This is a genomic window from Virgisporangium ochraceum, assembly GCF_016863655.1.
Taxonomy (GTDB): domain Bacteria; phylum Actinomycetota; class Actinomycetes; order Mycobacteriales; family Micromonosporaceae; genus Virgisporangium; species Virgisporangium ochraceum.
Genome location: NZ_BOPH01000024.1, coordinates 1 through 112,122, shown reverse-complemented (window position 1 = coordinate 112,122; position 112,122 = coordinate 1). Strand labels below are relative to the sequence as shown.

The window sequence follows — 112,122 nt, the reverse complement described above, 5'->3', positions numbered from 1 at the left end:
CGCGTCGGAGAACGCCATCACGCGCCGGTGTAGTAGCGGTCGGCCACGTCGAGGGCGTCGTCTATCACGTCGAGGCCGTTGATCAGGTCCTTCTCTGACGTGACGCACGGCGGGACCACGTGCAGGCGGTTGAAGTGCGTGAATGGCCACACGCCCTGCGCCTTGCAGGCGGCGGCCACCTCGAGCATCGGCTTCGCGGCCTCGCCGGCGGCGTTGTAGGGCACCAGCATCTCCCGCGTCGCGCGGTCGCGCACGAGCTCGATCGCCCAGAACAGGCCGAGACCGCGGACCTCACCCACGGACGGGTGACGCTCCTGCAGCTTCGCCAGCCGCGGCCGCACGACCTCCTCGCCGAGGCGGCGCACCCGCTCGTTGATGCCCTCCTCGCGCATGGCCTCGATCGTGGCGACCGCCGCGGCGCACGCGAGCGGGTGCCCCGAGTACGTCAAACCCCCGGGGTAAGCCCTTTCCGCGAACGCCTCGTAGACGCGCGGCCCGAGCACGACGCCACCCAGCGGCACGTATCCCGAGTTCACGCCCTTCGCGAACGTCACGAGGTCGGGCCGCACGTTCCACCGGTCGACGGCGAACCATTCGCCGCACCGGCCGAACCCGCTCATGACCTCGTCGCAGATCAGCATGACGCCGTGCCGGTCGCACAGCTCGCGGACGCCGGCCAGGTACCCGTCCGGGGGCACGAGGATGCCGTTGGTCCCGACGACGGTCTCCAGCACGACCGCCGCGATCGTCTGGGGGCCCTCGAGCGTGAACACCTCCTCGAGGTGCGCGAGCGCCCGCTCTCCCTCCTGCGCGTCGGTCTCGGCGTAGAACGCCGACCGGTACGGGTAGGGGCCGAAGAACCGCACCACACCCGGCATCGCCGGCTCGTTCGGCCATCGCCGGGGGTCACCGGTGAGCGTGATCGACCCGGTGGTGGCGCCGTGGTACGAGCGGTAGGTCGCGAGGACCTTGTGCCGACCGGTGGCCAACCGCGCCATGCGGACGGCGTGCTCGTTGGCCTCGGTGCCGCCGTTGGTGAAGAAGACGTGGTTCAGGTCGCCCGGCGCGACCTCGGCGATCAGCCGGGCCGCCTCCCCGCGGGCCGCGTTCCCGAAGGACGGAGCGATGGTGCACAACGAGGCCGCCTGCTCCTGGATCGCCGCCACCACCCGGGGGTGCTGGTGGCCCAGGTTCAGATTCACCAGCTGCGAGGAGAAGTCCAGGTAGCGGGTGCCGTCCTCGGTCCAGAACCAGGCGCCCTCACCACCCGCGACGACGGCGGGCGCGAGGGCGCGCTGGGCCGACCACGAGTGGAAGACGTGCGCGCGATCGTCCTGGAACGCCTGGCTGGTCATCGACGGACCTCCCGGTGTGGCAGGTGGGGTGGCAGCGCTCTGCCGCCGACCGTAATCGCACAACCGTCACCAGACAATACGTGTTCTGTTACAGCTGTTCGGCGCGTTCCGCCGAGCGGGGGTGGCCGGCGCGCGCCCTCCACCCTCGCCCGCATCAACAGGACGTTGAAACCGCTACAGCGGACGTTGAACCGAGTCGAGCGCGGCGACTGCCGCTCCCCGTGCCCCGGCCATGTCCAGGTCCGGGACCAGCGCGAACGTCGCCGCGTGCACCTGCTCCTCCCGGAGCAGGGTGTGCTCGCGGACCGTGGCCAGGAACCAGTCCCTGAAGTGCGGCGCGGCCTCCACGACGCCGCCTCCCACGAAGTACGCGTGTGGGTCGGTGACGTTCGCCGCGATCGTGAAGAGCCGTCCGATCGCCTTGGCCTGCTGCTCGAACACCGCCCTGGCCAGGGGATCGTCGCGCTCCCCGTAGCCGCGCAGCAGCTTGGCGGCCTTCCGGATGTCGACGCTCGCCAGCTCGTGGCCGGAGAAGCGGGTCAGCCAGTAGGGGAGCAGGTTCTTCTCGATGCCGGTCAGCGAGGCGAAGCTCTCCGCGTCACCCTCGAAGCCGCAGTTGCACTCCGGCATCGGCTGGCCCTCTTCGAGCAGGCCGTGCGTGGGGATGTGGACATGACCCAGCTCGCCGGCCATGCCGGCCGCACCGGTGATGACGGTCCCGTCCTGCACGACGCCGCCGCCCAGGCCGGTACCGACGATCGCCGAGACCGACGAACGGCCCGTCGCACTGTCACCGAAGTATTCGTGGTGCGCGTACAACGCCGCCGCGTTGGCGTCGTTGGTGTACACGACCGGCAGGCCGAGCCGGCGCTCCAACGCACCACGGATGTCGAACCCCCACCACTCGCGCTGCGAGAAGTTCGTGGCGCCCTTCGACGAGATGACGCCCGTCGCACTCGCCGGCCCCGGCGTGTCCAGGCCCACCGCGCGCACCAGCGTGCGCACCGTGCCGGTCAGTTCGAGAATGCCCTCGAACGCCGTGGCCAGCGAGTCCACGGCCACCGAGGGTCCCTCCCGCACCCGGCTGGGCGTCTCCACCAGCCGATCGACCAGGTACTGGCCCGTCGCATCGAGCACCGTCGCGTTGTTGGTGGTGCCGCCGTTGTCGAGCCCGACGACCACCCAGGAGGCGGGAGTGCGCATGTCGCATATTGTGCGTCCAACCGTCGCGTGGGCGGAAGGATCTTGATGCCTGGAAAGGCCTTTCCGGGGCGATGAAGAGCTTTATGTGACGCACGTGAGCGCGGAACGATCATGGGCGCCGGCGCCGTGGCACGGGAAAGATCATGGATCCGAGCCGGTGACCGAAACACATCTGTGGCACGGTGGGACGGATGATCTCGTTGGTGGAGTGGAACGCGCTTTCCCCGGCGGACGCCCGGCAGGAGCTGCTGGTCTGCTGTGCCGCACCGGCCTGGGCGCACGGTCTCGTGGAGGAAAGGCCTTTCTCCTCGGTCGGCGAGCTGCTCGACGCGTCCGACCGGGTGCTGGGCGTCCTCGGGTGGGCCGACGTGCGTCCCGCGCTCGACGCCCACCCGCGCATCGGCGAGCGGATCCGCCGGCAGGGCACCGAGGCCGACTGGTCCCGACGGGAGCAGGCCGGCGCGCAGGGCGCCGACGAGGCGACGGCGCGGGCACTGGTCGAGGCCAACGAGGCGTATGAGGAACGGTTCGGCCACGTTTTCCTGATCTTCGCGACCGGCAGGTCGGCCGGTGAGATGCTCGCGGCAGCACGCGAACGCCTGAACAACGACGAGATCACCGAGCAGGCCGTGGTCCGGGCCGAGCTGGCGAGGATCACCCGGTTGCGGCTGGAGAGGTTGCTGACGTGACGCTGTCGACCCATGTGCTCGACACCGCGCGCGGCGAGCCGGCCGCGGGCGTCCCGGTGACGCTGGAGCATCTCGACGGCGACACGTGGCGGGTGGTCGCCGACGGTCGCACCGACGGCGACGGCCGGCTGCGCGACTGGGTGGCGCCGGCGCGCTTCGTCGCCGGTCGGTACCGGTTGGTCTTCGACACCGAGGCCTACCTCGGGGAAGGCGCTTTCTTCCCGACCGCGGTGGTGGTGTTCCAGGTCAGCGCGCCCGACCGCCACCACCACGTCCCGCTGCTGCTCAGCCCGTACGGCCTGACCACGTACCGGGGCAGCTGATGGCGATCACGTTGGGCCCCAACCGGTACGGCAAGGCCGAGGTCCGGATGGTGCACGTCGACCGCTCGACCGACTCGCACGTGCTGACCGACCTCAACGTGAGCGTGGCGCTCTCCGGTGACCTCGACGCCGCGCACACCGCGGGCGACAACACCAATGTGCTGCCCACCGACACGCAGAAGAACACCGTGTACGCGTTCGCCGCCGAGCACGGCGTCGGGGCCGTCGAGGACTTCGCGCTGCGGCTGGGCCGCCACTTCGTCACCACGCCGAGCATCACCGGGGCGCTGGTGACGATCGAGGCCTACCCCTGGCGGCGGCTCGGTCCCCACTCGTTCGAGCGCGGCGGCGGTGAGACCCGTACGGCACGCGTCACCGTCACCCGGGACGACGAACACGTGGTCTCCGGCGTCACCGGCCTGGTGCTGATGAACACGACCGACTCGGAGTTCGTCGGCTTCATCCGCGACCGCTACACCACCCTGTCCGAGGCGACCGACCGCATCCTCGCCACATCGGTCACCGCCGCCTGGCGCCACGCCGCCGTGCCGGCACGGGACGCCTCCGCGTCCGGACCCGGCGCCTCCGCGGCCGCGACCGAAACCGGCGCATCCGCGGGCGCGACCCGATCGGCCGCCCCGGCCGCCGACTGGAACGCGTCCTACGCCGCGGCCCGGAAAGCGCTTGCCGACGCGTTCACAGGCACCTACAGCCGGGCCCTCCAGGAGACGCTGTTCGCGATGGGCCGCGCGGTACTGGGCTCCGGCACCGGGCTCGCCGAGGTCCGGCTCTCGCTGCCCAACCGGCACCACTTCCTCGTCGACACCGCCCCGTTCGGGCTGCGGAACGAGGGCACCGTCTTTCACGCCGACGACCGGCCGTACGGGCTGATCGAGGCGACCGTCCTCGACGACGAGCGACCGGAGGCGCCGCGGGCATGGACTTTCTGAGCCCCACCACCTGGGCGGACGCGCTCGCCGCCAAGGCCGAGCACCGCGACGCGGTTCCGATCGCGGGTGGCACCGACGTCATGGTCGAGCTGAACTTCGACCGGCGCCGCCCGCCCGTGCTGCTCGACCTCACGCGTGTGCCGGAGCTCGCGGCGCACGGTACCGACGGCGACCTCATCCGGATCGGCGCCGGGGTGCCGTACACGCGGGTCATCGCCGAGCTGGGAAAGCGCTTGCCCGGGTTGGCGCAGGCGTCGCGCACGGTGGGCTCGCCGCAGATCCGGAACAGGGGCACGATCGGTGGCAACCTCGGCTCGGCCTCGCCGGCCGGAGATGCCCACCCGCCGCTGCTGGCCAGCGGTGCCCTGGTGGAACTGGCGTCGGTGACCGGCACCCGGCGGGTCCCCGTCGACGGGTTCTTCACCGGTCCGAAGAGGAGCGTGCTCGCGCCCGACGAGCTGATCGCCGCCGTGCTGGTGCCGCCGGCACCCGGTCCGCAGCAGTTCGCGAAGGTGGGTACCCGCAACGCGATGGTGATCGCGGTGTGCTCGGTGGCGGTGGCGCTCGACGTCGGACGGCGCACCGTCGGCACGGGGATCGGCTCGGCCGCGCCGACGCCGGTCCGGGCCCCGGACGCGGAAGCGCTTTCCGCCGAGCTTCCGTGGGACAGCCTGGGCGACCTGCCCGACGCGGTGGCCCGCCGCTTCGGCGACCTGGTCGCGGCCGCGGCGTCTCCGATCGACGACGTGCGCGGCACCGCGGCCTACCGCAGGCACGCGCTTTCCGTGCTCGGCCGCCGCGCCATCACCTGGGCCTGGACCGAACTCCAGAAGGAGGGGACCGCGTGAGGGTCACCTGCACCATCAACGGTGAACAGCGTGAGGCCGACGACGTCTGGCCCGGCGAGAGCCTGCTGTACGTGCTGCGGGAACGGCTCGGGCTGCCCGGCGCGAAGAACGCGTGCGAACAGGGCGAATGCGGGTCGTGCACGGTGTACCTCGACGGCACCGCGGTCTGCGCGTGCCTGGTCGCCGCGGGGCAGGCGCAGGGCCGGACGGTGGTCACCGTGGAAGGGCTTTCCGGCGACGAGGAGGGCCTGCATCCGGTGCAGGAGGCGTTCCTGGCGACCGGGGCCGTCCAATGTGGATTCTGCACACCGGGTCTGATCGTCGCGGTGCACGACCTGTTGGCCCGCAACCCGGCCCCGGCCGACCCCGAGATCCGGGAGGCGCTGGCGGGCAACCTGTGCCGCTGCACCGGTTACGAGAAGATCCTGGAGGCTGTCCGGATGGCCGCGCGGTCATGAGCGTCATCGTCCTGCAGAACTGCGCCGTGGCCACGGTGACCGGCGAGGAGTACCTCGACGGCCACGTCGTCGTGCGCGACGGACGGATCGCCGCCGTCGGGTCGGGTCACGCCGGCCGGTTCTCCGGCGAGCAGATCCGGATGATCGACGCCACCGGCTGTCTGGTCACGCCCGGACTGGTGAACACCCACCACCACCTGTACCAGTGGGCCACCCGGGGGATGGCTGTCGACAGGAACCTCTTCGACTGGCTGACCGAGCTGTACCCGGTGTGGGCGCACATCGACGCCCCGCTCGTCGAGGCCACGACCGCAGCCGGTCTCGCGTGGCTGGCGTTGAGCGGCTGCACCATGTCGATGGACCACCACTACGTCTACCCGCACTCCACCGAGGAACCGGCCGGCGACCTGTTCGCCGCACAGGTCGACGCGGCGCGCCGGATCGGCCTGCGGTTCCATCCGACCCGCGGTTCGATGGACCTCGGCGAGTCCCAGGGCGGCCTGCCGCCGGACCGGATCGTCGAGGAGACCGACGCGGCGCTCGCGGCGACGGAGGAGGCCATCGACCGCTGGCACGATCCGTCGCCCGACTCGACGTTGCGGGTCGCCGTGGCGCCGTGCTCGCCGTTCTCGGTGACACCGCGCCTCATGACCGAGGCCGCGGAACTGGCCCGCCGCAAGGGAGTGCGGCTGCACACCCACCTCGCCGAGACGGTCGAGGAGGAGGAGTTCTGCCGCAAGACCCACGACTGCACGCCGACCGAGTACGCGGAGCGCCTCGGCTGGCTCGGCGACGACGTGTGGCTCGCCCACGGCGTCCACCTGAACTCCGACGCCATCGGCCGCCTCGGCGCGACCGGCACCGGCGTCGCGCACTGCCCGAGCTCCAACGGCCGTCTCGGGGCGGGGATCGCGCCCGTGCGCCAGCTTCTCGACGCGGGTGTACCGGTGGGACTGGGCGTCGACGGCCCGGCGTCACAGGAGGCCGGCCGCCTCGGCGACGAACTCCGCCAGTCGCTGCTCGCCGCCCGGCTCCGTGGCGGCCCGGCCGCGTTGACGGCGAGGGAAGCGCTTTCCATGGCGACGATCGGCGGTGCCCGCTGCCTCGGCCGTGACGCCGAGACCGGCAGCATCGAGAAGGGCAAGCTGGCCGACCTGGCGGTGTGGCGCCTCGACGGCATCGGGCAGGTCGGAATGGACGACCCGGTCGTGGCCCTGGTGTACGGCGCGCAGCCGCCGCTCGAACTGCTGCTCGTCGGCGGCGAAACGGTCGTGCGGCACGGCGAGTTGCAGACCGGCGACACCGACACGCTCGCCCGCGGCCTGCGGCGCGCACACCGGCAACTGATGAAGCGCGCCCGCGCATGACGCCAGCTGGCTCGCAGAGGGCCGGGGCGGGCGAGGCACGCCCACGCGTGACGACAGGGTTCGTGACCCGGCGGGAGGAGACGCACCGATGACCGCTCCGGTGTCCACGGGAACCGAGACGGCGGGCGGCGTCGGCAGCAGCCCTCGCCGCCCCGACGGGACCCTCAAGGTGAAGGGCGAGTTCGCGTTCTCGTCCGACCTGTTCGCCGACGAGATGCTCTGGGGCGCGACGCTGCGCAGCCCGCACCCACGGGCCCGCATCAGGTCCATCGACATCGGGAAAGCGCTTGCCCTGCCGGGCGTGTACGCGGTGCTGACGGCCGACGACGTTCCCGGCGAGAAGGTGTACGGACTGGAAATCGCCGACCAGCCGGTGCTCGCCTTCGACGAGGTGCGCTACCAGGGTGAGCCGGTGGCGGTGGTGGCCGCCGAGCACCCCGAGACGGCCCGGCGGGCGGTGGCGCGCATCGAGGTCGAGTACGAGGTGCTGCCCCCGGTCGCCGACGTGAGGGTGGCGTTGCGACCGGATTCGCCGACGGTGCACCCACCCGCCGAGGACGCACCGGTGACGGGCGGATCCGAGCCCGGGCACGCCCTGCCGGTGCACGGCAACGTGCTGCGGCACGTGCCGGTGCGACGCGGGTCGGTGTTCGAAGCCGACGTCGTGGTCACCGGCGAGTACGAGGTCGGCATGCAGGACCAGGCGTTCCTCGGACCGGAGTCCGGGCTCGCCGTGCCGGCCGAGGACGGAGGCGTCGACCTGTACATCGCCACGCAGTGGCTGCACGTCGACCAGCGGCAGGTAAGCGCTTGCCTCGGGCTTCCGCCGGAGCTCGTCCGGCTGACGCTGGCCGGGGTCGGTGGCGCGTTCGGCGCCCGCGAGGACCTGTCGATGCAGGTGCACGCGTCGATGCTGGCGCTGCGCACGGGCAAGCCGGTGAAGATGGTGTACTCGCGGGAGGAGTCCTTCTTCGGGCACGTGCACCGGCACCCCGCGCGCATGCGGTACGAGCACGGCGCCACCCGCGAGGGCCGGCTGGTGTACGTCCGGGCGCGCATCGACCTCGACGGCGGGGCGTACGCGTCGTCGTCGCCGGCGGTGGCGGCGAACGCGGCGACGCTGGGGATCGGTCCGTACGACGTCCCGAACGTGGAGATGGACGCCTACGTCGCCTACACCAACAACCCGCCGTGCGGGGCGATGCGCGGGTTCGGCGCGGTGCAGGCGTGCTTCGCGTACGAGTCCCAGATGGACAGACTCGCCGAGGCGGTCGGACTCGACCCGGTGGAGCTGCGGCGGATCAACGCGCTGGAGACCGGTGCGCTGATGCCGACCGGTCAGGTCGTCGAGGGTCCGGCACCCGTGGCCGACCTGCTCGCCCGCGTCCAGGCGGCGCCGCTGCCCGGACCGGCGACGGGAGACGCGCGTGAGCAGCCCGGCGGCGTCTCGAACACGACGCACGGCGAGGGCGTCGTGCGCGGTGTCGGATACGCGATCGGCATCAAGAACGTGTGCTTCTCCGAGGGCTTCGACGACTACGCCACCGCCCGGGTGCGGCTGTCGGTGGTCGGCGGCGAGCCGGCGGTGCTGGTCCACACGGCGGCGGCCGAGGTGGGTCAGGGCCTGGTGACCGTCCAGGCCCAGATCGCCCGCACGGAGCTGGGCGTCGAGACGGTGACGGTGGCGACCGCCGACACCACGGTGGGCAGCGCAGGGTCGACCTCGGCGTCGCGCCAGACGTACATGACGGGCGGCGCGGTGAAGGCGGCGTGCGAGGCGGTGCGGCGAACGGTGCTGTCCCGGGTGCCCGGGGCGGTGCGGCTGGGCGGCGGAATGGTGCTCGGTCCGGATGGGGAAGCGCTTTCCTCGCTGGCCGATCTGCTCGGCTCCGACGTGGTCGAGGAGACCGTCGAGTGGCGTCACCGGCCCACGTCGTCGCTCGACCCGGCCACGGGTCAGGGCGACGCCCACGTCCAGTACGCGTTCGCCGCCCACCGGGCCGTGGTCGACGTCGACGTGGAACTGGGGCTGGTGCGCGTCGTCGAGATCACCACCGCCCAGGACGTGGGCAGGGCGGTGCACCCGCAGTCGGTGGTGGGCCAGATCCAGGGCGGCACCGCGCAGGGGCTCGGGTTGGCGCTCATGGAGGAGATCCAGGTGGTCGACGGGCTGGTGCGCAACCCGTCGTTCACCGACTACCTGATCCCGACCATCCTCGACATGCCACCGATGAACGTCGACGTGCTGGAACTGGCCGACCCGCACTCGCCCTACGGGCTACGGGGCGTGGGCGAGCCGCCGACCATCTCGTCGACGCCGGCGATCGTCGCGGCCGTGCGGGCCGCGACCGGGAAACCGCTTACCCGGGTGCCCATCCGCCCGGAACACATCGTGTAGGTCGTCGCGGATGGGCACTGCGCTCCGCGCTACAGCGCGAAGCGGTAGTCGACCGACGTCGTCTCGGTGGCGAAGCCGGCGCCCTCGTAGAGTCCGACCGCTCCGGTGGGGCTGTCGGCGTCGACCGACAGGTACACGAACCCCTTACCGCTCGCCGCGGCGCCGGCCAGCACGTCGGCCAGGAGCGCTCCGGCGTGACCGCGTCGCCGCCAGGGCCGTCGGGTGCCGACCTGTCCGACGTAGACCCGCTCCGGGTCGGCGTCGTTGTAGGTGAGGACGTACGCGACGAGTTCGTCGCCGTCGAACGCCAGCCGGGACAGGTCGGGCCGGAACACGTCCGACCGCACGGTGAACCCGACCCACTTGTCGAACTCCCGCTTCTGGAAACCCCAGTGGTCGCTGAACGCCTCCATGTGGGCGTCGTAGAGCGTCCGCTCGAAAGCCGGTTGGTACGGCTGCACGCGCAGGCCCTCGGGCGCCGGGCGGGAGTTGTCCTTCGCGGGCGCGACCATCTCGAAGAAGTAGCGCGACGGGGCGCCGCCGAAACGCTCGTAGAGCCTGATGGCGCTGTCGTCTCCGACGATGGTGCCGGTCTCGAAGATCCAGTCTGTGGGCGAACCGGCGGCCTGATAGATCTCGCGTGCCCGGCCGATCTGCCAGTCGAACACGGCGCGTCCGAGCCCGCGGCCCCGCCACTGCGGCATGACACCGCCGTAGGCGTCGATCCGGTACCCGCCGGTCGGCGGTGCGGCCACCGCACCGGCCGCGACGAGCTCGCCGTCGGGGGAGAACACGAGCCGGGAGTCGGTCTCCACGTCGACGATGGTCGCGGCGATCACCGCTTCCGTCTCGTCGTCGACGTAGCCGGCATGTCCGCCGGCGTGGACCTCGACGGCGTTGTACAGCGCGGTGAGTGCGGCGGCGTCGCCGGCGCGGTACGGCCGGGACGTGAACGGTTCGGGCAGGTCAGCCATGCTTGTGACGCTAACCGCCCGGGCAATCGGATTTCCCGCGACCAAGGTAGGGGGATCAGGTGGTACCCCGACGAGAGTCGGGCGATCAGGCGATCCCGCGTGGAGAGTCGGGAGATCAAAGTGATCATGAACCGGCCCCGCGAGGTTAAGCTGATCCCGTGGAGGGGAGCGGGCGGCTGAGCGCCGAGGTCTCCGTTGAGCTGGACCGGCTGCTCGGTCCGGTCGACGCGGTCCTGGCCGCCACCTATCCGGGTCAACCGCGCGGGCGGAAGCCCGTGCACACCGTCTACGTTCCGGCCGACCGCGTCGTGCCGAGCCTCACCGCGGCGTGGGGACGGGCCGCGAGGGAAGCGCTTTCCGCCCATCCGCCCGCCCCGTTCGACGCCGACCTGCTGCCCCGGGTACGGGCCAAGCTCGACCGCGAGCCGATCGAGGACCTGCGGGTCGACTTCGAGGACGGCTACGGCCTGCGCCCCGACGACGAGGAGGATGCCGCCGTCGACCGGGCGGTGGCCGCCCTCGTGGCGGGCCCGTTGCCGCCGTTCGTCGGCCTGCGCTGCAAGAGCCTCGAGGCGTCGACCCGGGCCCGCGCGGTGCGCACGCTCGACCGCTTCCTCGACGTTCTCCTGAGTGCCGCCGAGCTGCCCGACGGGTTCGTGGTGACGCTGCCGAAGGTCAGCGCCGTCGAACAGGTGACCGCGATGACGCTGCTCTGCGAACGTCTGGAAAGCGCTTACCGCCTCGACGCGGGGCGGCTGCGGTTCGAGCTGCAGATCGAGACGCCGGCCGCCGTGCTCGGCGCCGACGGCGTCGCCACCGTGGCGCGCATGCTGCACGCGGCGCGCGGCCGGTGCGCCGGCCTGCATTACGGCACCTACGACTACAGCGCGTCCCTGGGGATCGCGGCCGCCCAGCAGTCGATGGACCATCCGGCCGCCGACCACGCGAAAGCGGTCATGCAGGTGGCCGCCGCCGGTACCGGCGTCCCGGTGTCCGACGGCTCGACGAACGTGCTGCCGGTCGGCGACACGGAGCAGGTCCACGCCGCCTGGCAGCTGCACGCCCGACTCGTGCGGCGCTCGCTGGAACGCGGTTTCTACCAGGGGTGGGACCTGCACCCCGCCCAGCTGCCCACGCGGTACGGCGCCACCTACGCGTTCTTCCGGAAAGGGCTTTCCGCCGCGGTTGCCCGGCTCGACGCCTACCTCGCGCGCCGGGTCGAGGGCGTCGCCGACGAGCCGGCCACCGCCCGCGCGCTCGCCGGGTACCTGCTCCGCGGACTGCACTGCGGCGCGCTGGACGACGACGAGGTTCCCTTCGACCGGTCCACATTGGAGGCACAGTGACGGACCTGGTGCTCCGGTCGCGACGGGTGGTACTTCCGGACGGCGAGCGCCCCGCCACGGTGCACGTGCGCGACGGGCGCATCGCCGCCGTCACCGACTACGGCGACGAGGGGACCGACGTCCCGGCGCTGCTGCCCGGCATGGTCGACACCCACGTGCACGTGAACGAGCCGGGCCGGACGGAGTGGGAGGGGTTCGCCACCGCGACCCGGGCCGCCGCGGCCGGTGGCGTCACCACGATCATCGACATGCCGCTCAACTCGATTCCGGCCACGGTGTCCGTGGAAGCGCTTACCGTCAAGCGCACCGCCGCCGAGGCCGCGCGTCCGCCGGTCGACGTGGGGTTCTGGGGCGGGGCGGTACCGGGCAACGCGCCCGACCTGCCGGCACTGCACGAGGCCGGCGTGTTCGGCTTCAAGTGCTTCCTGATCGACTCGGGCGTGCCCGAGTTCCCGCCCCTCGACCGGTCCGAACTCGACCGTGCCCTGTCCACAGTGGACGCGCTGTTCATCGTGCACGCCGAGGACCCGGCGGAGGTCGTCGAGCCGGGAACGACCCGGCGTTTCACCGACTTCGTGGCCTCGCGACCGGTGGAGGCCGAGACGCGCGCGGTGGCGACCGCGATCGAGGCCGCCCGGCGGCACGGGGCGAGGGTGCACATCCTGCACCTGTCCGCGGCCGCCGCGCTGCCCCTGATCGCGGCCGCGCAACGGGACGGGCTACGCGTGACCGCCGAGACCTGCCCGCACTACCTGACGCTCGACGCGGCCGACGTCCCCGACGGGGCGACCGAGTACAAGTGCTGCCCGCCCATCCGGGACGCGGCGAACCGGGAAGCCCTGTGGAGAGGCCTTTCCGCGGGGACGATCAGCTGCGTGGTGTCGGACCACTCGCCGTGCACACCGGACCTGAAGGTGGGCGACTTCTCCACCGCGTGGGGCGGCATCGCCTCGGTGCAGCTCGGCCTGCCGCTGGTCTGGACGGCCGCCCGGGAACGCGCTTTCCCGCTGAGCGACGTCGTGCGCTGGCTCGCCACGGCACCCGCCGACCTGGTGGGGCTGACGCACAAGGGCCGCATCGCCGTGGGGGCGGACGCCGACCTGGTGGCGTTCGATCCCGACGGGTCCTTCGAGGTGGACCCCGCGCGGCTGCACCACCGGCACCCGGTGACGCCGTACGCCGGCGCGCGGTTGTCCGGCACCGTACGGTCGACCTGGGTGCGTGGCGTGCCCGCGGCGCCCGGCACGGGCCGGCTGATCACCCGGGAGACGCTTCGGTGACCGCCTTCGAACTGCTTCCGGACCTCGCCGCACGCAGCCTCGGCGGCGGCGTGGTGTTCGCCAACGACGAGCTGTTCGCCGCGGCCGACCACCTGGTGCACGACGCGTCGCCGGTCTTCAACCGGTCGACGTTCGGGCCGAAGGGGCAGATCTACGACGGCTGGGAGTCGCGGCGGCGGCGCTCGCCCGGGCACGACCACGCGATCGTGCGGCTCGGTGCGCCCGGCGTCGTGCGCGGGGTCGTCGTGGATACCGCTTTCTTCACGGGAAACTACCCGCCCGAGGTGTCCGTCGAGGCGTGCGGGATGGCGGGCCATCCGGGTCCGGACGAGTTGGCCGGCGCCGACTGGGTGACGCTGGTTCCCCGTTCGGCCGTCGCCGGCGACAGCCGGAACCCGTTCGCGGTGGACCTGCCGGTGCGCTTCACGCACGTCCGCTTGACGATCTACCCGGACGGAGGGGTGGCCCGCCTGCGGGTGCACGGGGAACCGGTCCCGGATCCGCGCCTGCTGCCCGGGGGCGTGATCGATCTGGCGGCGCTCGAGCACGGCGGACATGTGACCGGGTGCAGCAACATGTTCTACGGCAGTCCCGGCAACCTGCTGCGGCCCGGGCTGGCCCGGGTGATGGGCGAGGGCTGGGAGACCGCGCGGCGGCGCGACACGGGCAACGACTGGGTCGAGGTGGCGCTGGCCGCGCCCGGCCGGGTGGTGCTGGCCGAGCTCGACACCACGCATTTCAAGGGCAACTCGCCGGGGGCGGCGAGCCTCCGTGGCACCCGAGCGGGCGACGCCGCGGCGGGGCGGGGTGCGTCGGGTGGCGGTGCGTCGGTTGGCGGTGCGTCGTGCGGCGGTGCGTCGTGCGGCGGTGCGTCGGGCGGCGGTGCGTCGGGCGGCGGTGCGTCGGGCGGCGATGCGTCGGGCGGGGCCGCGGCGGGCGAGGGGGAACGGATCGACCTGCTCCCGCGGACCCGGCTGCAGCCCGACACCCGGCATCGGTTCCCCATCGAGGCGGCCGAAGAGATCACCTCCGTCCGGATGGACATCTACCCGGACGGCGGGATGGCGCGCCTGCGGTTGTGGGGACTGCTCGGGCCGGCGGCGGCCGAGCAGCTGACCCGACGCTGGTTGGACGTGCTTCCCACGACCGACGCCGCCCGGGTGCTCGGCGGCCGGTCGGTGGAGGCGCTTGTCGCCGAGGTGCTTCGCGGTTGGGGTCGGTAGTACCCGCAATTCGGATCCGCTCACCGGATCTGTGTCGGCGCCTTGATCGCCGTTTGAGGAACGAGCGTGTAGTCACACTGCAGTTTCGTTCCTCAAACGGCGATCTACGCGTCGTGACGCCACAGCTGCATACGAACCCAGGGACTCAGTACGTTGGGCGCGCGCCGGCAAGGTGCACGGGGTCGCGTCGGGGAGGCCAGGTCGCGCACATCGGTCAGCTGCGCCGGTCAGCTGCGCCGGTCAGCTGCGCCGTGAAGGTCCGCCCTGAAGGTCCGCCCTGAAGGGCGCCGCGGTAAAAGTGCGCGGTCAAACGGCTCCCACGCAGTCGCACGTCGGTCGGCAGTGCGGGCCAGGACCGTGTGCTCGGGTGCAATCTCGGCCCGGGGCTTGCGCCGCGGCCATATGCTGTGGCTACCCTTACTTAGGTTAGGCTAAGCGTCCTGTTGCTACCCCGGAACCAGGAGTCGTCCGTGTTTGTGTGCATCTGTGCCCGGGTGCGGGAGTGTGAGGTTCGCTCCGTCATCCAGCTGGGTGCTCGCTCGGAGGACGCGGTCGGTGACGCCTGTGGGGCCGGCACGCACTGCGGGACCTGCCTCGACCGCATCGAGGAGATCATCGACGAAGAGTCGGGAATGGTTAGGGTTGGCTGACCGATCTTAGGCGTGGCTGACTAGAAACGGACATATCGCCACCCGTAACGTCTCGGGGATGCAGGGCGACACTCAAGTCATCGAGTTTCTGAACGAGCAGCTCACGGCCGAGCTTACCGCGATCAACCAGTACTTCCTGCACGCCAAGATGCAGGAGAACTGGGGCTACACCAAGCTTGCGGCCCATACGCGGTACGAGTCCATCGACGAGATGAAGCACGCTGAGGTGCTCACCGACCGCATCCTCTTCCTGGAGGGGCTCCCGAACTTCCAGCGGCTGTTCCCGCTGCGCATCGGCGAGACCGTCACCGAGCAGTTCAAGGCCGACATGAAGATCGAGGCCGAGGCGATCGACCGGCTGCGGCGCGGCATCACGCACATGCGCTCGGTCGGCGACGTGACGTCGGCCAAGATCTTCGAGGACATCCTCGCCGACGAGGAGCACCACATCGACTACCTGGAGACCCAGCTGCACCTCATCGAGACGCTCGGCGAGCAGCTGTACCTGCAGAACGTCACGGAGCACCCGAAGCCGGAGTAGTTTGCCCGCCCGGGAAGAGTCGCGTTACCCTTACTCGTTTCATGGCAACAAAAAAGACGGCTCACAAAGGCCGTCGAACGAAGCCAGTGTATCGAATGGGGTAACGGCTTGTCAAACGACGTCGAGCTGGAGCAGGAACACCTCGACCTGCTCTACGGGCACCTCGATGACCTGCGGGAACGGGCCACCGCGCGGTTGGGGCAGACCAGGAAAGAGCGCGGCAGCACACACCAGGCGATGTCTGAGCGCGACAGCATGTCCGCGATGCTCATCGACCAGATCGAACGCTACAACGCCGTCGAGCACGGTCTATGTTTCGGACGCATAGACGGGCTCGACGGCGTTGTCCGCTACATCGGCCGCATCGGCCTGTTCGACGAGAAGAGCGGCGACCACGTGCCGCTGCTCACCGACTGGCGCGCCCCGGCGGCCCGGCCGTTCTACCTGGCCACGGCGGCGTCGCCCGAGGGCGTCCGGAGGCGGCGGCACATCCGCACGCGCGGTCGGAAGGTCACCGACCTCGACGACGAGGTGCTCGACCTCGACATCGCCAACGTCACCGCGGGCAGGACGCTCAGCGGCCTGGCCGGCGAGGCGACGCTGCTCGCCGCCGTCAACGCCAGGCGCACCGGTCGGATGAGCGACATCGTCGAGACCATCCAGGCCGAGCAGGACGTCGTGATCCGCACCGACCTCAGCGGCGCGCTCGTCGTGCAGGGCGGGCCCGGCACCGGCAAGACCGCGGTCGCGCTGCACCGGGCGGCCTACCTCCTCTACACGTTCCGGGAGATCCTCGAGACCCGCGCGGTGCTCATCGTCGGGCCCAACGACACGTTCCTGCGCTACATCTCTCAGGTGCTGCCGTCGCTGGCCGAGACCGGCGTGCTGCTGTGCACGGTCGGCGACCTGTTCCCGGGGGTCACCGCCCGCCGGGAGGAGCCGGCCGCCGTCGCGGAGATCAAGGGCCGCAAGATCATGGTGGACGTCCTGCGCAAGGCCCTCGACGACCGCCAGCGCCAGCCCACCAAGCGGATACCCATCGAGATCGACCGCCAGGGCAACCGCGAGACGCTCTACCTGGAGCCGGGCGAGGCCAAGCGGGCCCGCAACCTCGCGCGCGCCACGAAGAAACCCCACAACGTGGCGCGGCCGATCTTCGAGAAGGAGATCGTCGCGGTCCTGACCGGCAAGCTCACGGAGAAGCTCGGCGACGACCCGTTCGCCGACATCACCCGGGCCGCGTTCGAGAGCGGACGCAAGGACGAGTACGCCAACACCGAGGACATCGGCGACAACGTCCTCGACCAGGCCGACGTCGAGGAGATCCGCAAGAGCCTCGCCAAGGAGCCCGAGGTGCTCGCCGTCTGCGACTGGCTGTGGCCGGTCCTCACCGCGCAGCAGCTGGTCGCCGCGCTCTACGCGTCCCCCGACCGCCTGGAGAGCGCCGCGCCGCAGCTCACCGCGGGCGAGCGCGCGGCCCTGCGCCGCGAACCCCGCGGCGGCTGGACGCCCGCCGACGTGCCGCTGCTCGACGAGGCGGCGGAGTTGTTGGACGGCGACAAGCCGGTCAGCGACGAGTTCGTGATCGAGGAGCGCGAACGGCTGGCCCGCCGCGAGTACGCCGAGGGCGCGCTGGAGATCCTCAAGGGTTCGCGGTCGCTCGACGACGAGGAGGACCCCGAGTACCTGTCGGCCACCGACCTGCTCGACGCGGCCGACCTCGGCGAACGCCAACGCACGATCAGCTTCGTCACCGCCGCGCAGCGGGCCGCGGCCGACCGGAGCTGGGCGTTCGGGCACGTGATCGTCGACGAGGCGCAGGAGCTGTCGCCGATGGCCTGGCGGCTGCTGATGCGGCGCTGCCCGAGCCGCTCGATGACGCTGGTCGGCGACGTCGCGCAGACCGGCGACCTGAGCGGCGCGCCGTCCTGGGACAGCATCCTGAGCCCCTACGTCGCCGACCGGTGGCGGCTCGCCGAGCTGACCGTCAACTACCGGACGCCGTCGGAGATCATGGCGGTCGCCGGGCACGTGCTGGCGACCATCGACCCCACGATGTCGCCGCCGCGGTCGGTGCGCGACACCGGCGTGCCGCCCTGGGCCGAGCGGGTCGACGCCGACAAGCTCGTCGACCGCCTGGTCGACGCGATCCGCGCGGAGACCGCCGTGGTCGGCGACGGTCGCGTCGGGGTGCTCGTCCCGGCCGAGCGGGTCGCGACGCTCGGCGCCGCCGTCGCGTCGGCGATCGAGGGGACCGCCGTGGGCGCGGGCGTCGACCTGGTGAGCCCGGTCGTCGTGCTGACCGTCAAGCAGGCCAAGGGCCTGGAGTTCGACTCGGTGCTGCTGGTCGAACCGGCCGAGATCCTCGACGGCTCGCCGCGCGGGGCCAGCGACCTGTACGTCGCGCTGACCCGGGCCACCCAGCGCCTCGGCATCCTGCACACGGCGCCCCTCCCGGAGGCCGTGAAAATCTGAGTGGACGCACACGGTGACCACGGGAGAATGCCCCCGTGGTCACCGTGGAGTTCGTCAAGGCCTTCTGCGGCGCACTGCCGCGCACCGACGTGAAGATCATCCGGGACCGGCTGAAGTTCCGCGTCGGCCCGATCGTGTACGCGGCCTACTCCCGCGACGAGACCACCCTCGGCTTCGGGTTCCCCAAGGAGGAGCGCCAGGCCCTCGTCGAGGCGGAGCCGCACAAGTTCTTCCTGCCGGGCCCGTCGGACATGAGGTTCCGGTGGGTCTGCTGCTGGCCCGCGGAGATCGAGCCCGACGAGATGGAGGAGCTTCTCCTGGACGCGTGGGCGATGTGCGTACCTAGGAAGGTGCGTCGAACGGTAGTCCCACGTAGTTCTCGGCCAGACTGGTGAGCGCCGCCCGCGACGCGGCCGTGTACCGCAGCTGCGAGAGCTGGAGCCGCTGGTCGAACGGGTCGCCGGCCGGGTCGCGGTGCAGCATCGAGGTCATCCACCAGGAGAAGTGCTCGGCCCGCCAGACCCGGCGCAGGCAGGTGTCGCTGTACGCGTCGAGCAGCTCCGTGCGTCCCGTCGAGAAGTACGCGGCCGCGCCGGCCGCGAGCACCCGGACATCGGCGATGGCCAGGTTCATGCCCTTGGCACCGGTCGGCGGGACGATGTGCGCGGCGTCTCCGGCGAGGAACAGCCGGCCGTGGCGCATCGGCTCGGCGACGAAGCTGCGCATCGGGGTGACGCCCTTCTCCATGATCGGGCCGCTGGTGAGCGTGAAGCCGTCGGCCGCCAGGCGGGTGCCGAGTTCCTCCCAGATCCGGTCGTCGGGCCACCGCTCGATCGGCTCGTCGGGCGGCACCTGCAGGTAGAGGCGGGTGACCTCGGGGGAGCGCATGCTGTGCAGCGCGAACCCGCGGTCGTGGTAGCAGTAGATGAGCTCCTCGTGCGACGGCGGCGTCTGCGCCAGCACCCCCAGCCACGCGAACGGGTAGACGCGCTCGAAGACCGTCAGCGCGTCGGCGACCGCGGGCCGGCAGATGCCGTGGAAACCGTCGCAGCCGGCGATGATGTCGCACTCGAGCGTCCGCGCGGCACCGGAGGAGTCGGTGTAGGCGATGCGCGGCCGGTCGCTGTCGAGATCGTGCACGCTCACGCCGGTCACCTCGAACTCGAGCGCGAGCCCGGCGGCGAGCCGGGCCGCGATCAGGTCCTTGACCACCTCCTGCTGGCCGTAGACGGTGATTTCCCGGCCGGTGAGCTCGGTGAGCGCGACCCGATGGTCGACCCCGTCGAAGCGCAGCGCGAACCCGTGGTGCGGCAGGCCCTGCGCGTCGAGCCGCTCGGCCAGGCCGGTCTCGCGCAGCAGTTCCACGGTCGGATGTTCGAGCACGCCGGCGCGCACGCGCTTCTCGACGTAGTCGCGGCTGCGGTTCTCCAGCACCACCGACTCGATACCGGCCCGGTGCAGGAGATGGGCGAGCATGAGACCGGCGGGACCGGCACCGATGATTCCGACCTGGGTGCGCATGGGTGCCAGCCTATGGGCTGAACAGCCCGGTGAGGATCAGGATCCGGTGCGCGACGCCGGTCGCGCCGACGACGCTCAGCCGGCCGCCGGTGGCCTTGCGGCCGGCGACCAGCGCGCTCAGCCCGGCGGCATCGAGGAACGTGACGCCCGAGAGGTCCACCACCACCGGATGCCCGCCGGCGGCGCTCGCCAGGAGCGCGTCGCGGAGCTGGCCCGCCGTCGCGAAGTCGACGTCGCCGGTGACCCGGACGACGCACACGCCGTCGACGACCCCGGCGGTGATGGACAGGTTCACCTGCCGGCCCAGTCCACCACGACGATGGCCGCGTCGTCGTCGAGCGGGACGCCCTGCCGGAACACGTTGTGGTCGGCCAGCACCGCCCGCACGGCCTCGGCCGGCGGCAGCCGGCGGGTGCCCACGAGCGTCTGCCGCAGCCGGCCGTGCTCGCTGTAGCGCTGGCTGGCGTAGGGCGCCTCGTGGACCCCGTCGCTGAGGATGATCAGCCGGTCACCCGGCTCGGCCCGGAACGACTGCTCGACGTACACCGTCGACTCGAACATGCCCAGCGGGAGCTGTGCCTCCAGCTTCACCTGCTGGAGGTCCTCGCCGCGCAGCCGCAGCACCATCGGCGAGCCGGCGTCGACCGCCGCGACCATGCCGGTCGCGAGGTCGAAGCGCAGCAGCAGCGACGACAGGTGCCGGCTGCCCGCGTGCTGGGCGTAGACCGCCTGGTCGGCGAGTGCGGCGTGGTCGGCGAGGCGCGGGCTCGCCATCCGCGCGTTCCGCATCGCGGTGACCGCGAGCACGGTGAGCAGCGACGCCTCGATGCCGGTGCCCTGGCCGTTGGTGACCGTCAGCACGAAGTGGTCGTTCTCGACCGCCCAGTCGAAGTTGTCCCCGCACACCGAGTAGGCCGGCTCCAGCTGGCCGGCGACCTCGAACTCGGGCTTGCTCACCGACCGTCCGGGCAGCAGCTGCCACTGCATCTCGGCGGCGACGGTCAACGCCGCCCGGCGGCGGGCGTCGCGGTACCGGTCGGTCACGCTGTCGGCGGCCCGGATGTCATGTGCCAGAGCGGTCGCGAGCAGGAGCAGCTCGTCCAGCGTCGCCGGCTCCGGCGGTCGCGCGAGATCGAGTACGAGGACGCCCACCGCGTCGCCGCGCGCGGCCGACGGCAACAGCAACCGGACGCCCTCCGGCCCTTCGGTGACGATCGCCCGCCGGCTGACGAACACCTGACCGGCCGGACTTCCGGTGACAGGAACCGGATCCGCGGCACCGATGACGGGGCACAACGTGTTCAACTCGTAGTCGGCGAGCAGCAGATCGGCGGCCAGAACGCCGTAGTGCTCACGCAACGCGGCCACGAGGGCGTCGATCAGTGCGTGCGCCGGCGCCTCGAACATGGCACGTTGGACCAGGAGGTATCGGGCGGGCTGATTCACCGGCATCCTCCCCGGGCGGCAAGGCTCATCTGCGGGCGGTGAGGGATCGGGCGATAATGGGGCACAGTACGAACCACCCACCAGTTCCGTTGCGGGGCTGGTCGGCCGGCCGACGCCGGGGAGGAGGAGCGCTGCCCGACATCCCCGACGTCGACGTGGGTGACCCGGCCGCGGTCGCCGCGGCGGTCGAGGCTGCCACGCGGGCCCTCGTGATCACCCTCGGCCGGGCCGAGGAGGAGATCCTTCCCCGCGTGTCGGTGTCGCAGCTGCGGGCGCTGCTCATCATCAGCCGCCAGGCGCCGACCAACCTCAACCAGCTGGCCGAGGAGCTCGGCGCGATCCCGTCGTCGGCGAGCCGGCTGTGCGACCGGCTCGTGGCGGCCGGCCTGGTGACCCGTCGCACGGGAATAATCGACCGGCGCGAGGTCGAGCTGCGGGTCAGCGCCGAGGGCCAACGGCTGGTCGACCAGCTGCGCGAGACCCGGGTGGCCGAGCTGGCCACGGTGCTCGCCACCATGCCTCCCGACGGGCAGCGGGCGCTGCTGGTGGGCCTGCGCGAGTTCCAGCGCGCGGCCGAGCGCCTCGACGGGGTCGCCGACGCGGACGGCGACGCCGGCACCGCCACCACGGGGCCTGCCGCCGGTCACGACGTGGCCTGATCCCACCACCTGTCCATCCACCCCGATTCCCGTGTCACCGGCCCCTCGGCCGCCCGTCGGGACATGTTATTTGCCGCGCGGCAAGAGTATGGGCCCGGGTCGCCCTGAACACCGTCTCGAAACGCCGTTCCCTGATGGGTCTGTTCCCCGGACGCGGAAACGAAAACGCGGCCGGCCTCCCACCAGGGGAAGGCCGGCCGCCGAGGACGCCGGTGGCCGGCCTCCACGGGGGAAGAGGCCGGCCACCAGATCATGGGTGGTGCGGTGTGGCTTGTCAGGCGCGGGCGTACGGGTTGGTGTCGTGGTCGCCGTAGTGCACCGTGTCGAAGACGCCGTCGAAGTCGGTGTCGGTGACGGTCTTGTCGATGTTGCCGTCCTCGTCCGGGTCCACCTGGACCTGGTCGACGTGGCCGTCGAAGTTGTTGTCGAACACGGCCAGGTCGAGCGCACCGTCGTGGTCGGTGTCGGCCGCCGCGGCGTCGACGTAGCCGTCCTCGTTGCGGTCGGCGAAGACCTTCTCCGGGTTGCCGTCCTCGTTCGCGTCGACGTAGTGGGTGTCGAGCGCCGGGCCGCCGTACTCGTCGGTGTACACGTTCTCCGGGCGGCCGTCGCCGTCGGCGTCGGTGGCCAGGATGTCGGCGTAGCCGTCGTGGTCGTAGTCGGCGACGCCGATCTGCGAACCGTCGGTGAACTGGGCGACGATGACGTGCTCGTCGTGCGTCGGCTCCGGGGCGTAGTTGTCGTCGTGGCCGTAGTCTTCGCCGGTCGGCTCGGTGTACTCGCTCATCTGTATCTTCCTCCGAATTATGTTCTGTTCCGCTTGGTGTTCCGCTTGCTTCGTATTGCTCGTTGCGGCGTTGAAATGAACAGTAGAAGGAGTTCGGAGCCGGGTGCTCCCGGCTTCGTGCCACCCCGGCGGGCTTCCATCCGGGCGGGTGGGGGCATATATTGCACTCACCGTGTAGAAAGATTGGGGGCCGCGGTGACAGCGGTGACAGAGGCCGACCTGCGAGAGCGGGTCGCCACGTTCCTGGCGGGGCACGACCCCGCCGCGGCCACCGATCCGGAAGCGAGGCTGGCGTTCCTGCGCGCGGCCTTCGACGCCGGCCTGGCCTGGGTGCACTACCCGCCGGGGCACGGTGGTCTCGGCGCCCCGCGGGCGATGCAGGCGGTGGTCGACGCGGAGTTCGCCGCGGCCGGCGCGCCGACACCCAGCCCCGCGACGAACCCGATCGGCCTGGGCATGGCCGCGCCGACGATCCTGCGGCACGGCACCGAGGAGCAGAAGAGCCGCTACCTCCGTCCACTGTGGACCGGTGAGGAGGTGTGGTGCCAGCTCTTCAGCGAGCCCGGTGCCGGCAGCGACCTCGCCAGCCTCGGCACCCGCGCGGTGCGCGACGGAGACGACTGGATCGTCGACGGGCAGAAGGTCTGGACGTCGCTCGCCCACCTGGCGCGGTTCGCGATCCTGGTGACCAGGCACGACCCGTCGCTGCCCAAGCACGAGGGCATGACCTACTTCATCCTCGACATGACCTCGCCCGGCGTGGAGGTGCGGCCGCTGCGGCAGCTCACCGGCGAGGCCGAGTTCAACGAGGTGTTCCTCACCGACGTGCGGATCCCCGACTCGATGCGCCTCGGCGCCGTGGGCGAGGGCTGGGCCGTGGCCCGGAGCACGCTGATGAACGAGCGGGTGTCGATCGGCGGCGGACCGATCCCGCGTGAGGGCGGCGCGATCGGCGCGCTCGCCGCGGTGTGGCGCGAGCGGCCCGAGGTGCGCACGCCCGGGGCCCACAGCGAGCTGATGAAGCTGTGGGTCGACTCGGAGGCGGCCCGGCTCACCGCGACCCGGCTGCGGCAGCAGCTGGCCGCCGGCGAGATCGGACCCGAGGGCTCGGCCGTCAAGCTCACCTTCGCCACGCTGATGCAGCGCGTCTCGGGGCTGGAGATGGAGGTGCGCGGCGAGGAGGTGCTGCGCCACGACGCCTGGAACGGCGGACGGGGCCGGGAGACGCCATTCTTCGAACGGTCCGCCGGGTACCGGTACCTGCGGGCGAAGGGCAACTCCATCGAGGGCGGCACGTCCGAGATCCTGCGCAACATCATCTCCGAGCGGGTGCTCGGCCTGCCCAGCGAACCGCGGTCCGACAAGGACATCCCCTGGAAGGACCTGCCCCGATGAACACGGACCTGCTCTACGACGAGGTCGACGAGGAGCTGCGCTCCTCCGTCCGCGGCCTGCTGGCCGCGCGCAGCCCGTGGTCGGCGGTGCTGGCGCGCGTGGAGGGCCCGGAGCCGTACGACACCAAGCTGTGGGCGACGCTGGCCGGCGAGATGGGACTGGCGGGCCTGGCGGTTCCGGAGGACCTGGGCGGTGCGGGTGCGTCGTGGCGCCAGGTGGCCGTGGTGCTCGAGGAGCTCGGCGCGGCCGTCGCGCCGGTGCCGTACCTGGGAAGCGCCGTCCTCGCCACGGCCGCGCTCCTGTCGGCGGGTGAGACCGAGCTGCTCGGCAGGCTGGCGTCGGGGGAGAGGTCGGCGGCGCTGGCCCTTCCGTTCTCCACCGCTTTCGGGACAACGCTTTCCCCGACGGTGTCGGTGGTGGACGGTGCCCTGTCGGGCACGGTGACCTCCGTGGCCGACGCGGTGACCGTCGACGTGCTGCTGGTTCCCACCACCGAGGGTCTCTACGCGGTCGACGCCGCCGCCGACGGCGTCAGCCGGACTCCACTGTCCTCTTTGGACATGACCCGGCAGGTGTGTGACATCGCGTTCTCGGGAGCGTCGGGGAAAGCGGTTGCCCACGGGGAGGGCGCGGTGGAGGTCGCGCTGACCACGGGTGCCGCGCTGCTCGCCTCGGAGCAGGTGGGGCTCGCGCAGTGGTGCCTGGACACCACCGTCGACTACCTGAAGAACCGCTACCAGTTCGGTCGCCAGGTCGGCTCGTTCCAGGCGCTCAAGCACCGCCTGGCCGACCTGTGGACGCGCGTGGCGCAGGCCCGCGCCGTCGCCCGCTACGCGGCCGCGAGCATCGGCACCGACGACGCGCGGATCGCCGCCGCCCTGGCGCAGTCGTACTGCTCCGAGACCGCGGTGCTCGCGGCCGAGGAGTGCGTGCAGCTGCACGGCGGGATCGGGTTCACCTGGGAGCACGCCGCCCACCTGTACCTGAAGCGGGCCAAGAGCAGCGCTATCGCGCTCGGCACACCGGACCGGCACCGGTCCACCCTGGCGAACCTGGTGAATCTTCCACCGGCCTGACGGAGCCCTTTTCATCCCGTCTGGGGGTAACGTGAACACCCCTGAAACTCCCTGGTCACAGCCTCGCAACAAGAGCGTTGACCTGGCGGTCCAAGAATGTACACTCCCGGTGTAATTACTTAGCTCGGCTCGGACCTCGTTCCACACCCACCCCTCAGAGGTGACGATGAGCCCGCCTTCCCCTGACTCCCCGGATACCGGTACCGCTGGTACCGGTATCCGCAATACCGGTGCGAGCCTCGAGCTGCGCGGCATCGGCGTGAACTTCGGTGGCCTCGTTGCCCTCGAAGACGTCTCGCTCGCCGTTCCCGCGGGCAGCGTCGTCGGGGTCATCGGGCCGAACGGCGCCGGAAAGACCACGTTGTTCAACGTCGTGTGCGGGTTCGTCGACCCCAGCGCCGGCACCATGACGTTCGAGGGCGCGCCGTTCCGGCCGCGGCCGCACCAGCTCGCCCGCCGCGGCATCGTGCGCACCCTGCAGGGTGTCGGGTTGTTCCGCGGCCTGTCGGTGCTGGAGAACGTGATGGCCGGCGCGACACACACGTCGAAGGCGGGCTTCGTCTCGTCGCTGTTCGGCCTGCCGCGCAGTGACCGCGAGGAGCGCCGGCTGCGCACCGAGGCGCTGGAGCTGCTCGGCGAAATGGGCGTGGCCGACCAGGCCGGTGCGTACCCGGAGACGTTGCCGTACGCGGTCCGCAAGCGCGTCGCACTGGCCCGGGCACTCGTCGCGCGGCCGCGGCTGCTGCTGCTCGACGAGCCGGCCGGCGGACTGTCCGCCGAGGACATCGACGAGCTCGCGGCGCTCGTCGTGGGTCTGCCCGCACGGGAGAACGCCTGCTCGGTGATGCTCGTGGAGCACCACATGGACCTCGTCATGAAGGTCTGCACCGCGATCGTGGTGCTCGACTTCGGCCGGGTCATCGCGTCGGGTACGCCGGACGAGATCCGCGAGAACCCCGCGGTCACCGAGGCGTACCTGGGTGCGGAGGTCTCCTCATGACACTGCTGGAGGTGAAGGATCTCAGCTCCGGGTACGGCGCCGTGCCGGTGCTGCGCGAGGTGAACCTCGAGGTTCCGCAAGGGACGATCACCGCGGTGCTCGGTGCGAACGGGGCCGGAAAGACCACCCTGCTGCGCACGCTCACCGGGCTGGTGAAGCCGACCGGTGGCCGGGTCGCGTTCAACGGCACCGATCTGCGCGGCTGCAAGGTCGAGGACTACGTGCAGCGCGGCATCGCGCACGTGCCCGAGGGGCGCGGCGTGGTCGCCGAGCTCACCGTCGAGGAGAACCTGCGCCTGGGAGGCCTGTGGCGCAAGGACCGGGCCGACGCGAAGAAGGCCACCGACGAGGTGTACGAGCTGTTCGAACCGTTGGCCCGTCGGCGCCGCAGCCTCGGACACCAGCTCTCCGGCGGCGAGCGGCAGATGCTCGCCGTGGGGCGGGCGCTCATCGCGCGTCCCCGACTGCTGTTGCTCGACGAACCGTCACTCGGCCTCGCGCCGAAGGTGACGGCCCAGATCATGGCCCTGCTGCGGTCGCTGCGCGACAGCACCGGGCTCACGGTTCTGCTCGTGGAGCAGAACGTCCGTAGCGCGTTGTCCATCGCCGACCAGGGCGTGGTGATGTCGCTCGGCCGTGTCGTGATGACCACCGACGCCGACCGGCTGCGTGACGACGAGTCCCTGCGCCACGCGTACCTCGGTTTCTAGAAGGGATCGGCCGTTGGAACGCTTCATCTTCCTCACCTTCGACGGCGTGTCGCGGGGTGCGATCTACGCCGCGTTCGCGCTGGCGCTGGTGCTCATCTGGCGCGCCGCCCGCGTCGTGAACTTCGCGCAGGGCGCGATGGCCGTGGTCACCGCGTACGCCGCCTACATGACCTACAACAGCACCGGCAACTACCTGCTGGCCCTGCTGGTCGGCCTCGTCGGCGGGCTGCTGCTCGGCGCGGTCGTCGAGCGCGGGCTGATGCGGTTCGTGGGGCACGCCAACCCGTTGAACGACGTCATCGTCGCGCTCGGGCTGGTGCTGCTGCTCACCGCGATCGTCGGCATGATCTGGGGCGGCGAGTACCGGGCGGCCAACCATCCGTTCGACACCAATGCCATCGAGGTCGGCGGGATCCCGCTGATGACCCAGTACGACCTGTTCATCTACGGGTCGGTGGCCACGATCGTGGTGCTGCTGGCGCTGCTGTTCACCCGCACGCCGATCGGGTTGCGGATGCGCGCCGCCGCGTTCGCGCCGGAGGTCTCGCGGCTGCTCGGTGTGCGCGTCGGGCGGATGCTGACGCTCGGCTGGGCGCTGGCGTCACTGGTGGGAACGCTCGCCGGCATCCTCATCCTGCCGACCGAGCTGGGCCTGCACCCGCACGCGATGGACCTGGTGTTCGCGTCGGCGTTCACGGCGGCGGTCGTCGGCGGGCTCGACAGCCCGGTCGGCGCCGTGGTCGGCGGCATCATCGTCGGCCTGATCCTCTCCTACGTCAGCGGGTACCTCGGCGCGGCCGTCACCCCGATCGCGGTGCTCGTGGTGCTGTTGGCCGTGCTGCTGCTGCGTCCCGGCGGAATCTTCTCCAGCGTGCGAGCGAGGACGGTATGACGACCACCGAGAAGGCGGCACCGCAGTCACCTGTTCCCGTGACGCCGCAACGGTCACCGTTGCAGCGGTTCGTCACCGCCGGGCTCGCGCCGGCGCTGCCCGGCCGCGGCGGCTCGACGCTGCTGCGGCACCTGATCTGGGTGGCCGTCGGCGCCGTGGCGGTCTACTTCATCAGCTACGGCATCGAGCCGTTCCGCAACTACCAGCTGGCCACCGTGGCCGCGTACCTGTGCGTCACCGTCGGCCTCACGATGCTCACCGGCATGAACGGCCAGCTGTCGCTGGGGCACGGCGCGTTCATGGCGTGCGGCGCGTACACGGTCGCGTTGATGCAGAACGAGTTCAGCGACCGCAACATCCTCGGTAACTGGACGCTGCTGGTGTCGCTGCCGCTCGGCGTGCTCGTCGCGTCGATCGCCGGCGTCGTCATCGGCATGTGCGCGGCGCGGCTGCGCGGGCCGTACCTCGCCGGTGTGACGCTCGCCGTGGCGCTCGTCGTGCCGGCGTTCACCACCCGGTTCGCCAGCGTCTTCAACGCCGACCAGGGCCTGTCCGTCTACATCGCACCCGCGCCGGCCGGTCTCGGCCCGTACTTCCCGCCGGAGCGGTGGCTGGCCTGGATCGCGATCATCTGCGCGATGGTGGCGGTGCTGCTCATCGCGAACCTGGTGCGCAGCCGGTTCGGCCGTTCGTTCAAGGCCGTCCGCGACGACGAGGTGGCCGCGCGGTTGTGCGGCATCCACGTCGCCCGCACCCAGGTGCTGGCGTTCGTGGTGAGCGCTGCGTGCGCCGGTCTCGGCGGGGGAGTGCTCGCCGTCATCTCCTCGAGCGTGTCGCCCAGTGTCTTCGGGCTCACCCTCTCGCTCAACCTGCTGCTCGCGATCGTGCTCGGCGGCCTGGGCAGCCTGTTCGGCGCCGCCTGGGGCGCGCTGCTGCTCGTGGTCCTCCCGTACGCCACCACCGAACTGGCCCGGAGCTTCGAGATGAGCCCGGGCATGGCCAACAAGCTCGAAGGCAACCTGCCGCTGGCGATCTTCGGCCTCACGCTCATCATCGTGATGCTGCTGGCGCCGGGCGGCATCCAGGGCGCGTTCCGCAAGGCCGGCTTCGCCATCCGCCGGCGCCTGCACGCGCGCCGCACCTGACCACCCTCTGCCGACGAACCCATCGCAGGATCCCACCACCATCACCGAACCCACCCGAACAGGAGAGCCATGCATCGCATCGCACGGCGCGGCATCGCGATCGCCGCCGCGCTCACGCTCGCCGCGGCGGTCGCCGCGTGCTCCGACGAAGCGCCGAGCAGTGACGGCGGCACCACCGAGAACGTTCCCGGCGTGACCGCCACCGAGATTCTCTTCGGCACCCATATGCCGCTCACCGGCCCGGCCGCGGCCGGCTACTCGAAGATCGCGCCCGCCACCAAGGCGTACTTCGACTACGTCAACAAGAACGGTGGCGTGCACGGCCGTCAGATCAAGTACCAGATCGAGGACGACGCGTACAACCCGGCGAACACCCAGAACCTGGTGCGCAAGCTGGTGCTGGAGGACAAGGTCTTCGCGATCCTCAACGGTCTGGGCACACCCACCCACACCGGCGTGCTCGACTTCCTGAACCAGCAGAAGGTGCCCGACCTGTTCGTCGCGTCCGGCAGCCGCAGCTGGGACCAGCCCGACAAGTACCCGGGCACGTTCGGCTTCCAGCCCGACTACACGGTCGAAGGCAAGATCATGGCGGACTACGTGAAGAAGAACTTCGCGGGCCAGACCGTCTGCCACTTCGGCCAGGACGACGACTTCGGCCGCGACAGCCTCGCCGGCGTCGAGAAGATCCTGGGCGCGAGCGGCGTCAAGGAGAAGCAGAAGTACGTCGCCACCAACGCCAACATCACCCCGCAGATCCAGGCGTTCAAGACCGCCGGCTGCCAGGTCGTCATCTCCGGCACCATTCCCGGCTTCACCGCCCGGGCGCTGGGCACGGCCGCGCAGCTCGCGTTCAAGCCGCAGTGGGTGGTCTCCAGCGTCGGCGCAGACAACCTGACGCTCTCCGGCCTGCTGGGCCAGAACAAGGGCCTGCTCGAGGGTCTGCTCAGCGTCGGCTACCTGCCGGTCTCGACCGACGACTCGAACCCGTGGGTGCAGCTGTACAAGAAGGTCAACGCCGAGCACAACGCGAACGCGCCGTTCGACAACAACATCATGTTCGGCATGACCGTCGGCTACCTCACGGTGCAGGTGCTGCAGAAGGCCGGTAAGAACCTGACCCGCGAGAAGCTCATCGAGGCCGTGCAGTCCGGTGGCTTCAAGAACGCGGCGGCCGGCCCGTACCGGTACTCCAAGACCGACCACTCGGGCATCGGCGGCATGCAGATGGGCAAGATCTCGGGCGGGGCGCAGGCGGCGTTCGGTCCGGTGCTGGAGACCGACGAGGCCGACGGCGCGGTGAAGGAGTACACCGAGAAGCCGACGACCCCGCCGGGCAACGGCGTCCCCCAGGCCTGACCTGACATGACCGCGGGCCGCCACGACCTCCGTGGCGGCCCGCGTTCGCTTTCCCTAGAAGTACAGTCGCGCGACGGTCTGCGCGACGCAGATCGGCTTCTCGCCGCCTTCCCGCTCCAGCGTGACCTCGTTGGTGATCTGGTGGCCGCCGTCTTTCGTCTGCTCGACGCTCAACAGCGTGGCGCCGGCGCGGACCTTGCTGCCGACCGGCAGCGGCGACGGGAACCGCACCTTGTTGGTGCCGTAGTTGATGCCCATCCTGACGCCTTCGATCACGTAGATCTCGGGGGTGAGGGCCGGGAACAACGACAGCGACAGGAAGCCGTGCGCGATCGTCGTCTTGAACGGGCCGGCGGCGGCCTTCTCGGTGTCGACGTGGATCCACTGGTGGTCGCCGGTGGCGTCGGCGAACTTGTTCACCCGCTCCTGGTCGATGACGTGCCAGTCGCTGTAGCCGAGGTGCTCGCCGACGGCGGCCGTGAGGTCCTCGGGGGAGGTGAAAACCCGCATGTGTGCTCCTTCAGCTCATTCTTTCGATGACCATTGCCATACCCTGCCCGCCGCCGACGCACATCGTCTCGAGGCCGATCTGCCTGTCGTGCCAACTGAGCGAGTTGACCAGCGTGGTGGTGATGCGGGCGCCGGTCATGCCGAACGGATGCCCCACCGCGATCGCACCCCCGTTCACGTTCAGCTTCTCCCACCCGAGGCCGAGGTCGGCGGCGCTGGGCACCACCTGTGCCGCGAACGCCTCGTTGATCTCGGCCAGGTCGACGTCGTCAATGGTCATCCTCGCGCGGGAAAGCGCCTGCCGCGAGGCCTCCACCGGTCCGAGCCCCATGATCTCCGGCGACAGCGCCGACACGCCGGTCGACACGATGCGGGCCAGCGGCGTGATGCCGAGGTCGCGTGCCCTCGTGTCGGACATGATGACGACCGCGGCGGCACCGTCGTTGAGCGGGCAGCAGTTGCCGGCGGTGACGGTGCCGTCGGGGCGGAAGACCGGCTTGAGGTTCGCGACGGCCTCCAGCGTGACGCCCTTGCGCGGGCCGTCGTCCTTCTCGACGACCGTGCCGTCGGGGAGAGTGACCGGGGTGATCTCGCGGGCCCAGAAGCCGCTGGCGATGGCCTCCTCGGCGAGGTTCTGGGAGCGGACGCCGAACTCGTCCTGGACCTGCCTGCTGACCTTCTTGGCGTACGCGAGGTTCTCGGCGGTCTGTCCCATGGCGATGTAGATGTCGGGGACAGCGCTTTCCTGCCGGGGGTCGTGCCAGGGCTCGTTGGTTTCCGCCCGCTTGGCCGTGCGCTCGAGGGCCTCGGCGAAGTCGGGGTTGTGGGTGTCGGGCAGACCGTCGCTGCGTCCCTTGCCGTACCGGGACACGCATTCCACGCCGGCGGAGACGAACACGTCGCCCTCGCCGGCCCGGATCGCGTGGAACGCCATGCGGGTGGTCTGCAGCGACGACGAGCAGTACCGGTTGACGGTCGTGCCCGGCAGCGTGTCGAGGCCGAGCTTGACCGCGATGACGCGGGCGAGGTTGTAGCCCTGCTCGCCGGCCGGCTGGGCGCAGCCGACCATCAGGTCGTCGATCGTCGCGGGGTCGAGCTGGGGCACCTTGTCGAGCGCGGCGCGCACGATCGTGGTGGCGAGATCGTCGGGACGCAGCTGGGTCATGGACCCTTTGCCGGCGCGTCCGATGGGGGATCGGGCAGTGGAGACGATGACGGCCTCGGGCACGGTGGGGGTTCCCTTCATTCGCCGTTGCTTTCCTGGGGCGGGCTTCATAGTATCTGCACTTAGGATGCATAAATAGGGAGCGAGCGTGACTGGACGTCTTGCCGGCCGGGTGGCGATCGTCACCGGTGCCAGCCGCGGGATCGGGTTGGGGGTCGCGTCGCGGCTGGTGGCCGAGGGCGCCCGCGTGTGCATCACGGCCAGGAAGCCGGAGGCGCTGTCGGAGGCCGTCTCCTCGCTCGGCGGTGCCGGGGTCGCGGTGGCGGTGGCCGGGAAGGCCGACGACGCCGAGCACCGGGCGGAGGCGGTGCGGCGCGTCACCGAGGAGTTCGGGCCGGTCGACATCCTCGTGAACAACACCGGCATCAACCCGGTGTACGGGCCGCTGGTCGACCTCGACCTGGCCGCCGCCCGCAAGATCTTCGAGGTCAACGTCCTGAGCTCGCTGGCCTGGGTGCAGGAGGTGTGCCGCACCGGTCTGGTCGAGCGGGGCGGCGCGGTCGTGAACGTGTCGTCGGTGGCCGGGCTGCGCACGTCGGGCGGGATCGCGTTCTACGGCATCACCAAGGCGGCGCTGAACCACCTCACGCTCAACCTCGCCGCGGAGCTGGCGCCTTCGGTGCGCGTCAACGCGGTCGCGCCGGCGGTGGTGAAGACACGCTTCGCGACCGCCCTGTACGAGAACGACGAGGAGGCGGTGGCCGCCACCTACCCGCTCAAGCGCCTGGGCATCCCGTCGGACGTCGCGGGCGCGGTGGCGTTCCTGGTCTCCGACGACGCGGCCTGGATGACCGGACAGACCCTGGCCATCGACGGCGGCGCTCTGCTGGGACGCGCATGAGCGGCCCGGGGCTGGCCGTGCGCGGCTCGGTGGTCGTCGTCACCGGTGGTGGCTCGGGGATCGGTGCCGCCCTGGCGCGGCGGTTCGCCGCCGAGGGTGCCCGGGTGGTCGTGAACGACCTCGACGCGGCGGCGGGGAAAGCGGTTGCCGCCGGCATCGGCGCTCCCGCGGCACCGGGGTTGCCCGGTGCCGTCGCGGTGCCGGGAGACGTCACCGACGAGGGCGAGGTGCGCCGCCTGGTCGATCTGACCCGCGAGCGCTTCGGCGGCCTCGACCTGTTCTGCGCCAACGCCGGGGTGTCGCCGCCCCGTGGCACGGGCGACGCCGGGTGGGAACAGGCCTGGCGGGTCAACGTGATGGCGCACGTCTACGCGGCGCGGGCGTTGCTGCCGGGGTGGCTGGCCGAGGGGAAGGGGCGGCTGCTCGTCACGGCCTCCGCGGCGGGGCTGCTGACCCTGCTCGGTGGGCCGGCGTACTCCGTGACGAAGCACGGCGCGGTCGCGTTCGCCGAGTGGCTGCGGGTCACCTACGCGCACCGCGGGATCGTCGTGCAGGCGTTGTGCCCGCAGGGGGTCCGCACGCCGATGCTCACCGGGGCAAGGCCTTTCCTGGACCGGACGGCGATCAGCCCCGAGCGGGTGGCCGACTCGGTGCTCGAGGCGATGACCGACGACCGGTTCCTCGTGCTGCCGCACCCGGAGGTGGCCGGGTACTACGCCCACCGCGCCGCCGGTCCGGACCGGTGGCTGCGGGGCATGAACCGGATGCAGCGCGAGTCCGCCGACCCGCTTCCCGAGCCGGACCTGCTATGACGGTGCCCATGACCGAGCTTCCCGGGCTGGACCTGCCCACGCTGCGCCGCTACCTCGACCGCGCCGTCCCCGGCCTGGTGACCGGCGACCTGTCCGGCGAGGTGATCGCCGGTGGACGGTCGAACCTGACGTATGTGGTCACCGACGGCACCGACCGGTGGGTGGTGCGGCGACCGCCGCTCGGGCACGTGCTCGCGACCGCGCACGACATGGGCCGGGAGTACCGGGTACTGACAGCGCTTTTCCCGACCGGCTATCCGGTACCGGAGACGATCACGCTCGCCACCGACCCGGACGTCATCGGTGCGCCGTTCTACGTGATGCGGTTCGTGGAGGGGACGGTGCACCGGGAGCCCTCGTCGCTGGCCGGACTGGTCCCATCGCTGATCTTCGACCTCGTGGACCGGCTGGCGGATCTGCACGCCGTTGACCCGGACGCGGTGGGGCTGGGCGACTTCGGCCGACCGGCCGGGTACAACGAGCGCCAGGTGCGGCGCTGGAAGAAGCAGCTGGACCTGTCGCGCAGCCGCTCGGTGGAAGACCTCGACGAGCTGCACGAGCGGCTGGCCGCCGCACCACCGCCCGTGCGGCAGGGGACGATCGTGCACGGCGACTACCGCATCGACAACGCGATCGCGGACGGGACGCGGATCGTGGGCGTGCTCGACTGGGAGATGTCCACAGTGGGCGATCCGCTCAGCGACGTCGCGCTGCTCCTGCTCTACACCAGCGACCGCACGCTGTCGGTCCCCGGCCATCCGTCGCTGGACGACATGGTCGAGCGGTACGCGACCCGGTCCGGGCGCGACGTGTCGGACCTGAGCTGGTACCGGGCGATGGCCGCGTTCAAGCTCGCCGTCATCTCGGAGGGCATCCACTACCGGTTCACCCAGGGGCTCACCGTGGGGGACGGCTTCGACCGGGTCGGTGAGCGGGTGGCCCCACTCGCCGCGCAGGGCCACGACTTTCTGGGAGGTACCGATGGACTTCGCCTATGACCCGACCACGCTCGACTACCGCGAGCGGCTGGTCGCGTTCATGGACGAGCACGTGTACCCGGCCGAGCCGGTGTTCGCGGCGCAGCTGAGGGAGCGCAACGACCCTTGGTCGATCCCACCGGTGGTCGCGGAGCTGGGCGCGGAGGCGCGGCGACGCGGGCTGTGGAACCTGTTCCTTCCCGGCTCGCACGGCGCGGGACTGACCAACCTGCAGTACGCGCCGCTGGCTGAGGTCACCGGACGCAGCGGGCTGGGGCCGATGGCGCTCAACTGCGCCGCCCCTGACACCGGCAACATGGAGCTGCTGGCGCAGTTCGGCACCGAGGCCCAGCGCAAGGAGTGGCTGGAACCGTTGCTGGAGGGCCGGATCCGGTCGGCGTTCGCGATGACCGAGCCGGCTGTCGCGTCGTCCGACGCCACCAACGTCGAGACCCGCATCGAGCGCGACGGCGACGACTACGTCATCAACGGCCGCAAGTGGTTCATCACCGGCGCGTTGAACCCCAACTGCCGCATCTTCATCGTGATGGGCAAGACGGATCCGTCGGGCCCGCGGCACCGCCAGCAGAGCCAGATCCTCGTTCCGCGCGACACCCCGGGTCTGTCGGTGCGTCGCGGTCTGTCGGTGTTCGGCTACCTCGACGACGACCACGGCGGGCACGGAGAGGTCGTGTTCGACGACGTGCGGGTGCCGGCCGAGAACCTGATCGGCGGCGAGGGCGACGGGTTCGCCATCTCGCAGGCCCGGCTCGGACCCGGCCGGATCCACCACTGCATGCGCCTCATCGGCACGGCCGAGCGGGCGATCGAGCTGATGTGCCGCCGGGCGGTCGCGCGGACCGCGTTCGGGAAAGCGCTTGCCGACCAGGGGGTCGTGCAGGAGTGGATCGCCGACGCCCGGGTCCGTGTCGAGCAGGCGCGGCTGCTGGTCCTGAAGACCGCCTGGCTGATGGACACCGTGGGGAACCAGGGCGCCCACACCGAGATCCAGGCGATCAAGATCGCGGTGCCGTCGACGGTCGAGTGGATCCTCGACAAGGCGATCCAGGCGCACGGCGCGGCCGGCGTCAGCCAGGACACCCCGCTGGCCCGGCTGTGGAGCAGCGCCCGGTCACTGCGCCTGGCCGACGGTCCCGACGAGGTCCATCGCCGGTCCCTGGCCCGGCGCGAACTGGCCCCATACCGGGCCGCATCAGGACAGGTCTAGACTTCGCGGTTGGCCTGGCGAGCCCCTGACCACTACAAACCTCGAGAAGGACAGCTTGCGATGACCGACATCGAAGCGTCGAATCGGGTCGACGGCCGGTCGGCGCGCTCCGAGCGCACCCGGCGGGCGATCGTGGCCGCCCACCTCGCGCTGATCGACGAGGGCGACCTGAAGCCCACTGGCGAGCGGATCGCCGAGCGGGCCGGCGTGTCGCTGCGCACCCTGTGGACGAACTACAAGGACATGGAGACGCTGTTCGCGGCCACCGGCGAGCTGGTCAAGGACCGCCAGGACTCGATGTACCGGCGCATCGAGCCGGAGCTTCCGCTGGCCGAGCGGGTCGAGCGGTTCTGCGCCCAGCGGATCGAGGTCCTGGAGATGCTGGCGCCGACGGCACGGGCGTCGGCGCTGCGCGAACCGTTCTCTGCCCAGCTGCGGGTGAACCGGGTCGGGAACATCGCCCGGGCGCGGCGCCAGGTCGAGGAGACCTTCGAGGCGGAGCTGGCCGAGGCCGAGGAGCGGGAGCAGCTGGTGATGGCGGTCACGGTGGCGAGCACCTGGTCGTCGTGGTCGATGATGCGCGACACCCTCGGCATGCCGGTCGACGAGGCCAAGGGGATCATGCACCGCACGGTCACCGCACTGCTCTCCTAGTCCTGGAACAGCACCACGGAGCGGCCGCCCTCGCCGCGGGCCATGCGCTCGAAGGCGGCCGGCGCGCCGTCCAGGTCGATGCGGTCGGTGATCAACGGTCCGAGCTTCAACGATCCGTTGAGGACCGACGCGGCGAGCGCCGGCACGTCCCGGTCGGGGTCGGCGGCGCCGTACACCGACGACCGCAGCACCTTCGCGGAGTGGAAGATGTCCAGGGCGCTGAGGCTGACGAGGTCGTCGCGGCGGCCCATGCCGACGACGGTCACCTGGCCGCCGCGCCGGGTGGCGCGCCACGCGGCCTGGATCGTGGACGACCGGCCGACGCACTCGAAGGCGTGGTCGACGCCACGGCCCTCGGTGAGGCCGCGGACGGCCTTGGCGAGCCGCTCGTCGGACACCAGGTAGTCGGTGGCGCCGGCCGCCTCGGCGAGCGGGCGCTTGGCCTCGGACACGTCGACCGCGATGACGACGGCGGCACCCGCGGCCCGGGCCGCGAGCAGCACCGACAGCCCGACCCCGCCGAGCCCCACCACCAGGACCGACTCGCCCTCCCGCACGGCGGCGGTGTTGCGTACGGCCCCGGTGCCGGTGAGCACCGCGCATCCGAGGAGCGCCGCCTGGTCGGCCGGGACTCCGGCCGGCACCGGGACGACCGCGTTCGCCGGTACCAGCACCTCTTCGGCCAGCGCGCCCAGCCCGAGCGTGACGCTGACCGGGGTGCCGTCGGCGGTGGTGCCGCCGGGCTTCGAGGGTCCGGCGGCCGTCTCGCAGAGCCAGGGCTGGCCGTGCGTGCAGTGCCAGCACCCGCGGCAGGCCGGTGACCAGTTGAGCACCACCTCGTCGCCGGGGCGCACGTGCGTCACCCGGTCGCCGGTGGCCAGCACGACGCCGGCGGCCTCGTGGCCGAGCACGAGCGGGAAGGTGGGCGCGAGCGTCCCGTTGACCATCGACAGGTCCGAGTGGCAGACCCCGGCGGCGCGCACCCGCACCCGGACGCTGTCGGGCCCGAGGTCGGGCAGCGTGACCTCCTCCACGGAAAGCGCTTCCCCGACGCCACGCGAAACGAGTGCCCTGACCGTCACCGTGTCTTCCCCTTTCCGGCGCCCGCGGCGCTTCGGCGTTACCGGCTCGCCACGGCGCTTCGGCGTCACCGGCGCCCGCGGCGGTTCGGCATCACCCGCTCGCGCGCGCCAGATCTCCTCCGCCGGAAACCTAACACTGGAAGTTTAATGGGGGTAGTCTCCCGCCATGGATCTGTCCCTCACCGCCGAACAGCAGGCGGTCCGCGAGCTCGCCGCCGGGTTCGTCGACCGCGAGATCCTCCCGTACGCAGCCGTTTGGGACCGGCGTGAGCAGGTCGACGTCTCCATCGTGAGGAAGCTCGGTGACCTCGGTTTCCTCGGCCTCACCATCCCCGAGGAGCACGGCGGGTCGGGCGGCGACCACCTCACCTACTGCCTCGTCCTGGAGGAGCTCGGCCGCGGCGACTCCGCCGTCCGCGGCATGGTCTCGGTGTCTCTCGGGCTGGTGGGCAAGTCGATCGCCGGCTACGGCTCGCCCGAGCAGAAGCGGGAGTGGCTGCCCCGGCTGTGCTCGGGGGAAGCGCTTGCCTGCTTCGCGCTCACCGAGCCCGACACCGGGTCCGACGCCGGCTCCCTCAAGACCCGCGCCGAGAGCGACGGCGACGACTTCCTGCTCACCGGCTCGAAGATGTTCATCACCAACGGCACGTGGGCCGACGTGGTGCTCGTGTTCGCCCGCACGGGCGGGCCGGGTCACCGAGGGGTAAGCGCTTTCCTCGTCCCGACCGGCGCCGACGGGCTCACCCGCCGCGAGATCCACGGAAAGCTCGGCCTGCGCGGGCAGGCCACCGCGGAGCTGACGTTCGACCGGGTGCGCGTGCCGGCGTCGGCGATGGTCGGCGGGGAAGGAAAGGGCTTTCACGTCGCGATGGCCGCGCTCGCGAAGGGGCGCATGTCCGTCGCCGCGGGGTGTGTGGGGATCGCGCAGGGCTGCCTCGACGCGGCTGTGGGCTACGCGAAGCAGCGGGAGCAGTTCCAGAAGCCGATCGCGGCGCACCAACTGGTCCAGAGTCTGCTCGCGAACATCGCGGTCGACACCGAGGCCGCGCGGATGCTGGTGTGGCGGACCGCCGACCTGATCGAGCGCGGCCAGCCCTTCGCCACCGAGGCGTCGATGGCGAAGCTGTTCGCGAGCGAGGCCGCGGTTCGGGCGGCGAACAACGCGCTGCAGGTCTTCGGCGGCTACGGCTACATCGACGAGTACCCGGTCGGCAAGTACCTGCGCGATGCCCGGGTGATGACCCTGTACGAGGGCACCAGCCAGATCCAGGAACTGCTGATCGGCCGGGCCCTGACCGGTATCAACGCGTTCGGAGGCCAGTCATGAGGTTCACCGACCGGGTCGCGGTCGTCACCGGTGGTGCCCAGGGCATCGGCGCCGCGACCGCCGCGCTCCTCGCGGCGGGCGGAGCGAGCGTCGCAGTGGTCGATCTCACAGCGGATCGCTCGGCGTCGATCGTGGAAAGGATCACATCGGACGGTGGACGCTCGCTCGCCGTCGGCTGCGACGTGACGGACGGAGCCGCCGTGACCGCGATGGTCGAGCGGGTCGTCGGAGAGTGGGGACGCGTCGACATCCTGGTGAACAACGCCGGGATCACGCGCGACAACCTGCTCTTCCGGATGCCGGAGCAGGAGTGGACCGCGGTGCTGACCACGAACCTGACCAGCATGTTCCTGTGCTGTCAGGCCGTGCAGAAGCACATGGTCGACCAGCGTTACGGCAAGATCGTGAACCTGAGCAGCCGGTCGGCGCTGGGCAACCGCGGACAGGTCAACTACGCGGCGGCCAAGGCCGGCGTCCAGGGGCTCACCGCCACGTTGGCGATCGAGCTCGGCCAGTTCAACATCACGGTCAATGCCGTGGCCCCGGGCTACATCGCGACCGCGATGACCGCGGCGACGGCCGAACGCGTGGGTGCGACGCCGGAGGACCACCAGAAGCACGCGGCGGCCGCCACGCCGCTGCGCCGGGTGGGGCAGCCGGAGGAGGTGGCGTCGGTGATCGCGTTCCTCGCCAGCGACGAGGCGTCGTACGTGAGCGGCCAGACCCTGTACGTCAACGGCGGCGCCCGCTGACTCAGGCGTCGGCGATCGCCGAATGCCGGGGGCGGTTGAAGAAGCGGGCCCAGTAGGACTCGTGCGCCAGGCGCATCAGGGGCCCGAGGTCGATCGGGCGGCGTGCGCCCGCTCCGGGCGCCGGTGGCCGGTCGGCTCGTCGCTCCTCGGAAGGCGGGTCGTACGGGACCGTCGTGATCGGCAGCGGGCCGTCGGGCATGCCCGGGTGATCGCGGCGTCTCCTGCCGGCCGTGTTGACCGCCCAGCGGGACCGGTAGGCCGTGTCGAGGTTCTGGGCCGGGCGCAGGTCGGCGCCGTTGTAGGCGCGCTCGCGGTTGTGGTCGCCGTTCGTGCCGCGCGGAGGCTCCCGTTCCGGCCGCATCGCAGCGTCCATGGCGGCGCCCTCCCATCGGACCGGCCGCGGTGGCCGGGTGTTCGTCAGCGGCCTCGCCAGGACCTGGCCGGAACGGACAGGATCGGCCGTTCGCCGCAGCTGGCGCATGTCACGTTGTCGCCGCACTGCGGGCACCAGGAGTTGATGCGACGCAGATACCAGCCGATCGCGACGCCGGCGAGAAGTGCCAGCAGTCCGACCATGGCGATCATGGCGAACCTTTCGAGGGGGTGGGGGCGGGAAGTGTCACGCGGAATGGAGCCGGTCGATCAACGGGTCCCGGTCGTCGCGGGGAAGCACGAACGGGGCCGTCAACGTGTCGACACCGGTACCGCGGGAGTCGTTGGGCCGGTAGGTCACCATGGCCGCCCGGGCGGATGCGGCCTCGATGACGCCCGCTCGCCAGACGCCACCGCGATAGACCCACACCGGGTCGTCTCGCCGGTAACTGTCGGTAGGGGCAACTTCTGCTGGATCGCGGAGATCTGGATCGATGGTGGGGACCGGCATGCCTGGTTGCCTCCCGCCTGCGTGCCGTCCTGGTGGGGAAGAAATGCGCTGTGTAGCTGGGGAAGTAGCGCGGAGTTTCCTCGACGTTCCCTGGCGTTTCCGTTGGTCACCCGTCTGGATGACGAGCAACCGTTTAAGCCTCATAAGTCGTCATTGACCATGAATTCGGCTGGCTGATCCTCACTGCCTGTGCGATATCATCCTCCGCGTCGCATGCAGGCGCAAGAGCGGATGCACGTGCAGATGACGGATTCACCGCTCGACAGAGCACCCAGACCCGCCTGAGACATAGAGAGACACACATGACTCAAGTAAGTGTGAGATCGTCAGCCAACGATCTACCCCCGTTGGCCTGGCGTAAGAGCCGGCGGAGCAATCCCAGCGGCAACTGTGTCGAGGTTGCCGAGCTCCCCGACGGCTCGGGTGTCGCTGTGCGGAACTCCCGCGATCCGGAGGGTCCCGCGCTGATCTACACGCCCGCCGAGATTGCGGCATTTATCCTTGGCGCGAAGGACGGCGACTTCGACGATCTGATCACCTGACGAATACCGGCAGTTTCGCTGGTTACCAATTGGTCATAACATCCCTACGGGGGAGAGCCGTACCCGACCGGGGGTCGGCTCGACAACCGGAGGTATTTCGTGACGACGGCCCAGTCGGAAGGTGGGTCGGCCGGCGGGCCGACCGTGCTGCGCATCCTGCTGGGCAACCAGCTCCGCGCGCTCCGCGAGGCGAACGGTGTCACCCGGGAAGCGGCCGGGTATGAGATCCGTGCCTCGGAGTCGAAGATCAGCCGTATCGAGCTCGGCCGCGTCGGCTTCAAGGAGCGCGACGTCGCCGACCTGCTCTCGCTGTACGGGGTCACCGACGAGAAGGAGCGCGCGGCGCTGCTTGCCCTCGCCCGTGAGGCGAACACGCCCGGATGGTGGCACCGGTACGGCGACGTGATGCCGAGCTGGTTCCAGTCCTACATGGGGCTGGAGTCGGCGGCGGAGCTGATCCGTACCTACGAGGTGCAGTTCGTGCCGGGTCTGCTCCAGACCGCCGACTACGCCCGCGCGGTCATCTGCCTCGGCCACTCCGACGCGCCCGAGGCGGAGATCGAGCGCCGGGTTCAACTGCGAATGGACCGCAAGCGGCTGCTCACCCGCACCGCGCCGCCCGAGATGTGGTTCGTCGTCGACGAGGCGGCGCTGCGCCGGCCGATCGGCGGACGCGACGTCATGCGCGCCCAGCTCGAGTACCTGATCGAGGTCGCGCAGATGTCGCACGTGCGGCTGCAGGTCATCCCGTTCCTGGCCGGCGGTCACGCCGGCGCCGGCGGCGCGTTCACGATCCTGCGGTTCCCCGAGGAGGAACTGCCCGACGTGGTCTACGTCGAGCAGCTCACCAGCGCGCTCTACCTCGACAAGCCGGAGGACCGCGACCAGTACGCGCTGGCCATGGAGCAGCTCTGCATCGAGGCCGAGGCGCCCACCCGCACGGTGGAGATCCTGGACAAGATGCTCCAGGAGCTCGACCTGCACCACTGAGCGTCGCGGCCGTCGCGGTCCTGAGCCCTGCGGCTCAGGACCGCGTGCCGTCGAGGTAGGCGAGCACGGCGAGCACCCGTCGGTTGTCGTCGTCGGACTGCGTGAGCCCGAGCTTGGTGAAGATGCCGGCCGTGTGCTTGCCGACCGCGCTGTCGGACAGGAACAGCCGCTGCCCGATCGCGGCGTTCGAACGGCCCTCGGCCATCAGCTCCAGGACCTCCCGCTCGCGCGGGGTCAGGGCGGCCAGCGGCTGGTCGGTGGAGTTGCGGGCGAGCAGCTTCGCGATGACCTCGGGGTCCATCACGGTGCCGCCGGCGGCGACCTGCCGCACCGCGTCGACGAACTGCTCGGCGTTGAACACCCGGTCCTTGAGCAGGTAGCCCACGCCGCCCGAGCCGTCGGCCAGGAGTTCACGGGCGTACAGCTGCTCGACGTGTGACGAGAGCACCAGGACGGGAAGGCCGGGCCGGTCGCGGCGGGCGGAAAGCGCTATCCGCAGGCCCTCGTCGGTCTGGGTCGGCGGCAGCCGCACGTCGACGACCGCGACGTCGGGCTGCAGGGCGGGCAGGGCGGCGGCCAGCTCCGGGCCGGTGGCGACCGCCGCGACCACCTCGAAGCCGTGGGCGGCGAGGAGGTGACGCAGGCCGTCCCGCAGAATCGCCAGGTCCTCGGCCAGCACGACGCGCATGGGCCGAAGCCTAACGGTGTAGCTAGCTCCACCCCGCCGGGTATCCAGCGTCATTACCGCCGGCGCCGGTGATCCATAGCGTTTCATGCATGCCAGTCATCGATGTTTCCAAGCTCCGTAAGAGCTACGGCGAGCGCCGGGTGCTCGAGGAGGTCACGTTCTCGGTCGAGCCGGGAGAGATTTTCGGCATCGTCGGTCCGAACGGCGCCGGCAAGACCACGACGGTCGAGTCGATCGCGGGAATCCGCTTTCCCGACGACGGCACGATCCGCGTGCTCGGGCTCGACCCGCGCCGCGACCGCGCCGCATTGCGGCTGCGCCTCGGAGTGCAGCTGCAGAGCGGCGAGCTGCCCGACCGGATGCGCGTGGGGGAAGCGCTTTCCCTGTACGCGTCCTTCTACCCGGACCCGGCCGACCCGGAGCAGCTGCTCGCCGAGTTCGGCCTGGACGGTCACCGTCGGACCTTCTTCGGCAAGCTCTCCGGCGGCCTCAAGCAGCGGGTCTCGATCGCCCTCGCGCTGATCGGCAACCCCGAGGTGGCGATCCTCGACGAGCTGACCACCGGCCTCGACCCGCATGCCCGTCGGGAGACCTGGCGCATGGTCGAGCGGATCCGCGACCGCGGCGTCACCGTGCTGCTCGTGACCCACTACATGGACGAGGCGGAGCGCCTGTGCGACCGCATCGCCGTGATCAACGACGGCCGGGTGGCGGCCCTCGACACGCCCGCCGGCATCCGGGCCCGGGGCGGGCCCGACGCATCCCTCGAAGACGCCTACGTCACCCTCACGACCAACGGGAGCCTGTGATGACGACCGGACTCAAGCAACTGACCGCGATGGAGTTCAGGCTCGCCGCGCGTGACTACATCACGATCCCGCTCGCGCTGGTGCTGCCGACCGCGCTGGTGCTGGCGTTCGGGCTTCCGGGGAGCAGCCGCGTACCCGACCCGGCGTTCGGCGGCGCCCGCGCCGTCGACTCGGCCCTGCCGGCCCTGGCGGCGACGCTGGCGGTGGCGGCGCTCGCGCTGACCGTGCTGCCGGCCTACTTCGGCGCGTACCGGGAAAGGGGAATCCTCAAGCGGCTGTCGACGACGCCGGCGAAGCCGAGCGCGCTGCTGCTGGCCTACCTGACGGTGCACGTGACGCTCGCGCTCGCGGCGTTGGCGCTGACGCTCGTCGTGGGGATGCTCGCCGTGGACATGCGGCCGCCGCAGCACGTGGGTGGCTTCGTCCTCTCGTACGTGTTCGGTCTCGCCGCGATGTTCGGGATCAGCATCCTGGTGGCCGCGGTGGTGCGCACGGCGCGGGGCGGCAGCGGATACGGGTTCCTGCTGTTCTTCCCGTCGCTGTTCTTCGCCGGGGCGTACCTGCCGAAGGAGCAGATGCCCGGCTGGCTGAGCCGGGCCGGCGACTTCACCCCGCTGGGCGCGTTCCGCATCACCGTGCAGGACTCGTGGTCGGGTCACTCGCCCGAATGGATCCTCGTGGTGTTCCTCGCCGCTTTCGCGGGCATCGCGTTCTGGGCGGCCTCGAAGCTGTTCCGCTGGGAGTAAGTTACTTGTGTCGACAACAAGGTGAAGGGGACGGAGATGCCGCAGCCACAGGGTGAGGAACTCGCCGCCGTACGGCAGCGCCGCGACGAGATCCGCGAGCGTTACCTCCGTCCCCGGGGCGAGCGGAAGCCGCCCACCACGCGGGGTATCCACCACGCGGCGCTGATCTGCCGCGACGTGGAGGAGACGATCCGGTTCTACCAGGAGTTCCTCGGGTTCCCGCTGGTAGAGCTCGTCGAGAACCGCGACTACGCCGGCTCCAGCCACTTCTTCTTCGACCTGGGAAACCGCAATCTTCTCGGGTTCTTCGACTTCCCCGGTCACGACCACCCGCCGTTCAGCGAGACCATCGGTGCGGTGCAGCACATCGCGTTGTCGGTGAGCCCGGAGCAGTTCGCCGCCGCGAAGGCGAAACTCGACGAGGCGGGGATCGAGTACCTCGGGCCCGACCGGGGCGTGGAGGACAGCCTCTACATCCGCGACCCGAACGGGGTGGGTGTCGAGCTGTACCGGGAGGAGCTCGGGCGGTTCGAGGGCTCCGAGCTTCTCTGACCGACGTGGACCGGGTCGCGGAAAGGGCCTACCGGGCGGGTGCCAGGGTCTCGAGGATCTCCTCGGCCCGGGCCACCGCCGCGGTGGGGTCGGCGTCGGGGGCGGCGATCGCCGGATCCCAGTTGAGGTCGTAGAAGATCTCGGTGACGCCCTGGGTGGCGAGCCACTCGACGTCGGCGCGGACCTGGGCGGGGGTGCCGGACAGCGGGGCGTCCGTCCGTTCGCCCAGGCGCAGGACGCCGCGTGAGACCACACGCAGCGCCGCCGGGTCCCGGCCGGCCTCGGCGGCGGCCGCCCGCACGATCGCGATGTCGGCGCCGATCGAGGACAGGTCGGTGGCGCTGCGGCTGACCCAGCCGTCGCCGAGGCGGCCGGCCCGCCGCAGGGCCGCCTTCGCGACACCGCCGACGAGGACCGGCGGGCCCGGCTTCTGCACCGGTCGCGGATCCATGCGGGTGGGCGGCACGGTGTAGAACTCGCCCTGGAAAGCGCTGACCTCGTCGGCCCACAGGGTGCGCAGCACGCGCAGGTACTCGTCGGCGCGGGCGCCGCGCCGCTCCATCGAGCCGCCGGTCGCGGTGAACTCCGCCGGCGAGTGTCCGGTGCCGAGCCCGAGGTCGAGCCGGCCGCCGGACAGGACGTCGAGGGTCGTCGCCTGCTTCGCCAGGTAGGCCGGCGAGATGAACGGCAGGTTGACGACGGCGACGCCGAGCCGGATGCGGGTGGTGTGCGCGGCCGCGAACGTCAACGCCAGCAAGGGATCCAGGACGCTGCGGTAGTTCGGCGGTGGCGGCTGGTCGGCGTCGACGAGCAGGCGCTGGAACGTCCACAGCGAGCCGTAGCCGAGCTCCTCCGCCCGCCGAGCGAAGTGTGTGATGTTCGCGGGCGTGGCCCACGCCCCGGACACCGGCAACCCGAACCCGATCCGCATGGCCCTACCGTAGTCCCCGGATCTTGCGGTACAGCACGAATGGTGCGCCGTCCCACTCGATGTCCTTCGCGTAGACCATGCCGAGGCGCTCCATCACCGCGCGCGAGCGGGCATTGTGCACCTCGGTGAACGCGACCACCTCGGCGGCGTCGAGCTCGGTGAAGGCGACCTCGAGGCCGGCGCGGCCGATCTCGGTGGCGTAGCCGTGTCCCCAGAACCGGTGGTGCAGCACCCAGCCGAGCTCCAGGCGGGCAGCGCCGTCGATGTGCACGCGCGAGAGGCCGCCGCGGCCGACCGGGTCGCCCGTCCCGCGGTGGAAGGCGAACCACTTGTGGACGCCGTCGGTCCGCCAGCCGTCGGCCATGCGGGCCGCCTCGCGGTCGGTTCCCTCGCGGGTCCACTCGCCGTACCAATCGGCGACGGCGGGGTCGGAATACAGGGCCAGAAGCTCGGCGCCGTGCCGTTCCGTCACCGGTTCCAGGCGCAGGCGGTCCGTCTCGCGGACGCGGGCCGGGCGGCGGGGCACGGGCGCACTGTACCGAGGCGGGCGCACGGTCTCCAGCCATATGTCGATACGCCTCATCGCTGGATTGTGTGCCGATGTCATCGACACACATTGTTGCTCATCGTGAGACTCCGTATCCTCTTGGTAAGCGGCGGCGTCGGGGAAGGGCGCCGCCGCTTCGTGCGTCCCGAAGCGCTTTCCGCGACCCCGACGTCGCGAAACAGTGATCGCCTCGAATGGACAGCGCCCCGTACCCGTGCCAAGGTCGGGTAACGAGCATCCGCCGTTTCCTTCGGGGAGGAACCGATGCATCGACGCATCCTGCCCGCGCTCGCCGCCGTCCTGCTCGCCGCCACCGCCACCTCCGCGTGCCTCGGCAGCGACGACGAGCCCGACACCACCCGCAACGCAGACGCCAAGGAGTTCACCCTCACGATCGCGGCCAACGCGATCGCCGGCGGCAAGAACGCCGCGGGTGCCGAGTGGATCGAGAACTGGGTCATCCCGCGCTTCGTCGAGGACCAGAAAGCCAAGGGGCGTACGGCGAAAGTGGAGTTCCAGCCGTCCGGCGCCAGCGACGAGGACTACAAGAGCAAGGTCGCCCTGGACCTGAAGACGGGCAGCGGCGCCGACATCTACTCCCTCGACGGCATCTGGGTCGGCGAGTTCGCCGACGCCGGTTACATCAAGCCGCTGGAGGACCTCGTCGGCGCCGACGCCGTCAACGGCTGGGACGGCTGGAACCAGATCCCGAAACCCGTACAGGGCAACATGTCCTACAAGGACAAGCGGTACGGCGTCCCGGAGGGGACCGACGGCCGGGTCATCTACTACAACCGGTCGCTGCTCGCCCGGGCCGGCCTGCCGCGCGACTGGCAGCCGAAATCGTGGGACGAGATCGTCACAGCCGCGCAGACCATCAGGTCGAGCGTGCCCGGCGTGACTCCGATCCAGCTCAACGCGGGCACCGCGATGGGCGAGGCGACCACGATGCAGGGCGTGCTGCCGCTGCTGGTCGGTACCGGTCAGCAGATCTGGGCCGAGGGGAAGTGGCAGGGCAACACCGCGGCGGTTCGCGACGTTCTCGGCCTGTACCAACGCGTCTACGGTGGTGGCCTCGGTGATCCGGTGCTGCAGCAGGACGCCAAGGGCCGTGACAAGTCGTTCCAGGCCTTCGCCGAAGGGAAGATCGCGATCCTGTTGGAGGGCGACTACTTCTGGCGCAGCGTGGTCGAGCCGAACAAGGGCATCGCGAAGATGGCCGACCGCGACCAGAACGTCGGCTACGCGCTCATCCCGGCCGTCCGTGCCGGTGCCGGCGTGCGCGGTCAGGACTACGTGTCGATGTCCGGCGGCGCCGGGCGGGTGCTGAACCCGTCGTCCGACTACCCGCGCCAGGCCTGGGAACTGCTGCAGTTCATGAACTCCAAGGAGGCGACGGCGGCACAGGTCGGCGGGGCTCCGCGGCTCACGCAGCGGCAGGACGTGAACGACGAGATCCTGAAGAACGACCCGTTGCTGACGTTCATCGCCCAGAAGGTGCTGCCGTTGACCTCGTTCCGGCCCGGGTTCGCCGAGTATCCGCGGGTGTCGCAGGCATTGCAGCAGGCGACGCTGTCGGTGGTGACGGGCACGGCGCCGACGGCGGCCGCCGCGGAGTACCAGAAGAAGCTGGAGACCATCGTCGGCGGGGCGGACAAGATTGCCACCGGCTGACACCCCGTCCGCCGTAGCGGATCCCGTGGCCCCCGAGGCCGCCGGCGCGGCGCCGTCGCGGGTGGACGGCAGTGCGGACGCGGCGGGGCTGGGGCGGTGGCGCGCCTTCGGGTTCACCGCCCCGGCCCTGGCGCTCATCGCCGTGTTCCTGGTCTTCCCCGCGCTGTGGACGCTCTACATCGGAGTGACGAACTTCCGGCTCACCGGTGCCGAGGCCCGCAGCCCGTCGTTCGTGGGGCTGGAGAACTACCGCCGCGCGTTGAGCGACGAGACGTTCTGGAACTCGCTGTGGCTCACGCTGCTGTTCGTGCTCGGGTCGGCGGTGCTGGGCCAGAACGTCCTCGGTTTCCTGCTCGCGTACGCGTTGCGCACGACCGCGAAGGTGGTGCGGCGCACGGTCGAGGCGCTCGTGCTGCTGGCCTGGATCCTGCCGAGTTCGGTGGTGGCGTTCCTCTGGATCGCGATGCTCGACCGCGACGCCGGAACCCTCGACAACCTGCTCGGCACCGGGCTCGCGTGGCTGGTCGAGTACCCGATGGTCTCGATCATCGTGTTCAACGTCTGGCGGGGCACCGCGTTCTCGATGATGCTCTACAGCGCCGCGCTCACCAGCGTTCCGCCGTCACACCTGGAGACCGCGCGGCTGGCCGGATCCGGGCGCTGGCAGACCCTGCGTGACGTGGTCCTGCCGCACATCCGCCGGTACGCGCTCACCAACACGCTGCTGATCAGCCTGTGGACCTTCAACGACTTCACGCCGTTCCTGCTCACCGCGGGCGGGCCCGGCAGGGAGTCGGAGATCGTGCCGGCGTACATCTACAACACCGCGATCGTCGGCGGCGACATGGGTTACAGCGGCGCGATCTCGTTGCTGGTCCTGCTCATCAACCTGGGGCTGGCTCTGGTCTACCTGCGGGCGTCGAAGGTGCGTGCGGCATGACCGGGCTCTTCGTCAGGCGGATAGGGGTCTACGTCCTCAGCGGACTCGGCATGGCGTTCTTCGCCCTGCCGCTGCTGTGGCTGCTGTCGGCGCCGTTCGACGAGACCCCCACGTACGCCGTGCGGTTCCCGGGCGCGCCCACGTTCGACAACTTCGCCCAGATCGGCGACAACCGGTACGCCGTGCCGTCACTGGTGAACTCGGTCCTGCTGTCGGTGGGCACGATGGTCGTCGTGGTGACGGCCGCGGCCCTCGCGGCCTACGCGTTGTCGCGCGTCCGCATACCGGGACGCGATGCGCTGCTGTACGCGTTGCTGCTGCTGTCGAGCGTCATCACAGGAACGGCGGCGATGGTGCCGATCTTCCTGCTCGTGTTCGAGCTGAAGCTGATCGACTCGCGGGCCGGCGTGGTGCTCGTGCTCTCCGGCGGCCTGCTGCCGGCGGCCATCTTCCTGCTGAAGGACTTCATCGACACGATCCCACGGTCCTACGAGGAGAGCGCGCGGGTGTTCGGCGCCTCTCCGCTGCAGGTGCTCCGCCACGTGGTGGTGCCGGTCGCCCGGCCGGGCCTCGCGACCATCGGCGTGTGGACGATCGTGCAGGTGTGGGGGAGCTTCCTCACCCCGTTCATCCTGCTGCGCGACCCGGACAAGCAGCCGGCCGCGGTGCTCGTGCGCACCCTCTACACCGAGGGCGGCTCGCCGAACCTCGCCCTGATCTCGACGTTCTCGTTGCTCTACTCGATACCGGTGGTGCTCATGTACCTGTTCGCCTGGAGCCGCTACGGGTTCCGCTTCCACGGCGGGATCAAGAGCTGATGGCGGCCATCGTCCTCAGCGGACTCGTCAAGGAGTTCCCCGGCGGCGTCCGGGCACTGGACAAGCTCGACCTGACCATCGAGGACGGCGAGTTCTTCGCGCTGCTCGGGCCCAGCGGGTGCGGCAAGACGACGCTGCTGCGTACGATCGCCGGGCTGGAACCGCCCACCGGCGGCACCGTCCACATCGGAGACCGCGACGTCACCCGGCTGGAACCCGGTGCCCGCGACGTCGCCATGGTGTTCCAGGACTACGCTCTGTTCCCGCACATGACGGTCAGCGACAACATCTCCTACCCCCTGAAGGTGCGGCGGCGGTCGCGTTCCGAACGCTCCGGCCGGGCGGCCGAGGTGGGCGCCCAGCTGGGGCTGTCGCCGCTGCTGGAGCGGCGGCCGGCCGCGCTGTCCGGTGGACAGCAGCAGCGGGTGGCGCTGGCGCGTGCGGTGGCCGTGCGCCCCGCCGCGTTCCTGTTCGACGAGCCACTGTCCAACCTGGACGCCCGGCTCCGGCTCGAGGCCCGTACCTACCTCAAGCGGCTGCAGCGGGACCTCGCCGTCACGACGGTGTTCGTCACCCACGACCAGGCCGAGGCGTTGGCGTTGGCCGACCGGATCGCGGTCATGGAGGCGGGCCGGATCCGGCAGGTCGGCACGCCGCGGGACGTGTTCGGCCGACCGGCGAACACGTTCGTCGCGAACTTCATCGGGTCGACGCCGATGAACCTGCTGGAGGGCTCGGTCCACGATGGACAGCTGTCCGTCGCGGGAGCGCTCCTGTCCTGGAAGGGGACGCTGCCCGACGGCGAGAAGGTCGTGGTCGGCATCCGGCCCGAGTACCTGACGCTCGGCACGACCGACCCCGGCGGTCCGGCGTGGCGGGGGACGGTGTCGGTGGCGGAGAACCTCGGTACGTCGGCGCTCGTCAGCGTGGCGGTGGGCGACGAACTGGTCGGTGCGGTGGTGCCGGAAGAGGCGGAACCGCCGGCGGAGACGCCGGTATGGTTGGTGCCGCAGCCGGGGCGGCTGCTGGTGTACCGGGCGTCCGATGGGGAACGTGTGACGTGAGCACCGTCCACCGTGGAGTGTGGAAGCCGGAGGACCGGGCGGAGGCGCCGTACCGGTACCTCCCGGTCGATGTCACGTCCGGGGCGAGAACGCTACGCGTGGAGCTCGACTACGACCGGTCGGCCGGAGTGCTCGACCTCGGCTGCTTCGACCCGTCCGGCGCGTTCCGCGGGTACTCGGGCGGCGCCCGCGACACGTTCGTCGTGGGGGAGTCGGTCGCGACGCCCGGCTATCTGCCCGGCCCCGTGCCGGCAGGTACCTGGCAGGTGCTGCTGGGGCTGCACCGGGTGCCGCCGGAGGGCGTGGCGTGGCGGGTCACCGCGGAGCCGGCGGTCGCCGAACCGGTTGTCGTACCGGTGGAGGCGGCGCCACCCGCGGCGGGCACCGGCGTGCGGCGGCGCGTGCTTCCCGCGTCCCCCGGAACGACCTGGCTGGCGGGAGACCTGCACGCGCACACGGTCCATTCCGATGGAAGCCTGACGGTGCCGGCGCTGGCCGCGTTGGCGGCCGGCGCTGGCCTGGACTTTCTCGCGGTGACCGACCACAACACGGTGTCGCACCACGCCGAGCTCGCGGCGGCCGGTGCGGGCGCGGGCATCCTGCTGGTGCCCGGGCAGGAGGTGACCACGGGGCGCGGCCACGCCAACGCGTTCGGCGCCGTCGACTGGGTGGACTTCCGGAACCCTCCGGACTCCTGGCTGTCCACTGTGGACGCCGGGGGCGGACTGCTGTCGGTGAACCATCCGCTGGGTGGGGACTGCGCCTGGCTGATGCCGATGACCGGCCGGCCACCGCTGGCCGAGGTGTGGCACTCGGGATGGTGGGACCGTACGTGGGGCGCCCCGCTGGCGTGGCTGCTGGCCTGGGCGCCGGGAGCGGTGCCGGTCGGCGGGTCGGACTTCCACACGATGGACGGCCCGGAGCGGCCCGGGCTGCCGACGACGTGGGTGGCGGTCGCGGAGCCGTCGGTGGCCGGCATCCTCGACGGGCTGCGTGCCGGGCGGGTGGCGGTGACCGCGGCGCCCGACGCGCCGGCGCTGCTGTGCGTCGACGGTGAGCTGGTCGCCGTCGACGCGGACGGGACACTGCTGGTGGACGTCGAGGGCCGGCGCCGTCCGGTGCGTGGGCCGGTGGCCCGGTTCCCCGTCGCCGGGCCTGGGCCGTTCTGGTTGGAGGACGCGAAGGCGCAGGTGCTCGCGCTGACCGCGTAGGCTCCCACCTCGTGGTGGAGGACGAGTCCTACCTGGGCGACGACTGGTACGGCGAGGATCTCGGCGACCGGGTCTACACGCGATGCTTCTTCACGAACGTCGACCTGACCGAGGCGGTCAGCCGGGGAGCGGTGTTCACCGAGTGCTCGTTCGGCGGGGTCCGCTTCAACGCGTCGCGGCACGAGGACAGCGCTTTCCTGCGCTGCACGTTCGACCGCTGCAACCTCTTCGAGGCGTCGTTCACCGGCTGCAAGCTGGTCGGCAGCACCTTCACCGAGTGCGACCTGCGGCCGCTGACGGTCAGCGGCGGCGACTGGTCGTTCGTCACGCTGGCCCGCGCCGACCTGCGCGGCGTCGACTTCTCCGGGACCCGCATGCGGGAGGCCGACCTGTCGAAGGCGGACCTGACCGGTGGGTCGCTGACCGGTGTCGACCTGAGCGGCGCACGGCTGGCCGGCGTGAAGCTGGGCAGGTGCGACCTGCGGGGATCGGACCTGAGCGCCCTGGACCCCCGCGATGCCGACCTGCGCGACGCGGTGATCGACCCGGAGCAGGCGCTGGTGGTGGCACGGTCGTTGGGGCTGCAGATCCGCTGACGCGATGGGCGGGCAGTCTGTCGCCGGGGCGGCCTCGGGCGTGGAGGTCCGTCGGTGGGCCAGTCGGGCGTGGGTGCCCTCAATGGGCCAGGTCGGGCCAGGGGAACTCGGGAGTGGGCAGCTCGGGTAGCCACGACTCCGGCAGCACGAAGACGTGCCGGCGCAGGCAGATCGTGTGCGCCATCCGCAGGCCGCCGGTGGTGGAGCCCAGCGTCCAGCGGTGGGCGACCTCGGCCAGGTCGCCGCATACCGGATCGGGGCAGCGGGTCAGGTCGAGGTTGTCGCCGGTCACGGTAGAAGGGTGCGGACGCCGGGGCTGGTCGGCAGCCGGAAACGCGACGTATCACGGGTGCGTCGCCGGGCCGACACCCTTGAACCGGACCCGCGCATCTGTCGGCATCTCTGGCTTTTGATCGACGTGCGCGAATAGGCTCCACGCACCGGTGCTCCGACTCGGGAGGCTCGATGCGATCGGTCCGTCGACTCTTCACCCTCACCACCGCGGCCACGGCGGCCCTGCTCGCGCTGACGGTGGCCCCGGCCTCCGCGGTGCCGACGCCGCCGGGCGTGGTCGTGGAGAACGGGGTGACGCAGCCCGTCTTCGACTACACGCAGGCGATCCGCGAGCGACTGTACGTCGAGACGGAGATAGACAGCGACAAGGACGGCAGGCGCGACCGCGTCGAGGTGCGGGTGATCCGGCCGGCCGAGACCGAGCGCGGGCTGAAGGTCCCGGTGATCTTCCAACCGAGTCCGTACTACGCCGGTCTCAACGACATCCCCAACCACGACGACATCGACCGCGACGACGCCTCGGCCGCCCGATCGGCCGGCGGGGCCGACCGCGCCGCGGAGACGATCGTGTTCGCCGGCTACCTGGACAACTACTTCGTGCCCCGCGGGTACGCCGTGATCTTCGCCGACAGCATCGGGACCGGTGGATCCGACGGCTGCCCGACGTCGGGTGACCCGAACGAGACCCTCGGCATGAAGGCGGTCGTCGACTGGCTGAACGGGCGCGCGCGGGGGTTCACCCCCGACGGGGCGAAGGCGGCGGCGACCTGGTCGACCGGGAAGGTCGGCATGACGGGCGTCTCCTACAACGGGACGCTGCCGAACGCCGTCGCCTCGACCGGGGTGCGGGGGCTGGAGACGATCGTCCCGATCGCCGCGATCTCGAGCTGGTACGACTACTACCGGGCCAACGGCGGCGTGGTCGCGCCGTTCCCGTTCCAGGGCGAGGACACCGACATCCTGGCGAAGCTCGTCCTGACACGTCGAAATCCCGAGGTGTGCGCCGGCGTCATGGCCGACCTGGAACGGCGACAGGACCGCGAGACCGGTGACTACAGCTCCTACTGGCACGAGCGGAACTACGTGAAGGACGCGCACAAGGTCCGGGCAAGCGTTTTCCTGGTGCACGGGCTCAACGACTGGAACGTGCGCACCAAGAACGGCATCCAGTGGTGGAACGCGCTTTCCGCGAACGGCGTGAAGCGGAAGATCTGGCTGCACCAGGGTCCGCACACCGACCCGTTCAACGTGCGGCGGGCGGAGTGGATCGCGACGCTGCACCGCTGGTTCGACTTCTGGCTTCACGGCGTGCGCAACGGGATCATGAACGAGCCCATGGCCGACGTGGAGACCGCGCCGAACCAGTGGGTCACCAGCCGCAGCTGGCCGGTGCCGCGCACGTCACCGACGCCGTTGTTCCTCGGGGCGGCGTCCGCCGACGGGCGTCCGGGCACCCTGGGACGCTGGCCCAGCGGCTTCGGCACGGAGCAGTCCTTCGTGGACGACACCAGCCAGACCGCCGAGCAGCTCGTGGACAACGAGTTGGCAGCCGACCCGAACCGGCTGGCCTTCCTCACCACCTCGCTGACCAACGACGTGCGGTTGTCGGGCACTCCGCGGTTCACCGTGCGGGCCAGCCTCGACGGACGCTCGCCCTACCTGACCGCGCTGCTGGTGGACTACGGCACCGACACCCGGTTCGCCGGGATCACGACGGTGCCGGGGCAGGACTGCATCGGTCCGGGCATTCCGGAGGATCCGGGGTGCTTCAACAAGCGGGCGTACGTGACGCGCGAGACGCCATGGAAGATCGTCAGCCGCGGGTGGCTCGACGTGCGCAACCGGTACTCGCAGTGGGACGAGACCCCGGTGGCGGCGGGACGCACGTACACCCTGTCGTGGGATCTGCAGCCCCAGGACCACATCTTCAAGGCCGGCCACCGGATCGGGCTGGTCCTGATCTCGACCGACCGTGACCACACGTTGCGGTACCGCACGGGCACCGTGGTGGAGGCGGAGCTGGGGCTGAGTCACCTGCTGCTTCCGCTGTCCTGAGCGTGCGCCCGTCGCCGCGAGGGCCGGGGACACGCGATGCGCTCGGGCGGGAGGGGTCGGCGGAAGTCGAAAGGACTTCCACCGCGCTCCACGCAGGACGGCGTGGCGCGTCAGCGTAGGGCCTCGGTAGGAGGGTTCAGCGGGGGGCGAAGGTGCGGCGGTAGGTCAGCGGCGACACCCCCAGCGCCTGCTGGAAGCGTTGCCGTAGCGCGGCGGCGCTGCCGAAGCCGGTCTCGCGGGCGATGCGGGCCACGCTCAGGTCGCTGGACTCGAGCAGCTCGCGCGCCCGGTCGGTGCGGTGGCGCAGGAGCCACTGGGCCGGGCTCAACCCGGTCTCGTCGCGGAAGTGGCGGGTGAAGGTGCGCACGCTCATCCGGGCGTGCGCCGCCAACCGCTCCAGGGTGAGCGGTTCACCCAGCCGTCGCAGGGCCCACTCCCTCGTCGCGGCGGTGCCGGTGCTGGTCGGCGGGGGGACCGGGCGCTCGGTGTACTGGGCCTGGCCGCCGTCGCGCCAGGGTGGCACCACGCAGCGTCTGGCCGCCCGGTTGGCGACCTCGGTGCCGTGGTCGCGGCGGATCAGGTGCAGGCACAGGTCGATGCCGGCGGCCACCCCGGCCGAGGTCAGGATCTCTCCGTCGTCGACGAACAGGACGTCGGCGTCGAGCTTGACCTGCGGGAACAGCCCGACGAAGCGGTCGGCGTGGGCCCAGTGGGTGGCGGCGGGGCGCCCGTCGAGCAGGCCGGTGGCCGCGAGCACAAAGGAGCCGGTACAGATCGACACGATCCGGGCGCCCCGCGCGTGTGCGGTGGTCAGCGCGTCGGCCACCTCGGAGGTGAGCACCCCGGAGTGCAGCGGCGGGCCGTCGTGGATTCCCGGGACGATCACCGTGTCGGCGGCCTCGAGCAGGTCGAGACCGTGGTCGGGCAGCACGGTGAAGCCGGCCGTGCTGCGCACCGGAGCGCCGCCCGGGGTACACGTGCGCACCTTGTAGAACCGGTTGCCGTCGTGGTCGCGGGCGGCACCGAGAATCTGGGACGGCGTGCCGAGGTCGAGCCCGACCACGTGGTCGAGGGCCAGGACCGCGACCCGGTGACGCGAAGGAGCCATGGCCCGATTATTGCGCATGATGGCCTACGGGCCACTCCTCGCGGCAACCGTTGATCGGGACACTGGGGAACCGTGAGAAGAGTCCACCCCGCCTGGCTCGCGGCCGGCGTCGCCCTCGTGGCACTGGTCGGTGCCGCCGGTTTCCGGGCCACCCCGTCGGTCATGCTGCATCCGCTCCACGAGGAGTTCGGGTGGCCGCTGGCCACGATCTCGGCCGCCGTCTCGGTGAACCTGGTCCTCTACGGGCTCACCGCGCCGTTCGCGGCCGCCCTCATGGACCGGTTCGGCGTCCGCAAGGTGACCACGGGAGCGCTGCTCCTGGTCAGCGCCGGCAGCGGGCTCACGGTGTTCATGCGGTCGAGCTTCGAGCTGATCATGCTCTGGGGCGTGCTGGTGGGCCTCGGTACCGGGTCGATGGCGCTCGCGTTCGTCGCCACGGTGACCGGGCGGTGGTTCGTCAAGCGGCGCGGGCTGGTCACCGGGGTGCTGACCGCGGCCGGCGCGGCCGGACAGCTGGTGTTCCTCCCGGTCCTCGCGGTCATCGTGGAGAACAGCGGGTGGCGGACGGCGTCGCTGCTGGTCGCCGGTGCCGCGCTCGCGGTGGTTCCACTGGTGCTTCTCTGGCTGCGTGACTACCCGGCGGATGTCGGAGTTCGCCCCTATGGGGCGGAAGCCGACGCCGAGCCGTCAATGCCGTCAACATCGTCAGCGTCGTCGAAGGCGCCGACCGAGGGTGCCGGCCGACGGGCGGTCGGCGCGCTCACCATGGCCGCGCGGACCAGGCCGTTCTGGCTGCTCGCCGGCGGCTTCGCGATCTGCGGGGCGACCACCAACGGCCTCGTCGGCACGCATTTCATCCCGGCGGCGCACGACCACGGGATGGCGCCGACCGCCGCCGCGAGCCTGCTCGCGTTGATCGGCCTCTTCGACATCGTCGGGACGATCGTGTCGGGCTGGCTGACCGACCGGGTCGACAGCCGCATCCTGCTCGGCGTGTACTACGCCGGCCGCGGGTTGTCGCTGTTGATCCTGCCGACGCTGTTCAACGCCTCGGCCGCGCCGATGGTGGTCTTCATCGTCTTCTACGGGCTCGACTGGGTGGCCACCGTGCCGCCGACGGTCGCGCTCTGCCGCGAGTACTGGGGCGACCGGGGGCCGGTGGTGTTCGGCTGGGTCTTCGCGTCGCACCAGTTCGGCGCCGCGATCGCCGCCGCCGGCGCGGGACTCGTGCGCGACCGGCTCGGCGAGTACACGCTGGCCTGGTACGTGGCCGGCGGCCTGGCGATCATCGGCGCGATCCTGTCGGTCTCGATCAGGCGCAAGGTTCAGACCGGCACCGTCAGGTTGGCGACGTAACCGGAGGAGACGTCACCGGTGACGGTGGCGAGCTGCGTGGTCCAGCCGTCGCGGAAGACCATGTCGGAGGTCAGCGACGTGCGCTCCATGTTGCGGACGCTCGCGGAGTAGCCGTCGGTGGCGTACACCGCGTCGCAGACCGCCTCCGGCAGCGCCAGCTGTGATGTGGTGATCCTGTTGCCGGAGGACGTGGCGCCCGACAGCGTCGGGTAGACCTCGAAGTGGACGTGCGGCCAGCGGCCCGAGTACGCCGCCGGGAAGATCGTCCGGAAGGTCACCAGCCCGGTGCCGTTGGCCTCCTGCACGCCGCGCAGGTAGTTCTCGTTCTGCACGCCCTCGGAGTACATCGAGTAGCGGCCCTCGCGGTCGCAGTGCCACAGGTACACGGCCGCGCCGGAGTAGGCGGCGGCGCCGCGGTCCAGGGCGAGCACGGTGAGGTTGATGGTCAGCGGCACCCCGGCGGCGGTTCCGCTGCCCGAGCCGAAGCTCGTGGTGATGTCGCTGCGCACGATGCCGCTCTGGGAGAGGACGTTCGGGCCGTTGGACCCGTCGCCGGGGTAGGGGCCGGCGGTCTCCTCGGGAATCTCGGTGTACGACGAGCCGCCGGAAGCCGGCGTGGACGCCGAAGCGGACGGGGCGGAGGTGGACGGGGAGGCGGAGGTCGGCGTCGCCTCGTCGCCACAGGCGGCCAGGGCCGCGGCGGCACCCGCGCCGGCGAACAGGCCCAGCAGCCGGCGGCGGCGGAGCAGACCGGTCAACGTCGACAGGTCGAACTGGAGGCCGCGGTCGTGAAGGTCGTCGTGGTCGTGTGCGGTCATGCCCATCACCGTGCGCTCCGATCCTGTGTGCCACCGGAGCGGTTCCTGTGCGCCCCCTGTGCGGAGTTCCGGCCCCGGGAACCGCCTCGAACAGGGTCTACCGGCCCGCCGAAAGAGGAGCGAAACCGCCGCCGATGATCATCGTCGCACCGGGATGACGCCCGCCGGGGGCCGACTGCGCGGTCACCCGCCGGCGGTCGTCACGAGGCCTTGTCGTCGTCCGGTAGGGGGTGCCACACGTCGTCCTCGACGGGGTCGGGCGCTCCTACCCGGGCGCCCTCCAGCTGGGCGGAGAACGCCAGCCCCAGGAACAGCGCGATGCCGGTCAGATTCGCCCACAGCAGCAGCGCCATGATGCCGGTCAGCGCGCCGTACGTGGCGCCGAACGCGTCGCTGGTCCGCACGTACAACGCCAGCAGGCCGCTGATCAGCCACCAGATCGCGGTGGCGACGGCCGCGCCGAACAGCAGCCACGACAGGCCGGGCTGGCGGCGGCGTGGGGAGTGCCGGAACAGCAGGCCGATGCTCACCGTGGTGAGCGCCAGGCTGGCCGGCCACCGCACCCAGTTCCAGATCGTGTGCGCCGTGCCACCCCAGTGGTAGTGGCGCTCGATGGAGTCGCCGACCGGTCCGCCGGCGACGAGGAACAGGAACCCGATGAGCGCGGGCAGCCCGGCGACGAGGCCGAGGATCACCGCCCGGGTGTACTTGGCGAGGGCCGGCCGGTCGCGTTCGACGCCGTAGATGCGGTTGGCGCCGCGTTCGATCTGCGCCATCGCCGTGCTGAGCGCCACCATGCCCGTGATCAGACCCAGCGTGAGCGCGACCTCACCCGCGTCCTCGGTGGTCTCGTCGCCGCCGAGGAGGTCGCTCACCACGCTGTCGCTCGCGCCGGGCGTGAGCTCGAGCACGACGTCGGCGACCACCTTGCCGCCCTCCTCGACGCCGAGGTCGCTCGACAGGCCGGTGAGCGCGATGAGGAACGGCACCGTGGCCAGGCACAGTTGCAGGCCGAGGGCGCGGGAGTGGCTGAACCCGTCGCCGTAGCGGAACCGGAGGAACGCGTCGTGCACCAGGTGCCAGCCGCCGTAGTGGCGCAACGCGAGCCACGCGTCGTCGGCCGACAGATCCTCGTCGCCCATCAGTTTCGTCTCGGGCACCCGGCGTGTGCTGCTCACGAGGGAGAACGGTACCGAGCAACCCGCGGGGCCGCCGATTCCGTCCCCTGGGTGTGACGGTGAACGAGGAGGCGTACCGCGAGTACGTCGTGGCGCGCATGGACCGGTTGCGCCGCATGGCGTACCTGCTGTGCCACGACTGGCACACCGCCGACGACCTGGTGTCGAACGCGCTGCTCAAGCTGTACCGGAACTGGTCGAGGGCGCAGCGGGCCGACAACCTCGACGCGTACGTGCGCCGCATCCTGCTGCGCTCGTGGCTCGACGAGCGGCGCCGGCCGTGGCGGCGGGAGTCCTCGACCGACGAGGTCCCCGACCATCCGGCGCCGTTGCCCGCTCCGGTCGACGACCGGCGGCTGCTGGAGCTCCTGCGTCAGCTGCCCCAGCGCCGCCGGGCGGTTCTGGTGCTGCGGTTCTACTGCGACCTCTCGGTCGAGGAGACCGCCGCGACGCTCGGTGTGTCCGTCGGCACCGTCAAGAGCACCACCGCGAGGGCGCTCGACACCCTTCGCGTCTCGATCGCGACCCTGGGGGTAGAGGCATGAAGACACGGCTGGACGAGGAGATGGGTCCGCCGCCACCGGCGTCCTTCGACGTCGACTCGCTGCTGGCGCGGGGCCGCCGACGGGCGCGGCTGCGGCGGCTCGTCACGGTGGGCGGCGGCGCGGGGCTGTCGGTGGTCGCGCTGGGCGCGGCGGTCGCGGTGGCGTTCACGGGTCCGGGACCGGGACCGGGCGGCGTCGCGGCACCGCCCTCCGCCCGGGCCTCGGAGTCCCTCCCGGACGAGATGCGGTCGTTGGACCCGACATCCCCGCCGGACGGGTCGTTGCCGGGCAGCCGGTTGCCCCTGCCCTCGCTGACGCCGCAGACCGATGCGGAGAAGCAGTTGTCGGCCGTCGTGAAGGCGATGGTGCAGCAGTACGCACCGGGTGCGACCGCCGCGCCGGACCGGTCGGGCCGGGCGCCGTTGGAGGTGCGCAGCGGCGCGTCGGCGGTGTCGCGCAGCGGGGCGACGTTCGAGGCCTCGGCCGACCTGACGGTGCGCGGCGGCACGGGCAACTTCTACATCGGCATCGGTCGGGAACCGGAGTTCTCCGCGTCGACGAAATGTGCCGAACTGGGGGTCGCGACGAACCGTGAGTGCGCCGAGGCCACCGGTCCCCACGGCGAGAGGATCCTGCGGGTCGTCCAGAAGTCGTTCGGTGGCATGGCGTTCATCGTCTACGTGACCCGCGCCGACGGCACGACGGTCGCGCTGATCACCGACGACGGCAGCGAGCACAACACCCGGATGAAGTCGCTCGACGAGCCGGTGTTCACGCTCGACCAGCTCCTGAAGATGGGTACCGATCCGCGCTGGAAGCTATAGGGGTCGCGGTATCTTCCCCTCCTGTAATCGATGGATGACAATGTGTACCCGTCACCATCGAACGGAGCTGGACGATGAAAGTTCACCGTCTCCTGGGACTGGCCGCGGCAGTGGGCGCCGCGGCCATTTCCGTCGCCGTGACCGCAGGACCCGCCTCCGCCGCCGCACCCGTCGACTACGTCTCGCTCGGCGACTCCTACTCCTCCGGCGCCGGTGCGCCGCCCTACCTGTCCGGCGGCTGCAGCCGCAGCAACAACAGCTACGCGCCGCAGTGGGCCGCCACCCACCAGGTGTCGTCGTTCGCGTTCGTGGCCTGCGGCGGCGCCACGACCGACGACGTCCTGGCCTCGCAGGTGTCGGCGCTCACCGCGAACACCGACCTGGTGACGATCACGATCGGCGGCAACGACGTCGGGTTCGCCAACACGATGGTCAACTGCACGGTCGGCAACGACAGCGCGTGCATCAACTCCGTCAACCAGGGCATCACCGCGACGAACACGACGCTGCCGGCCAAGCTCGACGCCACCTACGCGGCGATCCGGTCGCGTGCCCCGTCGGCGCGCGTCGTCGTGCTCGGCTACCCGCGGCTCATCTCGCCGACCGGCTCGTGCGGGCTGTTCAACCTCAGCACGGCCAAGCGCACCGCGCTGAACAACGGCGCCGACGTGCTCAGCGGCGTGATCGGCGCGCGGGCCGCCGCGGCCGGGTTCACGTACCTGGACGCGCGGGGGCCGTTCACCGGGCACGGCGCGTGCGGCACGTCGCCGTGGATCAACCGGTTCAACCTGCTCGCGATCGGTGACTCCTACCACCCGAACACCACCGGTTACACGCAGGGATACCTGGCGATGCTGAACTCCGTGGCGGCGAGGGCCCGCCGATAGCCGGGTGGAGCCCGGCCTCCGGCGGGGGCCGGGCTTCACATTTCCATAGACAACCATCCGCTACAGTCCGGGCGTCTAACCGGTTGGTGCTCCGATGCGGGGCCGCGATCTGGGGGTGCCCGTTGCCTTTCACGAGACGCGCGCTGGTCGTCTCCGCCGTGCTGCTGGCCGGTACGGCGCTGGTGGCGTGCGGGTCCGACGAGAAGTCGCCGACCCCCGACCTCGCGGCCCGCGGCACGGCGATGACCGTGGTCAAGCCCACCAGGCGCGATCTCGCCAACAAGGTGAGCCTCACCGGCAAGGTGGTGCTGAATCCGTTGTACGGGCTGGTCTCGCCGGTCGACGGCGAGGTCCGGTACCTCGACGTCCGGCCGCCGACGCGCACGCCTACGCGGTCGACCCGGGTCGCCACCGTCTGGGACGACGACGACAAGCCGCACCACATCGAGGTTCCGGCGGGGTCGGCGTTCGCCGGTCGGCTCGTCGACGACCGCGCCGACGTGACCGTGGGCATGCCGGTCGTGTCGGCCAAGTTCGCCGGCTACGCGCTCGTGGCCGACCTCGACGGCGGGCAGGCGTACCAGATCGCCGGCAGCACCGGCAGCGTCGTCGCGCAGATCAAGAACGGACCGGGTCCGTTCCCGTGCGCGCTGCTCGGCACGATCGCGGCGTTGCCGGCCGGCACCGTGCCGGAGGACCCGCCGCCGGCAGCGTCGTCGTCGGCGAGTGCCGCGCCGCCGCCCGTGCGCGGGCCCGGCGACTCGCAGAACTCCGAGCCCACCGGGCTGCGGCTCACCTGCACCGGTGCGGCCGACATCAAGATGATCAATGGCGCGGCCGCCACGCTCGAGGTGGTGACCCAGTCGGCCAAGAACGTGCTGACGCTGCCGGTCGAGGCGGTCGCCGGGCGGCAGGGCAAGGGCCAGGTCGACGTCGTCGGCGCCGACGGCCAGCGGCAGACGCGCGAGGTGGCGCTCGGGCTCACCGACGGAAAGGTCATCGAGATCAGGTCGGGCCTCACCGGCGACGAGAACATCGCGGTGCCGGGTCCGAACCTGCCGACGCCGGCGCCGGGCGAGAACGGTCCGGGCGGCCTTCCGGGGCAGAAGTGACGGCGTCGGACCCGCAGGCGCTGATCGAGCTGATCGGGCTCACCAAGACGCTGCGCGGCCAGAAGGAGCCCCGGCCGATCCTCACCGGGGTCGACCTCGCCGTGCACGCCGGCGACAGCGTGGCGATCCTCGGCCGGTCCGGCTCGGGCAAGAGCACGTTGCTGAGCCTGATCGGGCTGTTCGACCGCGCCGACGGCGGGCGGTACCTCCTCCACGGCCGCGACATCACCAGGCTCCCCGAGCGGAAGGCGGCGGCGTTGCGCAGCGCCGAGTTCGGGTTCGTGTTCCAGCGGTTCTTCCTGCTCAAGCACCTCACCGCCGCGCAGAACGTGGCGATGGCGCTGGTCAACGGGCAGGGCTGGCTGCCGCGCCGCAAGCGGAAGGCGAAGGTGATGGCCGCGTTGGAGAAGGTCGGCGTCGCGCACCTGGCGAAGCACCGGCCGCCCCGCCTGTCGGGCGGCGAGCAGCAGCGGGTCGCGATCGCCCGCGCGCTGGTGCGCGAGCCGAAGGTGCTGCTCGCCGACGAGCCGACCGGCGCGCTCGACACCGAGACCGGCAACCTCGTCGTCTCGACGCTGTACGAGGCGACCCGGCAGGGCTGCGGGCTGATCCTGGTGACCCACGACTGGGACCACGCGCGCCGGATGAACCGCGTGCTCCGGCTCACCGGTGGCACGCTGCACGAGGTCGGCGACGACGACCGTCCCGTCGAGCCTGTGGCCAACGCCGAGGTGACGCAGGAGTTTCCGGCCGGGGTGGGCTCGTGATCCGGTTCCGGGGGCGGTTCCGGTCCGCGCTGATCATCGGCGGCCAGGGCATCCGGGCCCGCAAGCTGCGCACGTTCCTGTCGATGATCAGCCTGTTCATGGGCGTGATGGCGGTGATCGTCGTGCAGGCCGCCGCGTCGACCGCCGAGTCCGCCGTGCGGTCGAACATCGAGCTGACCGAGGGGCCCGACGGCACCATCGTGATGAACCTGCCCAACATGAACGGGTCGGTGCCGATCGTCCTGGAGGAGCTGCGCGGCAGGACGGGCGCGGTCGCGGCGATCCTCGGCCGGGCCATCATCGGCGAGCCGAACGTGCGCCCGGTGAACCCGGGCGCGGCGCCGTTCGAGAACGGCCGGGCGCTCGACTTCGGCGGTCCGCCGATCATCTGCGACGAGGCCGGCAACTGCCGGGTCGACGAGAGCGCGCCGCGGGAGACGAGCGGTGCCGCCATCGAGGTCGAGCTCATGGCGGTGACCGGCGACATCCGCCAGTTCCGCCCCTACCGCGCCGAGTCGGGGGAGTGGCTCGACTTCGCCTCGCCGCCGTCGCTGGCGCCGCGGCTGGTCCTCAACCGGCAGGCCGCCGAGGGCTTCGCGCTGCACCGGGTGCCGGCCGAGATGCGCGTCGACGGCGCGATCGCCAACACCACCCCGCGCGTGGTCGGCGTCATGGACGACTCGGGATACCAGCCGCGCGCCTACCTGCGCGCCGACGAGCTGCTGAACTGGCTGCCCGAGAGCGCGCTGAACTCCACCCAGGGCTCCGGGTCGTTCTACGACATCACGGTGCTGTTCACCCCGGAGGCCGCCGACCTCGTGCCGGCGCTGCGCGCCAAGCTCGCCGGCCTCGGCCTGCCGGGCGACGCGATCCGGGTGCAGACCGTCGACATCGAGAAGCAGCTGGGCAAAGAGATCCAGATCGTGCGGTACGTGTTCCTCGGGCTGGCGTCGCTGGTGCTGCTCATCGGCGTCGCCGGCATCCTGAACGTGGGCCTGGCGACGGTCGGGGAGCGCGTCGAGGAGTTCGCGTTGCGCCGGGCGGTGGGGATGTCGCGAATACTCCTGGCCGGCATCGTGCTGGCCGAGACGCTGATCACCGGGTTACTCACCGCGGGCGCCGCGATCGGGCTGGCGGCCGCGGCGATCCCGGTGATCGCGGACGTGATAGGCAACCAGGAACCGGCGCTGCGCAACCTCGTGTTCCCCTGGCAGGCCGGGGTCGCCGGGGTGATCGCCGGCCTGTGCGCGGGCATCCTCGGCGGCCTGATCCCGGCGATCCGGGCCGCGCGGATCCCGATCGCGACCGTCATGCGCGCCTGACCGCGGAGCCGTCCAGGAAGCGGGTCAGGCCGCTGATCCGGCCCTCGTGACAGGTGAGGACCAGGAGACCGGCCGGCCTGCCGGACAGGTGGCAGGCGAACGCGGGCTGGCCGTTCGCGCGGGTGGGCGCCAGGTCGGGCCGGCTCGTCGTGGCGGCCCAGCCCACCCGCAGGAACGCCGCGACCGCGTCGCGGCCGTGGTACTCGTGCGGGGCCGGCGGCATGGCCAGCCACGCGTCGTCGGTGAGCAGGGCGAGCAGGCCGGGCAGGTCACCCGCGACGAACGCCTCGGCGAAGCGGCGGGACAGCCGCCGCTCCTCCGCAGAGCCGGCCGCCACCCGCTCGCGGTCGGGCCGCAGGCGGGTCATCGTGGCGCGGGCCCGCTGCAGGGTGCCCTTCACCGCGGTCTCGGTGGTGTCGAGGAGGTCGGCGACCTCCGGCGCGGTGTACCCGAGCACGTCGCGCAGCACGAGGGTGGCCGCCTGCCGGGGCGGGAGCCGCTGCAGCCCGGCCACGAACGCCAGCTCCACCGTCTCCCGCCGGGCGGCGTGCAGCTCCGGCGACTCGGGGTAGGGCCGCAACCAGGGGACGTCGGACCGGCGGGTCGGCTCCGGCGGCTCGAACGGCGGCACCGGCTCGACGGGGATCCGCCGCCGACCGTCGCGGATGGCGTTGAGGCAGCGGTTGGTGGCGATCCGGTACAGCCAGGTGCGCGGGCTGGCCCGCTCCTCGAACGTCGCCAGGCCCCGCCAGGCCGCCAGGAGCACCTCCTGCAGCACGTCCTCGGCGTCGGAGAACGACCCGAGCAGCCGGTAGCAGTGCAGGCGCAGCTCGCCCCGGTAGGGGTCGACCAGGTCGCGGAACGCCTCGGCGTCGCCGGCCCGGGCCCGCGCGAGCAGCGCATCCGTCATTCCCGGGATCCTCGCATGTGACGACCGTTCCGGATCGGGGCCGGCCGGTGTCGATACCAGGTGCAGAGATCGGACCGGCAGGGGGATCGAGGATGGGAGTGACGATGGACGAGGCGGTACGGGTGGCACTGGCGTACCAGAGGGCGTGGTCGGGCGGGGACGTCGGTGCCGCGATGGCGTACGTGGCCGACGACGTGGTGCTCGACGCGCCGGCGGGCCGGATCGAGGGCGCCGCGGGCTACCGCGCGTTCCTGGAGCCGTACGTCGAGATGCTGATCGGCGCCGAGGTGCTGGCGGCCTTCGGCGACGGGGAACGGGCCGTGGTGGTCTACGACTCGGCGACCACGCTGGTCGCGAGCGCGCCGGCCGCCGAACTGGTGACGGTGCGCGACGGGAGGATCGCCCACAGCCGGTTCATCTTCGACCGGCTCCCGTTCCAGGAGGCCCGTGCGGCTCGGAGCGCGGGGCGGCTCCGGCCGTAGCCGCGAGCCCGCGCTATCCGTCGGTGCCCACCTCGGACCCGTCCTCGCCGCCGGCACCGACCCCGCCGCCGGTGTTGCCGCCCGCGTTGCCACCGGTGTTCCCGCCGGTGTTCCCGCCGCCGGTGTTGCCGCCGGGGGAGCCGCCGGTTCCGCCCGGGTCGGGCTCGTTGGTGGGCGGGTCGCTCGCCGGCGGCGCCTCGGTGGTGGGATCGGTGGTCCCGGGGTTCTCCGCCGGTGCCGAGGTGGCGGGGTTGGTCGGGGTGCCGCCGCGGGTGCCGGTGGACGTCGGCCGACCGGTGGTGGTCTGTGTGGGTTGGGTCGGGTTCGTGCTGACGGTAGGCGTGGTGGTCTCGGGGGTGTTGGTCGGCGCGTCGTCGGAGGTGAACGCCACCACCGCGGCGAGCGCCGCGCCGGCGAGGACCAGCGCGGCGGCACCGGCCAGGGCGGCCATCCGCCTACGCGGCCCACCCGGCCCGCCGGCCGGGCCCACGGGAGGGGCGCCGCCGCTCACCGGGACGGCACCTCCGCTCACCGGTGCGGCGCGTCCCGCCAGGCCGGCACCCGCGACGCCCGCGCCGGCACCGACGGCGGCGGCGCCCGCCACGCCGGCTCCGCGCAGGCCGCCGGTGGAGTCGTCGAAGCCGGCGGGCATCGTCTCGGTGCGGCGTCCGCCGAGGCCGTCGGACTCCGGGCCGCCGGTGCGGGCGCGTCCCGGCGCGAAACCGCCACCCGCCGGCACCGGCGGCAGGTCGACGGCGGTGCGCGCGGGCGTGCCGACGGACGCCTGCCCCACCGGCGCCACCGGGGCAACCTGCGTCGTGGACACCGCGCCCGGCACCGTGCCGCCGACCGCGGCGGCGGCGGCCCGGGCGGCGGCCGCGAACTCGGCGGCGGACTGGTAGCGGTCGGCCGGGTCCTTCTCCAGGGAGCGCATCACCAGCGTCCGGACCGGCTCCGGGGTGTCGTCGGGCAGCGGCGGGACCTCGTCGTTGAGGTGCCGCAGCGCGATCTCCATCGGCGCCTCGCCGTTGAACGGCGGCACGCCGGCGAGGCACTGGTAGCCCACCGCGCCCAGCGCGTAGATGTCGGTGGTCGGCGCGACCGGCTTGCCCGACACCTGCTCGGGTGCCATGTAGAGCACCGTGCCGGGAACGGCGTTCGCCGCGGTGATCGCGGTGATGTCCGCCGAGCGGGCCACGCCGAAGTCGACCAGGACGACCGTGCCGTCGGCCTGGACCAGCAGGTTGCCCGGCTTCACGTCGCGGTGGACCACGCCGCCGACGTGCGCGGCCGCGAGCGCGTCGGCGGCCTGCGCGACCACCGAGAGCGTGTCGACGACCGGCAGCCTGCCGTCGGTGGCGATCCGGTGCGACAGCGGCTCGCCGTCGACGTAGGCCATCACCAGGTAGGCCGCGGTCCGACCGTCGAGCTCGCTCTCGCCGAAGTCGTAGACGTCGACCACGTTCGGATGGCGGAACGCGGCCAGGATGCGCGCCTCGGCCTTGAACCGGGCCAGGAACGCCGCGTCGGTGAGGAGCGCCGGAAGCAGCACCTTGACCGCGACGGTGCGGCCGAGCACGACGTCCGTGGCGCGCCACACCTCACCCATTCCGCCACTGGCGAGGAACGCGTCGAGTCGATAGCGGTCACTGAGTAGTTCTCCTGGACGCAGCACGTAACGTCCTTACCCCACACGGCTGTGGGCTACGCGCACCGCGTCCGTCCGGGGCGAGAAGACTCACACCACTTTCGTGCACCGCCATCGAACGGCCTGGATCTGGCTCTTGTCGTCGACCGCCTGCCCGCCGATCACCGTGCCGTCGGCGCTGATGTGCACGGCCATGTTCATCAGGCGCGTCACGGGATCCTCGCTCAGCGGTACCAGCATCGGGAGTGGGGCCCGGCCGCCCGGTGCGGCGACGAACGGACCGTCCCACTCCTGGCCGACGATCCAGCCCTCGCTGGTGCCGACGAGCCCGAACGCGTGGGTCAGCGGCGTGTACGTACCGGTGCGCAGGTTGAACAGGAAGGAGTCGAAGGAGACCCCGCCGCTGCCGATGGGCCTGGCGGCGCGGCCGAACACGACGCCGTCGTGGATCGAGATCGGCCAGAACGTCTGCGCGGGCTTCCCACCGACCTCCGGCATCGGCAGGAGCCGGCCGGATCCGTCGGGGGCCCAGACGTGGGCGTGGTCTCCGCCGTCGGGACCTCGCGAGCCCGCGACGCTGACCTTGGCGAGGACCGTGCCGTCGTCGTCGACGTCGACGGTCTCCCCTTCCGGGAAGCCGTCGGGGAGCGGGAGGAACTGGGCCTCGCCGTCGGGGCCGCTCCACACCAGCGGCTGGTACGGCTCGGAGCCGCCACCGAGGTTGCCCACGATCGTCCCGTTCTCCGCGACCGCCCGCGCCTGGACGCTGCCCGCCGGTGCCCGCAGCCGGGTCAGCTTCCCGTCGCGGTAGACGAAGGCGCTCTGGGTGTCGCGGCCGGTGAAAGCTGACCCGACGGCCATCCCGGTGCTGGTGATGTCGTCGAAGGCCTCGTCGTCGCCGGGCATGTCGACCCGGGTCGGCACGCCGTCGTCCCAGATCAGCAGCGGGTGCCTGGCCACGAAGCCGGTGCTGCCGTACGCCCGTCCGACCAGGAACCGGCCGGTGGGGTCGCCGCCGGTGACCAGGCTGCGGGGATGCCCCTCGGGGACGGGCAGGCGGTCGATCCGGCACGTACCCGGCGCTGCCACCTCGGCTGAACGCGAAGCTGTCGGGCTGGGCGACGTGCTCACGTGCGTCCCCAATGGTCTTTCGGGACCGGCGACGGACCGCAGGCCGCCGGCGGCGACCGCCGAAGCGACCAGGACCGCGGCCGCGGCGATCGCGGCGCCACCGGCGACGCGACGGCGCCGCTGCCGACGCAGCGCGCCCGTGCGGACCTCGGCGAGGAGGGTGGGGCGGGCGCGCAGGTCGTCGCTGACCGCCCGCAGCGTCGCGCTGATGCGCTCTTCGTGGTCAACCATCGAGATCTCCGTTGCGGACGAGCGCGGCCTCGGGGAGGACCTCGCGGAGTTTGGCCAGGCCGCGGAAGGTGTGGCTGCGTACGGTGGGCTCCGAGCAGCCGAGCAGGTCGGCGACTTCGGCGACCGACAGCCCGTTGAGGTAGCGCAGGACGACGGCCGCGCGCTGACGGCCGCCCAGCGTGCCGAGCAGGCGCAGCACCTCGGCGCGGCTGGACACGTCGGCGGCGTGGTCGTCGACCAGCGGTTCGGCGGCGTGGTCGAGCGGCGCCTCCCGGTGCCGGCGCCGCCACCGCCAGTGGTTGATCGTGCGGTTGACCAGGACGCGCCGCGCGTACGCCTCCGGCTCGTTGACGCGCCGCCAGCGCAGGAACAGCTGTTCGAGGACCTCCTGGAGCAGGTCCTCGGCCTGGTGCCGGTCGCCGCACATCAGGAAGGCCAGGCGCAGCAGTTCGTCGGCGCGGGCGCGAACGAAGTCGTCGAACTCATCCATCGGTCCTCCGCGAGGGTGTCATGGACTCAGACACCGCGGGGGTCCGGGACGTTTACGGGGTGGGTATATCGTTTCTGATATGACCGACGACGGGCTGCCGCGTCTTCCGGGGTTCCGGGAGATGGCCGCCAACAATGATCTTGTCGAGGAGCTGGTCGCGCGCCGGCGCGCGGCCGGGCTGTCGCAGGGGGAGGTCGCCGAGCGGATGGGCACCTCGCAGCCGGCCGTCGCGCGGCTGGAGGCCGGGCAGGTCGACGCCCGGATGTCGACCCTGCGGCGGTACGCCGCGGCGGTGGGTGCCGAGCTGAAGCTGGAGGTTCCGGATGCGTGAGAACCGCCCGATGCCGGGCCCGTCGGAGGGCGTCGCGCCGTGGCTCGCCGAGAAGCTGTTCGACCGGCGGGTCGTGATGCTGACCGGTGTGATCACCGGCGGCTCGGCCAGCCAGGCGGCCGCGTCGCTCCTCACGCTCGACGCGCTGGGCACCGAGCCGGTGCACCTGCACCTGTCGGCGCCGGAGGGCGACCTCAACGCGGCGTTCGCCGTGGTCGACGCCGTCGACGCCATGCGGTGCGAACTGCACGCGACGGTCACCGGCGAGGCCGGGGGAGCCGCCGTCGCGGTGCTGGCCGCCGCCCACCGCCGGCTCGCGTACCGGCACGCCCGCATCAGGCTGACCGAGCCGCGCTCGGCCACGGTGGCGGGCACCGCCGACGAGGTGGCGTCGGCCGCCGGTCGGTACCTGCGTGAGCTGGAGGAGCTGGCGGTACGGCTGGCCGAGGTGACCGGGCAGGCCCGCAGCAGGATCGAGTCGGACCTGTCCGCGGGGAAGATGCTCACGGCCGCCGAGGCGGTCGAGTACGGCCTGGTGCACCAGGTCGTGGGCAGGAACGACCGCGCAGAGTAGCGGCGTTCCGCGTGTCCGGGACAACCGGTGCGTTGATATCCGCGACCGTGCGGTGTCAGCATGATCGGGTGGATGAAGGACCAAAGCCACGCACCCGGTCCGGACCTGGCATCGACGACGGAATGCTGTTGGAGAGCTTTCTGTCGTTCCGGGTGACGATCCTGGCGAAGCTGCTCGAGCGGCGGCTCGCCCGGATGCTCAGCGAGCGGTTCGGCCTGGCGGTCGCCGAGTACCGGGTCCTGCTGCAGGTCGCCCTGCGCCCCGGGTCGACCGTCCGCGCCATCTCGGCCCGCACGTTCGTCGACAAGGCGCAGGTCAGCCGCGTGGTGGCGGCGCTGGAGGAGCAGGATCTGATCAAGCGGTCGACCCGTGACAACGACCGCCGGTCGCCGGAGTTCACGGTCACCCCGTTGGGGCGCGCGCTGATCACCCGGATCGCGCCGGTGCGCCGGCAGCAGGAGCAGGAGATCGGCGACCATCTCGGTGTCGCGGGCGCGGAGCAGCTCGCCACGACGATCCAGTCGCTGATCGAGATTCTCAGCCTGCCGACCCGCGAGGCCGACCTGGAACCCACGGCGATGCAGCGCCGCCGGGCCATCCGGACCGAGCGGGTGGTGCGGTCACGGGCCCGGGCGGCCGCCAAAGCCGCGGCGACGGCCGCCCAGGCCTGAGACGTTCCCCACGCCAGCGACCGGAGTCGATTCCTGAACCGCTACTCGGTGTGAGCGGATCCGGCGTGCGCGCGGATCCGCCCTACGCCCGGTGCGGTCTCACGCCCCGTGTGGCCGGATGCGGCCGGTGACCTCGCCGAGCCGCACGCCGTTCGTCGCGGTGGCCCGCAGGACCACCTCGTCGCCGTCCTCGAGGAACGTGCGCTTGCCGGCCCCGGTGGCGATCTCGTCGCGGCCGCCCCACGACAGCTCCAGGAGCGAGCCCAGCTCGTCCTTCGCCGGTCCGCTCACGGTTCCCGACGCGAACAGGTCGCCGGTGCGCAGCGTCGCGCCGTTGACCGTCAGGTGGGCCAGTTGCTGCGCGGGCGTCCAGTACATCGTCGCGAACGGCGGCCGGCTGACGACGGTGCCGTTGAGCTCGACCTCGAGCGTCAGGTCGAGGCCCCACGGCGGTGTACCGGTGTCGTCGAGGTAGGGCAGCAGCGGGCCGGTGCGGGCCGGCGGTCGCGTGCGGGCGCCGTCGAGCGCCGCGAGCGGGGTGACCCACGCCGAGACCGACGTCGCGAAGCTCTTGCCGAGAAACGGCCCGAGCGGCACGTACTCCCATGCCTGGATGTCCCTGGCCGACCAGTCGTTGAGCAGCACGACGCCGAACACGTGCCGGTCGAAGTCCCCGAGCGGTACGGGTCGGGTGGCCGGTACGCCGACGACGAACCCCACTTCGGCCTCGATGTCGAGGCGTCGCGTCGGTCCGAACGTCGGCGCCGGGTCGTCGGGGGCCTTGCGCTGACCGCGTGGACGCACGACGTCGGTGCCGCTGACGACGACCGTGCCGGCGCGGCCGTGGTAGCCGATGGGCAGGTGCTTCCAGTTCGGTGGCAACGGGTCGCCGCCGGGGCGGAAGATGCGGCCCACGTTGGCGGCGTGGTTCTCCGAGGAGTAGAAGTCGACGTAGTCGGCCACCTCGAAGGGCAGATGCGGGGTGACGTCGGAGAGCGCGATCGTCGGCTCCCACCGCCCGACGTCCTCACGCACCTGGGCCCAGACCTCCGGGCCGGCCGCCATCAGGGGGTTGAGGGTGGGCCCCTCGACGAGGTGGGCGTAGGGGCGGCGCTGCGCGTGTGCCGCTTCTGTGAGGTCGAGGACATGGTCGTCCGTGCGGACGCCGATTCTCGGTGGCCCGGTGCCGGTGGTGAACGCGCCGTACTGTTCAGCCACGGCCGCCCACCCAGGTCCAGGCGTACTTTCCGTCGTCGCTGGCGCGACCGCCCTCGCCGAGCTCGAGCGGGCGGAACGTGTCGACCATGACGGCGAGCTCGTCGAAGTACTCGACGCCGATGCTGCGCTCGTACGCGCCCGGCTGCGGCCCGTGCGGGTGGCCGCCCGGGTGCAGGGAGACGGACCCCTGCGCGATCCCGGAGCCCTTGCGCGCCTCGTAGTTGCCGCCGCAGTAGAACATGACCTCGTCACTGTCCACATTGGAGTGGTAGTACGGCACCGGTATGGACAGCGGGTGGTAGTCGACCTTCCGGGGCACGAACGCGCAGATGACGAAGTTGACGCTCTCGAACACCTGGTGCACCGGTGGCGGCTGGTGCACGCGGCCGGTGATCGGCTCGAAGTCGCTGACGTTGAACGTGTACGGGTACAGGCAGCCGTCCCAGCCGACCACGTCGAACGGGTGCTTCGGATACACGAAGCGGGTTCCGGTGACGCCGGCGGCGGTGCGGTGCTTGACGAACACCTCGACGTCGTCGCCTTCTGCTCTCATGGGCTCGCTCGGCGCGTGCAGGTCGCGTTCGCAGTACGGGGCGTGCTCGAGGAGCTGGCCGTACCGGCTGAGGTACCGCTTGGGCGGCGCGATGTGCGTCGAGGACTCGATGCAGTACGCCTTCAGGGGCTCGCCGCTGTCGTCGGGGATCCACCGGTGGGTGGTGTTGCGGGGCAGGACGACGAAGTCGCCGGTCCTGGCCTGTAGCGCGCCGAACAGCGTCTCGACCGTGGCCCCGCCCTTCTCGACGTACACGCACTCGTCGCCGATCGCGTTGCGGTACAAGGGAGACGGCGTGCCGGCGACCACATAGGACAGCCGCACGTCGGCGTTGCCGAGCACCAGCCGACGGCCGGAGACGACGTCGGTGGCCTTCCAGTCCTCCCCTTCGAAGAGGCCGGGCAGCTGGAAGTGGCGCGGCTGCAGGGGGTGGTTGGGCACCGTGGAGACGTCGGGCGGCTCCCACGGCTGGGCGTCGACGATCGCGGACGGGATGTTGACGTGGTAGAGCAGCGACGAGTCGGACGAGAAGCCCTCCTCGCCCATCAGCTCCTCGTAGCGGAGCGTTCCCTCGGGCCCGCGGTGCTGGGTGTGCCGCTTGGGTGGGACGCTGCCGACCTGACGGTAGTAGGCCATGTCCGCAGCCTACGGTGGTGGCATGGCGCACGCGACAGTGAACGGTGTTCCCGCGACGCTCGACGACCTCGTGCCGCTGGCGTTCGCGGGGTACGGCCACTACTCGTCCATGCAGGTGCGCGACGGGCGGGTGCGCGGCCTCGGCCTGCATCTGTGCCGGCTGCGGGAGGCGTCGGTCGAGCTGTTCGGGGCCGCGGTGCCCGACGAGCGGGTGCGGGAGTACATCCGGGCGACCCTGGTGGGCGACGCCTCGGTCGAGGTGTACATGTTCGGCCCCGACTCCGGTGAGCCCTCGGTGCTGGTGCGTGCGGACGAGCCGGTGCACCCGTCGCCGACGCCCGTCGGGGTGCGGACGGCCCGGTTCGGCCGGTGGCGGCCGGAGGTGAAGAACCTGGCCCGGATGGGCGCGGTGTACCTGCGCCGCCGGGCGCGCGTCGACGGCTTCGACGACGTGCTGTTCGTCGGCGACGACGGGCTCGTCGCCGAGGGGTCCACCTGGAACGTGCTCTTCCTCGACGCCGACGGCACGACGGTGTTCCCGGTGGCGCCGATGCTCACGGGCACCACGGTGCGGCTGATCCGCGCCGGCCTGTCGGGGGCGGTGGTCGACCGGCCGGTGCACGTCGACGACCTCGGTTCCATGCGGGGCGCGGTCTGGACCAGTTCGCACACCCCGGCCCGCCCGATCGCGGCGATCGACGGCGTCGCCGTCCCGGTGGACGAGGACTGGCTCGCCACCCTGCGGGCGGCGTTCTCGGAAAATGTTCCCGAGGTCGTGTAGAAACCGCCGCGGGCCGTTCGACGCGTGGGTGACAGCAACTCTGAGGTGAGGGAGATATGCCATGAACTGGACACTCGAGGTCGTGCACGTGCCCGTTTCCGACGTCGACCGGGCCATCGAGTTCTACGTGGGCAAGCTCGGCTTCGCGGTCGACCACGACACCCGGGCCGGGTCGGTGCGGTTCGCGCAGCTGACCCCGCCCGGGTCGGGTTGCTCGATCGTGGTCGGCATGTCGGAGATGAAGCCGGGGTCGCTGCAGGGTACGCAGCTCGTGGTGAACGACGTGCGGAAAGCGCATTCCCTGCTCGTGGAGCGCGGCGTGGAGTGCGGCGAGGTGATGTACGCCAGCCGCGACGGCGGCTTCCGCCCGGCCGAGGACGGCGACGACCTCAACAACTCCGGCTTCCTGTTCCTCACCGACCCCGACGGGAACAGCTGGGCGGTCCAGCAGATCACCGCCCGGCCATAGCGCTCTCCGCCCGAGGGCGGCCTGACTAGTGGAGCTCCTCCACGGTCAGGTCGCCCTTGGCGTAGCCCGACTGCAGCTCCTTCTTGTTGAACTTGCCGACACTGGTCTTCGGCACCGCCTCGATGAACGCCCACCGCTCGGGCAGCTGCCACTTCGCCACCCGCCCGGCGAGGAACTCCTTGAGGTCGGCCGCGGTGACCGTCTGCCCCTCGGCGACGACGACCGTCGCGAGTGGACGCTCGCCCCACTTCTCGTCGGGCACCGCCACCACGCACGCCTCCGCCACCGACGGGTGCTCCATCAGGTGGTTCTCCAGCTCCAGCGAGCTGATCCACTCGCCACCGGACTTGATGACGTCCTTGGCCCGGTCGGTGAGCGTGATGTAGCCCTCGGCGGTGAGCTTGCCGACGTCGCCGGTGCGCAGCCAGCCGTCGCGGAACTTCTCGGGGTCCGCGCCGTCGTCGTCACCGATGTAGCGGCCGGTGATCCACGGGCCGCGAACCTCGAGCTCGCCCACGGCCTCGCCGTCGGTGGGCATCACGTCGCCCGCGGGTCCGACGATGCGCGCCTCCACCGACGCCGGCACGCGGCCCTGCGTGTACCGGTAGGCCCACTGCTCGTCCTGGCTCAGGTTGCCCGGGGCGCGGGCCACCGAGCCGAGCGGCGAGGTCTCGGTCATGCCCCAGGCGTGGATGACCTCGATGCCGTGGCGCTCCGACAGCGCGTGCATCAACGCGGGCGGGCACACCGAACCGCCGATGATGACCTCCTTGAGGGAGGACGTGTCGGTGGGGTTCGCGTCGAGGTAGCGCAGCAGGTCGGTGAAGATCGTGGGCACCGCGCCGGCGAGGTTGGGCTTCTCGGTCGCGATCATCTGGGCGATCGGCTCGGCCTGCAGGAAGCGTTCGGTCATCACCAGCGACGCGCCGCTCATGAACGCCGCGTACGGCAGGCCCCACGCCATCGCGTGGAACATCGGGACGATGCACAGTTCGCGCGTCGAGGGCGTGAGGCCGAACGTCTCCGCCGCGCACACCTGCATCGAGTGCAGGTAGATGGAGCGGTGCGAGTAGGCGACCCCCTTGGGGTTCCCGGTCGTGCCGGACGTGTAGCACAGCGCCGCGGCGTCGTTCTCGTCGACGTCGGGCCAGTCGAAGGTGTCCTCCCTGCCGGCGAGCAGCTCGTTCCAGCGGTGGACCCGCACGCCGTCGAGCTCGGCGGGGCCTTCGCCGACGACCACGACGTGCTCCACAGTGGACAGATGGGGCAGCACCTTGGCCAGCAACGGAATCAGCGTGTCGCTGACGATGACGACCCGGTCTTCGGCGTGGTTGGCGATGTAGGCGATCTGGTCGGGGAACAGGCGCAGGTTCAGCGTGTGCAGCACGGCGCCCATGCTCGGCACGGCGAGGTAGGTGGTCAGGTGCTCGGCGTTGTTCCACATGAGGGTGGCGACCCGCTGGTCGCCGGTGACGCCCAGGTCGTCACGGAGTGCGTTGGCCAGCCGGGCGGCGTCGCGGCCGATCTCGGCGTAGGACGCGCGGCGGGAGGCACCGGGGGTACCGGTCCAGGTGACGACCTCGGACCCGCCGTGCACGGTGCTGCCGTGACGCAGGATGCGGGAGACCTGTAACGGCAGTGTCATCATCGTGCTACGCATGCCGAAACGTTAGAGCACCACCCGGCACTCCGGCTAGCACCACCAAACTCGGAAGGCTGGCACCACCGCGTAGACGCAAGGTGGCTGGATCGATGAAAATCGTTGCTCTCCGTAGCGTTCCTGACCATGGCGGAAATCAAAGGGATCGCGGCCCGCACGGCGGGCTGGAGCATGCGTCACCGCGCGCTCGCCGTGCTCGGCTGGCTGGTGTTCGTGGCTGGAACGGTGGTCCTGAGCGGTGTGCTCGGCACCATCGACGACGAGACTGGTGGTAACCACGGCGAGTCGGCCCGCGCCGAGAAGCTCGTCGAAGCGGCGGACTTCCCGGAGCGGTCCGGCGAGATGGTGCTCGTGCGGGGTGACGGGCGCACCATCGACGACCCGGAGGTCCAAGCGGCGCTCGCCGACCTCGCCCGCGCGCTCGACGGCACCGGGGTCGCGCTCGACCGGTCCGACCCGATCCCGTCGGAGGACCGCGGCGCCGCGCTGGTGACGTTCGACCTGGCGGATCCGGACGATGTCGACAAGACGCTCGCCGCGGTCGACACGGTGCGGAGGGCGCATCCGTCGCTCGACGTCGCGCAGGCCGGTGACGCCAGCGGCGACAAGTTCATCGGTGAGGAGCTCGAGAAGATCCTCAACAAGGTCGGCCTGGCGTCGCTGGCCGTGACGTTCGGGATCCTGCTGATCGCGTTCGGCGCGCTCGTCGCCGCGCTGCTGCCGGTCGGGCTGGCGATCACCGCGGTGATCGCGGCGATGGGACTGGCGGCGTTCGCCAGCCGCGCGATCCCGATGAGCGACACCACCCCGCACGTGATGCTGCTGATCGGCCTCGCGGTGGGCGTCGACTACTGCCTGTTCTACATCCGCCGGGAGCGCGAGGAGCGCGCCCGCGGCAACGACAAGGACACCGCGCTGCTCATCGCCGCGCAGACCTCCGGCCGGTCGATCTGGATCTCCGGGCTCACCGTCATGGTCGCCATGGCCGGCCTGCTGTTCACCGGCGACAGCACGTTCATGAGCATCGGCATCGGCACGATCCTGGTCGTCGCCACCGCCGTGCTCGGCTCGCTGACCGTGCTGCCGGCGATGCTGTCCCTCCTGGGTGACAAGATCAACTTTGGCCGCATCCGTCGGCGCCGGGCCGTCCACAGCCCGCGGTCGACGGGACGCGCGTGGAGAGCACTGCTCTCGGTCGTGCTCCGGCGTCCGCTCGTCTCGGCGCTGCTGGCCGCGGTCGCTCTCGGCGCCCTGGCGACGCCGGCGCTGCGCCTCAACCTCGTGGGCGAGAGCCTCGACGACTTCGGCGACACCATCCCGACGATCAACACGCTCAAGGACATCCGCGACGAGTTCCCGGGTGGCGCCGACCCGGCGCGGGTCGTGATCGCCGCCGACGACGTCACCGCCGCGCCGGTGACCGGGGCGATCGAGCGGTTCCGCGCCGCCGCCCTGGCGACCGGGCAGATGCACGAGCCGATCTCCGTCGTGGTCAGCCCCGACCGCACGGTCGCGATCGTCTCGGTCGGGCTCTCGGGCAGCGGGACCGACGCGGCGTCCGAGAATGCCCTGAAACTGCTCCGCGGAACGGTGATCCCCGGTGCCTTCGACGACGTGGCCGGCGTCTCCGACGTGGCCGTCACCGGTGAGGTGGCCGGCTCGTACGACTTCAACGAGTCGTTGAAGCGCAGCATGCCGCTGGTGTTCCTGTTCGTGCTCGGCCTGACGTTCGTGCTCGTGCTGCTCTCGTTCCGGTCCCTGGTGATCGCGGTGACGACGATCGTGCTGAACCTGCTGTCGGTGGCGGCCGCGTACGGCGTGCTGGTGCTGGTCTTCCAGGACGGTCACGGCTCCGGGTTGCTCGACTTCACGCCGAGCGGCGGCATCACCGACTGGCTGCCGCTGATGCTGTTCGTGATTCTCTTCGGCCTGTCGATGGACTACCACGTGTTCGTGCTGTCGCGGATCCGCGAGGGCTACGACCGGGGCCTGACCACCCGGCAGGCGGTGGCCGACGGCATCGCCGGCACCGCGGGAGCGATCACCAGTGCCGCGGTCGTGATGGTGGCGGTGTTCGCGCTGTTCGCCTTCATGCCCCTGACCTCGATGAAGCAGATCGGCGTCGGCCTGTCGGTGGCGGTCCTCCTGGACGCGACGATCATCCGGGCGATCCTGCTGCCCGCGGTGATGGCCCTGCTGGGCAAGGCGAACTGGTACCTGCCGCGCTGGCTGGGCTGGTTGCCGCACATCGAGCACGGCGCCTCGGCGTCGACCCCGCTCCCGCCGGTGGCGCCGGTCGCCACGGAGCCGGTGGGTGCGGGTCACAGGCCCTGATTCCGCCAGAGGGGGGACGGCCGGGCCGGACGGGGGAAGCCCCGTTCCGGCCCGGTCGCCGTTCAGTTCCCGGCGGGCCTGTGCATGACGACGCGGGGCCAGCGGTCGAGGCCGTGGGCGGCCTCGTTCCGCCGTACGGCGCGCAGCCCCGGGGTCAGCTCCTCGTCGGGCACCACGCGGAAGCCGCACCGCTCGTAGTAGGGGGCGTTCCACGGCACGTCGGCGAACGTGGTGAGGGTCAGCCCGGCGAGACCGTGCTGCCGGGCGTACAGGGCGGCGTGCTCGATCAGGCGGCGCCCGATTCCCTGACGGGCCGCGCGCGGATGCACGGATACCTGCTCGATGTGGAGGCACCCGTCCACGACGTCGGCGATGAGGTAGGCGACGGGCGGGCCGACGTGCGCGGCGGCGGGTTCGGCACCGACGTGCGCGGCGGCGGGTTCGGCGCCGACCTCGTCTACCGCGACCCAGGCACGGCCGGCCCGGCGGTAGGCGTCCAGCACGTCCAGGGGAAGCGGCTCGTCGTCGGCGATCTCGGGCATGCCGAACTGGCGGAACGCCTCGCCCGCGGCGCGTTCGACGTCGCGCAGCACCGGCAGGTCGTCGGCCGTCGCGGGGCGGATCACGCGGGTCACTCCGTTGCCCCGACCGCGTCCCACTCCGATGCCCCGACCGCGTCGCGGGCCGCCGGTGGGAGCGGGTAAGCGCTTTCCGGGGGCAGGGCGGCGGTCGCCTCGTCGTCACGGCCCTGCCGCACGAGGTCGTGGACCCGGTGCGCCAACCCGGTGACGTCGGTGATGCCGACGATCCACTCGTCGACGTAGCGCTGCGCCGCCACGCCGGACAGCCCCATCTGCAGCGACCGGTGGGGCAGCGGCGCGAGCCGGATCGAGCGCTCCGGGTCCCATTGCACGCGCACCGGGCTCACCCGCAGCCGCTCCTGCCAGGCCCGCTGGTCGGGATACAGGTCGCGGACGTAATGGCTCAGGCAAGCGTTCTCCAGCGCCCACTCGAAGCCGTCACGGGTCATCTCGACCGCGAGCACGTGCTCCTGCCCGGGCTTGGTGCCCCAGCCGCAGCGGTACATCATCCAGCGGAACGACGGCTTGATCCAGGTCATGCGGTCACGCTTGAACGGCGGCACGAACCGTCCGGCGGCCACGGCGGGCAGCGCGATCCCGGGCGCGTACGCCTGGTACACGGTGACCGTACTGGTCGTGAACAGAGCCCGGACCTGACGTTGGGGAACACTCACGGCGGTGATGATCCCCTATGCTGCCCGCCCGTGACCGTCGAATTTCCGCCCGGCTACAGCGTCATCAGCGCCGCCGAGGCCGAGGAGCGCTTCGCCGTCTCCGCCGACATCTGGTACCCGTACACGGATTTCGCCGACGAGCAGGAGATCCGCCTGTACGAGGGCGGACTCCATGTGCCGGGCGGGGTGATGTCGCATCCGCACACCGACTGGTCGCCGTACAACGTGATCGTCGACGGCGACCTCGTGACCGACGGCGACGTCGACCTCTACGAGGACGGCAGCGGCCACTTCCTCGTGGTGACCGGCGACCTGCGGGCCCGCAGCGTGGTCATGGCCGGCTGCCCCAACGTGGTGGTGCGCGGCGACCTCACGGCCACCGGCGGCGTGCTCGGGCGGCGTGGCGACGACGGCGGGCTGCTCGTGGTCGCCGGTCACACCCGCGCACCGGTGGTGCTGAACCTCCTGTACTTCAACATGGAGTTCGGCCGGCCGCCGGAGGCGGTCGTATGCGGTGACCCCGACCGGATGGGCGGCCAGGTCGACTTCGAGGACGACGAGGACCTGGCCGCGGCCGCGTGGCCGTACGTGGTCGGGGCGGACGGCACGCTCGACGACGAGCGGGTCGCGGCCGCGCTGACCGGGGGCAGGCCGGTACTGCGTCCCGGCGCTCTGCCGCCGCACCTCGCCGCCGAGGCGGAGCTCGACGCGTTGCTGGAGCGCGCCGACGAGGTCACCGAGCTCGACCTGAGCGAGCGGCGGCTGCGCGCTTTCCCGGAGAAGGTACTGCGGTTCCCGAACCTGCGCCGGCTCTCGCTCGCCGGAAACGACGGCCTGGGCAAGGTTCCGAAGGCGATCGCGACGCTGACCGCGCTGGAGGTGCTCGACCTCAGCGACACGGGGCTGCGCAAGCTGCCGAAGGCGATCGGCGCGCTGTCACGGCTGCGCGCGCTCGACATCTCCGACAACCGGTTCAGGCGGCTGCCCGACACCCTCGGCGACCTCGCGGAGCTGCGCGAGCTGCGGATCCGGCGCCTGTCGACGGGGTTCCCGCGTGCGGTCACGCGGCTGCCGCGGCTGCGGGTGCTCGACCTCAGCCTGTCGGTGCTCGACGAGCTGCCCGACGACCTGCTGCAACTGTCCACACTGGAGGAGCTGTACCTCGACGGCGCGTTGGGTGGCGTCGAGCGCCTGCCCGACCTGGCGAAGCTGCCCCGGTTGCGGGTGCTGCGGATGGACGGGCGCAGCGGCAACGGGGGCCGCTACCCGAGCCGGGACCTGCTCGCCGGCATCTGGGACATCACCACGCTGGAGGACCTCGGCATCGACCGCTGGGGCAAGGAGAAGGGCCGTCCCGCGCTGGTGCTGCCGGCCGACGCGTTCGTCCGGATGCCCGGGCTGAAGCGGATCGACCTGTCGTTCAACCCCCTCACGTCGCTGCCCGAGCCGTTCTACCGCCTGACCGACCTCGAGTTCGTCGACCTCCGGTACACGGAGCTCGACGGTGCGACCCTCGACCGCATCGCCGCCACGTTCCCGCGCGTGCGGATGGACCTGCGGCACGTGGAGGCCCGGTCCGATGTGGACGATCCCACCTGGCGGCGCGTGAACGACCTCGTGAAGACCGGCGCCACGGCGGCCGCCGAGGGCCGTTACGAAGATTCGGTCGCGACCCTGGAGCGTGCGGTCGACCTGTGCCGTCCCGGTGCCCGCTACTCCGACTACGACCACCTCTACGCCCGGTACTCCATCGTGGACTCACTGGGCCGGCTCGGCGAGGGCGACCGGCTGATCGCGCACGCCGAGGCGGCGCTGGCGGAGGTGCCGGCGGCCATCTGGCACTTCACCGACCTCGGCGCGTTCCAGGAGGAGGTGCTCCGCCGCTGCGGCAACGCGCTCGCCTGGCACCTCATGGAGCGGGGTGACCTCGACCGGGCACTGTCCACTGTGGAGCACGCGCTGACGGTGGCACCGAGCGGCGAGCACGACTACATCCGCGACACGAAGGTCCGCATCCTGCTGCGCCAGGGCCGTGACCACGACGCGTACGTCGTGGTCGACCAGGTCCTGGCCCGCGACCCGCTCTTCGGCGACTTCGCGGATCTGCGCGAGTCGCCGGAGTTCCTGCGTTGGCGCGACGCGCGGTCGGCCTCGGGGTCAGCCGCCGAAGGCGGCGTCGCGTAGGTCGCGGGGGAGGGCCCGCGTGAGGTACGTGCTGGTGCCGGTCTCCTGCAGCTCGCGGGTGGCCGTCACCAGCGCGCCGTACGCGGCCCACGCCAGCGACCCGCCGGTCGACACGCGACGCACGCCCACACCGGCGAGCTCGGGCACGGAGGGACCGTTCGGCAGCGCGAGCACGTTCACCGGTGCACCGGTTCCGGCGACCACGCGCGCGATGTCGGCGAGGTCGCTGAGCCCCGGCGCGTAGACGCACCCCGCGCCGGCCTCCCGGTAGGCGTTCAGCCGGGCCACCGTGTCGTCGAGGTCGGTGATCCCGTACAGGTGGTTCTCCGCGCGACCGGTCAGCACGATCCCGTGCCTCGCGCAGACCTCGGCCGCCGCGGCGATCCGTTCCACGGCCACGTCGAGCGGATCGACCACGCCCGTGGCGGGGTCGTAGTCCTCGATGGACACTCCGCTCGCCCCCGCCGCGGCGAGCAGTTCCACGGTCTCGGCGACGCCGGTCGGGTCGGTGGCGTAGCCGCGCTCGGCGTCGACGTTCACGGGCACGCTCACCGCCGCCGTGAGCGCGGCGACGTGCGCGACCAGCTCGTCACGGGTCACCTCCTGGTCGTTGCGACCGAGAGTGGCCGCGAACCCGGAGCTCGTGGTGGCCAGCGCCACCGCCCCGAGCTGTTCCAGGAGCTTCGCCGACCCGACGTCCCACGGGTTGGGGAGCAGGAACGTGCCGGACTCGTGCAGGGCGTGGAAGGCGCGGCGGGCATCGGTGGTCACGCCGGCAGATTCTACGGAACGGTACGATCACGACCATGCTCCAGCGCTATGACGAGCGCAACGCCGACATCCGGTACTGGGTCAACGGTGTCCTGCGGCACCGCGACGAGCCCGGCATCTCGCCCTTCGACTCGGTGGTGCAGGGTGGTGACGGCGTGTGGGAGGGCCTGCGGCTGTACGCGGGCCGCATCTACGGGCTGCGCGAGCACCTCGCCCGGCTGCGGCGGTCGGCCGTGGCACTGGGGTTCGCCGCTGTTCCGTCCGACGACGATCTGATCGCGGCGGTGACCGCGACCCTGCGCGCGAACGGAATGACCGACGGTGTCCACATCAGACTGACGCTCACCCGGGGCGTGAAGGTGACCAGCGGCATGGACCCGCGCCTGAACCAGGCGGGGTGCACGCTGATCGTGCTGGCCGAGCACAAGGCGCCCGTGTACGAGACGACCGGGCTGAAGCTGGTGACGTCGAGCGTGCGCCGGCCCGGGCCCGACGTGCTCGACCCGAAGATCCATCACAACAACCTGTTGAACTCGATCCTCGCGAAGATGGAGGCCAACGTCGCCGGCGCCGACGACGCGCTGATGCTCGACAGGCGCGGCTTCGTCGCGGAGACCAACGCCACCCACCTGTTCGCCGTCGTCGGCGACGGGCTGCACACGCCGTTCACGGTCGCCTGCCCGGAGGGCATCACCCGGCAGACGGTGCTGGAGCTGGCCGCCGGCAACGGGATCCCGGCGGTGGTCCGCGACATCTCGTTGACGGAGATGTACACGGCCGACGAGGTGTTCTGCACCGGGACGATGGGCGAGATCGCCGCGGTCACCGAGATCGACGGCCGGCCCATCGGCACGGGCAAGGTCGGCCCGGTGACGCAGCGGGTGGCGACGCTCTACCGCGAGCACGCGACGGCCACCGGGGTTCCGGTCCTCTAGAGCTTCTCGGCGGCAAGTTCGTCGTAGTACGGCCGCGCCTGCTCGACCAGGTGTCGCAGGCGGTCCGGCACCACCGGCGGCGTGGGGTCGTAGGGTGCGAACCCGGTCGACTTCTCCACCGAGGCGTACCAGTGCGGCGCCCACACCCCGTCGGTGACGCGGCGGCCCGGCGGCCACGAGAGCATGACGGGGTCGAACACGATGCCCAGCGCCGTACACAGCCGTTCCAGGACGCCGCGCGGGTCGCGCAACAGGTCGGCCGCGTCGACCACCGGACCGCCGTAGGCGCGGAAGATCTCGGCCTGCTGGGCGTAGCCGAGGTCGGCGAGGGTGGGCTCGCCGCGTACCTTCGCGTACGACGCCACCACATGCTCGGGGTCGCGGATCAGGAACGCGTTGGACAGCTTGCCGATCCAGTCGCGTCCGATCTCGGGGAGCAGGTGGTGGGTCATGTGCTTCTGGTAGTACACCTTCACGCCCACCGGCAGCGGACCGGTGAGCCCGGCGGCGACGGCCTGCCACCGCGTGGGCTGGCTGGCCATGACCTCCTCGCGCCCCGGATGGTCGAGGCCGGTGGCGAGGAGGTAGTGCGCGTACAGAGGTTCGTCGACGACAAGCGTGTCGGCGCGGGCGCCGAAACTGCGCAGCAGCGCAGTGGACACGTTGCGCGGGCCCGACCACATCGCCACCCGTACCGGCTCCACGCATCGATCTTAAGGCACCGGCAGGCGTGCACGGTGTTTCGGCGAGGCGGCGATCGCACCGGCGAGCAGTGCCAGCGACACGACGACCAGCGCGCGGATCGCCTGATCGTGGAACAGCCGCACGGATTGCAGCGGCAGCAACGCCATTCCGGCCGCGGTCACCAGGGCCGCGGTCGCCCAGAAACGCACGGGTCGGCGGCGCACCGGCGGCGGCGGTCCGTACCACCGTCGGATGAGCCCGGACCGTCCGATGTGGACGGCGAGGAGCGCCGCGACCCCGAAACCGACGAGGTCGGACACCCGCGACACGACCAGCCACCACGGCCAACCGGGCAGTGCCTCGGTGGTGAGCGGCGGGAACGGCACGCGGCCGCCGTCGACCGTCGGGTGCGTCACGGCGTCCCACAGGAGGTGGGTCACCGCACCGAGGACCGCCGACCACGCGGTCACCCACCACCGGTGCCGCGACGGCGGCAGCGCGCCGTAGTCGCGCAGCGCGAGCGGTCCGCCGTGCGGCAGGTGCGCGGCGACGGGCGCGGCCGCCCATCGCACGAGCGGAGCCAGGACCAGCGTGAGCGGCACCGCCCACCACAGCGGGGCGTGCCACGCGTGGCTGTGGATGGTGACGCCGTACCCGTCGGCCGTGTACGCGAGGTCCGGCGCGACAGCGCCGAGCACGAGGCCGACCCCGTCGAACCACCGCGGGCGCCACAGTTTCAGCGGCACCACGGCGAGCGGATGCGTGGGAAGCGTCAGGGGCACGGCTTCGACCGTACGGCCCGACCCGGGCGCGACCGGTGGCCGAGTTGTGAAGATTTACCCCACGGGAAGAAGGCGGTTCGGGTTGGGCAGTTCCACGCCCGGCAGCCAGCCGTTCGGAATGTCGGTGACCCGCCACGTGTTGACGGTCAGCCGCACGGCCTCGACCGGCGCCGCGAGGAAGGGGCCCGCCTGGGGAACCTTGGCCCGCAGCAGTTCCCGGGCGTACCCGGCGCCGCCGCCGATGAGCACCTGCGCGTCGGCGGTCGCCTGGAGGAACGGGTCGCCCGGGGAACCGGTCGACACGATCACGGCGACGCGTGGCTGGGAGCGGATCGCGGCGATCGTGCGGCCCTCGCTCTCCAGCACGATCGAGAGCGTGAACAGGTCGTCCTCGGCGAAGTAGACCCCGTTGACCCACGGCCCCGCCTCGCCGGCGGTGGCGAGGAACAGTGAGGCGTGGGCCGCGAGGGTGTCTCGGACGAGGCGTTCGACGTCGGCCTGGCGCATGGCGACGATCATTCCGGGGATGGGCGTCCCCTGTGAACACGCGCCGCCGGACTCCACCCGTACGTGTGGTTTCCTACTCGCCCGCGAAGTCGACGCTCGACCACCGGTCAGGACGCGCGGTGAACAGGACGAACGTGCCCGTCGGGTTCGAGGTCTCCGCCTCGGCGAAGCCTCGCGCGGCGTCCGCCGGAAGGTAGCGGCTCGTGACGGCGAGGACCTTCTCCACGGACGGCTCGCGCTCCGCGCCGACGACGGTGCACTCCGCGGTGACGTACCGGTAGGGGAACTCGGTCTTCTGCACGCAGAAGCTCAGCACGCCGGCCCGCTCGATGAGCCGCGTCTTGCGCGCCTTGCGCCCCTGCGTTCCGGTGAAGAACGTGATGACGCCGTCCGCGTACGCGTACCAGACGGGCACGGTCAGCGGTGGCCGGCCGTCGTCGCTGGCGACGCTGAGTACACCGACGTGCGGCTCGGACAGGAACGCGTCGCGCTCGGTCGGGGAAAGCGCTTTCATCGGGGGTCCTCCGTCGCGTACTCGTCCTTGTGGCGGATCCACTGCATCGTGGGCGTCTGCGGCCAGCCGTCGGGGGAGTCCTCCCACTCCTCCTGCCGGCCGTAGGGGGTCAGGTCGAGCAGGTTGAAGTCCATGCGCAGCCGGTCGACCCCGCGCCCGTTGGTGAAGTAGGTGCGGAAGACCTCGTCGCCGTCGCGGAGCAGTACGCTGAGGCCGAAGCCGCCGTCGAGGCCGAGGTCGTCGTTGAACGTGGTGCCGTACGACGAGTACCACGGCACGGTCCACCCGAACCGCTTCCGCACCGGTGCGATCTCCTCCTGTGGCGCCCGGGACATCAGGATGACGCGGGTGTCACGTGCGTTGAGGTGCGACTGGTCGGCGATGTTGTCGGTGAAGGACGAGCAACCGTTGCAGAGCCAGTCCTGGCCCGGCTCCAGCATGTGGTGGTAGATCACGACCTGCCGGTACCCGTCGAACAGACCGGGCAGGTCGACCGTCGCGCCGTCGGGCGCGGTGAACGTGTGGCCGGTCGGGAGGCGGGTCATCGGCATACGGCGGCGTTCGGCGGCCAACGCGTCGAGCGCGCGGGTAAGCGCTTTCTCCTTGGTCAGCAGTTCCTCGCGGGCGGACTTCCACTCCTCGGCGGACACCACGGCTGGGCGGTTCATGGTCCCTCCTGGTCTCTTCAGGGAACTTCGATGAGCCGACGCTAGCAGAGATAGTTCCTTGAGGGAACCTCGTCGCGTACTCTCGGGTCATGCAGCGCACCCGCTTCGCGGACCTGGCGGCGTGTTCCATCGCCCGCACCCTCGACGTGATCGGCGAGCCGTGGTCGCCGCTGATCCTGCGTGACGTGTACGTGGGGATCTCGCGGTTCGACCAGCTCCAGCGTGACCTGGGAATCTCCCGCAAGGTCCTGGCCGAGCGGCTGGCCTGGCTGTGCTCGCAAGGTGTGCTGGAGCGTAAGGAGCCGCGCGGCGCCGGCTACGTACTCACGCCCAAGGGGATGGAGCTGGTCGACCTGCTCATGGTGATGGTGCGGTGGGGCGACCGCTGGTTGGCGGGGGAGGCAGGTCCGCCCGTCCTCTACCGGCACCGCGCGTGCGGCCGGATCAGCCACGTCGACCCGCGCTGCTCGGAGTGCGGCGAACCGATGCACGCCACGGACATCGATGTGCTGCCCGGTCCGGGCGCGGATCTTTAATCTTCCTTAACTCGACATTGGGGACGTGGCCGCCGTTCCGTCGCCGTTGCTAGCGTTCCCCGATGATCAGCGGACGCCCGACCCACATGCCTGACCACGTACCGTCCGAGCGGCGGTCGAACGTGCAGTCCGCCATGGTGCCGGCGTCCGACCATGGGCGGTCGAGAACGTACCGGGTGCGGGAGCTGGCCACGGCCGGCCGCTGACTTCTCCTCTCCGGGCCCCCGGCCAGTCGACGGGAGCCGGGCCTCGCGAGTCGCGACCGGGGCTGCCTCCCGGTCGCGGGCCGGCGGTTACGCGTGCTGTCGGGGCGGCGCCTGCTCGCGGGCCGGCGTTCACGTGCGTCACATCGGGGTCTTCGCCGAGGCGGCCTGGGCCTTCGCGTAGGCCTCGCGCGCGGCGGCGATTTCCGGAGCGGTGCTCTCCAATAGGGCGGCCAGGCTGCTCACCTGTGCGGCGACCTGTCGGCCGAACACGGTGAGCGTGTACTCCACCCGCGGGGGGATCGTGGTGATCACCTCGCGGTGGACGATGCCGTCGCGTTCGAGTGCCTGCAGGGTCTGCGACAGCATCTTCTCGCTCACGCCGTCGACCCGGCGCCGGAGCGCGTTGAACCGGTAGGACCCCTCGCTGAGCGCGATCAGGGCGAGCAGACCCCATTTGCTGGCGACGTCCTCCAGCGCGGCACGCGACGCGCAGTTGCGCGCGAACACGTCGGCGATCAGCTCGTCGGTGGGCTCACTGTGATCCGTCACGCCTCGATCTTACGGCACTACCCGTCTCTGCTGCACTGTGTAATAGTTAGTGCTTCCTGATCGAACGGTAGGGGGTTCATGTGACGACCATCGGCGTGACCGGGGTGACCGGACCTTTCGGGCGGCTCGCCGTCGAGCGGCTGCTGGCCCGGGGCGGGTCCGAGCGGGTGGTGGGCCTGGCCCGCGACCCCTCCCGCGTCTCCGGGCTCGACGGGCTCGACGTGCGGCCGGGCGACTACGACCAGCCGTCGGCGCTTGTCGACGCGCTGAATGGGGTCGATGTCCTGTTGCTGGTGTCGGGCAACGAGTTCGGCAAGCGGGTGGCGCAGCACACCAACGTGATCGAGGCGGCGAAGGCGGCCGGGGTGACGCGCGTGCTGTACACCAGCGCGCCGCGCGCGGACGACACGGCGCTGCCGGTCGCGCCCGAGCACAAGGCGACCGAGGAGGTGCTGCGCGCGTCCGGGCTCGCGTGGACGATCCTGCGCAACAACTGGTACGTCGAGAACTACACGCCGCAGCTCGACCGGTACCTGGCCGAGGGCGCGATCGTGACCGCCGCCGGCACGGGGCGCGTGGGCGCCGCACCGCGGGCGGACTTCGCCGCCGGTGCGGTGGCGGCCGCGCTCGGCGACGGCCACGAGGGCAGGGTCTACGAGCTCGGTGGGCCTCCGTTCACGTTCGACGAACTGGCCGCCGTCATCACCGACGTCACCGGCACGACGGTGACGCACCGGACGGTGTCGCCGGCCGAACTCGTGGACGCTTTGCAGGGCAACGGTCTTGACGCCGGGACGGCCGGTTTCGTGGCGTCTCTGGACGAGGCGATCGCGCGTGGCGACCTCGACGTGCCGAGCGACGACCTGGCGAACCTCCTCGGCCGCCCGGTGACGCCGTTGGCCGACGCCATCCGGGAAGCGCTCAAGTAAGCCACCACGGGCTCGTGTACGCCACGCCCCAGTCGTTGCACGGATGTCCGGCGGGGCCGGGGCTGGCGTTGGCCTGGGTGGGATCGGAGACGCGCAGCACCACCCACGGTCCGTCGTCCACGGTCGACGGCACCGTGAACTCGGCGACCCGGCCCGCCTCGGTGTCGACGACGAGCGGGACGGAGGGCGCACGTGATCCCGGCCGGAGTACCTGGATCCGCAACGGTTTTCCGACCCACTCGGGTCCCCGGTCGAGGTCGACGCGGAACCGCACGTCGCCGGCGGTCGTGGTTCCGCCCATGCGCACGCCGTTCGCGGTCGCGTCGAGACGCAGCCCGGAGACGCGGGTGGCGAAGAAGCACCGGGACCGCATGGCGGCCTGCACCTGTGCGCGGGTGTTCTCGGTGACCCAGATTCCGGTGCGTCCCTTGCCTTCCGGGAAGCCCCAGTCGGTGCCGTGCTCGTCGGAGACACCGGTCAGCCCGGTGCGCCACCCGGCGTTGAGGCACCGGTTCAGCGGCGAGGACTGGCCGTTGCCCCAACCGTCGAACAGGTAGTCGTCGCCGCGGTTGAAGATCTCCATGCTGACCATGGGGTCGCGCGCCGCGGCGTTGAACCGGAAGTCGTCGAACCGCACCAGTTCCCGGCCGGGGTGGTTGAACCCGGCGATGCCGCCCGAGGCGGTGATCCAGCTGTAGAGGCGGCTCATGCCCGACGACCCGCCGAGGTCGGTGAAGCCGGGCGTGAACCAGACGTTCACGTGTCCCAGCAACGGATGCGACCACTCGAAGCCGCGGATCGCGGTGTACGTGCCGGGGTCGTCGGCCGCGTCGGCGAGCGCGCCCACGCGGTCCCACTCGCGTCCGCTGAGGCCCTCGATCGCGAACAGCGTGGTGTGGTCGGTGATCGCCGCGACGTCGAGCCCGGCGGCCCGCATCGACCCGAAGGCCAGCGCGGGGTCGCCGTCGCCGTCCGACATGAGCGTGTGGTTGTGCAGGTCGGCGTGCACCAACGTGGTGCCCTGCGTGATCGCCGACTGCCGGGCGGCGCCGGCGGCGGTGTCGGCGGTCGCTGTCCCGGCGGTCGCTGTCCCGGCGGTAAGGGTGCGACGGGCCTCGGCGGTGCCGGGTGCGGCCGCGAGCATGAGCAGGCCGCCGCCCACGCCGGCGAGCAGGCTCCGCCGACCGACTCCATGATCGTGGCTGTGACCGTGATCGATGTGCTGCGCTGTCATGCCGACAGTTGACCGGATCCCGGCCAACGTGTCGAGACATCGACATGAATTGCTGTCAACCGCGGGTGTGCCACACCGCCGTCGACACGGTCTCGAACCCCAGCGACTCGTAGAGTGGCCGGCCCGCGTCGGTGGCGACGAGCGTCCACGGTCGCCCGGGCCGCCCGGCCAACGCGGTCGCGAGCACCGCGCGTCCCATGCCTGTCGACCGGTGGTCGGGCAGCGTCGCGAGCCAGTAGACGCCCACCGCGTGCCCGTCGTCGAAGGTGTAGCCCGCGACGGCGGGCCGGTCGTCGCGGTAGCCGAGCCAGACGTCGAAGCCCGGCGTGTCGAGTAGCCGCCGGGGGAGGGCGGCACCCGTCGTGAGTGGCTGGAACGCCCGCAACGGGAACCCGTCCACCATGACCCGCTCCGCCGTGGCCAGTTCGTCGGGGTCGCCGACGCGGACCACGCGGGTGCCGGGCCGCTCGAGCGTCGCGGTCGGGCCCGGCGGTCGGACCATCAGGGGCATCCGGAGCGTGGTGGTGTGCGCCGGTCCGTCGGCGCCGCCACCCCACGAGTCCTCGACGGTGACCTTCGAGGTCGCGGGGGCCGCTGCGAGCAGTTCGTCGACGGCTCCCGCTCCGGGTTCGGTCAGGACGAACCGGGTGGACGTCGACAGGTCGGCCCGGAGGTGGTGGGGCGTCCGGGTCGCGACGGGGGCGAGGTGGCTCCACATGGCGACGGCGTTGGCCACGTAGGTGGCGGGCTCCATCACCGGCCAATCGTAGATCATTTCCCGGAATCCGTCCGGGCAAGCGCTTTCCCGGCGGCTACGAGAACACGGGAAGCCGCACGTGCGCGTCGGGCAGGTCGGCCTCCGGCCAGCCGACGACGAGGTCGAGGACGTCGCTGTCGGGACGGTCGAGCGCGTACTCGGCGCGCCCGTCGAACACGTCGTCGCCGCCGGAGGTGGTGCCGCTCGTCATGGTCGGCCAGCTCGTCCCGTCGCCGTGCAGGAGCGCGATCGACGCGCCGGCCGGGTGGTCGCGAGGGCCGTCCGAGCCGGTCCGGCGGCCCGGTCCGTACATGGCGGCCATGGTGGCGGCGCCGCCGCGGCGGCCCCGGGCGAAGCTGCGGACCTCGAGCGCGAGCGCCTGTCCCACCGACGACAGCCATGCCAGCACGACCACGGCGTCGTCGCCGCGGTGCAGGACGCGCTGGCCGGTGAGCACGAGTCCGGCCTCGGGTTCGACGTCGAGCGGCGGCATGCTGGCGGTGGCGCCGGCGGTCGCGGGCGGGGGTGGTCGGTGGTCGACCGGCGCGGTCCAGACCGAGGTGGCCGCGCGGGCGACCGCCTCGCGGTCGGGGAGTGCCAGCGTCACGACCGCCTCGGGGAAACCGATTTCCGGCCAGGCGAGGACGATACGTGCCGAGTCGAACGTCGGCGGCAGGCGCAGCCTGGTCCGCACGACGGTGACGTCGATCGGCGTCCCGGTGCCGGTCTCCGTGTCGCCGTACATCCACTGTGGACGGCCGTCGGCGTCGAGCCGGGCGACCCGCAGGTCCATTCCCTCCTCGTAGCGGGGGAGGAGGACCCGTGGTGCCGGCGGGTCGGTCATCGAGGTGGGGTTGCGGGGGCTGCGCCCGATCAGGTCGAGCTCGAGGCTGTCGGGACGGCTGACCGCCGCGACGAGCCCGACCCGCAGCCGGGGATGGTCGACCAGGATGCCACCGGGGTGGCCGAGGAGGCCCAGCGTCTCGTCCACGCCAACCGTCCGTTCATCGACGTCGATCCGCCGCTCACCGTACCGGACAGATGATCGTGTGGGGCCGTCCTTGCGTCGTCAACGATCGTGTTTGCGATGGTCGTCGATGTGGTAGGTGACCGGCGGGTCTCCCACCGGCTCAAGGAGGTCGGTCGTGTCGATACTTTCCGCCCTTGATCGGCAACACACCGTTGCTCCACCGGGGTACAGCCGGTGGCTCATCCCGCCCGCGGCGCTGTCGGTGCACCTGTGCATCGGCCAGGCGTACGCCACGAGCGTCTACAAGAACTCGCTGATCGACCACTTCGGCGTCAGCCAGACCGCGATCGGGATCATCTTCAGCATCGCGATCGTCATGCTCGGGCTGTCGGCCGCGGTCGGCGGCACCTGGGTGGAGAACAACGGCCCGCGCAAGGCGATGTTCGTCTCGGCGGTCTTCTGGGCAAGCGGTTTCCTGGTTGCGGCGCTCGGCATCGCGACGAAGCAGCTCTGGCTCGTGTACTTCGGGTACGGCTTCCTCGGCGGGATCGGCCTCGGCATCGGCTACATCTCGCCGGTCTCGACGCTCATCAAGTGGTTTCCCGACCGACCCGGCCTCGCGACCGGACTGGCCATCATGGGCTTCGGTGGCGGCGCGCTGATCGCGAGCCCGCTGTCGCGTCAGCTGATGTCGTTCTACGACTCCGACTACAACCCGGACAACGCCGCGTCGGTCGCGGACGGGCACGCGTTGGTGCTGCTGTTCCTGACGCTCGGCATCCTGTACTTCGTCATCATGATGTTCGGCGTCGTCAACGTGCGCGTGCCGGCGGAGGGATGGAAACCGGAGTGCTTCGACCCGGCGACGGTGCGCTCGAAGCCGCTCGTGACCACCGCGAACGTCTCGGCCGCCAACGCCATCAGGACCCGCTCGTTCTGGCTACTGTGGACGGTGCTGTTCTGCAACGTGACGGCCGGCATCGGCATTCTCGAACAGGCGAGCCCGATGATTCAGGACTTCTTCCGGGAGAACGGGAAGTCGGCGGTCGCCGTGGCCGCGGCCGGTGGGTTCGTCGGCGTGCTGTCGCTGTTCAACATGACGGGGCGGTTCGTGTGGTCGTCCACATCGGACGTCGTCGGCCGCAAGCCCATCTACATGCTGTACCTCGGTGGCGGCATGGTGCTCTACACGTTGGTGGCTACCGTCGGAACGGCCGCGACGGCGCTCTTCGTCCTCTTCACCGGCGTCATCCTGTCGTTCTACGGCGGCGGTTTCGCCACCGTGCCGGCGTACCTGCGCGACCTGTTCGGTACCTATCAGGTCGGCGCGATCCACGGCCGTCTGCTCACGGCGTGGTCGGCGGCGGGCGTCGCCGGTCCGCTCATCATCAACGGGTTCCTGGACGCGCAGGGCAAACCCGGCACGCTCACCGCCGACGCGTACCGGCCGGCGCTGTTCACGATGGTCGCCATCCTCGCCGTCGGGTTCATCGCGAACCTGCTGATCCGGCCGGTTCCGGAGAAGTACCACGAGGCGCGGGGTCAGGAGCAACTGGAAAGGAGCGCGACATGAGCCAGACGGTGCGGTTGGTCGTGTCGTGGGCGCTGGTCACGGCGCTGCTCGGCTACGGCGTGATCCAGACGGTCGTGACGGCCGCTAAGCTCTTCACGTGAGATTCTCGTTCTGGCCGGGCGCCGGGCTGCCGTTCGACGACTTCCTCGACGCCGCACGGCATGCCGACGCATCCGGCTGGGACGGGGTCTACGTCGCCGACCACTTCATGCCCAACGGCGGTGCCGGTCCGGTCCTGGAGGCCGGCGCGACCGTGGCGGCGCTGGCCGCGCTGGTGCCCCGGGTGCGGGTCGGCACGCTCGTCCTGGGCAACACCTACCGGCATCCGGCGGTGGTCGCGAACATGGCGGCGACCATCGACCGGATCAGCGGCGGCCGCCTGGTGCTCGGCGTCGGTGCGGGCTGGCAGGTGAACGAGCACGAGCAGTACGGCATCCCGTTGCCACCGGTCCGCGAGCGGCTCGACCGGTTCGAGGAGGCGGTGCAGGTGCTGCGCGGTCTCCTGACGCGCGACCGCTTCTCCTTCGACGGCGCGCACTACCAGCTCGTCGACGCCACGTGTGAGCCCAAGCCGGTGCAGTCGCCGCTGCCGATCCTCATCGGGGGCGGCGGCGAGAAGCGCACCCTGCGGATCGTCGCGCGGCACGCCGACGAGTGGAACACCTGGGGCACCCCGGAAACGGTCGAGCACAAGACCGCCGTGCTGGAGCGGCACTGCGCCGAGGCGGGTCGTGACCCGTCCACGATCGCACGCAGCGCGCAGGCCGTGGTCTACCTCGACGCCGAACCGCCCGGGGAAAGCCGTTTCCCGGTGATCGCCGGCGATGCGGAGCGGCTGGTGGAGACCCTCCAGCGGTACGAGGCGGCCGGGCTCGACGAGTTCATCGTCCCCGGCTTCTTCCTCGAACCCGGTGACGGGACGCGCCGCTGGATGGACACCTTCCGGGAGAAGGTCGCCACGCGCGTGTGAGAGTCCCGAGTCCGACAGCTCATCGATGGGCCGTGATGCCCGTGGCAGAGTGGGCTGATGGGGATCTCGGCCGGCATCCGGGTCGGCATCGTCGGCGGGGGAATCGGCGGGCTCTCGGCCGCCGTGGCACTGCGGCACGTCGGGCTCGACGTCCGCGTGTTCGAGCAGGCGTCGGAGCTCAGCGAGGTCGGCGCCGGCGTCCAGGTCAGCCCGAACGCGTCGCGGGTGCTGCACCGGTTCGGGCTCGCCGACGCCCTGGCGGCCACCGGCGTGAAGCCGCTGGCGTGGCACCAGCGCCGGTGGGACGACGGACGGACGCTGCTGCGGGCGCCGTTGGCCGAGGCTCTCGAGGCGACATACGGGTTCCCGCAGTACCAGATGCACCGCGCCGACCTCGTGTCCGCGCTCGCCGGTGCGCTGCCGGCCGACCGCATCCACCTCGAGCACCGGCTCGCCGGTCTGACCGACCACGGTGACCGCGTCGAGATCCGGTTCGCCGACGGGTCTTCGACCGAGGTGGACGTCCTCGTCGGCGCCGACGGCATCCACTCGGTGGTGCGCGGTCTGCTGTTCGGCCCGCAGCATCCGCGGTTCACCGGCTGCGTGGCGTACCGCGGCCTGGTTCCGGCCGAGCGCCTCGCCCACCTGGATCTGGAGACGACCGCGCAGATCTTCATGGGACCCGGTAAGCACTTCGTGCACTACTACGTGTCCGCCCGCCGCCTGGTGAACTTCGTGGCGGTGGTCGAGCGCGACGAGTGGACCGCGGAGTCGTGGACCGACCGCGGGAAGGTCGCAGACGCGCTGGCCGCGTTCGAGGGGTGGCACCCGCAGGTGCGGGAGATCCTCGGATCGGTCGACGAGACCTTCGTGTGGGCACTGTTCGACCGCGCACCGCTGGAACGGTGGTCGCTCGGCCGGGTGACGCTGCTCGGCGACGCCTGCCACGCGATGCTCCCCTTCATGGCGCAGGGCGCGGCGCAGGCGGTCGAGGACGGCGCGACGCTCGCCGCGTGCCTCGCGGCGGTCACGGAGCCCACGGCGGTCGCCGACGCGCTGCGCCGGTACGAACGGCTCCGGCTGCCCCGGGCCTCGCGGCTGCAGGCGATCTCCGGTGACAACAAGGCCCGGTTCCATCTGCCCGACGGACCGGAACAGGAGCAGCGCGACGCCCAGATGGTCGCGGGTGCCTCGTGGACGCTGAACGCGGTCGGCTGGCTGTACGACCACGACGCGTTCGCGCTCTGAGGATTGCGCTTTCCTCGTGGGTCTGCACGCCTACGACGCCGACGCCTGAACGGAATCCTCCGGTGGACGACGGGAGTACCGCGGCAGCCACACGCTCATGATGAGCGCGGCCAGTCCCGACACGACACCGAGCGACGCCACCGCGGGTGCGAGCGCGACCGCCGCGACGCCACCGACCAGCAACGGACCGAGACCGCTGCCGATGTCGCTCAGCAGCCGCCAGGCGCCGAGGAACGTGGGTCGGTTGTCCGGTGGTGAGACATCGGCGCTGATGGTCATGTTGATGCCGCTGCCCATCCCGTTGAACAGACCCATCAGGGCGCCGACGCACATCAGCGCCGTGAAGCCGTCGGTGAACGGCAGCAGCAGGTACGCGACCCCGAGGCCGACAGTCGACGTCACGACCGTGAACAGCCGCCCGAACCAGTCCATCGCGAAGCCCGCGGGGTAGAACACCAGGGCCTCGATGCCGCCGGAGATGCCGAAGACGAGGCTCGTCTGCGCCGCGTCGAGGCCGATGTGCTCTGCCCACAAGGGAATCGCGACCGGTCTGCCGGCGCGCACCGCGCTGAGGAGAAGGGCGCCCATGGCCAGCGTTCGCAGCACGGGCAGGTGCCGACGGAACACCCCCAGGGTGCCGCCGGGTGCCGGCGTGCGCTGACGCGGTCCGATCGACCGTTCTGGAAGCGCGAGCATGGCGACGCCCGCGACAAGCACGACCACGATGTGGATCCCGTACGCCGCGCCGGTTCCCCACACGCTGACCGCGGCGGCGGACAGGAACGGGCCGACGAACAGGCCGATGCGCTGGGTGCCGCCGAGGGTGGACATCGCGCGGGCACGCAGGTGGTACGGCATGACCTCGGTGAGATAGGCCTGTCGCGCGAGGCCCCATACCGCCTGCGCCAGCCCGAGCCCGGCGACGCCGGCGCCGAGGACCCACACCGACGGCGCGAACACGCACACGACGAGCGACACGAGTGCCACGACGACGGCGAGCAGCATCGCCGCGCGCTCGCCGAGCCGGTCGGCGAGGACGCCCGCGGGCAGGTCGGCGACGATCTTCCCGATTCCCATGAGCGCGACGACGAAGCCCGCAACTGTGAGCGATGCTCCGAGATCGCGCGCGGACACCACGAGAACCGGGAGCACTGCTCCCTGACCGATGCCGAACAGCAGCGACGGCAGGAAGACGGTCGGTCCCATCGTCCACAGGCTGACTCTCATCCCCGCGAACCTAACAAACCGTACGTCCGTCTTGCTAGACCGGATATTTCTGGGTATGGCGTGCTCATGACGACCGATGCCCCGACCCGTACGCGGACCTTCTTCGGGCAGCCGCCGGCGCTGGCGAACCTGTTCGGTGTCGAGCTGTGGGAGCGTTTCTCGTTCTACGGCATGCAGGGCATCCTGCTGATCTACCTCTACTACAGCGCCGCCGAGGGTGGCCTGGGCATCGACAAGACGACCGCGACCAGCATCGTCGGCGCCTACGGCGGGCTGGTCTACCTGTCGACCGTGCTCGGCGCGTGGCTCGCCGACCGGGTGTGGGGCGCGGAGCGGGTGCTCTTCTACAGCGCGGTCATGGTGATGGCCGGGCACATCGCGCTGGCGCTGCTGCCGGGCCTCGCCGGCGTCGGGGTCGGGCTGGTGCTGGTCGCGTTCGGTAGCGGCGGGGTCAAGGCCAACGCGACGTCGCTGGTCGGGTCCCTGTACGCCCCCGACGACCAGCGGCGGGACGCCGGGTTCTCGCTCTTCTACATGGGCATCAACATCGGTGCGCTCGCCGGTCCGCTGCTCACGGGGCTGCTTCAACAGAATGTTGGCTTCCACGTCGGCTTCGGGCTCGCGGCCGTGGGGATGGCGATCGGGCTGACCCAGTACGCGCTCGGCCGGCACCGGCTCGCCGAGGTGGGCCGGGAGGTACCCAACCCGCTGCCGGCGAACCGCCGGCTCATGGCGGTGGGGATCGGGGTGCTCGCGTTGGTGAGCATCGCTCTGCTCGCGATCGTCGGCCTGCTGCCGGCGCGGCGGCTGTCGACGATCGTGGTCGTCGTCAGCGGGGTCGCCGCGGTCGCGTACCTGGCGGTGATCCTCCTGGACCGGCACCTGTCGCGCGTCGAGCGGCAGCGGGTGGTGGCGTTCATCCCGCTGTTCGTGGCCAGCGCCGCGTTCTGGTCGCTGTACCAGCAGCAGTTCACGGTCGTGACGATCTACTCCGACACCCGGCTGGACCGGGACCTGTTCGGGTGGGAGATGCCGGTGTCGTGGGTCCAGTCGATCAACCCCGTGTTCATCATCGTGCTGGCGGGGGTGTTCGCCGCTCTGTGGACCCGGCTCGGTGACCGTCAGCCGTCGACCCCGGTGAAGTTCGCGGCCGGGACGATCACCATGGGTGTGGCGTTCCTGCTGTTCCTGCCGCTGGCCGGCGGTGGGGAGAACAGTGCGCCGCTGCTCGCGCTGGTCGGGATCCTCCTGGTGTTCACGATCGCGGAGCTGCTGCTCTCCCCGGTGGGGCTGTCGGTGTCGACGAAGCTGGCCCCGGACCGGTTCCGCACCCAGATGGTGGCGCTGTTCTTCCTGTCGGTGGCGCTGGGGACAGCGCTTTCCGGGACGCTGGCCAGCTATTACAGCGAGGAGCGGGAAAGCGCTTACTTCGGGGTGCTGGGTGTGGTGGCGATCGTGCTGGGGCTGGGGCTGGCGGCGCTGACGCCGGTGATCCGGCGGCTCATGCACGGCGTGCGGTGATCGGACGGTCCGTGCTGACGGCGGGCGTGCGAGGGCTGGGCGGCCGTGGGTTTGGCGTGCTTGGGCTGGGCGTACGCGGGCCGGGTGTGTGTGGGCTGGGCGTACGCGGGCAGACCGCGTGTGGGCTGGCGCGCTCCGCGCAGGGCGGGACACGCCGGGACACGCCGGGACGGCCCGGTACCCGCGGGCGGTGATCCGTCGGCTTCTGAACGGCGTCGGGTGATCACGGCCGGACCTCTGGTAGACACGGGGTACCGAATCCCTCCCGCCAGAGGAGCCTGAGGAGTCTCATGACGACCCTTTCCCCGGCCGAGCTGTACGAGCGCCACCGCGACCTGCTCGACCGTGCCCGTACCGCACTCGACACCCGCGAGTACTGGAGCCCGTTCCCCGAGTCGCCGAGCAAGTCGGTCTACGGCGAGTCGGCCGCCGCCGACGGTGAGGCCGCGTTCCGCGCCCTGCTCGGAAAGCCCTTTCCCATCGAGGTGCCGGGTGCGACCGGCCAGGTGGGCACCGAGCGCTCGCCATACGGGCTCGACCTCGGCGTCAGCTACCCGCGGGCAGACCCCGAGGCGCTGCTCGCCGCCGCCGGGGCGGCCCTGCCGCAGTGGCGTGCCGTCGGCCCGCAGGGGCGTGCCGGGGTGGCCGTGGAGATCCTGCGCCGGATCAACGCGCGCAGCTTCGAGATGGCGCACGCCGTCCAGCACACGACCGGACAGGCGTTCGTGATGGCGTTCCAGGCCGGCGGCCCGCACGCACAGGACCGTGCGCTGGAGGCGACCGTCCAGGCGTTCACCGAGTCGGTCCGCATCCCCGGGGCGGCACGGTGGGAGAAGCCGCAGCGCGGCGGCGACCCGCTCGCGATGGACAAGACGTTCACCGTCGTGCCGCGTGGGGTGGCGTTGATGATCGGCTGCACCACGTTCCCGACGTGGAACGGCTACCCGGGCCTGTTCGCGAGCCTCGTCACCGGCAACCCGGTGATCGTCAAGCCGCACCCGGGTGCGGTACTGCCGCTGGCGATCAGCGTGCAGGTGGCCCGCGAGGTGCTGGCCGAGGCCGGCATCGACCCGAACGTGGTCACGCTCGCCGTCGAGGAACCGGGTGACGAGATCGCCAAGACCCTCGCGACCGACCCGCGGGTGCGGGTCATCGACTTCACCGGGTCGAGCGAGTTCGGCAACTGGCTGGAGCTCAACGCCCGGCAGGCCGTCGTGTACACGGAGAAGTCCGGGCTCAACACGGTGATCGTCGACTCCACCGACGACTACAAGGGCATGCTGCGCAACCTCGCGTTCTCCCTGTCCCTCTACAGTGGACAGATGTGCACGACGCCGCAGAACCTGCTGGTTCCGGCCGACGGCATCGAGACCGACGCGGGGCACCGGAGCCCGGAGGAGTTCGGCGCCGACCTGGCCGGCGCGCTCGGCAAGCTGCTCGGAGACCCGGCGCGGGCCGCCGGCACGCTCGGCGCGATCGTGAACGACGGTGTGCGGTCGCGCCTGGAGGAGGCGCCCTCGTACGGGACCGTCGTCCGCGCGTCCGAACCGGTCGACGACCCCGGCAACCCCGACGCGACCATCCGCACGCCGCTGGTGGTGCGCCTGTCGGCGTCGGACGAGAAGGTGTTCACGAGCGAGTGGTTCGGGCCGATCAGCTTCCTGGTCACCACGGCGTCGACTGAGGACAGTCTGCGCCTGTTCCGCGACACGGTACGCCGGCACGGCGCGCTCACCGCGTCGGTCTACTCCACCGAGGGCGCCGTGATCGAGGCGGCCCGGGAGGCGGCGCTCGACGCGGGAGTGCACCTCTCGGAGAACCTGACCGGCGGCGTCTTCGTCAACCAGACGGCCGCCTTCAGCGACCTGCACGGCACCGGGGCCAACCCGGCGGCGACCGCCGCGTACGCCGACGCCGCGTTCGTCACCGGTCGGTTCTTCGTGCTCCAGTCGCGCCGCCACGCGTAGGTTCCGCGCCGATGTCCCGCGGTCCCGGCCGGGACCGCGGGACATCGGCGTGGTCAGCCGGTCCACGCGACCGGCCGCGCCGGATCGGGTGTGTAGACGCACGTGGTGCCCGTCGTCACCGTGCGGTCCAGCAGGTCCGCCAGCGCCGGCTCGGCCTCGCGGATCTCGGTGACCGCCCGTTTGATCGCCTTGCTGACCGCGGTACGGGCCCGTTCGCCCGCGTCGGCGAACTGCCGGGTCCGCCCGCCGCGTCCCGTGCTCCGGCGCAGCTCGTCGAGCAGCGCGTCGAGCTCCTTGCGCAGGGACTCCGCGCCCTGGGCGTCGCCGGCGGCCTCGGCCGCGGTGGCCTGCCGGCCGAGCTCGGCGACCCGCCTGCGGTACTCGCCCCGGGCCCGCTCGTCGAGCACCGGCTGACCGACCCCGGCGAGCGTGTCGGCCGCGCCGGTGAGCTGCAGCGCGGAGATCGGCTGTCCCGGACTGGTCAGCAGCCGCGCCAGGTACCGCACGCCGACCCGGTCGGGCACCACGGCCCGCAGCGCGTCGGCGGTGAGGACCCACTGCCGCCCGGTGCGCACGATCGAGGCGACGGGCTCGGTGAGGCCGGCCAGCGTCTGGGCCCACCGGGCGGCGCGGCGGTCGAGTCCCATCGTCGTCGCCTCCGCGTGGGCGAACGTGAGGAGCTCGGCGGCGCGTACGCGGTCACCGGATGCGTTGCGGGCGACCAGAACCGCGGCCAGGTCGGCCGAGTTGACCGCCGTGAGCGGGCGGTTGCCGAGCAACCGGGTCGCGTCGACGGCGCGCTCGAACGCGGCGACCGCGCCGTCGAGGTCGCCGCGCGTGAGGTGGGTCAGGCCGAGAATCCGTTCCGCGGAGCCCAGACAGGTCACCGCGAGCGACGGCGTGAGCGGCAGCGCCGCGTACGGCTCGACCAGCTCCTCCACCTGCCGGGCGAGTGCGGCGTCGCCGATCCCGTGTGCGGCATCGGCCAGCGAGTACATCCCGACCAGCCACGTGCTCGACTGGGGCAGCGTGGCCAGCCCCGGCGCGGTCACCTGGTCGAGCATCGTGCGGGCACGGGCCAGGTCGCCCGCGCGGACGGCGAGACCGGCGGCCGTCGCCAGGAAGGAGAACTCGGCGGGGTTGAGCGTCGGTGACGCCGCGATCTCGATGGCGGTGTCGACCAGTTCGGCGTCGCGGCCCTGGATGAACCGGATCGTCAACAGGTGCGCGCCGTACACGCCGAGCGCGTCGGCGTCGCCGACCTCGTCACCGAGGCTCAGGCAGGCGCCCGCCCTGGCCTCGGCCTCGTCGAGCCGGCCGGCCCGGATCAGCAGCATCACCTCGATGGACTCGACGATGAACAGGATGCTGCGGCAGCCCAGCACGTCGCACCGCTCGCGCAGCTCCGCGAGCATCTGCGTGGCGCGCGGGTCGCCGAGATGGAACGCGTCGACGGTCCGCCAGCACAGGCCCACCAGCGCGAGCATGCCCGCGCCGGCGGCCGACGCGACCGCGATCTGTTCGTCGGCAAGGGCCGGGCGGGTGTGGGCGTGCGGTGGCGACAGCAACGCGTGGTGGCACAACGACAACGCCTCGGCCAACGCCACGCCGTCGCCGAGCCGCCGCGTCGCCGACAGCGCGTCGAGCGCCGGCGCGATCGGACCACCGCGGTACACGTCCTCGACGGCCAGCCGGGTCACCAGCCGTTGGCGCAGCACGGGTTCGGTCTCGGGCAGCCCGGCGAGGGCTCGGCGTTGCAGGCCGACGACCCGCTCCCAGTCCAGCCGCGAACGGTGCTCGTTCACCCACACCCCACCGATGCCCACCGCCGCCCGCGCCAGCGTCACCGGGTCGCGCTCGGCGTCCGCCGTGGTCGCGGTCCATTGGTACAGGCGCCGGGCCGCCGTCAACAGTCCACATTGGAGGACCGCGTCAGCGCGCTCGACGAGCAGCGGCGCGAGCGGGGACGCCAACCGCGCGGCCTCGTGCACCGCGCACGCCTGCCCGAGCAGTGCCGCCGCCTGCTCGTAGGCGGAGCCGGCCACCAGCGCGCGTGCGGCGTCGCGGCACGCGGTCACCGCATTCTCCGCGTCCTCGCGCGAACGGGACGCCGCGCCCAGGGCGTGGTGGGCGTAGCGGGCCAGCCGGTCCGACCGCGCGGACGCGGTGGCACGCAACGCGGCCGCGGCACGGGCGTGTGCGTCCACCCGGTCCTGGATCGGCAGCTGCTCGTGCAGTACCTCGCGGACCAGTTCGTGGCCGAACGCGAACCGCTCGACGTCCTCGACGTCGACCAGACCGGCGAGCGACGCCTCCGCCAGTGCCGCCCGCACGGCGGCGGCCGGCGCCCCGGCGACGGTGGCGACGTCGGCCACGGCGGGCCCGGCGCCGAGCACCGCCGCGAACCGCAGCACCCGGGCGGTGTCGGGGGCGAGGCCCGCCAACGCGCGGTCGATGACCGTGCGGATGCTCGTGTGTGCCGTACCGGCGCGGACGGCGTGGTGCAGGTGCAGCGGGTGCCCGCCGGTGAGCCGGTGCAGGGCACGGGTCTCGGCCGCGGCCGGCGCGTTGCCGCCACGGGACCGCAGGAACTCGGCCGTCTCGGTGACGTCGAACGGGCCCAGCGGCACGAACGTGGCGTCGCTGTCGGTCCACACCGGACGGTCCGCTATCCGACTGCTCAGAAGGAGCAGAACCGGTTGCCGCACCAGCGCGCGGGCCACGAAACGGGCGAGCAGCATCGCACCAGGATCGGCAGCATGCGCGTCATCGATCACAAGCAGGACCGGCGACCGGCCGCACGCCGACGCGATCAGATCGGCCACGGCGGAGAAGCGCGCGAACCGCTCCGGTCCGACGCCCGGACCCTGCGGATCGCTCGGGAGTTCGATCGCCGGATCGGCTCCCAGGCTGCTCAGCATGGGCTGCCACGGCCACAGCGGTGGCGCGCCACCGTCGGGCCAGCACGATCCCCAGGCGACGGCGAAGCCCGCCCGGTCGGCCCGGGTGACCACCTCGCGGCACAGCCGGGTCTTGCCGATCCCCGGTTCCCCGGTGACGACGACCACGCAGGAGTCGCCGTTGCGGACGACCAGCTGCGCGGTCTCCAGGACGGCGAGCTCCCGTGCCCGGCCGACGAACCCACCGATCACGTGACGAGTGTGCCATTCCGTGTCACGGCGAATGCCATCAATGTCACGCCTTTGACGGTGGGAGGGGATCCATGACGGAACTGTGTGTTCGACTGGTGGGGCCCGTGACGGTCCGGTGGAACGGCCGCGGCTACGCGGGACGGGATCTGGGCAGCCGCAAGGCCCGCACGCTGGTGGCGCTGCTCAGCGTGGAGCCGGGCCGGCTGGTGGGCATGGACCGCATCGTGGAGATGCTGTGGGGCGACCGGCCACCGCGTCGTCCACCCGCGAATGTGGCCACGTTGGTGAGCCGGCTGCGGTCGACGTTCGGCCCGACCATGATGGTGGGCGGCCGCAGCGGCTACCGGCTCGGCGACGACGTCACGACGGATCTCGATGAGTCGATGGAGATGCTGACGGCCGCGCGGGCCCGGCTCGCCGCCGGCTACCCGGCGCGGGCGCTGGCCGCGGCAACCGGTGCGCTGGAACTGGCCGGTGCGGCGCTGCGTCCGGACGGGTACCGGGGTGCCGGGGCCGTCGTGCTGGCCGACCAGCCCGACACCACCTGGGCCGAAACGGCGCGGGTCGCGCACCGCGAAGTGCTGCGGCGCGGTCGTCACACCGCCGCCGCGGCGGCCATCCAGGCCGGTGAGCACGCGACGGCGCTGGCGGCCGCGCGGGCGGGCGTCGTGGCGGACCCCCTCGACGAGACCGCGTGCCGGTTGCTGATGCGCGCCCATTGCGCGTTGGGTGAACCGGGACGCGCGTTGCGGGCGTACGAGCACCTGCGGGTGACACTGGCGCGCGAGCTCGGGTGCGACCCCGCCCGGACCACCCGTGACCTGCACCTGGCGGTCCTGCGAGACGAGCAGTGCCTGCGTCCGTCGGCGTGAGCTCTTCGGCTGTCGACCCGTTCCGCCGTGCTGGTCTGCTCCGGCCCGGTGGACTCAGGCGGAGCGGGACGCGGCGACGCAGGCGGCGGCGCCTATGCGAAGCCGAACTTCTCCGCGTGCACCTGCCGCTTCGGCACCCGCAGCGTCCGCAGCGTGCGCAGCACCGCGTTCGTCATCGCCGGCGGGCCGCACACGAACACGTCGCGGTGGGTGATGTCGGGGACCAGGTGCAGCAGGTTCGCCGGCTCGAAGGGCGTGTTGGGCGGCTGGCCGGCGCCGGTGCGACCGGTCAGCAGGTGCAGCCGCGCGCCGCGGGCCTGTGCCAGCGCCTGCAACTCGGGGAACAGCACGGCGTCGGCCGGCGTGGCCGCGCGGTAGAGCACCACGATGTTGCCGCCGCACTCCTCGAGCAGCGACCGGATCGGGGTGATGCCGACGCCGCCGGCGATCAGCAGCATCGCTTCGGAGTTGCGGTGCATCGCGGTGAACGCGCCGTACGGGCCCTCGGCGAACACCCGGTTCCCGACGCGCAGGTTGCGCAGCCCGGAGCTGGTCTTGCCCACGCCCTTCGCGGTCAGCCGGAGTGAGCGGCCGTTCGGCGCGGCCGACAGGGAGAAGGGGTTGGCCTGCCACCACCGGTTGTGGCCGGGGAAGCGCCAGATCATGAACTGACCGGCGCGGCCGGGGAACCTCTCCAGGTTGCGCCCGGTCACGTAGACCGAGACCACGTTGTCCGACTCCGGCACCACGGCGGCGACCCGGAACTGGTGGTAGAGGTTGCGGTAGACGGGCAGCACGACCCGACCCATCGCGAGCGACGTGAGCACCAGCGCCCACAGCGCCCACCAGTAGACGGTCGACCAGGTCGAGGTCTGGAAGGTCGCGGGTTCGAGGAACTGGTGGATGAGACCCAGGAGGAGCGCGGCGTAGAGCAGGAAGTGGATCGCGTGCCACGTCTCGTACGACATCTTCCGCCGCGCGTAGCGCACCGAGGAGATCGCGACGAACACGATGATCGTGGCGGCGGACATGCCCAGGATCGTCGCGGGGACCGACGCCAGTGCGAAGAACGTCCGCCACGGAGCGACGCCGTCGAGGGCGGCGTAGCCGAGGATCACGAACGTCGCGTGCGCCACCACGAACCACAGGAGGGTGAAGCCGACCCAGCGGTGCCAGACGGTGAGGCGGTCCATGCCGATGCGCCGGTCCAGGAACGGCAGGCGCGAGATCAGCAGCAACTGGAACATCATGATCAGGGCGACGTGCATGCCGAAGAACTTGGCGATCGTGAGGATCGTGTTCTTACCACCGTCGGACGTGGCGAACAGCGTCCACATGACCAGGAGGTTGACCGCGACGAAGGCCCACAGCACGCCCTGCGCGACCGTGGAAGGTGGAATCGCCGGTCTTGCCCCGGTGTAGGGCTGGGTCGTTGCGGTCATGGTCGCGCTCCTCGTTCACTGGCCGCCGTTGCAGTGGTTATACGGCAGCAGGTGGGCGACGGTTCGAACTGTCGCCCACCTGATACATGCGGGGCCTAGAAGGTCAGCCGGTAGTGGACGACGTACTTGGCGTCACCGCCGTCGTAGGTGAGCTCGCGTACCTGGTCGCCGCAGGTGACCTTGCGGCCGTCGATCGGGTGGTTGACCGGGAACCGGTCGAAGATCAGCCGGTTGGGCATGCCCGCGGCGCCGACGCCCTCGACCGGCTGTCCGAACACGGAGGCCGGCCGCGGCACGTTCTTGTCGCCCTCGGCGAACGGCACGCCGTCGTTGTCGTTGACAGGGTAGAAGTTGTTGTTGAACTTCAGGAACACGAAGTCGATTCCGCCGTCGTTCAGCAGGTTCTTCGCGGTCAGCGAGTCCATCCGGAACACGCAGTTGGCCGCCGCCGCGGCTGTCGCGGCGACGAGACCGGTGCTCGCGATCAGCCCGGCGAGCAGGGCGAGAAGACGCAGTCGGAGCGTCATGGTGACTCCTCTGTGGACGGTCGACCGCCGGAGCGGGGTCGAGGTGCGGACAGCGTCGGCGCGTACGACGGTCGGCCGACAGTCGGGAAATCCCCTATCCCGTTCCGGAGCCACCCTGACCGCCCCGACCGTCACCCGATGTCACTGGTTGGCCGTGACGCCGAGCTCGCCGCCCTCGACACCGCCGTTGACCGGTTCGTATCCGGCACGGGTGGGGCCGTGCTGATCACCGGTGAGCCCGGCATCGGCAAGACCGCGCTGCTGTCCGCGCTCGGCCGCAGGGCCCGCGCGGCGCGCTGTCGGGTACTGGACGGGCGTGCGACCGAGTTCGAGCGCGACGACCCGTACTCCGTGTTCCGGGAGCTGGTCGCGACGAACCCGTCGGTGGACCGGTTGTCCGTCCCGGACGCCGTGCGGTCCCGGCTGTCCGGCCTCGCGCCGGTCGTGCTCGCGCTCGACGACCTGCAGTGGGCCGACGCCGCGTCCGTCGACCTTCTCGGTTACCTGCTGCGGCATCCGCCGCGTGGCGCCGTGCTGATCGCGGGGGCGCTGCGCTCCGCGGGCTGCCCGCCGCGGCTGGCGGTCGCGCTGGCGAGCTGCCGGTGCACCGAACTCCGGCCGGCACCGCTGACCCGCGTCGAAACAGCGCGACTGCTCACCGGAGCCGATCCGGACCGGCTCGACGCCCTGCACGCCGACACCGGAGGAACCCCTTCTATCTCACGGTTCTCAGTCGGGCGGGCCAGACGCTGGTGCGGGCGGCGCTCGCCACCGGTGACCCGACGGCGGCCCTGGGGTGGCTGGAGCGGGCCCGGTCGAACGCGGCCGGGGTGACGTCGGCGGCAGGTACGGCCTACCTCCGGTCCGCGGAGGCGGCGGTGCTCCTCGACGGCGGAGCACCGGAGCGGGCCGCCGAGGTCGCCCACGCCTCGGCGACGGTGGCGGACGACGCGGGTCGTGCGGTGGAAGCGGTTCGCGCGCGGGTTCTCGCCAGACGGGCACTCGCGGCGGCGGGACGCCGCGCGGACGCGGTCACCGCGCTTCTGGGCGCCGAACGCGACGCGGCCGGCATGGGCGCGGACCGGTGCCGCGAACAGGCCGCCCGCGAACTGCGCCGGCTGGGCAGGCGGGCGCCGGCACACGGAGCGGCCGGAGCCGGGAATCCCCGCGGTGCGGCCGGGTCGGAGGACGCGGGCGGGAGGGGGACCCGCCGCGAACCGCTCAGCGTGCGCGAGCGCGAGGTGGCCGACCTCGTCGCGACCGGGCACACCAACCGGGAGATCGCGAGCCGGCTCGTCATCAGCGACAAGACCGTCGAGGCGCACGTGTCGCGGATCCTGCGCAAGCTGCGGGTGCCGTCGCGCGCCGCGGTGGGTCGGGTGCTGGCGACCGGTTCATGATTACGTCGATCTCCATCTATCGCTTGGCCATCGATGTTCGTTAGCGTGAAGACCACGGCCGGCGCGATCCGCCGCGCCGGCGACTCCACGGGGGAGGCGCCCGATGCCAGACCCGATCACCCGCCGGAAAGCCCTTTCCGGGCTCGCCGCGGGAGCCGTGACACTCATCGGAACCGCCGGTACGGCCCGGGCCGACGTCGGCTTCGACGACTCGCCCTGGGCCGGCTTCCCGGCCGGCGACGGCGCGGGCCGTGCCGCCGCGGCCGCGTTCGCCGGCTTCCGGGTCGTGCGGGCCGTGCCGGGAACGCCGTCGGTACCCGAGGTGACGCTGCCGGCGGGCTACACCCTGGTACCGGGCGCCACCTACAACGTCGCGAGCCGGGCGGAGTTCTACGCGTTCGTCACCGGTGAGCGGGACGACGCCGGAGTCACCGTCTCGGTGCGCTGGCCGGGTCAGCGGGTCGCGGCCGTGGTGGCGGGGGAGAACCGCCTCGTCCTGACGCCGGACCCCGACGACCCGGACCGGGTGTCGTTCCGGCTTCCGGTGTTCCGCGCGAGCGCCGGCGCCGACCAGGGAACGATCCAGGTGTGGAGCCACATCACCGGTGCCGCGACGGGCGGGTACCTGAAGTACGAGCACAACGACCCGGACCGTGTCGCCGGGCCGTGGACCACGGTGGCGTGGCCGGCGGGCGCCGTGCGCGCCAACACCACCTGGGTCCTGGCGACCCACGAGATCCTGCAGGACTCCGGGCTCGTGGCACGGGCACGGGAGCGGGGGCACTTCTTCGCGCTCATGGGCTTCGAGACCAACAACACGCTGCACGCCGACAACCCGCCGCACTGGCACATGTCGTACTACCCCGGACCGGACATGAGCGCTCCCAAGCAGACGGTCCCGCACTTCTGGATCAACAGCCGGGGCCAGGTCTTCTACAACGGCCAGGACAGGCAGGGCGAGGGGCGGACCCAGTACCGCGTCGACAACCCGGCGCCGATCCTCGACGCCGAGGGCGGGCTCGTCGTCACCACCACGATCCGCGCACACGGCGGCCTCGACGTCGAGACGCCGGAAGGCCTGCGGTACACGGTGTTCTCGCCGGACGGGGACTACACCGGTCCGGTGCAGATCCTCAAGGCCGGAAAGCTCTGGCGGTGGGCGGCGAGCGACGACGACGTGAAGGCCGGCATCCTGCGCACCGACGTGCGTGGCGCGGGTCGCGACCCGGTGCGGGACAGCGTCGAGTACCGCTACGACGCGCTGACCGGCTCGGTGCTGGGCACGAAGCGGTTCTGACGTCGCGGCGTGGCAGGCTTCCACGCATGTCCGAACTGCTGCTCGTCGGTGGCCGTCCGTGGGGCCACACAGGAACAGCCGACATCCACGTGAGCGACGGCGTGATCGTCGGGATCGGCGCGGGGACGGGGTCACCCGCCGCCGAGCGGATGGACGTGACCGGGAAGCTGGTGCTGCCCGGTCTCGTCGACGCCCACACGCACCTCGACAAGACGCTGTACGGCCGGGAGTGGGTACCGCACTCGGCCGGTGACACGCTCGGCGACCGCATCGGCAACGAGCGCCGCCGGCGCGGTGCGCTCGGCCTGCCCGACGTCGACGCGATGACCGCGCTCCTGGAGACGATGGTCGTCAACGGGACCACGCACGTGCGCACCCACACCGACATCGACCCCGAGGTGGGCACGACCCACGTCGACGCGGTGCGGGAGGCGGTCGGCCGCCTCGACGGACGCGTCGACGTCACCCAGGTGGCGTTCCCCCAGCACGGGCTGCTCACCAACCCGGGCACCGCGGACCTCCTGGAGCAAGCGCTTTCCCGGGGCGTCGAGGCGATCGGCGGCATCGACCCGGCGGGCGTCGACGGTGACCCGGTGCGCCACCTCGACATCGTGTTCGGGCTCGCCGGGCGCTACGGCGCGTTCGTCGACATCCACCTGCACGACGGAGGCACGCTCGGCGCCTGGGAGCTGGGGCTGATCGCCGAGCGCACCGCGGCGACCGGGCTGGGTGGCAGGGTCGCGGTGAGCCACGCCTACGCGCTCGGCCAGGTCGACGCGGCCCATCAGGCGCGGCTCGCCGACCGGTTGGCGGCGGCCGGCGTCACGATCACCACGGCCGCCGTCTACGACTTCCCGGTGCCGCCGGTCCGCATGCTCACGGAGGCCGGCGTGAACGTCGCCACCGGACACGACGGCATCCGTGACCTGTGGGGCCCCTACGGCACCGGTGACATGCTCGATCGTGCTCACCACGTCGCCTACCGCAGTCTCTTCCGCCGCGACGACGACATCGAGCTGGCGCTGCGGGCGGCGACCCACGGTGGCGCCGCCGCTCTCGGTCTGACCGGATACGGCCTCGCCGAGGGCGCGGCGGCCGACCTCGTCGTGGTCGACGCCGCGACGCCGGCGGCGGCCGTGGTGACCCGCCCGCCGCGTGACCTTGTGCTGAAAGCTGGACGCGTGGTCGCCCGGGCTGGAACGCTGACCTGATGTGCACCGGGACGTCACACCTGAGCCGGCGCGCCGCCCTGCTGGGCGGGGCCGCCGTGGCCACCACTGCCGCACTGGGGCTCGCTGACACCGAGCCCGCCGCCGCCTCGCGCGTCGCGAAGCACGGCCTCGAGGACCTCACGTACGAACTGACGACCACGTTCCCCGCGTTCTCGCCGGGCGAGGAGGCCGCGCGCCGGACGGTGGTCAACATCGATCCGGACGGGTACTACCTGCAGGAATGGCGCATCATCGAGCACATTGGCACGCACGTCGACGCGCCCGGCCACTTCGTCACCGGCGGCCGGCTCGCACCCGAGCTGCGGCCGTCGGAGCTGATCGTGCCCGCCGTGGTCGTCGACGTCTCGGGACGCGCGCGCCGCGACCCGGACACGACGGTGACCGTCGACGACCTCCGCGCGTTCGAACGGCGGCACGGAACCATCCCGCGCGACGCCGCGGTACTCATGTACTCCGGGTGGGGCGCGAAGGTGGGCAACGCCGACGCGTACCGCGGCACCGACGCCTCCGGAACCCTGCACTTCCCGGGGTTCAGCGTCGACGCGGTCGAGTACCTGGTGCGGCGGCGGGCGATCCGCGCCATCGGGGTCGACACGCTGAGCACCGACCCCGGCATCTCGACCGGGTTCGAGGTGCACCACGTCCTCGGCGGCGCCGACCGGTACGGGCTGGAGAACCTGGCCAACCTGCACCGCATCCCGCCGACCGGCGCGCGTATCACGGTCGGGCTCATCCCGTACCAGGAGGGCTCGGGCGGCCAGGCGCGGGTGTTCGCGTCCTGGTGAACGAGCTCCTGTCGCTGGCGGACTTCCGGGCCCGTACGGCCGCCATGTACCTGTCCGATGTGGACATACACGGGTTCCGCGCGGCCCGGGACGAGCTGTTCCGCACCCATCCGCAGTCGGCGGCTCCGGGACCGCTGAAGTACCTTCCGCCGTCGGACGAGTTCGTCGCGGAGGTGCCGGTACGCCCCGCCGACGGTCACATCGACGTCGACACGGGCGGACCCGACGGCGTGCTGCGGTACGAGCGGGTCGGCATCCTCGACACGCCGTGGGGGCAGCTGACCCTGTGGTGGTTCCGCGCCTACGGCGGCGGGCTGTTCCTGCCGTTCCGCGACGGCACGTGCGGGAACGGGTCGTACGGCGGCGGGCGGTACCTGACCGACACGGTGAAGGGGACGCACGGTCGGGGTCTGGTGCCGCTCGACGACGGCCGTGTGCGGGTGGACTTCAACTACGCGTACAACCCGTCGTGCGCGTACGACGCGCGGTGGGCGTGCCCGCTGGCGCCGCCGGAGAACCGCGTGACGGCGGAGATCCGCGCGGGCGAGCTGGCGTACGACTGAGAAGGGGACCC

At 71.6% G+C, this 112,122-nt stretch carries 115 protein-coding genes and 1 pseudogene (1 of these 116 only partly in view); 72 read left to right on the top strand and 44 right to left on the bottom strand.

Annotated features, from left to right (window positions below; all coding sequences use genetic code 11):
* From Voc01_RS11325 to Voc01_RS11315, 3 genes are all read right to left on the bottom strand, one after another.
* Positions 1-18: the beginning of an MBL fold metallo-hydrolase gene (locus tag Voc01_RS11325; protein ID WP_203927292.1), read on the bottom strand. 780 nt of this gene lie to the left of the window's left edge; only the first 18 of its 798 coding nucleotides appear in the window; its start codon is at positions 16-18; its stop codon lies beyond the left edge, outside the window.
* Positions 18-1,355, bottom strand: coding sequence for an aspartate aminotransferase family protein (locus Voc01_RS11320; protein ID WP_203927291.1), 1,338 nt, complete (start codon positions 1,353-1,355; stop codon positions 18-20). Before Voc01_RS11320 ends, Voc01_RS11325 begins: the two co-directional genes overlap by 1 nt.
* A gap of 174 nt (positions 1,356-1,529) precedes the next feature.
* Positions 1,530-2,558: an ROK family protein gene (locus tag Voc01_RS11315; protein ID WP_203927290.1), complete on the bottom strand. Its 1,029-nt coding sequence runs from the start codon at positions 2,556-2,558 to the stop codon at positions 1,530-1,532.
* Positions 2,559-2,749: 191 nt separating this feature from the next.
* Between Voc01_RS11315 and uraD the strand changes: the two genes are divergently transcribed.
* The 7 genes from uraD (at position 2,750) to pucD (ending at position 9,591) form a co-directional block, all read left to right on the top strand.
* A complete protein-coding gene (gene uraD / locus Voc01_RS11310; RefSeq protein WP_203927289.1) occupies positions 2,750-3,247 on the top strand; it encodes a 2-oxo-4-hydroxy-4-carboxy-5-ureidoimidazoline decarboxylase in 498 nt (165 codons plus the stop codon).
* Positions 3,244-3,570: a hydroxyisourate hydrolase gene (gene uraH / locus Voc01_RS11305; protein ID WP_203927288.1), complete on the top strand. Its 327-nt coding sequence runs from the start codon at positions 3,244-3,246 to the stop codon at positions 3,568-3,570. Before uraD ends, uraH begins: the two co-directional genes overlap by 4 nt.
* Positions 3,570-4,520, top strand: a complete 951-nt coding sequence (pucL, locus tag Voc01_RS11300; RefSeq protein WP_203927287.1) for a factor-independent urate hydroxylase — start codon at positions 3,570-3,572, stop codon at positions 4,518-4,520. Before uraH ends, pucL begins: the two co-directional genes overlap by 1 nt.
* A complete protein-coding gene (locus Voc01_RS11295) occupies positions 4,508-5,368 on the top strand; it encodes an FAD binding domain-containing protein (protein WP_203927286.1) in 861 nt (286 codons plus the stop codon). The genes pucL and Voc01_RS11295 overlap by 13 nt, the downstream gene beginning before the upstream one ends.
* Positions 5,365-5,826, top strand: coding sequence for a (2Fe-2S)-binding protein (locus Voc01_RS11290; protein ID WP_203927285.1), 462 nt, complete (start codon positions 5,365-5,367; stop codon positions 5,824-5,826). The genes Voc01_RS11295 and Voc01_RS11290 overlap by 4 nt, the downstream gene beginning before the upstream one ends.
* Positions 5,823-7,193 carry an 8-oxoguanine deaminase gene (locus Voc01_RS11285; protein WP_203927284.1) on the top strand — a complete coding sequence of 457 codons (1,371 nt, stop codon included), beginning with the start codon at positions 5,823-5,825 and terminating at the stop codon, positions 7,191-7,193. Before Voc01_RS11290 ends, Voc01_RS11285 begins: the two co-directional genes overlap by 4 nt.
* 88 nt (positions 7,194-7,281) lie before the next feature.
* A complete protein-coding gene (pucD, locus tag Voc01_RS11280) occupies positions 7,282-9,591 on the top strand; it encodes a xanthine dehydrogenase subunit D (protein WP_203927283.1) in 2,310 nt (769 codons plus the stop codon).
* A 29-nt stretch (positions 9,592-9,620) separates the two neighbouring features.
* Here pucD and Voc01_RS11275 read toward each other — a convergent pair whose 3' ends face one another.
* The gene (locus Voc01_RS11275; protein ID WP_203927282.1) at positions 9,621-10,565 is read right to left on the bottom strand and encodes a GNAT family N-acetyltransferase; all 945 of its coding nucleotides are present in this window, start codon (positions 10,563-10,565) and stop codon (positions 9,621-9,623) included.
* 158 nt (positions 10,566-10,723) lie between these two features.
* On the opposite strand from Voc01_RS11275, the gene Voc01_RS11270 reads away from it, so the two are divergent.
* The 7 genes from Voc01_RS11270 to Voc01_RS11240 all read left to right on the top strand — a co-directional run bounded on the left by Voc01_RS11270 (position 10,724) and on the right by Voc01_RS11240 (position 18,475).
* Positions 10,724-11,911 (top strand): DUF6986 family protein, encoded by a 1,188-nt coding sequence (locus tag Voc01_RS11270; protein WP_239160118.1) that lies wholly within the window; start codon positions 10,724-10,726, stop codon positions 11,909-11,911.
* Positions 11,908-13,191 (top strand): allantoinase AllB, encoded by a 1,284-nt coding sequence (allB, locus tag Voc01_RS11265; protein ID WP_203927281.1) that lies wholly within the window; start codon positions 11,908-11,910, stop codon positions 13,189-13,191. Before Voc01_RS11270 ends, allB begins: the two co-directional genes overlap by 4 nt.
* Positions 13,188-14,414 (top strand): allantoicase, encoded by a 1,227-nt coding sequence (alc, locus tag Voc01_RS11260; RefSeq protein ID WP_203927280.1) that lies wholly within the window; start codon positions 13,188-13,190, stop codon positions 14,412-14,414. Before allB ends, alc begins: the two co-directional genes overlap by 4 nt.
* A 470-nt stretch (positions 14,415-14,884) precedes the next feature.
* A complete protein-coding gene (locus tag Voc01_RS11255; RefSeq protein ID WP_203927279.1) occupies positions 14,885-15,064 on the top strand; it encodes a (2Fe-2S)-binding protein in 180 nt (59 codons plus the stop codon).
* A 58-nt stretch (positions 15,065-15,122) separates the two neighbouring features.
* Positions 15,123-15,605, top strand: a complete 483-nt coding sequence (gene bfr, locus Voc01_RS11250) for a bacterioferritin (RefSeq protein WP_203927278.1) — start codon at positions 15,123-15,125, stop codon at positions 15,603-15,605.
* A 90-nt stretch (positions 15,606-15,695) separates the two neighbouring features.
* Complete coding sequence (locus Voc01_RS11245; RefSeq protein ID WP_203927334.1) at positions 15,696-18,080, top strand: HelD family protein; 2,385 nt, start codon at positions 15,696-15,698, stop codon at positions 18,078-18,080.
* Positions 18,081-18,115: 35 nt separating this feature from the next.
* A complete protein-coding gene (locus Voc01_RS11240) occupies positions 18,116-18,475 on the top strand; it encodes an MmcQ/YjbR family DNA-binding protein (RefSeq protein ID WP_203927277.1) in 360 nt (119 codons plus the stop codon).
* Here the strand turns inward: Voc01_RS11240 and Voc01_RS11235 are convergent.
* The 3 genes from Voc01_RS11235 to Voc01_RS11225 are packed head-to-tail and all read right to left on the bottom strand — an operon-like array spanning position 18,423 to position 21,047.
* Complete coding sequence (locus tag Voc01_RS11235) at positions 18,423-19,601, bottom strand: 4-hydroxybenzoate 3-monooxygenase (protein WP_203927276.1); 1,179 nt, start codon at positions 19,599-19,601, stop codon at positions 18,423-18,425. The two genes, Voc01_RS11240 and Voc01_RS11235, sit on opposite strands and share 53 nt — an antisense overlap.
* A 10-nt stretch (positions 19,602-19,611) precedes the next feature.
* Positions 19,612-19,896, bottom strand: coding sequence for an STAS domain-containing protein (locus tag Voc01_RS11230; protein ID WP_239160116.1), 285 nt, complete (start codon positions 19,894-19,896; stop codon positions 19,612-19,614).
* Positions 19,893-21,047 carry a PP2C family protein-serine/threonine phosphatase gene (locus Voc01_RS11225; protein ID WP_203927275.1) on the bottom strand — a complete coding sequence of 385 codons (1,155 nt, stop codon included), beginning with the start codon at positions 21,045-21,047 and terminating at the stop codon, positions 19,893-19,895. The genes Voc01_RS11230 and Voc01_RS11225 overlap by 4 nt, the downstream gene beginning before the upstream one ends.
* 56 nt (positions 21,048-21,103) lie before the next feature.
* Here Voc01_RS11225 and Voc01_RS11220 point away from each other — a divergent pair, with 56 nt between their 5' ends.
* Positions 21,104-21,706, top strand: a complete 603-nt coding sequence (locus tag Voc01_RS11220; RefSeq protein WP_203927274.1) for a MarR family winged helix-turn-helix transcriptional regulator — start codon at positions 21,104-21,106, stop codon at positions 21,704-21,706.
* A gap of 274 nt (positions 21,707-21,980) precedes the next feature.
* Here Voc01_RS11220 and Voc01_RS11215 read toward each other — a convergent pair whose 3' ends face one another.
* Positions 21,981-22,493, bottom strand: coding sequence for a hypothetical protein (locus Voc01_RS11215; RefSeq protein WP_203927273.1), 513 nt, complete (start codon positions 22,491-22,493; stop codon positions 21,981-21,983).
* Positions 22,494-22,697: 204 nt separating this feature from the next.
* On the opposite strand from Voc01_RS11215, the gene Voc01_RS11210 reads away from it, so the two are divergent.
* From Voc01_RS11210 to Voc01_RS11180, 7 genes are all read left to right on the top strand, one after another.
* Positions 22,698-23,888 carry an acyl-CoA dehydrogenase family protein gene (locus Voc01_RS11210; protein ID WP_203927272.1) on the top strand — a complete coding sequence of 397 codons (1,191 nt, stop codon included), beginning with the start codon at positions 22,698-22,700 and terminating at the stop codon, positions 23,886-23,888.
* A complete protein-coding gene (locus tag Voc01_RS11205) occupies positions 23,885-24,964 on the top strand; it encodes an acyl-CoA dehydrogenase family protein (protein WP_203927271.1) in 1,080 nt (359 codons plus the stop codon). Before Voc01_RS11210 ends, Voc01_RS11205 begins: the two co-directional genes overlap by 4 nt.
* A 166-nt stretch (positions 24,965-25,130) precedes the next feature.
* Positions 25,131-25,964 carry an ABC transporter ATP-binding protein gene (locus Voc01_RS11200; protein ID WP_203927270.1) on the top strand — a complete coding sequence of 278 codons (834 nt, stop codon included), beginning with the start codon at positions 25,131-25,133 and terminating at the stop codon, positions 25,962-25,964.
* On the top strand, positions 25,961-26,674 hold the full coding sequence (locus Voc01_RS11195) for an ABC transporter ATP-binding protein (protein WP_203927269.1): 714 nt from the start codon (positions 25,961-25,963) through the stop codon (positions 26,672-26,674). The genes Voc01_RS11200 and Voc01_RS11195 overlap by 4 nt, the downstream gene beginning before the upstream one ends.
* A gap of 13 nt (positions 26,675-26,687) precedes the next feature.
* Complete coding sequence (locus Voc01_RS11190) at positions 26,688-27,566, top strand: branched-chain amino acid ABC transporter permease (RefSeq protein WP_203927268.1); 879 nt, start codon at positions 26,688-26,690, stop codon at positions 27,564-27,566.
* Positions 27,563-28,711 carry a branched-chain amino acid ABC transporter permease gene (locus tag Voc01_RS11185; RefSeq protein ID WP_203927267.1) on the top strand — a complete coding sequence of 383 codons (1,149 nt, stop codon included), beginning with the start codon at positions 27,563-27,565 and terminating at the stop codon, positions 28,709-28,711. Before Voc01_RS11190 ends, Voc01_RS11185 begins: the two co-directional genes overlap by 4 nt.
* 69 nt (positions 28,712-28,780) lie before the next feature.
* Positions 28,781-30,070 (top strand): ABC transporter substrate-binding protein, encoded by a 1,290-nt coding sequence (locus Voc01_RS11180; protein ID WP_203927266.1) that lies wholly within the window; start codon positions 28,781-28,783, stop codon positions 30,068-30,070.
* 54 nt (positions 30,071-30,124) lie between these two features.
* Here the strand turns inward: Voc01_RS11180 and Voc01_RS11175 are convergent, their stop codons facing one another.
* Positions 30,125-30,580: a MaoC family dehydratase gene (locus Voc01_RS11175; RefSeq protein WP_203927265.1), complete on the bottom strand. Its 456-nt coding sequence runs from the start codon at positions 30,578-30,580 to the stop codon at positions 30,125-30,127.
* A gap of 10 nt (positions 30,581-30,590) precedes the next feature.
* Positions 30,591-31,826 carry an acetyl-CoA C-acetyltransferase gene (locus Voc01_RS11170; RefSeq protein WP_239160115.1) on the bottom strand — a complete coding sequence of 412 codons (1,236 nt, stop codon included), beginning with the start codon at positions 31,824-31,826 and terminating at the stop codon, positions 30,591-30,593.
* Between the two features lie 67 nt (positions 31,827-31,893).
* Between Voc01_RS11170 and Voc01_RS11165 the strand changes: the two genes are divergently transcribed.
* The 5 genes from Voc01_RS11165 to Voc01_RS11145 are packed head-to-tail and all read left to right on the top strand — an operon-like array spanning position 31,894 to position 36,317.
* Entirely contained in the window at positions 31,894-32,646 is a 753-nt protein-coding gene (locus tag Voc01_RS11165) for an SDR family oxidoreductase (protein ID WP_203927264.1), read from the top strand.
* An 11-nt stretch (positions 32,647-32,657) separates the two neighbouring features.
* Positions 32,658-33,458 carry an SDR family NAD(P)-dependent oxidoreductase gene (locus Voc01_RS11160; RefSeq protein ID WP_373873804.1) on the top strand — a complete coding sequence of 267 codons (801 nt, stop codon included), beginning with the start codon at positions 32,658-32,660 and terminating at the stop codon, positions 33,456-33,458.
* An 8-nt stretch (positions 33,459-33,466) separates the two neighbouring features.
* The gene (locus tag Voc01_RS11155; protein ID WP_239160114.1) at positions 33,467-34,456 is read left to right on the top strand and encodes a phosphotransferase family protein; all 990 of its coding nucleotides are present in this window, start codon (positions 33,467-33,469) and stop codon (positions 34,454-34,456) included.
* Positions 34,440-35,663, top strand: coding sequence for an acyl-CoA dehydrogenase family protein (locus Voc01_RS11150; protein WP_203927261.1), 1,224 nt, complete (start codon positions 34,440-34,442; stop codon positions 35,661-35,663). Before Voc01_RS11155 ends, Voc01_RS11150 begins: the two co-directional genes overlap by 17 nt.
* A gap of 60 nt (positions 35,664-35,723) precedes the next feature.
* Positions 35,724-36,317, top strand: a complete 594-nt coding sequence (locus Voc01_RS11145; protein ID WP_203927260.1) for a TetR/AcrR family transcriptional regulator — start codon at positions 35,724-35,726, stop codon at positions 36,315-36,317.
* Here the strand turns inward: Voc01_RS11145 and Voc01_RS11140 are convergent.
* A complete protein-coding gene (locus Voc01_RS11140) occupies positions 36,314-37,351 on the bottom strand; it encodes an alcohol dehydrogenase catalytic domain-containing protein (protein WP_239160113.1) in 1,038 nt (345 codons plus the stop codon). The genes Voc01_RS11145 and Voc01_RS11140 overlap by 4 nt on opposite strands.
* 214 nt (positions 37,352-37,565) lie before the next feature.
* Between Voc01_RS11140 and Voc01_RS11135 the strand changes: the two genes are divergently transcribed.
* Together Voc01_RS11135 and fabG are read left to right on the top strand one after the other, a co-directional pair.
* Positions 37,566-38,726, top strand: coding sequence for an acyl-CoA dehydrogenase family protein (locus Voc01_RS11135; RefSeq protein WP_203927258.1), 1,161 nt, complete (start codon positions 37,566-37,568; stop codon positions 38,724-38,726).
* Positions 38,723-39,478 (top strand): 3-oxoacyl-ACP reductase FabG, encoded by a 756-nt coding sequence (fabG, locus tag Voc01_RS11130; protein WP_203927257.1) that lies wholly within the window; start codon positions 38,723-38,725, stop codon positions 39,476-39,478. Before Voc01_RS11135 ends, fabG begins: the two co-directional genes overlap by 4 nt.
* 1 nt (position 39,479) lies before the next feature.
* Here fabG and Voc01_RS11125 read toward each other — a convergent pair whose 3' ends face one another.
* The 3 genes from Voc01_RS11125 to Voc01_RS11115 are packed head-to-tail and all read right to left on the bottom strand — an operon-like array spanning position 39,480 to position 40,280.
* Positions 39,480-39,839 (bottom strand): hypothetical protein, encoded by a 360-nt coding sequence (locus Voc01_RS11125; protein ID WP_203927256.1) that lies wholly within the window; start codon positions 39,837-39,839, stop codon positions 39,480-39,482.
* Between the two features lie 56 nt (positions 39,840-39,895).
* Entirely contained in the window at positions 39,896-40,063 is a 168-nt protein-coding gene (locus Voc01_RS11120; protein ID WP_203927255.1) for a hypothetical protein, read from the bottom strand.
* A gap of 34 nt (positions 40,064-40,097) precedes the next feature.
* A complete protein-coding gene (locus Voc01_RS11115; RefSeq protein WP_239160112.1) occupies positions 40,098-40,280 on the bottom strand; it encodes a hypothetical protein in 183 nt (60 codons plus the stop codon).
* A gap of 383 nt (positions 40,281-40,663) precedes the next feature.
* Here Voc01_RS11115 and Voc01_RS11110 point away from each other — a divergent pair, with 383 nt between their 5' ends.
* Together Voc01_RS11110 and Voc01_RS11105 are read left to right on the top strand one after the other, a co-directional pair.
* Positions 40,664-40,903: a DUF397 domain-containing protein gene (locus Voc01_RS11110; RefSeq protein WP_203927253.1), complete on the top strand. Its 240-nt coding sequence runs from the start codon at positions 40,664-40,666 to the stop codon at positions 40,901-40,903.
* 99 nt (positions 40,904-41,002) lie between these two features.
* Positions 41,003-41,893: a Sco1979 family transcriptional regulator gene (locus tag Voc01_RS11105; RefSeq protein WP_203927252.1), complete on the top strand. Its 891-nt coding sequence runs from the start codon at positions 41,003-41,005 to the stop codon at positions 41,891-41,893.
* A 34-nt stretch (positions 41,894-41,927) separates the two neighbouring features.
* Here Voc01_RS11105 and Voc01_RS11100 read toward each other — a convergent pair whose 3' ends face one another.
* Positions 41,928-42,581 (bottom strand): response regulator, encoded by a 654-nt coding sequence (locus tag Voc01_RS11100; protein ID WP_203927251.1) that lies wholly within the window; start codon positions 42,579-42,581, stop codon positions 41,928-41,930.
* An 89-nt stretch (positions 42,582-42,670) separates the two neighbouring features.
* Between Voc01_RS11100 and Voc01_RS11095 the strand changes: the two are divergent.
* The 3 genes and pseudogenes from Voc01_RS11095 to Voc01_RS11085 form a co-directional block, all read left to right on the top strand.
* Positions 42,671-43,339 (top strand): annotated as a pseudogene (locus Voc01_RS11095) (ABC transporter ATP-binding protein); the annotation flags it as partial.
* A gap of 50 nt (positions 43,340-43,389) precedes the next feature.
* Positions 43,390-44,136 carry an ABC transporter permease gene (locus tag Voc01_RS11090; protein WP_203927249.1) on the top strand — a complete coding sequence of 249 codons (747 nt, stop codon included), beginning with the start codon at positions 43,390-43,392 and terminating at the stop codon, positions 44,134-44,136.
* 36 nt (positions 44,137-44,172) lie between these two features.
* Positions 44,173-44,688 (top strand): VOC family protein, encoded by a 516-nt coding sequence (locus Voc01_RS11085; RefSeq protein WP_203927248.1) that lies wholly within the window; start codon positions 44,173-44,175, stop codon positions 44,686-44,688.
* Positions 44,689-44,716: 28 nt separating this feature from the next.
* Here Voc01_RS11085 and Voc01_RS11080 read toward each other — a convergent pair whose 3' ends face one another.
* Positions 44,717-45,619: a TIGR03619 family F420-dependent LLM class oxidoreductase gene (locus Voc01_RS11080; RefSeq protein WP_203927247.1), complete on the bottom strand. Its 903-nt coding sequence runs from the start codon at positions 45,617-45,619 to the stop codon at positions 44,717-44,719.
* 4 nt (positions 45,620-45,623) lie between these two features.
* Positions 45,624-46,145 (bottom strand): GNAT family N-acetyltransferase, encoded by a 522-nt coding sequence (locus tag Voc01_RS11075; protein WP_239160111.1) that lies wholly within the window; start codon positions 46,143-46,145, stop codon positions 45,624-45,626.
* A 285-nt stretch (positions 46,146-46,430) separates the two neighbouring features.
* Between Voc01_RS11075 and Voc01_RS11070 the strand changes: the two genes are divergently transcribed.
* The 6 genes from Voc01_RS11070 to Voc01_RS11045 are packed head-to-tail and all read left to right on the top strand — an operon-like array spanning position 46,431 to position 52,469.
* Complete coding sequence (locus tag Voc01_RS11070) at positions 46,431-47,840, top strand: extracellular solute-binding protein (protein WP_203927245.1); 1,410 nt, start codon at positions 46,431-46,433, stop codon at positions 47,838-47,840.
* 25 nt (positions 47,841-47,865) lie between these two features.
* Positions 47,866-48,780 (top strand): carbohydrate ABC transporter permease, encoded by a 915-nt coding sequence (locus Voc01_RS11065; RefSeq protein ID WP_203927244.1) that lies wholly within the window; start codon positions 47,866-47,868, stop codon positions 48,778-48,780.
* Complete coding sequence (locus tag Voc01_RS11060; protein WP_203927243.1) at positions 48,777-49,598, top strand: carbohydrate ABC transporter permease; 822 nt, start codon at positions 48,777-48,779, stop codon at positions 49,596-49,598. The genes Voc01_RS11065 and Voc01_RS11060 overlap by 4 nt, the downstream gene beginning before the upstream one ends.
* Positions 49,598-50,662, top strand: coding sequence for an ABC transporter ATP-binding protein (locus Voc01_RS11055; protein WP_203927242.1), 1,065 nt, complete (start codon positions 49,598-49,600; stop codon positions 50,660-50,662). Before Voc01_RS11060 ends, Voc01_RS11055 begins: the two co-directional genes overlap by 1 nt.
* A complete protein-coding gene (locus Voc01_RS11050; RefSeq protein WP_203927241.1) occupies positions 50,659-51,873 on the top strand; it encodes a CehA/McbA family metallohydrolase in 1,215 nt (404 codons plus the stop codon). Before Voc01_RS11055 ends, Voc01_RS11050 begins: the two co-directional genes overlap by 4 nt.
* An 11-nt stretch (positions 51,874-51,884) precedes the next feature.
* Positions 51,885-52,469, top strand: coding sequence for a pentapeptide repeat-containing protein (locus Voc01_RS11045; RefSeq protein WP_203927240.1), 585 nt, complete (start codon positions 51,885-51,887; stop codon positions 52,467-52,469).
* A gap of 79 nt (positions 52,470-52,548) precedes the next feature.
* On the opposite strand, the gene Voc01_RS11040 is transcribed toward Voc01_RS11045, so the two are convergent.
* Positions 52,549-52,761, bottom strand: coding sequence for a hypothetical protein (locus tag Voc01_RS11040; protein ID WP_203927239.1), 213 nt, complete (start codon positions 52,759-52,761; stop codon positions 52,549-52,551).
* Positions 52,762-52,934: 173 nt separating this feature from the next.
* Between Voc01_RS11040 and Voc01_RS11035 the strand changes: the two genes are divergently transcribed.
* On the top strand, positions 52,935-54,818 hold the full coding sequence (locus Voc01_RS11035; protein ID WP_203927238.1) for a Xaa-Pro dipeptidyl-peptidase: 1,884 nt from the start codon (positions 52,935-52,937) through the stop codon (positions 54,816-54,818).
* A gap of 136 nt (positions 54,819-54,954) precedes the next feature.
* Here the strand turns inward: Voc01_RS11035 and Voc01_RS11030 are convergent, their stop codons facing one another.
* The gene (locus Voc01_RS11030; protein ID WP_203927237.1) at positions 54,955-55,944 is read right to left on the bottom strand and encodes a GlxA family transcriptional regulator; all 990 of its coding nucleotides are present in this window, start codon (positions 55,942-55,944) and stop codon (positions 54,955-54,957) included.
* Positions 55,945-55,998: 54 nt separating this feature from the next.
* Between Voc01_RS11030 and Voc01_RS11025 the strand changes: the two genes are divergently transcribed.
* Positions 55,999-57,282 (top strand): MFS transporter, encoded by a 1,284-nt coding sequence (locus tag Voc01_RS11025; RefSeq protein WP_203927236.1) that lies wholly within the window; start codon positions 55,999-56,001, stop codon positions 57,280-57,282.
* Here Voc01_RS11025 and Voc01_RS11020 read toward each other — a convergent pair.
* On the bottom strand, positions 57,252-58,100 hold the full coding sequence (locus Voc01_RS11020) for an intradiol ring-cleavage dioxygenase (protein ID WP_203927235.1): 849 nt from the start codon (positions 58,098-58,100) through the stop codon (positions 57,252-57,254). The genes Voc01_RS11025 and Voc01_RS11020 overlap by 31 nt on opposite strands.
* A gap of 200 nt (positions 58,101-58,300) precedes the next feature.
* The gene (locus tag Voc01_RS11015) at positions 58,301-59,278 is read right to left on the bottom strand and encodes a YihY/virulence factor BrkB family protein (RefSeq protein WP_203927234.1); all 978 of its coding nucleotides are present in this window, start codon (positions 59,276-59,278) and stop codon (positions 58,301-58,303) included.
* A gap of 59 nt (positions 59,279-59,337) precedes the next feature.
* Between Voc01_RS11015 and Voc01_RS11010 the strand changes: the two genes are divergently transcribed.
* From Voc01_RS11010 to Voc01_RS10985, 6 genes are all read left to right on the top strand, one after another.
* Positions 59,338-59,823, top strand: a complete 486-nt coding sequence (locus tag Voc01_RS11010; RefSeq protein WP_307781567.1) for a SigE family RNA polymerase sigma factor — start codon at positions 59,338-59,340, stop codon at positions 59,821-59,823.
* Positions 59,820-60,647, top strand: coding sequence for a hypothetical protein (locus Voc01_RS11005; protein ID WP_203927232.1), 828 nt, complete (start codon positions 59,820-59,822; stop codon positions 60,645-60,647). Before Voc01_RS11010 ends, Voc01_RS11005 begins: the two co-directional genes overlap by 4 nt.
* Positions 60,648-60,721: 74 nt before the next feature.
* Complete coding sequence (locus tag Voc01_RS11000) at positions 60,722-61,534, top strand: SGNH/GDSL hydrolase family protein (protein ID WP_203927231.1); 813 nt, start codon at positions 60,722-60,724, stop codon at positions 61,532-61,534.
* Between the two features lie 122 nt (positions 61,535-61,656).
* Positions 61,657-62,646, top strand: a complete 990-nt coding sequence (locus Voc01_RS10995; protein WP_239160110.1) for an efflux RND transporter periplasmic adaptor subunit — start codon at positions 61,657-61,659, stop codon at positions 62,644-62,646.
* Positions 62,643-63,413 (top strand): ABC transporter ATP-binding protein, encoded by a 771-nt coding sequence (locus Voc01_RS10990; protein WP_239160109.1) that lies wholly within the window; start codon positions 62,643-62,645, stop codon positions 63,411-63,413. Before Voc01_RS10995 ends, Voc01_RS10990 begins: the two co-directional genes overlap by 4 nt.
* Complete coding sequence (locus tag Voc01_RS10985; protein WP_203927230.1) at positions 63,410-64,735, top strand: ABC transporter permease; 1,326 nt, start codon at positions 63,410-63,412, stop codon at positions 64,733-64,735. The genes Voc01_RS10990 and Voc01_RS10985 overlap by 4 nt, the downstream gene beginning before the upstream one ends.
* Here the strand turns inward: Voc01_RS10985 and Voc01_RS10980 are convergent.
* Entirely contained in the window at positions 64,722-65,645 is a 924-nt protein-coding gene (locus Voc01_RS10980) for an RNA polymerase subunit sigma-70 (protein WP_203927229.1), read from the bottom strand. The genes Voc01_RS10985 and Voc01_RS10980 overlap by 14 nt on opposite strands.
* 92 nt (positions 65,646-65,737) lie before the next feature.
* On the opposite strand from Voc01_RS10980, the gene Voc01_RS10975 reads away from it, so the two are divergent.
* Positions 65,738-66,127, top strand: a complete 390-nt coding sequence (locus Voc01_RS10975) for a nuclear transport factor 2 family protein (protein WP_203927228.1) — start codon at positions 65,738-65,740, stop codon at positions 66,125-66,127.
* A gap of 13 nt (positions 66,128-66,140) precedes the next feature.
* Here the strand turns inward: Voc01_RS10975 and Voc01_RS10970 are convergent, their stop codons facing one another.
* The 3 genes from Voc01_RS10970 to Voc01_RS10960 all read right to left on the bottom strand — a co-directional run bounded on the left by Voc01_RS10970 (position 66,141) and on the right by Voc01_RS10960 (position 69,627).
* Positions 66,141-67,802: a serine/threonine-protein kinase gene (locus Voc01_RS10970; protein ID WP_203927227.1), complete on the bottom strand. Its 1,662-nt coding sequence runs from the start codon at positions 67,800-67,802 to the stop codon at positions 66,141-66,143.
* Between the two features lie 63 nt (positions 67,803-67,865).
* Positions 67,866-69,137 (bottom strand): hypothetical protein, encoded by a 1,272-nt coding sequence (locus tag Voc01_RS10965; RefSeq protein ID WP_203927226.1) that lies wholly within the window; start codon positions 69,135-69,137, stop codon positions 67,866-67,868.
* Complete coding sequence (locus tag Voc01_RS10960; RefSeq protein WP_203927225.1) at positions 69,130-69,627, bottom strand: SigE family RNA polymerase sigma factor; 498 nt, start codon at positions 69,625-69,627, stop codon at positions 69,130-69,132. Before Voc01_RS10960 ends, Voc01_RS10965 begins: the two co-directional genes overlap by 8 nt.
* A gap of 79 nt (positions 69,628-69,706) precedes the next feature.
* Between Voc01_RS10960 and Voc01_RS10955 the strand changes: the two genes are divergently transcribed.
* The 3 genes from Voc01_RS10955 (at position 69,707) to Voc01_RS10945 (ending at position 71,203) form a co-directional block, all read left to right on the top strand.
* The gene (locus tag Voc01_RS10955; protein WP_203927224.1) at positions 69,707-69,958 is read left to right on the top strand and encodes a helix-turn-helix domain-containing protein; all 252 of its coding nucleotides are present in this window, start codon (positions 69,707-69,709) and stop codon (positions 69,956-69,958) included.
* On the top strand, positions 69,951-70,532 hold the full coding sequence (locus Voc01_RS10950) for an ATP-dependent Clp protease proteolytic subunit (RefSeq protein WP_203927223.1): 582 nt from the start codon (positions 69,951-69,953) through the stop codon (positions 70,530-70,532). The genes Voc01_RS10955 and Voc01_RS10950 overlap by 8 nt, the downstream gene beginning before the upstream one ends.
* 68 nt (positions 70,533-70,600) lie before the next feature.
* Positions 70,601-71,203 carry a MarR family winged helix-turn-helix transcriptional regulator gene (locus Voc01_RS10945; protein WP_203927222.1) on the top strand — a complete coding sequence of 201 codons (603 nt, stop codon included), beginning with the start codon at positions 70,601-70,603 and terminating at the stop codon, positions 71,201-71,203.
* A 99-nt stretch (positions 71,204-71,302) separates the two neighbouring features.
* On the opposite strand, the gene Voc01_RS10940 is transcribed toward Voc01_RS10945, so the two are convergent.
* Complete coding sequence (locus tag Voc01_RS10940) at positions 71,303-72,421, bottom strand: fumarylacetoacetate hydrolase family protein (protein ID WP_203927221.1); 1,119 nt, start codon at positions 72,419-72,421, stop codon at positions 71,303-71,305.
* Entirely contained in the window at positions 72,414-73,610 is a 1,197-nt protein-coding gene (locus Voc01_RS10935) for a homogentisate 1,2-dioxygenase (RefSeq protein WP_203927220.1), read from the bottom strand. The genes Voc01_RS10940 and Voc01_RS10935 overlap by 8 nt, the downstream gene beginning before the upstream one ends.
* Before the next feature lie 22 nt (positions 73,611-73,632).
* Here Voc01_RS10935 and Voc01_RS10930 point away from each other — a divergent pair, with 22 nt between their 5' ends.
* Entirely contained in the window at positions 73,633-74,391 is a 759-nt protein-coding gene (locus Voc01_RS10930; RefSeq protein WP_203927219.1) for an aminotransferase class IV, read from the top strand.
* 61 nt (positions 74,392-74,452) lie between these two features.
* On the top strand, positions 74,453-74,860 hold the full coding sequence (locus Voc01_RS10925) for a VOC family protein (RefSeq protein WP_203927218.1): 408 nt from the start codon (positions 74,453-74,455) through the stop codon (positions 74,858-74,860).
* Between the two features lie 25 nt (positions 74,861-74,885).
* Here the strand turns inward: Voc01_RS10925 and Voc01_RS10920 are convergent, their stop codons facing one another.
* A complete protein-coding gene (locus tag Voc01_RS10920; protein ID WP_239160108.1) occupies positions 74,886-76,520 on the bottom strand; it encodes a fatty acid--CoA ligase in 1,635 nt (544 codons plus the stop codon).
* 126 nt (positions 76,521-76,646) lie between these two features.
* On the opposite strand from Voc01_RS10920, the gene Voc01_RS10915 reads away from it, so the two are divergent.
* Entirely contained in the window at positions 76,647-78,854 is a 2,208-nt protein-coding gene (locus tag Voc01_RS10915; RefSeq protein WP_203927217.1) for an MMPL family transporter, read from the top strand.
* Positions 78,855-78,916: 62 nt separating this feature from the next.
* On the opposite strand, the gene Voc01_RS10910 is transcribed toward Voc01_RS10915, so the two are convergent.
* Both Voc01_RS10910 and Voc01_RS10905 read right to left on the bottom strand, forming a co-directional pair.
* On the bottom strand, positions 78,917-79,480 hold the full coding sequence (locus Voc01_RS10910) for a GNAT family N-acetyltransferase (protein ID WP_239160107.1): 564 nt from the start codon (positions 79,478-79,480) through the stop codon (positions 78,917-78,919).
* A gap of 5 nt (positions 79,481-79,485) precedes the next feature.
* The gene (locus Voc01_RS10905) at positions 79,486-80,109 is read right to left on the bottom strand and encodes a DUF4291 domain-containing protein (protein WP_203927216.1); all 624 of its coding nucleotides are present in this window, start codon (positions 80,107-80,109) and stop codon (positions 79,486-79,488) included.
* A gap of 30 nt (positions 80,110-80,139) precedes the next feature.
* Between Voc01_RS10905 and Voc01_RS10900 the strand changes: the two genes are divergently transcribed.
* Entirely contained in the window at positions 80,140-82,293 is a 2,154-nt protein-coding gene (locus Voc01_RS10900; RefSeq protein ID WP_203927215.1) for a leucine-rich repeat domain-containing protein, read from the top strand.
* Here the strand turns inward: Voc01_RS10900 and Voc01_RS10895 are convergent.
* The gene (locus Voc01_RS10895; RefSeq protein ID WP_203927214.1) at positions 82,267-83,064 is read right to left on the bottom strand and encodes an isocitrate lyase/PEP mutase family protein; all 798 of its coding nucleotides are present in this window, start codon (positions 83,062-83,064) and stop codon (positions 82,267-82,269) included. The two genes, Voc01_RS10900 and Voc01_RS10895, sit on opposite strands and share 27 nt — an antisense overlap.
* Positions 83,065-83,099: 35 nt before the next feature.
* Between Voc01_RS10895 and Voc01_RS10890 the strand changes: the two genes are divergently transcribed.
* Entirely contained in the window at positions 83,100-83,999 is a 900-nt protein-coding gene (locus Voc01_RS10890) for an aminotransferase class IV (RefSeq protein ID WP_203927213.1), read from the top strand.
* On the opposite strand, the gene Voc01_RS10885 is transcribed toward Voc01_RS10890, so the two are convergent.
* From Voc01_RS10885 to Voc01_RS10865, 5 genes are all read right to left on the bottom strand, one after another.
* Positions 83,996-84,703: a sulfotransferase-like domain-containing protein gene (locus tag Voc01_RS10885; protein ID WP_239160106.1), complete on the bottom strand. Its 708-nt coding sequence runs from the start codon at positions 84,701-84,703 to the stop codon at positions 83,996-83,998. The genes Voc01_RS10890 and Voc01_RS10885 overlap by 4 nt on opposite strands.
* 9 nt (positions 84,704-84,712) lie before the next feature.
* Positions 84,713-85,465, bottom strand: a complete 753-nt coding sequence (locus Voc01_RS10880) for a DUF4184 family protein (protein WP_203927212.1) — start codon at positions 85,463-85,465, stop codon at positions 84,713-84,715.
* Positions 85,466-85,519: 54 nt separating this feature from the next.
* The gene (locus Voc01_RS10875; protein ID WP_203927211.1) at positions 85,520-85,972 is read right to left on the bottom strand and encodes a pyridoxamine 5'-phosphate oxidase family protein; all 453 of its coding nucleotides are present in this window, start codon (positions 85,970-85,972) and stop codon (positions 85,520-85,522) included.
* A 73-nt stretch (positions 85,973-86,045) separates the two neighbouring features.
* On the bottom strand, positions 86,046-86,486 hold the full coding sequence (locus Voc01_RS10870) for a pyridoxamine 5'-phosphate oxidase family protein (RefSeq protein WP_203927210.1): 441 nt from the start codon (positions 86,484-86,486) through the stop codon (positions 86,046-86,048).
* On the bottom strand, positions 86,483-87,154 hold the full coding sequence (locus Voc01_RS10865) for a DUF899 domain-containing protein (RefSeq protein WP_203927209.1): 672 nt from the start codon (positions 87,152-87,154) through the stop codon (positions 86,483-86,485). The genes Voc01_RS10870 and Voc01_RS10865 overlap by 4 nt, the downstream gene beginning before the upstream one ends.
* 89 nt (positions 87,155-87,243) lie before the next feature.
* Here Voc01_RS10865 and Voc01_RS10860 point away from each other — a divergent pair, with 89 nt between their 5' ends.
* Positions 87,244-87,690: a winged helix-turn-helix transcriptional regulator gene (locus Voc01_RS10860; protein WP_203927208.1), complete on the top strand. Its 447-nt coding sequence runs from the start codon at positions 87,244-87,246 to the stop codon at positions 87,688-87,690.
* A 344-nt stretch (positions 87,691-88,034) separates the two neighbouring features.
* Here the strand turns inward: Voc01_RS10860 and Voc01_RS10855 are convergent, their stop codons facing one another.
* On the bottom strand, positions 88,035-88,445 hold the full coding sequence (locus tag Voc01_RS10855; RefSeq protein WP_203927207.1) for a winged helix-turn-helix transcriptional regulator: 411 nt from the start codon (positions 88,443-88,445) through the stop codon (positions 88,035-88,037).
* An 80-nt stretch (positions 88,446-88,525) separates the two neighbouring features.
* Between Voc01_RS10855 and Voc01_RS10850 the strand changes: the two genes are divergently transcribed.
* Positions 88,526-89,374 carry an SDR family oxidoreductase gene (locus Voc01_RS10850; protein WP_203927206.1) on the top strand — a complete coding sequence of 283 codons (849 nt, stop codon included), beginning with the start codon at positions 88,526-88,528 and terminating at the stop codon, positions 89,372-89,374.
* Here Voc01_RS10850 and Voc01_RS10845 read toward each other — a convergent pair.
* From Voc01_RS10845 to Voc01_RS10835, 3 genes are read right to left on the bottom strand one after another with little or no spacing between them, the layout of a single operon-like run.
* Positions 89,367-90,608 carry a CehA/McbA family metallohydrolase gene (locus Voc01_RS10845; RefSeq protein ID WP_203927205.1) on the bottom strand — a complete coding sequence of 414 codons (1,242 nt, stop codon included), beginning with the start codon at positions 90,606-90,608 and terminating at the stop codon, positions 89,367-89,369. The genes Voc01_RS10850 and Voc01_RS10845 overlap by 8 nt on opposite strands.
* Before the next feature lie 55 nt (positions 90,609-90,663).
* Positions 90,664-91,383 (bottom strand): GNAT family N-acetyltransferase, encoded by a 720-nt coding sequence (locus Voc01_RS10840; RefSeq protein ID WP_203927204.1) that lies wholly within the window; start codon positions 91,381-91,383, stop codon positions 90,664-90,666.
* Positions 91,384-91,420: 37 nt separating this feature from the next.
* Positions 91,421-92,356, bottom strand: a complete 936-nt coding sequence (locus Voc01_RS10835; protein ID WP_203927203.1) for a hypothetical protein — start codon at positions 92,354-92,356, stop codon at positions 91,421-91,423.
* Positions 92,357-92,516: 160 nt separating this feature from the next.
* On the opposite strand from Voc01_RS10835, the gene Voc01_RS10830 reads away from it, so the two are divergent.
* From Voc01_RS10830 to Voc01_RS10820, 4 genes are read left to right on the top strand one after another with little or no spacing between them, the layout of a single operon-like run.
* On the top strand, positions 92,517-93,908 hold the full coding sequence (locus tag Voc01_RS10830; RefSeq protein WP_203927326.1) for an OFA family MFS transporter: 1,392 nt from the start codon (positions 92,517-92,519) through the stop codon (positions 93,906-93,908).
* The gene (locus Voc01_RS55060; RefSeq protein WP_445009826.1) at positions 93,905-94,009 is read left to right on the top strand and encodes an MFS transporter small subunit; all 105 of its coding nucleotides are present in this window, start codon (positions 93,905-93,907) and stop codon (positions 94,007-94,009) included. Before Voc01_RS10830 ends, Voc01_RS55060 begins: the two co-directional genes overlap by 4 nt.
* Entirely contained in the window at positions 94,006-94,878 is an 873-nt protein-coding gene (locus tag Voc01_RS10825) for a TIGR03560 family F420-dependent LLM class oxidoreductase (protein WP_203927202.1), read from the top strand. Before Voc01_RS55060 ends, Voc01_RS10825 begins: the two co-directional genes overlap by 4 nt.
* 57 nt (positions 94,879-94,935) lie before the next feature.
* The gene (locus tag Voc01_RS10820; RefSeq protein WP_203927201.1) at positions 94,936-96,126 is read left to right on the top strand and encodes an FAD-dependent monooxygenase; all 1,191 of its coding nucleotides are present in this window, start codon (positions 94,936-94,938) and stop codon (positions 96,124-96,126) included.
* A gap of 30 nt (positions 96,127-96,156) precedes the next feature.
* Here the strand turns inward: Voc01_RS10820 and Voc01_RS10815 are convergent, their stop codons facing one another.
* Positions 96,157-97,353: an MFS transporter gene (locus Voc01_RS10815; RefSeq protein ID WP_203927200.1), complete on the bottom strand. Its 1,197-nt coding sequence runs from the start codon at positions 97,351-97,353 to the stop codon at positions 96,157-96,159.
* Positions 97,354-97,419: 66 nt separating this feature from the next.
* Here Voc01_RS10815 and Voc01_RS10810 point away from each other — a divergent pair, with 66 nt between their 5' ends.
* On the top strand, positions 97,420-98,874 hold the full coding sequence (locus tag Voc01_RS10810) for a peptide MFS transporter (protein ID WP_203927199.1): 1,455 nt from the start codon (positions 97,420-97,422) through the stop codon (positions 98,872-98,874).
* Positions 98,875-99,164: 290 nt separating this feature from the next.
* The gene (gene paaN, locus Voc01_RS10805) at positions 99,165-100,841 is read left to right on the top strand and encodes a phenylacetic acid degradation protein PaaN (protein ID WP_203927198.1); all 1,677 of its coding nucleotides are present in this window, start codon (positions 99,165-99,167) and stop codon (positions 100,839-100,841) included.
* Positions 100,842-100,894: 53 nt separating this feature from the next.
* Here the strand turns inward: paaN and Voc01_RS10800 are convergent, their stop codons facing one another.
* Positions 100,895-103,993, bottom strand: coding sequence for an ATP-binding protein (locus Voc01_RS10800; protein ID WP_203927197.1), 3,099 nt, complete (start codon positions 103,991-103,993; stop codon positions 100,895-100,897).
* A gap of 104 nt (positions 103,994-104,097) precedes the next feature.
* Between Voc01_RS10800 and Voc01_RS10795 the strand changes: the two genes are divergently transcribed.
* Positions 104,098-104,865, top strand: coding sequence for an AfsR/SARP family transcriptional regulator (locus Voc01_RS10795; protein WP_203927196.1), 768 nt, complete (start codon positions 104,098-104,100; stop codon positions 104,863-104,865).
* A gap of 92 nt (positions 104,866-104,957) precedes the next feature.
* Here the strand turns inward: Voc01_RS10795 and Voc01_RS10790 are convergent, their stop codons facing one another.
* Positions 104,958-106,307, bottom strand: a complete 1,350-nt coding sequence (locus Voc01_RS10790; protein WP_203927195.1) for a ferredoxin reductase family protein — start codon at positions 106,305-106,307, stop codon at positions 104,958-104,960.
* Between the two features lie 95 nt (positions 106,308-106,402).
* Positions 106,403-106,834 carry a hypothetical protein gene (locus Voc01_RS10785; RefSeq protein ID WP_203927194.1) on the bottom strand — a complete coding sequence of 144 codons (432 nt, stop codon included), beginning with the start codon at positions 106,832-106,834 and terminating at the stop codon, positions 106,403-106,405.
* Positions 106,835-106,972: 138 nt separating this feature from the next.
* Here Voc01_RS10785 and Voc01_RS10780 point away from each other — a divergent pair, with 138 nt between their 5' ends.
* The 6 genes from Voc01_RS10780 to Voc01_RS10755 all read left to right on the top strand — a co-directional run bounded on the left by Voc01_RS10780 (position 106,973) and on the right by Voc01_RS10755 (position 112,111).
* Positions 106,973-107,668, top strand: a complete 696-nt coding sequence (locus Voc01_RS10780; protein ID WP_203927193.1) for an ATP-binding protein — start codon at positions 106,973-106,975, stop codon at positions 107,666-107,668.
* Entirely contained in the window at positions 107,587-108,234 is a 648-nt protein-coding gene (locus tag Voc01_RS52985; RefSeq protein WP_239160104.1) for a helix-turn-helix transcriptional regulator, read from the top strand. Before Voc01_RS10780 ends, Voc01_RS52985 begins: the two co-directional genes overlap by 82 nt.
* Before the next feature lie 103 nt (positions 108,235-108,337).
* Complete coding sequence (locus Voc01_RS10770) at positions 108,338-109,531, top strand: hypothetical protein (RefSeq protein WP_203927192.1); 1,194 nt, start codon at positions 108,338-108,340, stop codon at positions 109,529-109,531.
* A 26-nt stretch (positions 109,532-109,557) separates the two neighbouring features.
* Positions 109,558-110,742: an amidohydrolase gene (locus Voc01_RS10765; protein ID WP_203927191.1), complete on the top strand. Its 1,185-nt coding sequence runs from the start codon at positions 109,558-109,560 to the stop codon at positions 110,740-110,742.
* Complete coding sequence (locus tag Voc01_RS10760; protein ID WP_203927190.1) at positions 110,742-111,548, top strand: cyclase family protein; 807 nt, start codon at positions 110,742-110,744, stop codon at positions 111,546-111,548. Before Voc01_RS10765 ends, Voc01_RS10760 begins: the two co-directional genes overlap by 1 nt.
* 44 nt (positions 111,549-111,592) lie before the next feature.
* Positions 111,593-112,111, top strand: a complete 519-nt coding sequence (locus tag Voc01_RS10755) for a DUF1684 domain-containing protein (RefSeq protein ID WP_203927324.1) — start codon at positions 111,593-111,595, stop codon at positions 112,109-112,111.
* Positions 112,112-112,122: the final 11 nt, after the last annotated feature.

Bases quoted from the DNA above. Each gene is read 5' to 3' on its own strand.
- Voc01_RS10765 (WP_203927191.1), top strand. From the start codon at position 109,558: ATGTCCGAACTGCTGCTCGTCGGTGGCCGTCCGTGGGGCCACACAGGA.
- pucL (WP_203927287.1), top strand. From the start codon at position 3,570: ATGGCGATCACGTTGGGCCCCAACCGGTACGGCAAGGCCGAGGTCCGG.
- Voc01_RS10865 (WP_203927209.1), bottom strand. From the start codon at position 87,154: ATGAACCGCCCAGCCGTGGTGTCCGCCGAGGAGTGGAAGTCCGCCCGC.
- Voc01_RS10930 (WP_203927219.1), top strand. From the start codon at position 73,633: ATGGCGCACGCGACAGTGAACGGTGTTCCCGCGACGCTCGACGACCTC.
- Voc01_RS11000 (WP_203927231.1), top strand. From the start codon at position 60,722: ATGAAAGTTCACCGTCTCCTGGGACTGGCCGCGGCAGTGGGCGCCGCG.
- Voc01_RS11145 (WP_203927260.1), top strand. From the start codon at position 35,724: ATGACCGACATCGAAGCGTCGAATCGGGTCGACGGCCGGTCGGCGCGC.
- Voc01_RS10810 (WP_203927199.1), top strand. From the start codon at position 97,420: ATGACGACCGATGCCCCGACCCGTACGCGGACCTTCTTCGGGCAGCCG.
- Voc01_RS10950 (WP_203927223.1), top strand. From the start codon at position 69,951: ATGCGTGAGAACCGCCCGATGCCGGGCCCGTCGGAGGGCGTCGCGCCG.
- Voc01_RS10815 (WP_203927200.1), bottom strand. From the start codon at position 97,353: ATGAGAGTCAGCCTGTGGACGATGGGACCGACCGTCTTCCTGCCGTCG.
- Voc01_RS11150 (WP_203927261.1), top strand. From the start codon at position 34,440: ATGGACTTCGCCTATGACCCGACCACGCTCGACTACCGCGAGCGGCTG.
- Voc01_RS11080 (WP_203927247.1), bottom strand. From the start codon at position 45,619: ATGCGGATCGGGTTCGGGTTGCCGGTGTCCGGGGCGTGGGCCACGCCC.
- Voc01_RS11155 (WP_239160114.1), top strand. From the start codon at position 33,467: ATGACCGAGCTTCCCGGGCTGGACCTGCCCACGCTGCGCCGCTACCTC.
- Voc01_RS11035 (WP_203927238.1), top strand. From the start codon at position 52,935: ATGCGATCGGTCCGTCGACTCTTCACCCTCACCACCGCGGCCACGGCG.
- Voc01_RS10780 (WP_203927193.1), top strand. From the start codon at position 106,973: ATGTCACTGGTTGGCCGTGACGCCGAGCTCGCCGCCCTCGACACCGCC.
- Voc01_RS10870 (WP_203927210.1), bottom strand. From the start codon at position 86,486: ATGAAAGCGCTTTCCCCGACCGAGCGCGACGCGTTCCTGTCCGAGCCG.
- Voc01_RS10840 (WP_203927204.1), bottom strand. From the start codon at position 91,383: ATGATCTACGATTGGCCGGTGATGGAGCCCGCCACCTACGTGGCCAAC.
- Voc01_RS11185 (WP_203927267.1), top strand. From the start codon at position 27,563: ATGACGACCACCGAGAAGGCGGCACCGCAGTCACCTGTTCCCGTGACG.
- Voc01_RS11275 (WP_203927282.1), bottom strand. From the start codon at position 10,565: ATGGCTGACCTGCCCGAACCGTTCACGTCCCGGCCGTACCGCGCCGGC.
- Voc01_RS11235 (WP_203927276.1), bottom strand. From the start codon at position 19,601: ATGCGCACCCAGGTCGGAATCATCGGTGCCGGTCCCGCCGGTCTCATG.
- Voc01_RS10860 (WP_203927208.1), top strand. From the start codon at position 87,244: ATGCAGCGCACCCGCTTCGCGGACCTGGCGGCGTGTTCCATCGCCCGC.
- Voc01_RS11180 (WP_203927266.1), top strand. From the start codon at position 28,781: ATGCATCGCATCGCACGGCGCGGCATCGCGATCGCCGCCGCGCTCACG.
- Voc01_RS10955 (WP_203927224.1), top strand. From the start codon at position 69,707: ATGACCGACGACGGGCTGCCGCGTCTTCCGGGGTTCCGGGAGATGGCC.
- Voc01_RS11285 (WP_203927284.1), top strand. From the start codon at position 5,823: ATGAGCGTCATCGTCCTGCAGAACTGCGCCGTGGCCACGGTGACCGGC.
- fabG (WP_203927257.1), top strand. From the start codon at position 38,723: ATGAGGTTCACCGACCGGGTCGCGGTCGTCACCGGTGGTGCCCAGGGC.
- Voc01_RS11090 (WP_203927249.1), top strand. From the start codon at position 43,390: ATGACGACCGGACTCAAGCAACTGACCGCGATGGAGTTCAGGCTCGCC.
- Voc01_RS55060 (WP_445009826.1), top strand. From the start codon at position 93,905: ATGAGCCAGACGGTGCGGTTGGTCGTGTCGTGGGCGCTGGTCACGGCG.
- paaN (WP_203927198.1), top strand. From the start codon at position 99,165: ATGACGACCCTTTCCCCGGCCGAGCTGTACGAGCGCCACCGCGACCTG.
- Voc01_RS10755 (WP_203927324.1), top strand. From the start codon at position 111,593: ATGTACCTGTCCGATGTGGACATACACGGGTTCCGCGCGGCCCGGGAC.
- Voc01_RS11005 (WP_203927232.1), top strand. From the start codon at position 59,820: ATGAAGACACGGCTGGACGAGGAGATGGGTCCGCCGCCACCGGCGTCC.
- Voc01_RS11020 (WP_203927235.1), bottom strand. From the start codon at position 58,100: ATGACCGCACACGACCACGACGACCTTCACGACCGCGGCCTCCAGTTC.
- Voc01_RS10760 (WP_203927190.1), top strand. From the start codon at position 110,742: ATGTGCACCGGGACGTCACACCTGAGCCGGCGCGCCGCCCTGCTGGGC.
- Voc01_RS11070 (WP_203927245.1), top strand. From the start codon at position 46,431: ATGCATCGACGCATCCTGCCCGCGCTCGCCGCCGTCCTGCTCGCCGCC.
- Voc01_RS10925 (WP_203927218.1), top strand. From the start codon at position 74,453: ATGAACTGGACACTCGAGGTCGTGCACGTGCCCGTTTCCGACGTCGAC.
- Voc01_RS10770 (WP_203927192.1), top strand. From the start codon at position 108,338: ATGCCAGACCCGATCACCCGCCGGAAAGCCCTTTCCGGGCTCGCCGCG.
- Voc01_RS10875 (WP_203927211.1), bottom strand. From the start codon at position 85,972: ATGCGCCAGGCCGACGTCGAACGCCTCGTCCGAGACACCCTCGCGGCC.
- Voc01_RS11220 (WP_203927274.1), top strand. From the start codon at position 21,104: ATGGGGCACAGTACGAACCACCCACCAGTTCCGTTGCGGGGCTGGTCG.
- Voc01_RS11215 (WP_203927273.1), bottom strand. From the start codon at position 22,493: ATGAGCGAGTACACCGAGCCGACCGGCGAAGACTACGGCCACGACGAC.
- Voc01_RS11110 (WP_203927253.1), top strand. From the start codon at position 40,664: ATGACTCAAGTAAGTGTGAGATCGTCAGCCAACGATCTACCCCCGTTG.
- Voc01_RS11195 (WP_203927269.1), top strand. From the start codon at position 25,961: ATGACACTGCTGGAGGTGAAGGATCTCAGCTCCGGGTACGGCGCCGTG.
- Voc01_RS10960 (WP_203927225.1), bottom strand. From the start codon at position 69,627: ATGGATGAGTTCGACGACTTCGTTCGCGCCCGCGCCGACGAACTGCTG.
- Voc01_RS10965 (WP_203927226.1), bottom strand. From the start codon at position 69,137: ATGGTTGACCACGAAGAGCGCATCAGCGCGACGCTGCGGGCGGTCAGC.
- Voc01_RS11120 (WP_203927255.1), bottom strand. From the start codon at position 40,063: ATGATCGCCATGGTCGGACTGCTGGCACTTCTCGCCGGCGTCGCGATC.
- Voc01_RS10975 (WP_203927228.1), top strand. From the start codon at position 65,738: ATGGGAGTGACGATGGACGAGGCGGTACGGGTGGCACTGGCGTACCAG.
- pucD (WP_203927283.1), top strand. From the start codon at position 7,282: ATGACCGCTCCGGTGTCCACGGGAACCGAGACGGCGGGCGGCGTCGGC.
- Voc01_RS11125 (WP_203927256.1), bottom strand. From the start codon at position 39,839: ATGCGGCCGGAACGGGAGCCTCCGCGCGGCACGAACGGCGACCACAAC.
- Voc01_RS11295 (WP_203927286.1), top strand. From the start codon at position 4,508: ATGGACTTTCTGAGCCCCACCACCTGGGCGGACGCGCTCGCCGCCAAG.
- Voc01_RS11100 (WP_203927251.1), bottom strand. From the start codon at position 42,581: ATGCGCGTCGTGCTGGCCGAGGACCTGGCGATTCTGCGGGACGGCCTG.
- Voc01_RS10820 (WP_203927201.1), top strand. From the start codon at position 94,936: ATGGGGATCTCGGCCGGCATCCGGGTCGGCATCGTCGGCGGGGGAATC.
- Voc01_RS11320 (WP_203927291.1), bottom strand. From the start codon at position 1,355: ATGACCAGCCAGGCGTTCCAGGACGATCGCGCGCACGTCTTCCACTCG.
- Voc01_RS10790 (WP_203927195.1), bottom strand. From the start codon at position 106,307: ATGACCGCAACGACCCAGCCCTACACCGGGGCAAGACCGGCGATTCCA.
- Voc01_RS11200 (WP_203927270.1), top strand. From the start codon at position 25,131: ATGAGCCCGCCTTCCCCTGACTCCCCGGATACCGGTACCGCTGGTACC.
- bfr (WP_203927278.1), top strand. From the start codon at position 15,123: ATGCAGGGCGACACTCAAGTCATCGAGTTTCTGAACGAGCAGCTCACG.
- Voc01_RS11030 (WP_203927237.1), bottom strand. From the start codon at position 55,944: ATGCGCAATAATCGGGCCATGGCTCCTTCGCGTCACCGGGTCGCGGTC.
- Voc01_RS11170 (WP_239160115.1), bottom strand. From the start codon at position 31,826: ATGAAGGGAACCCCCACCGTGCCCGAGGCCGTCATCGTCTCCACTGCC.
- uraD (WP_203927289.1), top strand. From the start codon at position 2,750: ATGATCTCGTTGGTGGAGTGGAACGCGCTTTCCCCGGCGGACGCCCGG.
- Voc01_RS10920 (WP_239160108.1), bottom strand. From the start codon at position 76,520: ATGCGTAGCACGATGATGACACTGCCGTTACAGGTCTCCCGCATCCTG.
- Voc01_RS10785 (WP_203927194.1), bottom strand. From the start codon at position 106,834: ATGACGCTCCGACTGCGTCTTCTCGCCCTGCTCGCCGGGCTGATCGCG.
- Voc01_RS10980 (WP_203927229.1), bottom strand. From the start codon at position 65,645: ATGACGGATGCGCTGCTCGCGCGGGCCCGGGCCGGCGACGCCGAGGCG.
- Voc01_RS10890 (WP_203927213.1), top strand. From the start codon at position 83,100: ATGCTCCAGCGCTATGACGAGCGCAACGCCGACATCCGGTACTGGGTC.
- Voc01_RS11205 (WP_203927271.1), top strand. From the start codon at position 23,885: ATGAACACGGACCTGCTCTACGACGAGGTCGACGAGGAGCTGCGCTCC.
- Voc01_RS11055 (WP_203927242.1), top strand. From the start codon at position 49,598: ATGGCGGCCATCGTCCTCAGCGGACTCGTCAAGGAGTTCCCCGGCGGC.
- Voc01_RS10845 (WP_203927205.1), bottom strand. From the start codon at position 90,608: ATGACAGCGCAGCACATCGATCACGGTCACAGCCACGATCATGGAGTC.
- Voc01_RS11175 (WP_203927265.1), bottom strand. From the start codon at position 30,580: ATGCGGGTTTTCACCTCCCCCGAGGACCTCACGGCCGCCGTCGGCGAG.
- Voc01_RS10935 (WP_203927220.1), bottom strand. From the start codon at position 73,610: ATGGCCTACTACCGTCAGGTCGGCAGCGTCCCACCCAAGCGGCACACC.
- Voc01_RS11085 (WP_203927248.1), top strand. From the start codon at position 44,173: ATGCCGCAGCCACAGGGTGAGGAACTCGCCGCCGTACGGCAGCGCCGC.
- Voc01_RS11315 (WP_203927290.1), bottom strand. From the start codon at position 2,558: ATGCGCACTCCCGCCTCCTGGGTGGTCGTCGGGCTCGACAACGGCGGC.
- Voc01_RS10915 (WP_203927217.1), top strand. From the start codon at position 76,647: ATGGCGGAAATCAAAGGGATCGCGGCCCGCACGGCGGGCTGGAGCATG.
- Voc01_RS11060 (WP_203927243.1), top strand. From the start codon at position 48,777: ATGACCGGGCTCTTCGTCAGGCGGATAGGGGTCTACGTCCTCAGCGGA.
- Voc01_RS11135 (WP_203927258.1), top strand. From the start codon at position 37,566: ATGGATCTGTCCCTCACCGCCGAACAGCAGGCGGTCCGCGAGCTCGCC.